Source organism: Streptomyces sp. NPDC050743 (genome assembly GCF_044456925.1).
In the GTDB taxonomy this organism is placed as follows: Bacteria; Actinomycetota; Actinomycetes; order Streptomycetales; family Streptomycetaceae; genus Streptomyces.
In genome coordinates, this window is record NZ_JBITGJ010000009.1 from 56,102 (window position 1) to 167,108 (window position 111,007).

The window sequence follows — 111,007 nt, forward strand, 5'->3', positions numbered from 1 at the left end:
CGCAGTTCGTATCCGCCCGCATGGCCCGCTCCGGCCAGGTTGAAGTAGCTGTGGTTGGTGAGGTTGATCACGGTCGGCGCGTCCGTGACCGCCTCGTAGGCGATCCGCAGCGCGCCGGATGCGTCCAGGGCGTAGGTCGCCGTCACGTCCAGGCGGCCTGGGAAGTCCTCCTCGCCGTGCGGGCTCACCCGGCTCAGCCGTACCCCGTGCTCGACGGTCTCCGCGGCCCACACCCGCTTGTCGAAGCCGGCCCTGCCGCCGTGCAGGGAGTTCGGGCCGTCGTTCGGCTCCAGGGCGTAGACCACGCCGTCCAGCGGGAAGCGGGCGTGCGCGATCCGGTTGGCGTACCGTCCGATCAGCGCGCCGAGGTACGGCTCCGGGTGCGTGACATAGCCGTCCAGGTCCGGGAAGCCCAGCACCACGTTCGCCGTCCGGCCCTCCCGGTCCGGCACCTGGACCGACCGCACGATCCCGCCGTACGTCAGGACCTCCACGCGTGTCCCGGCACGCTCCAGCGTCCAGCGGTGGACCTCGGTGCCGTCGGAAAGTGTGCCGAAAAGTTCGTTCATGTGGAAAACAGTAGGCGACGAGTCTCCTAGCCCACCGGATTGGCCGCGGTGATGGTCCGGTACGCGATCGCCGCGAGCCGCGCCTGACCGTCCTTGCTGGGGTGGAACCAGTCCCAGCGGCTGAGCTGGTCGGTGCCGAAGCGGTAGTCGTAGACCGCGCCTCCGTCGAAGCGGCAGCGGCTGTCCTTGGCGCAGACCTCCTTCAGCACCTCGTTGTACTCCACCACCCGCTGCTGCACCCGGTCCCGGCGCAGCATGGCCGCGCTGGTCAGATCGTCCGCGTCGGACAGCATCGACGGGCAGATGCCGAGCTTCCACACCTCCTTGCCCAGCGGATTGGTCCGCCCTTCGGACCACAGCCGCTTCAGGTTCGGCACGCTCGCCACGTACACCTGCGTCTTCGGCGACTGCGCGCGCAGGATGCGCAGCGCCTCCTCGAAGTCCGCGCGGAAACCGGCCACCGAGGTCATGGCCCGCGCCGAGGACCGGCAGGCGTCGTTCGCGCCCACCATCACCGTCACCAACTGCGGGTCGCGCGCCGCCGCCTGCGCCATCTGCTCGGGCAGGTCCGCCATACGGGCGCCGGTCACCGCGTAGTTCCGGCTGCGCTCCGCCGCGCCCGTGACCCCGAGCAGCCGCACCGCCAGGCTGTCCACCGCGGAGTCGCTGCCGGTCGCCCAGGACACCTCGGGGCAGTCCGACAGCACCGTGCACGCGTCGAAGCCGCGGGTGATGGAGTCGCCGACCGCGGCGATGGAGTCGGGGCTGCGGTTCCACACCGGCGCGGGTCCGGCCGCGCGCGCCTTGGTGCCCTCCGGCGCGGGCGCACTCCCGGCGCCGGTGTCGCACCCGGCGACGCCCAGCAAAGCGGCCGCCACGAGGCTGAGAGCGGCACGCGTACGGCTGCTCGGCTTCCGCATCCCCTGCTGATCCCCTCGTCGTCGAACCCGGCGCCACCGGGTCGTGGTCTGTGCTCCCTCCCATAACAACGCGCGAGGGTTCCCGACCGGGCGCCCTGGAACGGAGCACCCCCGTACAAGCGTCCCCTTGGGTGAATGGCGGAGGTTTCCTGACGCCGGGACCGACGGTACGTCACACTCCTTGCACCGCCGCAGGGTAGCCTCGCCATCAACGCGGCCCTCGTGCCGCTGCCGCCAGCCAGTCCGCAAGATGTCCCGCTCTGCCCGGAGGTTCCGGTGACGACACGTGGAGTTCTGTACGTGCACTCCGCGCCGCGCGCGCTGTGCCCGCACGTCGAGTGGGCCGTCGCCGGGGTGCTCGGCACGCGCGTCAACCTCGACTGGATCCGGCAGCCCGCGGCCCCCGGCACCTGGCGCTCGGAGTTCTCCTGGCAGGGCGAGGCCGGTACGGCCTCCAAGCTGGCCTCGGCTCTGCGCGGCTGGCACCTGCTCCGCTTCGAGGTCACCGCCGAGCCCTGCCCGACCGCCGAGGGCGAGCGCTACAGCTGCACCCCCGACCTCGGCATCTTCCACGCCGTCACCGGCATCCACGGCGACATCCTCATCCCCGAGGACCGCCTGCGCGCGGCCCTGATCCGCTCCCAGCGCGGCGAGACCGACCTGGAAGCAGAGATCGCCAAGCTCCTGGGCAAGCCGTGGGACGACGAACTGGAGCCGTTCAGGTACGCCGGCGAGGGCGCACCGGTGCGTTGGCTGCACCAGGTGGTGTGAGTTCTCCTGCCGGGCTTCTCCGTATCCGGGCACGAGAAAGGGCCCCTGCCGCTCGGCAGGGGCCCTTTCCCACGTTCTCAGATCGTCCGGAACGCCAGGACCACGTTGTGCCCGCCGAAGCCGAACGAGTCGTTCAGCACGGCGACACGCCCCTCGGGGAGAACCCGCGCCTCGTCGCGCACGACGTCCGCGTTGACCTCGGGGTCGAGCTCGCCGATGTTGATGGTCGGCGGAGCCGTACGGTTGACCAGCGCCAGGATCGACGCCACGGTCTCGATGCCACCGGCACCACCCAGCAGGTGACCGGTCATCGACTTCGTCGCGGAGATCGCCATGTGGTCGACGTCGTCGCCGAACACCTTGCGCAGCGCCTTGATCTCGGCCACGTCGCCCTGCGGCGTCGACGTGGCGTGCGCGTTCACGTGCACGATCTCGGCCGGCTTCAGGTCCGTGTTGTCCAGCAGGTTCTGCAGCGCGTGCGCGATCCCGTTGCCGGACGGCTCCGGCTGCGTGATGTGGTGGCTGTCGGCGGAGATGCCCTGGCCGACGGCCTCGACGTAGATCCGGGCGCCGCGGGCCTTGGCGTGCTCCTCGGACTCCAGGACGATCACGCCGGCACCCTCACCGAGCACGAAACCGTCACGGCCGGAGTCGTAGGGACGGGAGGCGCCCTGCGGGTCGTCGTTGTTCTTGGACATCGCCATCATGTTGCCGAACGCGGCGATCGGCAGCGGGTGGATGGCGGCCTCGGTACCACCGGCCACGACCACGTCCGCACGCCCGGTGCGGATCATCTCGATCGCGTACCCGATGGCCTCCGCGCCCGAGGCGCAGGCCGAGACGGGGGTGTGCACACCGGCGCGGGCGCCCAGCTCGATGCCGACGTTGGCCGCCGGGGAGTTGGGCATGAGCATCGGCACGGTGTGCGGGGAGACGCGGCGTACGCCCTTCTCCCGGAGGATGTCGTACTGGTCCAGGAGCGTCGTCACGCCGCCGATGCCGGAGGCGATGACCGCACCGAGACGGTCGGGGTTCACGGAGGCGTCCTCACCGGCCCTTGCGGTGAAGCCGGCGTCCTTCCAGGCCTCCTGGGCGGCGATCAGCGCGAACTGCGCCGAGCGGTCCAGCTTGCGGGCCTGCGGCCGGGGGATGATCTCGCCCGGCTCGACGGCGATCTGCGCTGCGATGCGGACCGGCAGGTCGGCCGCCCACTCCTGCTCCAGAAGGCCGACACCGGACTTGCCGGCGACCAGGGCCTCCCAGAACGAAGCTGCGTCGCCACCCAGCGGTGTGGTTGCGCCGATACCGGTGACGACCACGGTGCGATTGGTCGGGCTCACGGGAATTCTTTCTCCAACGGATGCGGGATTCTACGGCGCCACCGCCGGGTGGCGGGGCCTTGCAGCCAGGGGCCTAAGGGGTGGCTCAGGCCTGGTGCTTAAGGATGTAGTCGGTCGCGTCGCCGACGGTCTTGAGGTTCTTGACGTCCTCGTCCGGGATCTTCACGTCGAAGCGCTCCTCGGCGGCGACGACGACCTCGACCATGGACAGCGAGTCGACGTCCAGGTCGTCGGTGAAGGACTTGTCCAGCTGGACGTCCTCGGTGGGGATCCCGGCGATCTCGTTCACGATCTCGGCGAGACCGGCGACGATCTCTTCCTGAGTGGCGGCCATGTCAGGCGCTCCTTCTTCGATGTTCCAGACGGTTTGTGGCAATTGTTGCCGTGCCCGATCCCGAGATCCGGCACGGAGTGCCTAGGGGAGGGTAACGACCGTTGCGGCGTAGACGAGACCCGCCCCGAATCCGATGACGAGCGCGGTGTCGCCGCTCTTCGCCTCCCCGGTCGCCAGGAGCCGCTCCATCGCGAGCGGAATCGAGGCGGCCGAGGTGTTGCCGGTGGTGCGGATGTCACGGGCGACCGTGACGTGCTCCGGCAGTTTGAGGGTCTTCACCATCGAGTCGATGATCCGCACGTTGGCCTGGTGCGGGATGAAGACGTCCAGCTCTTCCGGGCTGATCCCGGCCGCGTCCAGCGCCTGCTGGGCGACCTTCGCCATCTCGAACACGGCCCAGCGGAACACCGCCTGGCCCTCCTGCGTGATGGCGGGGAACTTGACGTTGCCGTCGCTGTCGAGCGGCAGCTCGGAGACGTCGCCGATCCGGAACCGGTCCCACGGGACGGTCTGCTTGATCGTCTCGGCCTTGTCGCCCTCGGAGCCCCACACGGTCGGGCCGATCGCCGGCTCCTGCGAGGGGCCGACGACGACCGCGCCGGCGCCGTCGCCGAACAGGAAGGCCGTGGCCCGGTCCTCCAGGTCGGTCAGGTCGCTGAGCCGCTCCACGCCGATCACGAGCACGTAGTCGGCGGAACCTTCCACCACCATGCCCTTGGCGAGGGTCAGGCCGTAGCCGAAGCCCGCGCAGCCGGCCGAGATGTCGAAGGCCGCGGCCTTGTCGGTGCCCAGCTTGTCGGCGATCTCGGTGGCGATGGCCGGGGTCTGGCTGAAGTGCGAGACCGTCGAGACGACCACGGCACCGATCTGCTCGGCGCCGATGCCGGCGGCAGCGATCGCCTTGCCGGAGGCCTCGATCGCCATCGCGGCCACGGTCTCCTCGGGGCCGGCCCAGTGCCGGGTCTCGATGCCGGAGCGCGAGCGGATCCACTCGTCGGAGGAGTCGATCTTCTCGAGGATCACCTCGTTGGGCACCACCCGCGTCGGCCGGTAGCCGCCGACACCGAGGATGCGCGCATACGGGGCGCCCTTGCTGGGCTTGATCTTCGCCATGTACGGCTCCTTCAGGCGCCGGCGTGCTCGGTGATGAGCGCGCGGGCCGCGTCGAGATCGTCGGGGGTCTTCAGGGCCAGCGTCGTGACGCCGGGCAGCGCACGCTTGGCCAGGCCGGTGAGCGTGCCGCCGGGGCACACCTCGATGAGCGCGGTGACGCCCAGCTCCTTGAAGGTCTCCATGCACAGGTCCCAGCGCACGGGGTTGGCGACCTGGCCGACCAGCCGGTCCAGCACCTCGGCGCCGGTGGCGACGGCCCGGCCGTCCTTGTTGGAGACATAACGGACCCTCGGGTCGGCCGGGTCCAGCTCCGCGGCGGCCTTGGCCAGCGTCTCGACGGCGGGAGCCATGTGGTGGGTGTGGAAGGCGCCGGCGACCTTCAGCGCGACGACCTTGCGGACGCCCTCGGGCTTGTCCTGCTCCAGCGCGGCCAGCTGCTCCAGCGTGCCCGCGGCGACGATCTGGCCCGCGCCGTTGATGTTCGCCGGGGTCAGGCCCAGCTTCTCCAGGTGCGCCACGGAGGTCTCGGGGTCGCCGCCGAGCAGCGCCGACATGCCGGTCGCAGTGACCGCGGCGGCGTCGGCCATCGCCAGACCCCGCTTGCGGACCAGGCCCAGGGCGGAGGTGTCGTCCAGGACGCCCGCGAAGGCGGCGGCCGTGATCTCGCCCACGCTGTGGCCGGCCACGGCGTCCGGGGCGGTGTCACCCAGTGCCGCGGCGGACAGGATCCCGGCGGCGACCAGCAGCGGCTGGGCCACCGCGGTGTCACGGATGGCGTCGGCGTCGGCCTGGGTGCCGTAGTGGACCAGGTCCAGGCCGATGGCGTCCGACCAGGCGGCGACACGGTCGGTGGCGCCGGGCAGTTCGAGCCAGGGAGTCAGGAAGCCGGGCGTCTGGGCGCCCTGGCCGGGAGCGACGAGTACGAGCACTCTCACACTCTCTCTTGGGGACGGGCACAGCCGCCCGTGAGGACAGGGACGAAGAACACGAAGGGCTTTTGTGGGCCCCCGACAAAACCCTATGCCGAGGGTTCGCCGTCGACCAGACGCCCCAGGATGAGCGCGATCCGCAGCGTGAACGCGGATCGTACATCCGAAGGCGACCAACCGGTGACGTCTGTCACACGTCGGAGCCGGTAGCGCACGGTGTTCGGGTGAACGAAGAGCATCCGGGCCGCGCCTTCCAGGCTGCTCGCCTGTTCCAGATAGACACTCAGGGTTTCCAGCAGCGCTGAACCGGCCTCTTCGAGAGGTCTGTAGATCTCCTCCACCAACTGCTCGCGGGCGCTCGGATCGCCCGCGATCGCGCGCTCCGGCAGGAGATCGTCCGCCAGCACCGGCCGCGGCGCGTCCTGCCAGGCGGAACACGCCTTCAGGCCCGCGGCGGCGGCCTGCGCGGACCGCGTCGCGGCCAGCAGATCGGGTACGACGGGTCCCGCGACCACCGGCCCGGCGGCAAAGGGCCCGATCAGCGACCTGGCGACGGCGAGCGGATTGGAACTGCCGCCCGCGATGACGACGAGCCGGTCCCCGAGCACCCCGGTGAGCACCTGGAGCTTGGCGTGCCGCGCGGCCCGCCGGATGGCCTCGACGGTGAGCTCGCTGTCCCCGTCGGGCGCGGTCCCGAGCACGACACACACATGCTCCGGCGAGTTCCAGCCGAGCGCGGCGGCCCGGCTGACGGCCCCTTCGTCCGCCTCTCCGCTCAGCACGGCGTTGACCACCAGCGACTCCAGCCGCGCGTCCCAGGCACCGCGTGCCTCGGCGGCCTGCGCGTAGACCTGCGCGGTGGCGAAGGCGATCTCCCGGGCGTACACGAGCAGCGCCTCCCGCAGCACGCTCTCGTCGCCGGGCGCGGCCACCTCGTCGATCGCCGACTCCATGACCTCGATGGTGGTCCGCACCATCTCCACGGTCTGCCGCAGCGTGATGGCCCGGGTCAGCTCGCGCGGCGCGGTGCCGAACACGTCCGTGGAGATCGCCTGGGGCGCGTCCGGGTGCCGGAACCACTCGGTGAAGGCCGCGATGCCCGCCTGGGCCACGAGCCCGATCCAGGAACGGTTCTCCGGGGGCATGGCCCGGTACCACGGCAGGGTCTCGTCCATCCGCGCGATGGCCTGCGCGGCGAGGGAACCGGAGGACTTCTCCAGCCGCCTGAGGGTCGCGGCGTGCGGGTGGACGTCGAGTGCGTGGTGACCGGCGTGGGGCTCGTGGCTGCGGGATTCGGGTTCGGGCACGGGACAAGACTGCCTTATCCGGACGCCGGTGCGTGCCGCCGGGTCGGGCTCAGCCCTTGAGGCGGGGTCTACCGTGGTGCGCGTGATGGACGTACGGCGCGCGGACGAGCGCTACCCAGGGGGCGAGCCGGAGGCCGGGATCGAGTCGTGGCACGCCTTTTCCTTCGGCCCCCACTACGACCCCGGCAACCTCCGCTTCGGCGCGGTCATCGCCTGCAACGAGGAGCGGCTCGCGCCCGGTGCCGGCTTCGACGAACACCCGCACAGCCACACCGAGATCGTCACCTGGGTCGTCGAGGGCGAACTGACCCACCGCGACTCCACCGGCCACGAGACGAAGGTCCGCGCCGGTGACGTCCAGCACCTCAGCGCCGCGGCGGGCGTCCGCCACGTGGAGCGCAACGACGGGTCGTCGCCGCTCACCTTCCTCCAGATGTGGCTGGCCCCACGGGAGCCGGGCGGGGAGCCGTCGTACCAGATCATCCCGGGGATAGCCGACTCCACGCCGTACGCGGTACCGGGGGCGGGAGCGATGCTGCACGTACGGCGCCTGACGGCGGGGGAGCGCACGGCGGTCCCGGACGCCGCGTTCGTCTACGTGCACGTGGTGCGGGGTGCCGTCCGACTGGGTGCGGAACGACTGGCCGCGGGCGACTCGGCACGGATCACCGGGGCGGAGGGCTGGGAGGCGGTGGCGGCCACGCCGGCTGAAGTGCTGTTGTGGGAGATGGGGGAGTAGGGGACGCTCCCGGCGATCCTCAGCCGCGCAGTTCGGCCAGCACCGCGTCCGTGAACACCGGCCACGCCTCGATCGCCCAGGGCCCGAACGCCCGGTCCGCCAGGGCGACACCGGCGACTCCCGCGTCCGGGTCGATCCACAGGAACGTACCCGACTGCCCGAAGTGCCCGAAGGTGCGCGGGGAGGAGGAACTCCCCGTCCAGTGGGGCGACTTGGAGTCGCGGATCTCGAAGCCCAGGCCCCAGTCGTTCGGGTTCTGGTGGCCGTATCCCGGAAGCACGCCCTTCGTCCCCGGGTACTGCACGCTCATCGCCTCCGCGACCGTCCGCGGATCCAGCAGCCGCGGCGCCTGCACCTCCGCCGCGAACCGCAGCAGGTCCGCGACCGTGGACACCGCGTCCTTCGCCGGCGAGCCCTCCAGCGTCGTCGACGTCATGCCCAGCGGGTCCAGCACCGCCTGCCGCAGATACTCGGCGAACGGGATGTCCGCCGCCTTGGCGATGTGGTCCCCGAGCTGCTCGAACCCGGCGTTGGAGTAGAGACGGCGCTCGCCGGGAGGCGCCATCGCCTTGTGCTCGTCGAAGGCCAGCCCGGAGGTGTGCGCGAGGAGGTGGCGGACGGTCGAGCCGGGCGGCCCGGCCGGCTCGTCCAGCTCGATCGCGCCCTCCTCGTACGCGACAAGCGCCGCATACGCGGCCAGCGGCTTGGTGACCGAGGCGAGCGGAAAGCGGTGCCCGAGGGGACCGTGCGTCCCGAGGACGGTCCCGTCGGCTCGTACGACACCCGCCGCCGCGGTGGAGACGGGCCAGTTCTCGATCGACGCCAGGCTGGTCAGGCTGTTCAACGACATGCCACCGAGCCTATGCGGCTCACAGCAGCAGCCGCATCGACGGGTCCGGGTCACGGGTGAAGCCGAGGGAGGCGTACAACGGCTCGGCCTCCGGGGAGGCGTTCAGCAGGACGTGGCCCGCGCCACGCTCCCGGAACCATGCCAGCAGCTCCTCCATGGCCGCGCGCGCGTACCCGCGCCGCCGGGCGTCCGGGTCGGTCGCGACGCTGAAGACGTGCCCGACCCGCCCGTGCGGATTCCCCGACTTCCCGATGCGGTACTCCAGCGTTCCGGCCACCAGCGCGGCCAGCGCCCCGGGCCGGTCCGGATGGTCCACGACGAAGGCGACGAAGTCACCGTCCGGCTCGGCCAGCCGCTTGCGCAGCGTCGGCAGCGACTCGGCATGCCAGTCCGTCGGCCCGCCGCCTCCCGCGCTCCACAGAGAGTCGATCATCACCTGCCGCAGACGCAGCAGTTCTTCGGCATCCTCGGGCAGGGCCCGGCGTGCAAGACTCATGCGCCGCACGTTAGTCAGGCGCCCCGGCCCGCGTCCCGCGGATTTCTTACCGGATCCGCTTGCTTGGAGTGCACTCCAACCCCATAGCGTGGAGGCCATGACGGTGATGCAGACCACGCCAGCCGACACCGCACGCACGGCCCCCGCAGACATCTGCGCCGCCCCGCCCAGACGCCATCCACGCCCCGACGGCCAGGACCGCTACACGATCAGCGAGGTCGTCGCCTTCACCGGCCTCACCGCGCACACCCTGCGCTGGTACGAGCGGATCGGCCTGATGCCGCACGTCGACCGCTCGCACACCGGGCAGCGGCGCTACAGCAACCGCGACCTGGACTGGCTGGACTTCGTGACCAAGCTGCGGCTGACCGGCATGCCGGTGGCGGACATGGTCCGGTACGCGGAACTGGTCCGGGAGGGCGAGAGCACCTACGGGGAACGGCGGGAGCTGCTGGAGTCGACCCGCCGGGACGTCCTGAACCGGATCGCCGAACTGCGGGACACGCTCGCCGTTCTCGACCGCAAGATCAGCTTCTACGCGATGGAGGGGACCACGCGATGACCGACGCCAGGATTCCGACCGTACGGCTCGGCGAGGACGGGCCGGAGGTCGGCGTACAGGGCCTCGGCTGCATGGGCATGAGCTTCGCGTACGGCCCCACGGACGCCGGCCAGGCGCGCGCCGCGCTGGAGCGGGCGCTGGAGCTGGGCGTGACGCTGTACGACACGGCGGACGCCTACGGCGCGGGCGAGAACGAGCGGTTCCTCTCCCCCTTCTTCAAGGCGCACCGCGACGAGGTGGTCATCGCCACCAAGTTCGCCCTGTCGATCCCCGAGGACGACCCGACCAGGCGGATCATCCGCAACGACGCGCCGTACATCCGCGAGGCCGTCGAGGCCAGCCTGAAGCGGCTCGACGTCGACGTGATCGACCTCTACTACATGCACCGCCGCGATGTGAACGTCCCCATCGAGGAGACCGTCGGCACGATGGCGGAGCTGGTGCGCGAGGGCAAGGTCAAGCACCTCGGGCTGAGCGAGGTCACCGCCGACGAGCTGCGCGCCGCGCACGCCGTGCACCCGATCGCGGCCGTGCAGTCGGAGTGGTCCCTGTTCAGTCGGGACATCGAGGCGAAGGTCGTACCGGCCGCGCGGGACCTGGGCGTGGCCCTGGTGCCGTACTCGCCGCTCGGCCGCGGCTTCCTCACCGGCTCCTTCACCGACGCCGAACAGGAGCTCACGGCCGGCGACTTCCGCCGGCAGCAGCCCCGCTTCACCGGCGCCAACGCGGCCGCCAACGCCGCCCTCCTGGAGCCGATCCGCGCGATCGCCGAGGCCCACGGCGCCACTCTCGGCCAGATCGCCCTGGCCTGGGTGCAGCAGCGGGCGGCGATCGACGCCCTCCCGGTGGTCCCCATCCCGGGCACCCGCAAGCCGAACCGGGTGGAGGAGAACGTGGCGGCGACGGCGATCGTGCTCGGCGACGAGGAACTGTCCCGACTGGAGCCGATCGTGGGCAAGGTGGCGGGCGGGCGCTACGCGGACATGTCGTTCACCTCCGCGGGCCGGGAATAGCTCAGAGTTCCGCCAGGAGTTCGGCCTTCTTCGAGGTGAACTCCTCGTCGGTGACCAACCCGGCCTGATGCAACTCCCCGAGATGCCGGATCCGTTCGGCGATGTCCGCGGGGTCGCGCCGTGACGGGGCCGGTACCGCGGGTACCGGCCCCCGCGTGCGTACGGCCGCCAGGACCGCCGCGGCGAACGGCAGCGACTCGTGCACCGGGCCGTACCCCAGTCCGAAGACGACGGTCGCCGGATCCTGATCGGGCTGCACGGCGGCCGACTCGGCCGAGCGCCGGACCAGCCGCAGATGTCCCTCGAACACCTCGGGCGACCGCCACTCCACCCCGCTCAGCTGGGTGACCGGAAAGCTCTGGTCGCCGGCCTTCCACTTCGCCGAGGAAGCGCCCGTCCAGGACCAGCGGAACTGCACGGCCGTACCGTCGAAACTCGCCTTCCCGTCGTACGCCTTGAAGGACAGCGGAGCCTCGGGCGCGGTCACCAGGTGGCGGTCGGCGGGTCCGGACTCGGTCAACAGGCCCTTCAGTTCGTCGGCGTAGTACTCGGCGAGCGTCTCCCGCTCGGCCGGCAGCACCAGCCGGTACGGATCGGAGCCCTCCTTCAGCTGCCCGGCCGCCGCCTCCATCAGCGGATCCGCGCCGGCGCGCGGCAGCAGCCGCAGCACGACGGTGCCGCGCCTGCCCGGGGAGAGCGTCACGCCCTCGACCGCGGACAGCGGGATCCGCCGTTCCCCGAGTGCCTGGAACAGCTTCGGTGTTCGAATCCCCCGTTCGTAACGGATGAGCACGGAGTCGGACTCGAACTCCCAGACGGCATGAAAACCCGCCAGTACGTCACCCATGCGGCTCATCGTATGCGGCACGTGCTCCTCCGTCGCCACCCGCGCAGACCGCACTTCCTGCTGCTTCTACGCGCGTCCGGCCGTGGTGGTGCCGGGCACACCGGCCCGGCACAGGTCGTTCTCGCGTGCGCACGTCACCGCGTCGTAGGCCCCGACCGCCACGTCGGCGAGGTTGCGCAGGCTGTCCGTGCCCGGCTGGAAGTAGCCGGCGTGGCCCTGCGCGTCCCGGGCGGACAGCACACGCGCACCGAACCCCGAGGACACCGGATCCGCGCCGTGCCCGATCCCCCCCAGTTCCAGATACGGCACGTCCTGGATCCAGTCGCTGGCGTCCCGCATGGCCCACACCCGGGCCGTGGTGCCCAGGTGGGAGGCGCTGGAGACCCGCATGCCGGGGCTCGCGGCCACGGCTATGTCGGTCACCCGGCGCGGCATGGCGTGCGCGGCCACCCCGCAGACCACGGACCCGTAGCTGTGGCAGACCGTCGTCACCGGCGCACGGCCGGGCAGGCCGCCCAGCAGCGCGTTCAGCCGTACGGCGCCCTCCGCGGCGCGCAGCCCGGTGGCCGCGTCCATGCCGAGGCCGTCGGGGGAGGTGTAGTCGGCCCAGGCGATCACGGCCGTACGGGTCGCGGGGCTCTGTGCGCGCTCCGCCGCGTACAGAGCCTTGGCCATGCCGACCGGGGCGGTGTACTGGCGGTTTGTCTTCTGGAAGGTGAGCAGATCGGTGTCGACGCCGGGGACGATCACCGAGATCCGCTGCGCCTTGTCGAGGTTCCCGAACACCTCCGCGACCCGGCCCGAGCCCTCGGGGTCGAAGGCCAGGATCTTCCGGCCGGGGCTCATCAGGTCCTCGTAGCGGTGCATACGACGGCCCGCGTCCTGCTGTCCGGCCGCGCTGAGCCGGCTGTCGTGCATGCGTTTGCTCTCGACCTTGCGTTGCTGCTCCAGCGCGATGTGGTTGGCGCGGTAGCGCAAGGTGACGGGGGCGCCGTTCATGTTGCCGACCGTGAGCGGGTAGCGGCGGGCGAGACGGCTCTGGTCCTCGGGGGAGAGGGACGCGAAGAAACGGCTGAGCAGGGTCGGTGCGGCCTTGGGGTCCGGCAGGTGGAGGCCGTGGATGCTGCCGTGCTCCCACTTGGCGAGCGAGGCCTGGAGTGCGGTCGACTCCCTGTGGCTGTGCAGGGCGGTCCAGCCGGTGGTCGCGAGCATCACGAACACCACGGCCAGCGCCAGCAGTGCGCGCCAGACGTTCAGTTGCGGGGAGGTGTCGAAGGAAGTCACTGGGAGGACACACTAGGAGAACGGGAGGGTCTCGGGGTAACCGAGTGACAGGTATCACGTTTCGTGAAGCGTCGAACGCGTTGTCAACGATCTCGGTTCGAGCGCCAGTTCCCGGTAAGTGCCGAACCCACCTGATCGAGGTAGGAAGCGGTGAGTTGACGGATCGCCACCAGGCTGAAGTCGTCGCCCGTGCACCACTGCCGTTCGGTGACCCTTATCACGCCGCCGAACACGGCCACGGCCAGCCGCGGTCGAGGGTCGGCGTCCACGTCCACGCCCTCGCGCTCGGCCAGCAGGCGGGCGATCGTCTCCTCCGTGGCCGCCGAGCGGCGCAGATGGGCGGCGAGCAGCGCCGGCGTCGACTCGATCGTCCGGTACATGCGCAGATACAGCTCGACCGGCACGGCCGACTCGACGGTCTCCCGGATCCCGTCCCAGCCCTCCAGGACCGCCTGCCGCAGGGCCTCCAGCGGCGCCTCGTGCGGCGGACGCGCGCGTACGTCCTCGACGAAACGCGCCTCCGTCATCTCCTGCACGGCGAAGGCCACGTCCTCCTTGCCGGCGAAGTAGCGGAAGAAGGTGCGCTGCGAGACGTCGACGGCCTCGGCGATCTCGTCGACGGTCGTGTGCTCGTACCCCTGGGTCGTGAAGAGCTCCAGAGCGGCCCGCAGCAGCGCCTCCCGGGTGCGCTGTTTCTTGCGCTCGCGCAGTGTTTCCATACGTGTCAGTTACTGACGGATGAAATGATTTGTCAATTGGCAGAGACTGTCACTAGCCTCGAACGCATGACTAGTCAGACCACCATCGACGCGACGGGGCCGGGAGGCGCGGAGCCGCAGGCCCCGCTCGAGTCGCCCCCGGCCGCGGGGCTGCGCGGCCATCCCTGGCTCACCCTGATCACCGTCGCCGTGGGCGTCATGATGGTGGCCCTCGACGGCACCATCGTGGCCATCGCCAACCCGGCGATCCAGAAGGACCTGGGGGCCACCTTCGCCCAGGTGCAGTGGATCACCAACGGCTATTTCCTGGCCCTCGCGGTCTCCCTGATCACCGCGGGCAAGCTCGGCGACCGCTTCGGCCACCGGCAGACCTTCCTCATCGGGGTGACCGGCTTCGCCGCCGCCTCCGGCGCCATCGGCCTGTCCCACAGCATCGCCGCGGTCGTCACCTTCCGCGTCTTCCAGGGCCTGTTCGGCGCGCTGCTGATGCCGGCCGCGCTCGGCCTGCTGCGGGCCACCTTCCCGGCCGAGAAGCTCAACATGGCCATCGGCATCTGGGGCATGGTGATCGGCGCGTCCACCGCGGGCGGCCCGATCCTCGGCGGCGTGCTCGTCGAGCACGTCAACTGGCAGTCGGTGTTCTTCATCAACGTGCCGGTGGGAGCGCTCGCCCTGATCCTGGGCGTGCTGATCCTGCGCGACCACCGCGCCGAGAACGCCCCGCGCTCCTTCGACATCCTCGGCATCGCCCTGCTCTCCGGCGCGATGTTCTGCCTGGTCTGGGCCCTGATCAAGGCTCCGACGTGGGGCTGGGGTGACGGCAAGACCTGGATCTTCATCGCCGCGTCCGTGGTCCTCTTCGCCCTGTTCTCCGTCTGGGAGACCAGGGTCAAGGAACCCCTGATCCCGCTGGGCCTCTTCCGCTCGGTCCCGCTCTCGGCGGGCGTGGTCCTGATGGTCCTGATGGCCATCGCGTTCATGGGCGGCCTGTTCTTCGTGACGTTCTACCTCCAGAACGTGCACGGCATGAGCCCCATCGACGCCGGCCTGCACCTGCTGCCGCTCACCGGCATGATGATCGTCGGCTCGCCGCTGGCCGGCGCCGCGATCACCAAGCTCGGCCCGCGCATCCCGCTGGCCGGCGGCATGGCCGCGACCGCGATCGCCATGTACGGCATGTCGACGCTCGAGGCCGACACCGGCAGCGGCGTGATGTCGATCTGGTTCGCGCTGCTCGGACTCGGTCTCGCGCCGGTCATGGTCGGCGCCACCGAGGTCATCGTCGGCAACGCCCCGATGGAACTCTCCGGTGTGGCGGGCGGCCTCCAGCAGGCGGCCATGCAGATCGGCGGCAGCCTCGGCACGGCCGTGCTGGGCGCCGTGATGGCCTCCAAGGTCGACAGCGACCTGCCGGGCAACTGGACCGGCGCCGGGCTGCCGCAGCTGACCCCGGGTCAGCTGGACAAGGCCTCGGAGGCGGTCCAGGTCGGCGTCGCCCCGGTGCCGAAGGGTGTGCCGGACCAGATCGCCGCGAAGATCACCGAGGTCGCCCACCACACGTTCATCTCCGGCATGAGCCTCGCCTCCCTGGTCGCCGCGGGCGTGGCGGCGGTCGCCGTCCTCGTCGCGCTGCTCACCAAGCGGGGCGCGAACGCGGAGGCGGGCGCGGGCGTGGGCCACATCTGAGGGTCTCTTCCCGGACTCCGCCCGGGCGTGTTCCGGGCGGAGTTCCCCTATCAGGGTGACTCGGCTAAAGATCGCTCGCACCGGGCGCGCGCCGCAGGTCACAGTGGGTCAAGTCCTCCGCAGGACATGGGGGACGGCCAGACCGCGGCGCGCGCTGCCGGAGGGGGCAGCGCGCGCAGGTCTGCCGGGCCGGAATCGGGGTACTCGCACCGCGAAGCCGAACTGTCCATGAACCCCAGGGAGTTGATGATGACAGGCTTCGGGCACGGAACGCGCGGGTACCCCCGGTCACGTGGCCGGACGTGGCAACGGACCGGGCCGGACCGCGCGACACTCGGCATCATCGGCGCGATCTGTGCCGTGGCCGGCTTCTTCGCACTGGGCATCGTCCTGGGCCCGGTGGCGATGGTCTGCGGCTGGCAGTCCATGGGCCGCAAGTGGTCCAACGACCGCGACATCCCAGCGCTGGTGGCGTTGGTCCTCGGCGCGATAGACACGGTGCTCGCCGTCGTCGCCCTGGCGGGCGCGGCCACATGGGGCCACGGGCTCCTCTAGCCGACGGTTGCGTGGTGAGGCCCGGGGCCGTACGACGGTTGCGTCGTGGGGCCCGGGGCCGTCCGCCGGGCGCGGACGCGGGAGCTGATCGCGCAGTACCCCGCGCCCCTTCCGGTCGCTGCGGCACCTTGCCGGCGCCGGTGAGCCCCACCCCGGTCGGCCACGGCACCGGGCAGCGCGTCAACTCCGCTGCTGCTCCCGCTCGTCGGCCAGCCGAGCCACCTCCGCCCGCAGCAGGCGAACTTCCTCGGCCAGATCAGCGATGGCCCGCGTCTGCCGCCGCTCCTCCACATCGTCCTTCTCGAACCGCGCGATGAACCACGCCGCGATGTTCGCGGTCACCACACCGAGCAACGCGATCCCGGACAGCATCAGCCCGACGGCGATCATCCGCCCCAGGCCGGTCGTCGGCGCGTGATCCCCGTATCCCACGGTCGTCATCGTCGTGAACGACCACCACACCGCGTCACCCAGCGTCCGGATGTTCCCGTTCGGCGAGTCCCGCTCCACGGACAGCACCGCCAGCGACCCGAACATCAGCAGCCCGATCACCGCCCCGGCGACATACGTCGTGAGCCGGATCTGCGAGGCCATCCGCGCCCGCCGCCCCACCAGCAGCAGCGTCGACACCATCCGCAGCAACCGCAGCGGCTGCAGCAGCGGCAGCACCACCGCGCACAGGTCCACCCAGTGCGTCCGGACGAACTCCCGGCGGCGCGGGGCGAGGGCGAGCCGCATCAGGTAGTCCACGGCGAACGCGGCCCAGACCACCCACTCGACCACCGTGCACGCGTACGTCAGCGAACGACCCGCGGAGTGGTCCACGATCGGCACGGCGTAGGCGACGGTGAACGCCACCGCCAGCGCCAGCAGCGGCCGTTGGGTATGCCGTTCCCAACGCGCCTGGCCCCACTGATCGTTCATGCCCGCATCGTAAACGCGCCCCAAAGGGGCGCGGGGGACTGCGTGACCAGCCACGCAGTCCCCCGCACCCGGCGACGAACGAGCAGAGCGCAGCGGCTACGCGTCGCCGCCCGCCGCCCCCGGATGCGCCGCCGAGACGTCCAGCAGCTGGTACCGGTCGATGGCCTGCTTCAGCACCGAGCGGTCCACCTTGCCCTCGCGGGCCAGCTCGGTCAGCACCGTGACGACGATCGACTGGGCGTCGATGTGGAAGAAGCGCCGCGCCGCACCCCGGGTGTCGGCGAAGCCGAAGCCGTCCGCGCCGAGCGACTGGTAGGTGCCCGGCACCCACCGCGCGATCTGGTCCGGCACCGATCGCATCCAGTCGGACACGGCCACGAACGGACCCTCCGAGCCGCTGAGCTTGCGCGTCACGTAGGGCACCCGCTGCTCCTCCTCCGGGTGCAGCAGATTGTGCTCCTCGCACTCCACCGCCTCGCGGCGCAGCTCGTTCCAGGAGGTGGCCGACCAGACGTCGGCGCGCACGTTCCACTCCGCGGCGAGGATCCGCTGTGCCTCCAGCGCCCAGGGGACCGCGACGCCGGACGCCATGATCTGCGCCGGGACCGAGCCGCCCGTGCCCTCACTGAGCTTGTGGACGCCCTTGAGGATGCCCTCCACGTCCACGTTCGCCGGCTCGGCCGGGTGCTGGATGGGCTCGTTGTAGACGGTCAGGTAGTAGAAGACGTCCTCGCCGTGCGGGTGCTCGGCGTCGCCGCCGTACATGCGGCGCAGGCCGTCCTGGACGATGTGCGCGATCTCGTAGGCGTACGCCGGGTCGTAGGCCACGCACGCCGGGTTGGTCGAGGCGAGCAGCTGCGAGTGGCCGTCCGCGTGCTGCAGGCCCTCACCGGTCAGCGTCGTACGGCCGGCGGTCGCGCCCAGCACGAAGCCGCGCGCCAGCTGGTCGGCCATCTGCCAGAACTGGTCGCCGGTGCGCTGGAAACCGAACATCGAGTAGAAGACGTAGACCGGGATCAGCGGCTCGCCGTGCGTGGCGTAGGCCGAGCCCGCCGCGATCAGGGAGGCCGTACAGCCCGCCTCGGAGATGCCGTCGTGCAGCATCTGGCCGGTCGGCGACTCCTTGTAGGCGAGCAGCAGCTCCCGGTCGACGGACTCGTACTGCTGGCCCAGCGGGTTGTAGATCTTCGCGCTCGGGAAGAAGGAGTCCATGCCGAACGTGCGGTACTCGTCCGGCGCGATCAGCACGAACCGCTTGCCGATCTCCTTGTCCCGCATGAGGTCCTTGAGGAGCCGGACAAAGGCCATGGTCGTGGCGATGGACTGCTGGCCCGTGCCCTTCTTCACGGTCGCGTACGTCTTGTCGTCCGGCAGCGGGAGCGGCTTGGAGCGCACGACGCGCGTCGGGACGTATCCGCCGCACTGCTTGCGCATGTCGTGCATGTACTGGATCTCGTCGGTGTCCCGGCCCGGGTGGTAGTAGGGCGGCGGGCCGGACTCCAGCTCCTTGTCGGAGATCGGCAGGTGCAGCCGGTCCCGGAAGCGCTTGAGGTCGTCGACCGTCAGCTTCTTCATCTGGTGCGTGGCGTTGCGGCCCTCGAAGTTGGGGCCCAGCGTCCAGCCCTTGACCGTCTTGGCCAGGATGACCGTCGGCTGGCCCTTGTGCTCCTTGGCCGCCTTGAACGCCGCGTAGATCTTGCGGTGGTCGTGACCGCCGCGGCCCAGGTGCAGGATCTGGTCGTCGGTCATGTTCTCGACCATCGCGCGCAGCCGGTGGTCGTCGCCGAAGAAGTGCTTGCGGATGTACGCGCCCGACTCCGTGGCGTACGTCTGGAACTGGCCGTCCGGGGTCGTGTTCATCTTGTTGACGAGGATGCCGTCCCGGTCCTGTGCGAGCAGCGGGTCCCAGGTGCGGTCCCAGATCAGCTTGATCACGTTCCAGCCGGCGCCCCGGAAGATCGACTCCAGCTCCTGGATGATCTTGCCGTTGCCGCGCACCGGGCCGTCGAGCCGCTGCAGGTTGCAGTTGACGACGAAGGTCAGGTTGTCCAGGCCCTCCCGGGCCGCGATGGACAGCTGGCCGAGCGACTCCGGCTCGTCCATCTCGCCGTCGCCGAGGAACGCCCACACGTGCGACCTGGAGGTGCCGGCGATGCCGCGCGCCTCCATGTAGCGGTTCATCCGCGCCTGGAAGATCGCGGCCAGCGGGCCGAGGCCCATGGAGACCGTCGGGAACTCCCAGAAGCCCGGCATCGAGCGCGGGTGCGGGTAGCTGGACAGGCCGTCCGGGTACTTCGACTTCTCCTGGCGGAAGCCGTCGAGCTGGTCGGCGCTGAGCCGGTCGAGCAGGTACGCGCGGGCGTAGATGCCGGGGGAGGCGTGGCCCTGGAAGAAGACCTGGTCGCCGCCGTCGCCCTCGTCCTTGCCGCGGAAGAAGTGGTTGAAGCCGACGTCGTACAGCGAGGCCGAGGAGGCGAAGGTGGCGATGTGGCCGCCGACGCCGATGCCGGGGCGCTGGGCGCGCGAGACCATCACGGCCGCGTTCCAGCGGGTCGCGTTGAGGATCCTGCGCTCGATCTCCTCGTTGCCCGGGAAGAACGGCTCGCTCTTGGTGGGGATCGTGTTGACGTAGTCCGTGCTGCGCATCTCGGGCACGGCCACGCGCCGCTCGCGGGCCCGCTCGATCAGCCGGAGCATGAGGTAGCGGGCCCTCTCCCGGCCGCGCTCGTCCACGGCGGCGTCGAGGGAGTCGAGCCACTCCTGGGTTTCTTCGGGATCGAAGTCAGGAACCTGACTCGGAAGGCCGCCAATGATGATCGGATTGCGATCGGATCCGGAAGCCACGCTGTTCCTTACCTGTCAGAGGGCCAGTTTTTGCACCTGCCTACACCGCTCCCCATCGTGTACCTCGGGACGGCGTACGTCATCTCCTTCGGGTCCGCACCGTGTCCGCACCGGTCAAAACGCAACGATACGCCCGGGGGTGTCACGTGCTTGGCAAAGGTGTTCGAGGGGCGTATCACCGGATGATTCCGAGATGATTCCGAACGGCGCAAACCGGGCACATCGGTGTGATGTGGGTCGCGCGGAAACGGGGTACGGTGCCAGGAGTTGCGGCGACACGGCCGGGATCGTCACCGTTTCGGCGGTCCGGAGGGCCGGGTACTTGCGCGATCCGCCCCGCCCGTGTGGACTACGGCCAATGCTTCGCGCACGCGCGTGGCTGAGATACTCAACAAGACATGATCAGGAGGCAACCCGTGAGCGCGACCGCGGACCACGCGGAGGAGCGGACGAACCCTGCCGCCAGGCTGGGGTTCCAGCCCGGGCAGGTGGTCCAGGAGATCGGCTACGACGACGACGTCGATCAGGAGCTCCGCGAGGCCATCGAGGAAATCGTCGAGGGCGACCTGATGGACGAGGACTACGACGACGTGGCCGACGCCGTTGTGCTGTGGTTCCGTGACGACGACGGCGACCTGACGGATGCGCTGGTGGACGCCACCACGTACATCGAAGAGGGCGGCGCGATCCTGCTCCTGACGCCGAAGACCGGCCGTTCGGGGTACGTGGAGCCGAGCGACATCCAGGACGCCGCCACGACGGCCGGCCTGACGGCGTCGAAGAGCGTCAGCGTCGGCAAGGACTGGAGTGGCTCGCGGCTTGCCACGCCGAAGGCGGCCAAGTCCAAGAAGTAGATCTCCGCTGCACCACGGACGGGCCGGTTTCGCCCCGGCCCGTCCGGAAGCCCTGGTGATCGCTGCGTAGGGTGGACCCGAGCGTGTGCTGTGCGCTCACCCGAACGGCCCACCGAAGGGATGCACGACGATGGCGATCCAGGTCGGCGACAAGGCGCCCGACTTCGAGCTCAAGGACAACCACGGCCGGACCGTGAAGCTCTCGGACTTCCGCGGCGAGAAGAACGTGGTGCTGCTCTTCTACCCCTTCGCCTTCACCGGCGTGTGCACCGGCGAGCTGTGCGAGCTGCGCGACAACCTGCCGAAGTTCGAAGGCCGCGACACCCAGCTGCTCGCCGTCTCCAACGACTCCATCCACACCCTGCGCGTCTTCGCCGAGCAGGAGGGCCTGGAGTACCCGCTGCTCAGCGACTTCTGGCCGCACGGCAACGTCTCGCGCGCGTACGGCGTCTTCGACGAGGACAAGGGATGCGCCGTCCGGGGCACCTTCATCGTCGACAAGGAGGGCGTCGTGCGCTGGACCGTGATCAACGGCCTGCCGGACGCGCGCGACCTGAACGACTACGTGAAGGCGCTCGACACCCTGTAGGCCGACCGTGGCCGACACCTGTGATTCTCCGGGTCCAGGGTCTGCGGGGGCCGGGAACCCGTCACTAGGATCGGCTCGTTGATCCCATATCCGAAGCACGACGGGGCTCCCCGCCCCTGGACACCACATGGAGGACCTGTGGGAGTCAGCCTCAGCAAGGGCGGCAACGTATCGCTGACGAAGGAGGCCCCGGGCCTGACCGCCGTCATCGTCGGCCTGGGGTGGGACGTGCGGACCACGACCGGCACGGACTTCGACCTCGACGCGAGCGCACTGCTGCTGAACAACACCGGCAAGGTCGCCAGCGACCAGCACTTCGTCTTCTTCAACAACCTCAAGAGCCCCGACGGCTCGGTCGAGCACACCGGTGACAACATCACCGGTGAGGGCGAGGGCGACGACGAGCAGATCAAGATCAACCTGGCCGGCGTCCCGGCCGACATCGAGAAGATCGTCTTCCCGGTGTCGATCTACGACGCCGAGAACCGCCAGCAGTCCTTCGGTCAGGTCCGCAACGCGTTCATCCGCGTCGTGAACCAGGCGGGCGAGCAGGAGATCGCCCGCTACGACCTCAGCGAGGACGCCTCCACCGAGACCGCCATGGTCTTCGGCGAGCTGTACCGGCACGGGGCGGAGTGGAAGTTCCGCGCCATCGGTCAGGGCTACGCCTCGGGCCTGCGCGGCATCGCGCAGGACTTCGGCGTCAACGTCTGATCCCGGCAGGGCCACGACACCTGCACCGTCCGGCGCCGCACCGTTTACGGTCGGCGCCGGACGCACAGGACAACCAGGGAAGCACCACTAGGGGAGGACCAGCATCATGGGCGTCACGCTCGCCAAGGGAGGCAACGTCTCCCTCTCCAAAGCCGCACCGAACCTCACCAACGTCATGATCGGGCTCGGCTGGGACGCGCGCTCCACCACCGGCGCCCCCTTCGACCTGGACGCCAGCGCGCTGCTGTGCGGCGCCGGCAACCGCGTCCTGGGCGACGAGTGGTTCGTCTTCTACAACCAGCTCAAGAGCCCCGACGGCTCGGTGGAGCACACCGGTGACAACCTCACCGGTGAGGGCGAGGGCGACGACGAGTCGATCCTGGTGGACCTCGCCAAGGTGCCCGCGCACTGCGAGAAGATCGTCTTCCCGGTCTCCATCCACATGGCGGACGAGCGAGGCCAGACTTTCGGCCAGGTCTCCAACGCCTTCATCCGGGTCGTGAACCAGGCCGACGGCCAGGAGCTGGCCCGCTACGACCTCAGCGAGGACGCCTCCACCGAGACGGCCATGATCTTCGGCGAGCTGTACCGCTACCAGGGAGAATGGAAGTTCCGCGCCGTCGGGCAGGGCTATGCCTCGGGCCTGCGCGGCATCGCCCTCGACTTCGGGGTGAACGTCTCCTAGCCGAGCACCCTCCCAGGCGGCCTGTGCTGTGGCTTTTCGGTGAGGGTTGCCCTGGACGGTACCGCCGGTAGGGTGCACCTCTAGACTCGGGGTCAACGTTTAGCAAAGCCGAGTACGGCGCGGGGGAGCACCTTCCTCAGACTTCGTCTGGGAGGGACCCCCAGACACGATTGGGTAGCCAGTGCTTCTGAAAACCTTCGGCTGGTCGTTCGCGGTCACCGCGCTCGGCCTGGTCGCCGCGGTCTTCTACGGGGGGTGGGAGGCCTTCGGCGTCGTGGCGATCCTGGCCATCCTCGAGATCTCGCTGTCGTTCGACAACGCGGTGGTCAACGCCGGCATCCTGAAGAAGATGAACGCCTTCTGGCAGAAGATCTTCCTCACGGTCGGCGTTCTCATCGCGGTGTTCGGCATGCGGCTGGTCTTCCCCGTCGTGATCGTCGCCCTCACCGCCAAGCTCAACCCCGTCGACGCGGTCCACCTGGCCTTCACCGACAAGGACCGTTACCAGCAACTGGTCACCGACGCCCACCCGGCGATCGCCGCGTTCGGCGGAATGTTCCTGCTGATGATCTTCCTGGACTTCATCTTCGAGGACCGGGACATCCAGTGGCTGCGCTGGATCGAGCGCCCGCTGGCCAAGCTCGGCAAGGTCGACATGCTGGCGGTCTGCATCGCCCTGATCGTCCTGCTGATCACCTCCTTCACCTTCGCCGTCCACGCCCACCAGCACGGCGGTGCCCACGTCGACAAGGCGCAGACGGTCCTGATCGCCGGCATCGCCGGCCTGATCACGTACATGATCGTCGGCGGCCTGTCCGGCTACTTCGAGGACCGGCTGGAGGACGAGGAGGAGCGCGAGCACGAGGAGGAGGAAGAGGCCGCCCGCACCGGCAAGAAGAAGCCGGCCGTGGTGCTGGCCGGCCAGGCCGCGTTCTTCATGTTCCTCTACCTGGAGGTCCTGGACGCGTCCTTCTCCTTCGACGGCGTGATCGGCGCCTTCGCCATCACCAACGACATCGTGATGATGGCCCTCGGCCTCGGCATCGGCGCGATGTACGTCCGGTCCCTCACGGTCTACCTGGTCCGCCAGGGCACCCTCGACGACTACGTCTACCTCGAGCACGGCGCCCACTACGCCATCGGCGCCCTGGCCGTGATCCTCATGGTCACCATCCAGTACGAGATCAACGAGGTCATCACCGGTCTCGTCGGCGTCGTCCTGATCGCCTGGTCCTTCTGGTCCTCCGTCCGCCGCAACCGCGCCCTCGCGGCCGAGGGCGCGGGCGCCGGCGAGAAGGCCGAGGTCTCCTCAGGGGTGTGAGCCGGATCCCCTACGGGTCAGATCCGGGCCGTGACGGGGTGTGACACCCCGCCCGGCGAGGAACGCTCTGAATCGGGGCGGCCGACGTGGTCGGCCGCCCCGACGGCGTTCGTTGAACGAGTACGTGAGCACCTGGGGGCGGGAATGGGTTTCTTCGACGGGCTGCGGGGCGCCAGCGCCGCCGACTTCGACGCGGGCAACGCCTCGACGAACTCCATCGAACTGACCAGGCGGCACCAGACGGTGTCCCTCACCAAGCAGGACGCGGCCACCGGCCATCTGCGCATCAACCTCGCCTGGCGGATGCGCACCTCCGACTTCGACGGCAACCAGCGCACCAGCCTCTTCCGGCACCCCTTCAAGGCCCTCAAGCCACCGGAGGTCCTCGGGCACGGCCAGAGCATGGTCAACGTCGACCTCGACCTGGGCTGCCTGTACGAACTGACCGACGGCACCAAGGGCGTCGTCCAGCCGCTGGGCAACTACCTCGGTGACGTCAACGCACCGCCGTACATCAAGCTCAGCGGCGACGACCGGTTCGGCTCGGCGTCCGGCGAGACGATGTACGTCAACCTCGACCACCGCGACGCCATCAAGCGCCTGCTGGTCTTCGTCTACATCTACGACCAGACCCCGGCCTTCGACCGCACCCACGCCATCGTCACCCTCTACCCCAGCAACGGCCCCCGCATCGAGATAGGCCTCGACGAACGCCATCCCCAGGCCCGCTCCTGCGCGGTCGTCATGATCGAGAACGTGAAGGGCGAGCTGGTCGTCCGCCGCGAGGTGAAGTTCGTGTACGGCTTCCAGGGGGAGCTGGACCGGTTGTACGGGTGGGGACTGCAGTGGGGGCGGGGCTACAAGACCAAGGCGGAACGCTGAGCCGGCAGGCGCCTCACCGCCCGATGAACTGCGGCCCCTGCGGAGGCAACCGGAAGTTCGGATCCACCGGCCCCGCCGGCACCGGCACCGCCGCAGGCTGGGGGTATCCGTACGCCGGCTGCGGATAGCCGTACGCAGGCTGTGCCGGCACCGAGGACGTCGGCGGCTCCGGAGACACCGGCTGCTCCGGCGGCAGCGGCTGGGCGGCACTCGGCTCCTCCGCCCCCTCGGACTCGTCCACCGAGATGCCGAAGTCCGTGGCGAGCCCCTTCAGCCCGTTCGAGTAGCCCTCGCCCAGCGCGCGGAACTTCCAGCCCTCCCCGCGCCGGTACAGCTCACCGCAGATCAGCGCCGTCTCCGCACCCGTCTCCGGCTTGATCTCGAACCGGGCCAGCGGCTCGGCGTCGGCGACCGCCGCGTCGTACAGCAGGATGCACAGCGCGGGCACCCGGTCGAAGGTGATCCCGTCCGCGGACGCGACCAGCAGGATCCGGCCGACGTCCGGCTCGACGCCGGGCAGGTCCGTCTGGATCGTGTCGGTCAGCCCCTCGGCGATGCGCTTCTTGCCCAGCCGCCACACCTTTCCCGAGGGGTGCCGGGGCTGGTTGTAGAAGACGAAGTCCTCGTCGGAGCGCACACGGCCGTCGGGGCCCAGCAGCAGCGCCGAGGCGTCCACGTCGGGGACCCCCTGCCCGGGCGTCCAGCGCAGCACGGCGCGCACCGTGTCGGCTTCCAGCGGGACGTTCGACCCCTTCAGCATCGCGTGCGTCATGCGGTCATCCTGCCTTCTCGGTCCTGGCCACGACAATGCGGGGGTGGTGACCCAGCGCGCTGCCGACATGGGCGAGTTACCGGAAATTCATGCCCGCTGGGAACCTCTGACACAGATCCCTACGTACTATTACCGGCCACCCTTTACCGAACACTGAGCCTCGGGCTCATCGCCCTGGGGGAGTTCTATGCGTCATTTCGGGCACATCGCCCCCGAGGTGCGGCAGCGCCTCTTCCACCGGGAGCCGTGCGCGTTCACCGCCGACTCTCCGGCCCGGCTGCTCGCCGCCGCCCTCGGCGCCACCCTGTACAGCCCGGCCACCCGGCCGCGGCTCGCCGACGACATCGTCAAGCAGGCCGGGAACGGCGTGGTCTCGATGGTGCTGTGCCTGGAGGACTCGATCGACGACGCGGACGTCGTGGCCGGCGAGGAGAACCTCGTCCGGCAGTTCGCCGACCTGGCCGCCCGGCCCGGCGTCGAGCCGCCGCTGCTCTTCATCCGGGTGCGCACTCCCGGACAGATCCCCGACCTCGTACGGCGCCTCGGCCCGTCCGTGCGGCTGCTGTCCGGCTTCGTGGTGCCGAAGTTCACCGAGGAGCGCGGCATCCCCTTCCTGGAGGCCCTGACGGCCGCGGAGGCGCTCAGCGGGCGCCGGCTGTTCGCCATGCCCGTCCTGGAGTCTCCGGAACTGCTCTACCGGGAGTCCCGTGTGGACACCCTGGAGGGCATCGCCCGCGCGGTCGACAAGTACCGCGACCGGGTGCTGGCGCTGCGCCTCGGCGTGACCGACTTCTGCTCCTCCTACGGCCTGCGCCGCGCCCCCGACATGACCGCCTACGACGTGCAGATCGTCGCCTCGGTGATCGCCGACGTCGTGAACATGCTGGGCCGCGCCGACGGCACCGGATTCACCGTGACCGGGCCCGTGTGGGAGTACTTCCGGGTCTCCGAGCGCATGTTCAAGCCGCAGCTGAGGCAGAGCCCCTTCCTGGAGGTGCAGGCCGTCGAGCTGCGCGAGAGGCTGATCGAGCACGCCATGGACGGACTGCTGCGGGAGATCTCCCTCGACCAGGCCAACGGTCTGCTCGGCAAGACCTGCATCCACCCCTCCCACGTGCTGCCCGTTCACGCGCTGTCCGTGGTCAGTCACGAGGAGTACAGCGACGCCCAGGACATCCTGCGGCCGGAACGCGGCGGCGGGGGTGTACTTCGCTCGGCCTACACGAACAAGATGAACGAGGTGAAGCCGCACCGCGCCTGGGCCGAGCGGACCCTGCTGCGCGCCGAGGCCTTCGGCGTGGCCCACGAGGAGGTCGGCTTCGTGGAGCTGCTCGCCGCCGGGATAACCGGATGAGCCGGGATCTCGGGCTGGTCCTTCCCACATCGTCCAAGGAACGCATGAAGAACGCAGTGAACGACGGGGTCTGGTCCGGCAGCTGGGTCGCCGAGCGGCTCGGGGTCGAACTCGTGGGGGACGACGGCCTGCGGGCCCTGCTCGGGCTCGCCCTGCGGCGCAATCCCAAGCGGGCCCATCTGCTGGTGTCGAACGTGCTCGGCAAGCACGTTCCGCAGTCGCCGACGGTGGTGTACGGACACGGCTACCGCCTGGGCCGGCGCGTCCATGAGCTGCTCGGCGAGGCCGAGGCCGCCGGTGCCGTGGTCCTGGGGTATGCGGAGACCGCGACGGGACTGGGCCACGCCGTGGCCGACGGGCTCGGTACGGCGCCGTATCTGCACTCCACGCGCCGGCCGGTGGCCGGGGTCGCCCGTGCGGGCGGCTTCGAGGAGAGCCACTCGCACGCCACCTCCCATCTGCTGCTCCCCGAGGATCCCGGCCTGCTGACGGCAGATGGTCCGCTGATCCTGGTCGACGACGAGTTCTCCACCGGGAACACGGTCCTGAACACCATCCGTGAGCTGCACGAACGCTGTCCGCGCAAGCGTTACGTCGTGGTCGCCCTGGTCGACATGCGCTCGCCTGAGGACGCCGACCGGATGGATCGATTCGCCACCGAGATCGGCGCCCGGGTGGACCTGGTCGCCGCCGCCACCGGGACCGTACGGCTGCCGGAGGGTGTGCTGGACAAGGGGCAGCGGCTGGTCGCCGAGCACGACCAGCGGCACGGCTCGCCCGAGCCGTCGTACGGCCGTGTCACCCGGGTGGAACTCCACTGGCCCTCCGGCCTCCCCGACGGTGGCCGGCACGGCTTCACGCCCGCCCACCGGGCCCGCCTGGAGTCCGCGCTGCCCGCCATGGCCGCCCGGACGGCCGAGGCCCTGCCCGCCGACGCCCGGCGCGTCCTCGTGCTCGGCTTCGAGGAGCTGATGTACGCCCCCCTGCGCCTGGCCCGTGAGCTGGAGCAGGTCGTCTCGGCCGAGGTGCGGTTCTCCACCACCACCCGCTCGCCCGTCCTGGCGCTGGACGACCCGGGGTACGCGATCCGCACCCGGCTGGTCTTCCCCGCCCACGACGACCCGGCCGACGGGCCCGGCGAGAGGTACGCCTACAACGTCGCGGGCGGCGGCTTCGACGCCGTCGTCGCCGTGGTCGACTCCGTCGCCGACACCCCCGCCCTGCACGCGCCCGACGGCCTGCTGGCCCAGCTCGCCGCCCACACCCCGCACGTCCTGCTCGCGGTCGTCCCCTCGTACGCACCGCACGCCTTCGAAAGGCCGGCCATGCTGCCCGAGCCCCTCCGCGGCCCCGCATTCTCCTCGTACGCGCCCGAGGAGGTCGGCTGGCTGCTCCAGGACCTCTCCGACGTCACGCTGGAGGCGCCGACCGAGGAACGGGAGGAGGCCATCCAGAGCGGCGGCGCGCACTACGCCGAGTCGCTGCCGGTGGAGTACCAGCCGAGCGAGCAGTACCAGGAGCTGTTCCACGCGGCGCTCGACGCCTCGGCCGTGAGGATCGCGCAGGCGGTCGGCGTGGTGACCGAGGCCGTGATCGCCGAGCGGTCGCCGCGCCCGGTGCTGGTCTCGCTCGCCCGCGCGGGCACGCCGGTCGGCGTCCTCATGCGCCGCTGGGCCCAGTTCCGGTACGGCCTCGACCTGCCGCACTACGCGGTGTCGATCGTGCGCGGCCGGGGCATCGACGCCAACGCGCTGCGCTGGCTCGCCGCCCACCACGACCCGCGGGACGTCGTGTTCGTCGACGGCTGGACCGGCAAGGGCGCCATCACCCGCGAACTCGCCCAGGCCGTCGAGAAGTTCGAGGCCAAGGAGGGAATCAGCGGCTTCGACCCGGAGATCGCCGTACTCGCCGACCCGGGCTCCTGTGTGCGCACCTACGGCACCCGCGAGGACTTCCTCATACCCTCCGCGTGCCTCAACTCGACCGTCTCCGGGCTGATATCGCGGACCGTCCTGCGCGCGGACCTGGTCGGCCCGAACGACTTCCACGGCGCGAAGTTCTACCGCGAACTCGCCGGCGCCGACGTCTCCGTGGCCTTCCTCGACGGCGTCTCCGCCCGCTTCCCCGAGGTCGCCGACACCGTCGACACCGCGGTCAAGGAGCTGATGGCCGAGGACCGCGCCCCGTCCTGGGCCGGCTGGCGCGCCGTGGAGCGGATCAGCGAGGAGTACGGCATCCACGACGTGAACCTCGTCAAGCCCGGCGTCGGCGAGACCACCAGGGTGCTGCTGCGCCGGGTGCCGTGGAAGATCCTCGCGCGCTCGGGGGCCGGCGCCGACCTCGACCACGTCCGCCTGCTCGCCGAACAAAGGGGTGTCCCCGTCGAGGAGGTCGGTGAACTGCCGTACACCTGCGTCGGGCTGATCCACCCCAAGTACACGCGCGGTGCCACGGGCGCCGACGGCAAGGCGGTGAACGTCTGATGCCGGTGCTGGTGGCGAGCGATCTCGACCGTACGCTGATCTACTCCTCGGCGGCCCTCGCGCTGACCATGCCGGACGCGCGGGCGCCCCGGCTGCTGTGCGTGGAGGTGCACGAGGCCAAGCCGCTCTCCTACATGACGGAGACGGCGGCCCAGCTGCTCACCGACCTCGGCGACACGGCCGTCTTCGTGCCGACGACGACCCGGACGCGCAAGCAGTACCAGCGGATCAACCTGCCCGGGCCGCCCCCGAAGTACGCGATCTGCGCCAACGGCGGCCATCTGCTGGTCGACGGCGTGACGGACGCCGACTGGCATGGGAGTGTGCTCGCCCGCCTCGCGGACGAGTGCGCGCCGCTGGCCGAGGTCCACGACCATCTGATGCGCTCGGCGGACCCGGTCTGGGTGCGCAAGCACCGCATCGCCGAGGATTTGTTCACCTACCTCGTCGTCGAGCGCGAGCTGCTGCCCGAGGAGTGGGTGAAGGAGCTGGCGGTGTGGGCGGAGAACCGCGGCTGGACGGTCTCGCTCCAGGGCCGCAAGATCTACGCCGTCCCGAAGCCGCTCACCAAGAGCGCGGCCGTCCATGAGCTCGCCCGTCGCACCGGCGCGGACCTGACCCTGGCGGCGGGCGACTCCCTCCTGGACGCCGACCTCCTCCTCGCCGCCGACCGGGGCTGGCGCCCGGGGCACGGAGAACTGGCCGACGCGGGCTGGGCCGCGCCAAAGATCGCGGCGCTTCCGGAGCGGGGGGTGCTCGCGGGTGAGCGGATCCTGCGGGAGTTCTTGAAGGCGACGCGCAGGCCGACCCCCTGAGGGGCGCGGGGAACGACGTGACAGGCCGCGCGACGCCGCACCCGAGGGGACGGCGTCGCGCGGCACCCCGATGGGCGACTACCCGCAGCAGCCCCCGCCGCAGCAGCCGCCCCCGGCCTGCGGCGCAGGCGCGGAGGCGTTCTGTGCGACACCGCCCACGGCCACGGTCGACAGCAGCTTGACGGTGTCGCCGTGCCCCGCAGGGCACGGCGCGGGGGCAGCCGACTCGGCCATGGGACGGCTCAGTTCGAACGTGTCGCCGCAGGTACGGCAGCGGTACTCATAGCGAGGCATGCGCACAGGTTAACCGGCGCCCCCGGTGGACGGGCCGGCTCCGAGCTCACGCTGCTCGCTGTCCATCGCGTCGGGATGGCGGGCCCGCCAGTACGGATTGTCGTGCGGCAGGGTCGAGCCGACTCGGCCGTACATGCCGAAGGTCATCAGCAGCAGGCCCACGATGAAGCTGAAGAACACGTTCTGGATCTTGAACGCCAGGAAGTTGTCCGGGGTGTCCAGCAGGGCGAGGTTCAGGAAGCCGTTCAGCAGGAACAGCACCCCGAAGACCATGTTCAGCGTGGACGCCACGTTTCCGCCGATCACCATGCCGGCGAGCAGGATCGCCCCGACGACGATCGACAGCACGCTCAGCGTTCCGTTGGTGTTCAGCCCGGCGACCGTGTCACCGCCGGTGTCGAAGAAGCCGATGTGGTTGATCAGACCCAGGATGCCGAAGGCGACGAGGAACGCGCCGATCAGGCCCGCGCCGATCCGGTAGACCGTGTTCAGCCGGTGGTCGACGGGCAGGTGCTCGTCGAACCGGATCCGCCGTCGCTCCTTCGTGTGCACTGCGTGTGCGGCCATATCCGCCTCCCTCGGGCGCTAGCGGAGGCCATCCGTCCATCCAATATCCGCCGACCCGAGGGCGCCCTGCAACCGGCACACAGCCCGCACTCCTACGGTGGGACCCCGCTCAGTGCCCCCCGCGCTCTTCCCGGATCCGCGCCACCACCCGCGCCGCCGTCTGCCGGACGGCCTCCGTCTCGGTCAGGAAGTGCCAGTAGTCGGGGTGCCGGCCGCTCTCCAGCGAACCGATCGCCCGCTCCAGCCGCGCCACCGCGTCGTCCAGCGGCCGGGCGTGCCGGGGATCGGGGGTCGTACGGCCGGTCATGGCCAGCCGCTGGGCGTCGCGGATGGCGAACCGGGTCCGCTCGATCTCCGCCTGCGGATCCTTCTGCACCTCGTTCAGCCGCCGCAGCCGGTCACCCGCGGCGGACACGGACTCGTCGGTGGTGTTCAGCAGGGCCCGTACCGTCGACAAGAGCGATGTGGCGTCGGGCCAGCGCTGGGCGTCACGCGCCGCCTGGGCCTCGCGGAGCTTGAGCTCGGCCTGCCGTACGTTCTCCGCGGCCTGCTCGGGCACGTGCTGCAGGTCCTGCCAGCACGCGGCCGCGAACCGGCGCCGCAGCTCGCTCAGCACCGGGTCCACCTGCCCGGCCCGGGTGGTGAGCGCCTGGGCCCGGGTGCGCAGGCTGACCAGCCGGTGGTCGAGCTCGGCGGCCTTCTCCGGCAGCCGTTCGGCCTCCGCCCGGATCGCCCCGGCCTCCCGCTGCACGCGCTCGGCCCGCTCCACGGTCTGTGCCACGCCGTGCTGCCCGGCGCCCTGGTTCAGCTTGGTCAGCTCGGGGGAGAGGGCCGCGAGCCGCCCGGCGAGGTCGTCGGCCCGCAGTCCCTGCTCCCGTACGGCGTCCAGGGCGTTGCTCGCGCCGAGCAGTGCCTGCCGGGCCCGCTCCACGGCGGGCGCCAGCCGGGCCAGCTGGGTCTCGGCCTTGCCGAGCAGCGGCCCGAGCGAGCTGCCGAAACGGTCCAGCTCCTGCTTGACCCGGACCAGTTCGTCCTTGGCGGACATCAGCTCCGAGCGGGCCCGGGAGGCCGCGGCCGCCTCCAGGTCGTCCCGGTCCAGGTCATGGGCGTCGACGGCCTGGATGTAGCGCTGGCTGGCGTCGTCGATGCGCTGCCCGAGCGCCGCGAAGTCGGTGACGGCACGGCGGGCGGCGGGGGAGTCGTCCACGGCCGTGATGGTCTCGATGGAGATCCGCAGGTCGCGCTGGGCGGTGTCGAGTTCGTAGAACGCGGCCGCCGCGGCGTCCTTCGCGGCCTGCGCCTCGGCCCGCTGGCTCTCGGCCCGGCCGCCGAACCAGCGCCGCGTGCCGCCGCCGGCGAAGGCGGCGGGCAGGGCGAGCGCGGCCAGCAGCGGCAGGCCGAGCAGGGTGAGGGTGTCGCGCAGGGCCGTGGACCCGGACCGGGCCCGTACGGTCGACGGCGGGTACGACCGCGTCGCTGGCGTGCCCGGTGTCGCCGTCACATCCCTCTCCCGTGCTGTGTCCGCCGTGGGTGGTGTCATTCTCCCACCCGTTGTAGACGAAACACACGGGCCGTTCAGTTCGCGCTCGGCGCTCTTACTTTCCCGTGCGGACCGTGACCTCTCCGTCCGTGGAGTGGGCCGACACCCGGTGCGGGCTGCGGTCGTCGCGGGGCACGGACACCGACACCGCGCCGTCGTCGGAACCGGCCGAGACCCGGTAGGCGCCCCGGGGCACGGCGACCGTGACCGAGCCGTCGGTGCTGGAGGCGTCCACCAGGTCGGGCACGCCGGACAGCAGGACCTCGACGGAGCCTTCGGTGGAGCCGGCCCTCACCCGGCGCGAGGAGACGTCGGCGCGCACCGAACCGTCGGTCGAGGTCAGGTCGAGCGGCCCGCCGGAGTCGGTGACGCGGACCGAGCCGTCGGCGGTGTCGACGCTGAGCGGATCCCGGAACCCGTGCGCCCGCACGCCGCCGTCCCCGTTGCCGACCTTCACGCTGATCCCGCGCGGCACCTCGATCCGGTGCCGGGCCGAGCAGTGGGCGACGAAGCCCGAGCAGTGCACCCGCAGCACCAGGCGGTCGTGGCGGTCGTCCTGGAAGGACCACCGCAGCGTCGGATCGTGGCCGACGACGACGGATCCCTGGAACCACCGGGTCACCTCGATCGTGCCGGCCTTCACGGAGTCGGTGGCGACGACCTCCAGCGCGGAGTCGTCGGAGTCGATCGTGAGGGTGCGGCCGTGCAGGGCGAAGGACCGGTGGTCCGGGTGCGTGTCGTCCCCGGCGGAGGCGGCGCCGCAGGCACTGACGGTCGCGACGAGCACCCCGGCGACGGCGGCCGTGGCGGCGGCGCGGACTGGAACGGAACGGGTCATGCGGGAACTCCCCCTGGGGATTCGGTCTGCGAGGACCGTAAGGGGGCCGGGGCGGGCGGGGCGATGAGGACGGCTACCGGACCGGTGGTGGGGATAACCCCCGCACACCGTGCGATACGGGTTTGCCGTGCACGGGTAGCGGCAAGGTAGGCTGTCGACTCGTCCTGGGCGCGTAGCCCGGGGTGTCCGGGTGCGTAGCTCAGGGGTAGAGCGCCTGCCTTACAAGCAGGATGTCGGCGGTTCGAAACCGTCCGCGCCCACCGATGGAGCCCCCGGCCGTACGGCCGGGGGCTCTTGTCATTCCTCTCCTGACGGCTGCCGCTTGTGTGCGTGCTTGAGCCCGGTGCGGGCGTCCATGCGGTCCGCTGCCGTGACCTCGGCCCAGAAGCGGTGCGTGGTGATGAAGACCGCGAGTTCGTGCTCGCGGCGGCGCAGCTTCTCCACCTCGGCCTGTTCGTCCGCCGTCCAGCCCGGGGACGCGGGCCGCTCCACCTTCCGCCAGCCGGTGTCGTCGCTGAAGCCGTCCATCGGCTCGACCGACCAGGGCAGGCGCTTGAGCAGGGCCGACAGCTCGGCCCGGACCTGATGCAGCTCCTCCTGACCGGCGAGGAGGTCACTGGGGAATTCATAGGTCGTAGCCACACGCCAATGCTACGCCTGTTCGATTTTGGGGGGCGAGTTCGGTTGTGAGGTTCACGCGAACGGGTGGGCCGGGGCCGTGTGCGGTGCCCGCCGGTCGGACTCGCCCAGGTGGGCGGAGAGTTCGGCGTCCAGGGTCCTGACCTCGGCCGTGCAGGCGGCCAGGAGTTCGCGGCCCCGGTCGGTGAGCGTGAGCGCCTGGCGGCGGCGGTCCCGGGGGTCGCGCACCCGCTGCACCGCGCCGAGGGACTTCCAGTGGTCGGCGAGCGGCACCACCAGGCTGGGGGCCACGCCGAGTTGGCCCGCCAGGTCCTGCCGCGAGGCGAACGAGCCCCGGCCGAGGGCCGTGAGCGGGCCGACGTGCCTGGGCTCGAGCCGGTGGCGCTCGATGCGCTCGGCGAAGCGATCGCTGATCGTCGCGCCCGGCGTGCCGAGGTGATCGGCCTCCTCAACGCGCTCGCCTCGGGGGCGGCGGCAGCCGTCGGGGTGGCACAGCCGGGCGGCGCCGCGATCGGCGCCGCCCGCCGCAACACCGGCATGCTCATCACCGCGGGCGGCACTCGCCGTGGTGCATCCGGTGTCGGCCCAGTGGCTGCTCACCCACCGAGCCGACGGACGTCCTCAGTGGCCGGCGGCCCGCAGTTCGTCCACCAGGCGGGCCGCCACCGGCACCGGCACGCCGTGCCGGTCCGCCGCGCGCAGCAGCGCCCCGCCGATGGCGTCGAGTTCGAGCGGGCGGCCCGCCTCGGCGTCGCGCTGCATGGACGACTTGGCGCCGGGCGGGAAGGCGTCGTACCGGGCCAGTGCCTGGGCCGGGTCGGCGGGGGCGCCGCAGGCGCGGCTGACCGCGGCGGTCTCGGCGACCAGGGACTCCAGCTCCTCGCGGTGCCGGGTGCGCGCCTCGCCGAGCGGGAGGCCGTACCGCGTGGTGAGCAGGGCGAACGGAGCGAGGAACGCCATCTTCGCCCACAGGGCCGCCGTCTCGTCCTCGACCACCCGGGCCGTCACACCGGCGGAGACGAGGGTGGCCGCGAGGGCGTCGAGACGGGCGCGGGGCACGGCGTCCCCGGCCAGGTCGATCTCCGTGAACGGGCTGTCGTGTTCGATCACCCCCGGGGCGACTCGGGTGGACTCCACGCGGATCACGGCGGGCGCCACCCGGTCCGCGCGGTAGCGGGCGCGCAGGGCGGCGGGGTGCTCGACGCCGTTCAGCAGCGGTACGAGGAGGGCGTCGCTCAGCGCCTTCGGCGGCACTCGGGTGAGCGCGGCGTCCAGGGCGGTGTGCTTGACGGCGATCAGACAGGCGTCCACCGGTTCGCGCAGTGCGGTGTCCGCCTCGACGGGAGCGGTGAACTCGCCGAACTGCGCGCTGCGGACCGTGATTCCGGTACGGCGCAGGGTGTCGGCCGTACGGTCCTGGGCCAGGCAGACGACGCGGTGTCCGGAACGGGAGAGCAGGGCGGCGAGGAGGCCGCCGGTGCCGCCGGGGCCGAGGACGGCCACGGTGTGCTCGGTGGTCATGAGGAGGTTCCTCTCGTCGGTCGGCCCCGGGAGTCGGTGGCCGCCTTCGACGCGATCCTCGCACCGGGGTGGAGTGTGCGTGAGACTGGGGTCATGTGCCGGAGTATCAAGACGCTGCGTCCGCCCGTGCTGCCCAGCGAGGCCACGGAGGAGGACATCCACGCCGCCGCGCTGCAGTACGTGCGGAAGATCTCGGGATTCCGGGCCCCCGCCACGCACAACCGCGAGGTCTTCGACCGCGCGGTGGCCGCGGTGGCCGAGGCCACGGCGGAACTGCTCGCGGGACTGGAGGTGCGGGGGCAGTCGGCGCGAAGCGCCCCGTAGGGCGCGCCCGTAGACCCGTACGACGGGCGACTCGGGCCATGAATAAGGGCGTTGGGCCAAGCGGGACATGGTGAGCCGCGCCGTCCGCGTACCGACGGCGGATGACTGCCCGCGCCCCCAACTCCGCGCCTGATCGGTGCCGTACCGCCTGATGGGCCGTCAAGGGAGCGCGGAGCCGGTGTCATGGCCGAATGTTGAACTTGCAAGCATTGATTAGGCTGCCCTAACCTGGGTCCCTCGTTCGGTACCGCCGCACCCCCACGACCGGCCACTCCTGCGTCCCCGGCCGGCCCGACCGTCACCGAAGAGGAGAACCCCCCTCATGACCGCACGCCTCAACTCCGCTCAGCCCTATGCCCTCGGGCTCTTCCGCATCGTCGTGGGCCTGCTCTTCGCCGTGCACGGCGCCGCGTCCCTCTTCGGCGTCCTCGGCGGCGCCGCCGGCACCCAGGGCGGCACGATCCCGGCAGGCACCTGGCCCGGCTGGTACGCGGCCGTGATCCAGCTGGTCGCCGGCGGCCTGGTGCTGCTCGGCCTCGGCACCCGCGCAGCCGCGCTGCTCGCCTCGGGCTCGATGGCGTACGCCTACTTCGACGTGCACCAGCAGGCCGCGCTGTGGCCCATCCAGAACGGCGGCGAGCTGTCGGTCCTGTTCTGCTGGGCCTTCTTCCTGCTGGTCTTCACCGGGTCCGGCGCCTTCGGGCTCGACCGGCTCGTCGCCCGCCGCACCGCCGCGGACGGCCGGGCCGCCGCCGAGCGCACCCCGATCGCCGCCTGACCCCGGACGGCGCCCTTCCCCGCCACGAGGGGGAAGGGCGCCGCCCGGTCGCCGGCCGGCTACGACTTCCCGCCGAACGGCACGGTGACGCAGGCCACTCGGCTGCCCTTGGTGCCGGGCTCGCTGTGGATCACCACCGAGCCCGCCTGGCCCTTGCGGAAGGCCCAGGTGTGCTTGGCGGTGGCGCGGCCGATCCCGTTCGCGTTGGACTTGAAGTCCAGCCAGACCTCGTTGTCCTTGTTGACGTGAGCGGCATCCGTGCCGGACTGGTTCTGGTAGTGCTTGCCGGCGGCGGCGGGGTCGGCGCCGCAGGCCTTCTGGTGGACGTGGACCCCGTAGAGATGGTTGGGCTTGACGCCGGCCACCCGCAGCTCGACGGTCGTGGCACCGCTCGGCTGCGTGTTCTGCCGGACCTGGACCAGGGAGCCCGCCGGGACGAGGCTCTGGTCGTACACCACCGCGTTCGACTTGACGGTCGCGTTCGGAGGGGAGAACACGCCGTAGGTCTCCAGCGCGGAGCGATGGGCGGTGCCTGCGGTCCCGGACGCGAGCAGGGCTGCGGCGAGGGTGCCCGCGTATATGGCTGCTGCCACCATGATGTGCACCTTTTCTGCGCTTATGCGCCGTTTCGTTCGGATGTGTGCCTGACATTTCCGGACAGGTCTCTACCTATTGCTACGGACGTGGCAGGGCTCCGCCGCACAACGTGCGCTGATCGGGTGACAGAGCGTGTCGGACGCCCCTGGACTCGCGCGAGTCCTTGTTCGCCCCCCTGACCCCTTCTGTCGCACCCCCGGCGTACGCTGTCTGGCTGTCAACGGGGGAGCAACGGGAGTCGTGGTGTTCGAGAATGTGGGGGCTCTGGCCGCCGGACCGTGGATCTATGCCGCGGTCGTCATGTCCGTGCTGCTCGACGTGTTCGTGCCGGTGCTGCCGAGCGGCGTGCTCGTCATCACGGCGGGTACGGCAGCGGCGGCGGGCTCGGGTGCGGCGGCCGGCCGGGTCCCGCACAACGTGCCGGACCTTCTGGTCCTGATCCTCGCCGCGGCGACCGCCTCGGTCCTCGGCGATCTGGTGGCGTACCGCCTGGCCTGGCGGGGCGGTGCGCGGCTGGATCGGGCGATAGCGCGTTCCCGGCGGCTGACCACCGCGCAGGAACGTCTCGGCGATGCGCTGGCCCGGGGCGGCGGCGCGCTGGTCGTACTCGCCAGGTTCGCCCCGGCGGGCCGCTCGGTCGTCTCCTTCTGCGCCGGCGCGGCCCACCGCCGCGCCCGCGACTTCGTCCCCTGGTCCGCCCTGGCCGGCCTCTCCTGGGCCGCGTACAGCGTCGCCCTCGGCTACTACGGCGCCCAGTGGCTCGGCGCGACATGGCTGGCCACGGCCGTCTCGTTCGCGGCCCTTTTCGCCGCGGGCGCGGCGGCGGGCTACCTGATGCGGCGCCGCGCCGTGTAGGCGGCCGGCTGTTCGGGCCCACGGTCGCGCGATGCGGGTGCCGGGGGGCCCGGGGGGCCCGGGGGGGGGGGGGGGCGGGGGCCGCCCGCCCCCCCCGGGCGCCCCCCGGGGGGGGGGGGGGGGGGGCGGGGGGGGGGGCGCGGGGGGGGCCCCCCCCCCCGCCCGGCCATGACGGGCCCCCGGCGGTCGCCGTGGGTTCTCAAGCCGTCTCAAGTCCCATGGCGTGGAGCGGAACTCAGCAGCCCGCCAGGTAGTTCGTGAGCGCCGACTTCTCCGCGGAGTCGACGGAGAGGTTGTAGTAGTACTTCACCTGCACCCAGGCGCGGACGTAGGTGCAGACGTAGGCGGACCGGGACGGGATCCAGGTCGCCGGGTCCTGGTCGCCCTTGGCCTGGTTGACGTTGTCGGTGACGGCGAGGAGCTGGGGACGGGTGACGTCGTTGGCGAAGGCCTGCCGCTGCGCGGTGGTCCACTTGCTCGCGCCGGAGTCCCAGGCCTCGGCGAGCGGGACGAGGTGGTCGATGTCGACGTCGGAGGGGGAGGTCCAGGTCGCCCCGTCGTAGGGGGAGTACCAACTGCCGCTCTGGGCCACGCAGGCGGAGTCGGTGACGACGTTCGAGCCGTCCCGCTTGAGGATCCACTCACGGGTGTTGCAGGTGCCCGAGATGGTGATCCAGGTCGGGAACAGGCTGCGGCTGTAGCCGGTGCGGTTCTCCGTGGCCACGGTGAGCTGGGAGAGGTAGCTGCGGGCGGTGCTGGCGCTGACCGGCGTGGGCAGCGCGGCGGAGGCGCTCGGGGAGTCGAACAGGGCGACGGAGGCTATGAGTCCGGTAAGGGCGGCGAGTATGCTCAGCCGTCGACGCGCGTAGAGCCTGGGCATGCGTGAACTCCCTTGTGGGGTGAGGTCATTGGGCGCGAGCCAGGGAATGCTCGCGAGGCGGTGTTGCCGTGGGGTGAGCGTTCGGTAAGAAAGTAGTGACGCGTTCATGTCACAACAAGGTGCATGACAAGAGTCGGTGCTCAACCTTCACATCCCGTACGATGGGGAGCGCAGAAGGGGAGTAGCTCTTCGCCGGACCGTCGACATACTGCTCAGCCAGCCTGAGCCGGCGCCCGGAGGCGGATCCTTACGCAGGCCGCCAGCGAGACCTTCGGCAAGCAGTGCACGTCCGTGTCCCCACGACACGGACGCCGAGTGTGCTGCCGTGCCGAGGTGTCATCGCGTGACGTACCGCACTCTCGGTGGGGCAGCCCCGACCGATTGAGGAACCTTGATCAGCATCACCGTGACGGCGCTCGTCTTCGGCGTCATCTTCCTCGCCGAACTGCCGGACAAGACCGCGCTCGCCGGCCTGGTCCTCGGCACCCGGTACCGCGCGAGCTATGTCTTCGCGGGTGTCGCCGCCGCCTTCCTGCTGCACGTCGTGCTGGCCGTCGCGGCCGGCAGCGTGCTGACCCTGCTGCCCCAGCAGATCGTGCACGCCCTCACCGGCGTCCTCTTCCTCGGCGGCGCCGCGATGCTGCTGCTGAAGAAGGACGAGGGCGAGGAGGAGATCAAGAAGCCCGCCGACCAGTCCTTCTGGAGGGTCGCGGGCACGGGCTTCATGCTGATCCTCGTCGCCGAGTTCGGCGACCTCACCCAGATCATGACCGCCAACCTCGCCGCCCGCTACGACGACCCGATCTCCGTCGGCCTCGGCGCCGTGCTCGGCCTGTGGGCCGTCGCCGGACTCGGCATCGTCGGCGGAAAGGCCCTGATGAAGAAGGTGCCGCTGCGATTGATCACACAGATCGCGGCCCTACTGATGCTCGCCCTCGGCGCGTGGAGCCTGTACGAGGCGGTAGCGGGCTGAGCTTTGACGGGCACGGCGGGCTGAGCCGGGTTGGGTGGCTGGCCGAGCCCCGGGTTCGATCCGGGTGCGGTGGCCGGCCGAGCCCCGGTCATGGTGGCGCGCTGAGTCCCAGCCGCGGTGGCGGGTTGCGGCCCGGGTGCGGTGGCCGGCCGAGTTCCGGTCGGAGGGACCGAGTTCCGGTTGGGGTGGCGGGCTGATTCGCGGTCGGGGTGGCGGGCCTAGCGGCCCGGTCGCGGTGGCTGGCCGGGCCCCGGTCATGGTGGCGGTTTGTGGCCCGGTCGCGGCGGCTGACCGCGTCCTGGTCGGGGGCCGAGTCCAGGTCGGGTGGCTGGCTGAGTCATGGTCCGGGTCTCGGGCTCAGCCCCAGTCGCCGTGGCTGGCCGAGCCACCCGTCGTGGATCCCGGTCGAGCTGAACGGTCGGTGAACCCTATCCGGATGCGCTGGCGGGTTGCGGCCCGGTCGCTGTGACTGGCCGGGCCCCGGTCATGGTGGCGGGCTGAGTCCCAGTCGCGGTGGCGGTCTGCGTCCCGGTTGCGGCGGCTGGCCGCGTCCTGGTCGGGGGCCGAGTCCAGGTCGGGTGGCTGGCTGAGTCATGGTCCGGGTGTCGGGCTCAGCCCCGGTCGGGCTGGCTGGCCGGGCCCGCAGTCGGGGGACGGGCCGAGCCCCTGTCGCGGTGACGGATTGCGCCCGGTCGCCGCCGTGGCCGGCCGGGCCCGCCCGGGCTGGCTGGCCGAGCCTCAGTCGGGGGACCGACTGAGCCCTGTCGGGTGGCTGGCTGAACCCTGTCGGGGGGACGGGTTGAGCCCCAGTCCCGGTCGCGGTTCGCGCCCGGTCGTCGTGGTCGGCCGAGTCCTGGGCGCAGTGGCTGGCGGGGCCCCGTCGGGATCTCGGTCGAGCTGAACGGTCGGTGAACCCTTTCCGATGCGGTGGCGGGATGTGCCCCAGGTTTTGTACCGTGGGGGAACAAAGTGGCTCCCGCCCGTTTTCCCTGACCGGCGGGCGGGGCCGCCTTGTTCCTCCCCTCGGGGTCTTTCGTTCCTGGAGCTGCCGATGACGGCCACCGTCCTCACCGCCCGCGCCCTCCTGCTCGACATGGACGGCACCCTCGTCAACTCGGACGCCGTCGTCGAGCGCATCTGGCGCCGCTGGGCCGAGCGGCACGGGCTGGACGGCGACGAGGTGATGAAGGTCGTCCACGGCCGACAGGGGCACGCCTCCATGGCCGTACTGCTGCCCGACCGGCCCAGGGAGCAGAACCTCGCCGACAACGCGCGCATGCTCGCCGAGGAGACCGCCGACACCGACGGTGTGGTCGAGATCCCCGGCGCGAGCGCCTTCCTCGCCTCCCTGCGCGGTCTCCCGCACGCGCTGGTGACCTCCGCCGACGTCGCGCTGTCCACCGCGCGCATGAACGCCGCCGGGCTGCCGCTGCCGGAGGTCCGCGTCACCGCCGAGTCGGTGGGTGCGAGCAAGCCCGATCCCGAGGGGTTTTTGAAGGGCGCCGCCGAGCTGGGCGTGGATCCGGCGGACTGTGTCGTCTTCGAGGACTCCGGCGCCGGGATCGCGGCGGGGCGCTCCGCCGGGATGACGGTGGTCGGGGTCGGACCCCGCGCCGGTCTCCACGCTCCCGACGTGACCGTGCCCGACCTGACGCGGGTGCGCGTCGAGGCGACGGGTGACGGGACCATCCGGCTGCACATCGGCTGACGGCGCGTCCCGGCTGACGGCGCGTTCCGGCTGTCCTCCGAGGTGCCGCCCACTTCACCGGCCAAGGGCCGCCGCGCCCGCCCTCACGGCTCGGACGTCTCCGCCTCCAGGCTCTCCCGCGTCGCCGGCCCGTACACGCCCAGGGTGTCGCCCTGGATGCCGCGCGCCAGTTGGTAGGTGCGTACCGCGTCCTCCACGGGGCGGGTGAAGTTGCCGTTGACCTGGGCGCCGTAGAGGTTCAACTGCCGCAGCCGCTCCTGGAGTTCGGTCACCTCCGGGCCGTGGTCGCCGCGTTGCAGCACGGGGGCGACGACGGGGGTGGCCCGGGTGGTGGCGGAGAACGTGGGGGAGGCCGGGCGGGTCGTCGTGGTGGACGGGGCCGGCGTCGGTGACGTGGTCGGCGTCGCCGACGGGCTCGTCGGGTTCGTCGGGCGCGGCGGGCTCGCCGAAGCGGCGGGCGGCGGCACCGGAGAGCGCGGTACGGAGGGGGAGGCGGGCGGCGCCGTCGGTGGCGCCGGGCGCGCCGTGCTCACCTGCGGGACGCTCGCCCTGACCTCCTGGGCCGACCGGTCCCGGGACGGCGTGTGGTACGAGAGCAGCCCGCCCGCGACCCCGGCCGCCGCGAGCGCTCCCGCGGCGGACAGCAGGAGGGTACGGCGAGCGCTTCGCCCCTTCGGCCGCGGTGGGCCGTCGTCCGGCTGCCGCGCCGCCGCGGGAGCGATCGCGGCCGACTCGCGTGTCGAGGCACCGTCCAGCGCCTCTTCAGGGCGCCGCACCCCCGGGTCGGCCGTACTCGGCGGCTCCGCCGACGACCGCAGGGGCAGCGTCGTCTCGACGGCCTCGACCTTCACATACGGCCGTATCCGCAGCGGATCGAAGTCCTCCGCCGCTGCCGCCTCGGCCGTACGACTCTCGCGCAGGGCCTCGGCCGCGCGCTCGGTGCAGTCGCAGGACGGGCTCAGGTCCGGGCCTCTCGGCGCGCCGCACTCCGGACACCTGTGGCCCTCGGATTCACTCACGTGTTCGCCCCTCCCCTCACGAACTACAGACCCTATGCGCAACTTCTTCGCATCCGCCGCCGGAAACGCGGGACTCAACAGGCCATAAACGGTGACACCGACCACGATGGAAGAGGTGCATCCAGCCCCGGGAGGTCTTCATGACCCTGGAAACGCACGGCACGCAGAAGGAGATCAGGGCCGCCGAGCAGGTCTCGGGCAACGTGCTCGTCTCGATCGGCGCCCTGCTCCTCGGGCTGCTGCTCGCCGCGCTCGACCAGACGATCGTGTCGACCGCGCTGCCCACCATCGTCAGCGACCTCGGCGGCCTGGAGCACCTGTCCTGGGTGGTCACCGCGTATCTGCTGGCCGCGACCGCCGCAACACCGCTGTGGGGCAAGCTCGGCGACCAGTACGGGCGCAAGCGGCTGTTCCAGACCGCCATCGTGATCTTCCTCGTCGGCTCGGCGCTGTGCGGCATGGCGCGGAACATGGGCGAGCTGATCGGGTTCCGGGCGCTGCAGGGCCTGGGCGGCGGCGGGTTGATGGTGCTGTCGATGGCGATCGTCGGCGACATCGTGCGGCCCCGTGAACGCGGCCGTTACCAGGGGCTGTTCGGGGCCGTGTTCGGCGCGACCAGTGTGCTCGGACCGCTGCTCGGCGGGCTGTTCACCCAGCATCTGAGCTGGCGCTGGGTGTTCTACGTCAACCTGCCCGTCGGTGTCGTCGCGCTCGCCGTGATCGCCACCGCCCTGCGCATCCCGCGCCGCAGCGCGCACCACGTCATCGACTACCTCGGCACCCTCCTGATCGCCTCCGTCGCCACCTGTCTGGTCCTCGTCGCCTCCCTCGGCGGTACGACCTGGGCCTGGGGCTCGGCGCAGATCATCGGGCTCGCCGTGCTGGGCGTGCTGCTGGCCGTGGCGTTCGTGGCCGTCGAGCGCAGGGCCGCCGAACCGGTGCTGCCGCCGAAGCTGTTCGGCATCCGCACCTTCACCCTCGCCGCCGTCATCAGCTTCATCGTCGGCTTCGCCATGTTCGGCGCGATGACCTATCTGCCGACCTTCCTGCAGGTCGTGCACGGCATCTCGCCGACCCTGTCCGGCGTGCACATGCTGCCCATGGTGGTCGGCCTGCTGCTGTCCTCCACGGTCTCCGGACAGATCGTCAGCCGCACCGGCCGCTGGAAGGTCTTCCCGGTCACCGGCACCGCCGTCACCACCATCGGCCTGCTCCTCCTCCACCGGCTCGACGAGCACAGCCCGACCGCCGAGATGAGCGCCTGCTTCTTCGTGTTCGGCCTCGGACTGGGCCTGGTCATGCAGGTCCTCGTCCTCATCGTGCAGAACGCGGTCTCCTACGAGGACCTGGGCGTCGCCACCTCCGGCGCGACCTTCTTCCGCTCCATCGGCGCCTCCTTCGGCGTGGCGATCTTCGGCACGGTGTTCGCGAGCCGCCTCGGCGACAAGCTCGCCGCGGCCTTCCGGGGCGTCGGCCTGCCGCCCGGCGTCAGCGCCGACGCCCTCAAGTCCGACCCGCGCGGCATCGCCGCCCTGCCGCCCGCCCTGCGCCCGGCGGCCCTGCACGCGTACGCGTCCGCCATCACCGACGTCTTCCTCTACGCCGTCCCCGTCGCCCTCCTCGGCTTCCTGCTGGCCTGGTTCCTGAAGGAGGACCGGCTGCGCGGCTCGGTCACCGCGCCGGACGCCTCCGAGACCATCCCGCCCAACCCGGTCGAGCGGTCCTCCTACGACGAGTGCTCCCGCGCCCTGTCCCTGCTCGGCACCCGTGAGGGCCGCCGCGAGGTCTACCGGAAGATCACCGAACGGGCCGGGTACGACCTGCTGCCCGCCGCCAGCTGGGTGCTGCTGCGCATCCGCAAGTACGGCTTGGTCGAGCCGGGCGTGCTCGCCGAGCGCAGCCCCGTCCCGCTGGAGGCCGTCCTCGCCGCCGCCCGCCAGGTCGAGGAACGGCACCTCGCCGAACGCCGGGGCCTGGAGCTGTACCTGACCGACTCCGGCCGCGAGGTCGCCGAACACCTCGCCAAGGCCCGCGAGGAATCCCTCGCCGAGCTCCTCGGCGACTGGTGGGGGCCCGGCCGTTCCACCGACCTGACCCAGCTCGTCCGGCAGCTCACCGCCGAGCTGTGCGGAACCGACGGCGAGCGGCCGCACAACGCGACGAAGGCCGAGGTCAGTTGAGGGCCAGGTCCTTGCGGAACCAGTGCTCGGCATAGATGTCGTCGTTGTGCGGCTCGGTCTCCGTGAAGCCGAGGCGGGCGTACAGGGCGCGGGCCTCGACCAGGTCGCCGCGGGTGTCCAGGATCAGCCGCCGGGCGCCGAGGGCGCGGGCGGCCTCCTCTGCGGCGGCCACCAGCAAGGGGGCCCCGCCCTTGCCGCGCAGCCGCTCGTACACGAACACCCGGGTCAGTTCCGCCGTGTCCGGCTCCAGAAGCCGTACGCCCGCGCAGCCGGCCGGCTCGCCGTCGTACCGGCCGACGAACAACCGCCCGGTGGGAGGCGCGAGTTCGGATCCGGTCGTGGCCGCGATCTCCCGCTCCAGCTCGGCGGGGTCAGTACGCCGGCCCTCGTGCAGCAGATACCAGCGGTCGCTGACCTCCGTGTAGTACGCCCGCCAGAGCGCGGCGGCGACCGGGGAGTCGTACGGTTCCGGGCTGATCGTCCATGTCATGCCGGCCATTGTCGGCGGCCGCCGCCGCGCCGCCGAGCGGATTTCCGCAGACTGTCTGCCGTGAACCGCACCGACCGTCTCTACGCCCTCGTCGAGGAGTTGCGCGCCGCCGCTCCCCGTCCCCGCAGCGCCCGCGCGCTCGCCCGGCGCTTCGAGGTCAGTGTCCGCACGATCGAGCGGGACCTGGCCGCGTTGCAGCAGTCCGGGGTGCCCATCCACGCCCAGCCGGGCCGCAGCGGCGGTTACGTGCTCGACAAGGAGCGGACGCTGCCGCCGCTGACCATCACCCCGGCCGAGGCGACCGCCCTCGCCGTCGCTCTGCACGCGCTGGCCGGCACGCCGTTCGCGGCGGACGCGCGCAGCGCGCTGCACAAGGTGCTCGCCGTGATGCCGGAACGGGAGCGCGGGGCTGCGGCCGAGCTGACCGAGCGGGTACGGCTGCTCGTCCCGGCCGCCCGCGCGGAGCGGCCCGCCGGTCCAGCGGTGCCCGGCGCGCTGCGGGAGGCGCTGACCGCGGGCCGGGTGCTGCGGCTGGAGTACTCCGACGCCGCCGGCCGGGTCACCGCGCGGGACGTGGAACCGCTGGGCTTCCTCGGCGGGGCGGAGCACTGGTATCTGGCGGCCTGGTGCCGGCTGCGGGACGCACCGCGGGGCTTCCGGCTGGACCGCGTCCGCGCGGCGACGGCCCTGGACGAGCGGGCCCCGCGGCGCACGGTCGACCTCGCCGCGCTCGACACGCTCGGCTCCGACGTCGTACCGCTCGACGCGGCGACGGCGATGTGACGGCAATCACCGACAGGGGGGTGTCGCGGACGGGGCCGAGGCTGAGGCCATGACAACGACTTCTCACACCGGTCATCGCATGCCGACCCCCGCCACCGGCATCGCCCTCTTCGACCGCTGGACCGCGCTGTGGAACGGCGACTTCAGCGACCCGGAGGCGTTCCTCGCGCCCGGCTTCCGCATCCGTTTCGCGAACGACCCCGAGCGGGGCGCGACCACCGACGCGGTGCACGGCCCCGCCGGGATCGTCGGGCTGATCTCCGCCTTCCGCGAGGAGCAGCCCGGACTGCGCTTCACCGTCGACGGCACGCCGGTGGTGGACGGCGAGCCGGGCCGGGCCGCCTGCTGCTGGTACGTGACCCTGCCGGACGGCACCCAGAAGAGCGGGATCGATCTGCTGGAGGTGGTGGACGGACGTATCGCGACGGTCTGGTCGGTGACCGGAGCGCGCCGCTTCGCGGACTGACCACCGTTTGTGGCTCCCCCTCCGGGTCACCCGGAGGGGGAGCCGGCCAGCGGGGCCGGCCGATCGGAAGGGAATCATGTCCACAGGCATGATCGTGTTGACCGTGATCGTGGCGGTAGTGATCATCGCCGCGGCCACCGCCCCGATCCTGCGCGGCCGCGGACGGTACGGCGGGTCCGGCCTGAAGCGGCGTTTCGGACCCGAGTACGAGCGGACCGTCGCCCTGCACGACGGGGACACCAAGGCCGCCGAACGGGAGTTGGCCGAGCGCGTCCAACGCCACGGCCACCTTCGGGAACGGCCACTGGACCCGGCCGGGCGTGAGCAGTACGCGGCTCGGTGGACGGCCGTGCAGGAACACTTCGTCGAGTCGCCGCGGCAGGCGGTGGCCGAGGCCGACCAGTTGCTCGCGGACCTCGCGGCCGCGCGCGGCTACCCCAACGGCGGGCGCTACGAGGAGCAGCTCGCCGCGCTGTCCGTGCACCACGCCGCGCACGTCGACGGCTATCGGCGGGTGCACCGGGTGGCCCGTGCCGGGGCGCGCGACGGGCTGACCGAGGCCGGATCCGGGACCGAGGAGATGCGTACGGCGCTCGTCGGCGCCCGCGAACTCTTCGACGACCTGACCCACCCCTCCCGGGAGACCCGCCGCCACCGGGCGACCCATGCCGGCACCAGCCACTCGAAGGAGGGGTGAGCACCATGTCGGACAGGACGAGCGAGCCCGGCGACGAGCGTCCCACCGGCCGCTTCCGCCGGCCGCCGGACGAGGACTGGACCCCGGAGGACATGCCTTTGGGCCGGCACACCCCGAGGGACCCCCTGCCGGAGGAACGGCTCCCCGGCGAACCCCCGCCCACAGCGGGCACCTCCCGCCTCCCCGGCTCGGTCGGCCCCGGCCGCAACGGCCTGACAGCCGACGACCTCACCCCGGAGGACACACCTCCCGTAAGGGACGAGGGCGGTATGCCGGGTGACGGCCGGATGCCCAGGGGTACGGCGGGCGAGGGCCGGATGCCGGGCGCCAGCGGCATGGCCGGCGGGGGCCGGATGACCGGCGAGGGTCGGATGCCTGGCGAGAGCGGGATGTCGAGCGAGCCCGGGGTGGCGTACGAGGGTCGTATGCCGGACGAGGGCGGTATGCGGGGTGAAGGTCGCATGCCCGGAGAGAGCCGGATGCCGGTCGAGCCCCTGACGCGACCGGAGAGTCGGATGAGCGGCGAGAGCGGTGTGCCGCGGGGTGAGGGGCGGATGTCCCGTGGGACCGGGCTGTCCGGGGTTCCCGTCGAGCCCGTGACGCCACCGGAGAGTCGGACGTCCGGCGAGCGGGGTATGCCGCCGGGCGAGGGACGCATGCCCGGCGGGGTCGGACTGCCGAACGAGCGCGGGACGCCGGCCGAGGGGCGCATGCCGGACGAGGGCCGGATGCCCGGCGAGCGCGGGGCGCCGCACGAGGGCCGGGTGCCGAGCGAACCCGCGGCCCGACATGAGAGCCGTATGGCCGGAGAAGGTGGTACGGCGTACGAGAGCCCGATGCCCGAGGACGGGCTGGGGGTTCCGTCCCCCGGTGACGTGAGCGCGCGTGATGCGCACACCAGCGAGTCCACGGAACGGGACGCATGGCCGACGGCACCGGGCGGCACCGGGGCACGCGGGTCCACCGTCGGCGAGACGGCACCCGCTCCCTCCGGCACCGGCGCCCCCCTGCTGTCCCACGACGAGACCGACCTCTGGGAGCAGCGGATGCGGCAGCTGGCCGTCGGGTTCGTGGACGAGCCTCGGGGCGCGGTCGAGCAGGCCGATCACGTGCTGGAGGAGATCGCGGGGCGGTTCGAAGAGGCCGTGGAGCGGCGGCGCCGCACGCTGCGGCGGTCCTGGGAGGCCTCCGAGGACCGTGGACCGGGCTCGGACACCGACACCGAGCAGCTCAGGCTGGCTCTGCGCGACTACCAGGAGCTGGCCGGGCGCCTGCTACACATCTGACGGTCGCCCCGGAGCCCGCAGCCCACCCCTGGCGGCAGCCCTGCGCTGCCGCCACTCGCGTACGACCTCCTCGACGTCGTACGGCTTCTTGCCCAGCGGCGGCCCGGGCGGCGGCTTGAACATCATGTCCTTGATCTTGACGTTGACGTCCTCGATGATCTTCCGCGCGATCCGCTCGGAGGGCGCCGCGTAGGCCGCCGCGAGCGCGTCCTCGGCCTCCTTGCGCAGGGCGAGGGCGGGCGGCAGCACGGACAGGCCCTCGCGCGCCATCTTCCGCTTGATCCACCACAGTTCGTCGTAGCCGGAGTCGAGGTCGGCGGGCAACGGCTCACCCGTGCCCGGCAGCCGCTCGAACTCCCCCCGCCCCTGCGCGTCGCGGATCTGCTTGTCGACCCAGGACTCGAACGGCACGCCCGGTGGCTTTCGCTCGGTCATGAACCCATTGTGCCGGACGCGGCCCGGCCGGGCGTTTTATCATGCGGCCGCGGTACACGAACGCGGCCCCAATCCGGCCGCCGTACAAGGACGTCACCGACGTCGAGGGGGAAACGCTCGTGCTCGAACTCACCATGGCCACCGTCTCCGGTGCCGACGCGGGCGCCACGGCCGGCATGACGATGGCCGACGCGCCGAGCGAGCCGGGTGCCGTGCTCCGGGTCGGCCGGGACGCGTCCGCGTGCCGGCTGGCCACCCCGGAGGACTGGCTGTTCGTCTCCCGGGTGCACCTGGAGTTCCGGTGCGGCCCGGACGGCGGCTGGCAGTTGACCTGGCTGCGCGGTTCCCAGGCCGAGCCGTCGTCGGAAGTGCGGCTGGTGGTGGGGGAGTACGCGCAGCCCCTCGGCTACGGCGCGACCGTAGCGCTGCCGCGCGGCGGGTCCGGCGAGATCGTCGTCCAGGACCGCACCGCGCCGCGCAGCGTCAACGTCGGCTTCTACCACGAGGTCTGAAGCCCGTCCGAGCCGTGCCGGAGCGGCTCAGTCCAGTACCCGGGCCAGCGCGAAGCCGTCGTGGCCCTTGCTGCCGACGGTCTGAAGGGCCGTGCCGCTCAGCCTCGGATGCGTGGCGATCAGCTCGATCGCGGCGCGCGTGCCCACGACGTCGGGCTCGGTGCTGCTCTCGTCGACGACCCGGCCGCCGCGCACCACGTTGTCCAGGACGATCAGGCTGCCGGTGCGGGTGAGCCGCAGCGCCCACTCCACGTAGTGCGCGTTGTTGGCCTTGTCGGCGTCGATGAACACCAGGTCGAACGGGGCCGGATTCTCGTCGGCGAGCTTGGGCAGCGACTCCAGGGCCGGGCCCACCCGCACCTCCGCGATCCGGTCCAGGCCGGCCCGGGCGAGGTTCCGGGTGGCCACCTCGGCGTGCCTGGCGTTGTACTCCAGCGACACGAGCCTGCCGTCCTCGGGTAGGGCGCGGGCCAGCCAGATCGTGCTGTAACCGCCGAGCGTGCCGATCTCCAGGATGTGCCGCGCGCCCTGGACCTGGGCGAGCAGTTGGAGGAACTTGCCCTGCGCCGCCGTGACGGCGATGTGCGGCAGGCCGGCTGCGTCGTTCTCCCGCAGGGCCGCCTGCAACGCCTCGTCATCGGGGGCGAGCCGGCTGGTGAAGTAGTCGTCGACGTCGTCCCAGAGCTGGGAGTCGCTCATGCTCCTGCTGCCTTTCCCGAGTGCGGGCCCTTCCCACCGACATCGTCTCAGCCGACGGGCGCCGACGGCGCGATCACCGACGGATTCACCGGCGCCGGGAGCGCCGTACGACGATCAGGGCGACGGCGGCAGCGACCGCCAGGAGCCCGCCACCCAGGCTGAGCGGCCGGACCGGAACCCCGCCGACCTCGCGCATCCGCCACTCGCGGATCCCCCGCCGACCGGGGTGTCGACGACGGCCCGGCGCACCACGGCACCGCTTCCCGCATCTACGGCGCGTCCCAGGCTGCGGTGGTCGCGGCTCCCCAGGGGCGCGGGGAACCGCGCGATCAGCCGCCGCGCGCCCGCACCCCTACGTCCGGCGGGCTCGGACATCCGCCATACGGCGAACCCGCCCACGGCGGCCGCGGCCACCACAGTCACGGCGCGTTCCAGCCTGCGGTGGCCGCGGCTCCCCAGGGGCGCGGGGAACTGCGCGATCCGCCGCCGCGCGCCCGCGCCCCGCACACCACCCGCACCTCTACGGCGCCTGGCGAGTCTCAACCCGCACCCCCTACGGCGCCTGGCGAGCCTCCACCGACGGTGCCGAGCCGGGCAGCGGGCGTCCGGCCGACTCGGACATCCGCCATACGGCGAACCCGCCCACGACAGCCGCGGCCATCATGTAGTACGCGGGCATCATCATGTTCCCCGTCGCCCCGATCAGCGCGGTCACGACCAGCGGAGTCGTCCCGCCGAACAGGGACACCGACACGTTGAACCCGATGGACAGCGACCCGTACCGCACCCGCGTCGGGAAGAGAGCGGGCAGCGCGGCCGGCATGGCCGCCGTGAAGCACACCAGGAGCAGACCCAGCGCGCCCATGCCCAGCCCCACCGCGAGCAGGCTGCCCTCGCGGATCAGCAGCAGGGCGGGGATGGACAGGAACAGGAAGCCCGCGCAGCCCGCGGCGATCACCGGACGCCGGCCGACCCGGTCGGTCAGCGCGCCCGCGAACGGCTGGACGATCATCATCACGGCCATCACGCCGAGCACGACCAGCAGTCCGTGCGTCTCGTCGTACTTCAGCTCACTGGTGAGGTAGCTCGGCATGTACGACAGCAGCATGTAGTCGGTGACGTTGAAGACCAGCACCAGACCCATGCACAGCAGCAGCGCCTTCCACTGGCCCGCGACCATCTCGCGCAGCGGCACCTTCGGCCGGGCGGCCTCCGCCTTCTCCACCTCGGCGGCGAACGCCGGGGTCTCCTCCAGCCGCATCCGCAGATACAGACCGATGATGCCCATCGGGCCCGCGATCAGGAACGGGACGCGCCAGCCCCAGGACTGCAGATCCTGCGACGACAGCAGCGCCGTCATCAACGTCACCAGACCCGCGCCGCCGATGTAGCCCGCCAGCGTGCCGAACTCCAGCCAGCTGCCGAAGAAGCCGCGCTTCTTGTCGGGGGCGTACTCGGCGATGAAGGTCGACGCGCCGGCGTACTCACCACCGGTCGAGAAGCCCTGCACGAGCCGGGCGGCCAGAAGCAGCAGCGGCGCGCCCACGCCGATCGAGGCGTACGACGGGATCAGGCCGATGGCGAACGTGCCCGCCGCCATCATGATCATCGTGAGGGCGAGAACCTTCTGCCGGCCCACGCGGTCACCCAGTGGACCGAAGACCATGCCACCGAGCGGCCGGACCAGGAAGGCCGCCGCGAAGGCGCCGAAGGTCGACAGCAGCTGTGCGGTCGGGTTGCCGGACGGGAAGAAGACCTTGCCCAGCGTGACCGCGATGTAGCTGTAGACACCGAAGTCGAACCACTCCATCGCGTTGCCGAGCGCGGCCGCCTTCACGGCGCGCTTGACCAGCGCGGGGTCGGTGACGGTGACGTCACGGGCCTTGGTGGCCCGCCGGGGCTTCGGAAGGGACGGGGAGACTGCTGTGGCGGTCGCCAAAACGGGGCTCGCCTACCTTTCGACGGGGACAGGGGCGCGGTCCGTGCGGCGACGCTGCCGGGAAACGGGCCGAAAAGCGACCATAGGCGGACCTCGGTCCCTGACGTTCTGTATGCAGTCGGCTGCATCATGTAGTCAAACCGCGTGTACCCAGGTATGTCTGCCCGCTCCTGATCAGGCGGTCCGGTCCCGCGCTGTGATCCTTATCGCGCCCCGCACGCGCAACCGGACTATCGTCATCCGGACAACAGGAACACACCGTCAGGTGAAGCCCTCACAGGGTTCGCGAACCAACCCGGCGTGACCGGCGTCGGGACCGGACGGGGCGGGAGGCCGACGAGGCGTGGCGAACGTGCAGCACAGCGGGCGACCGCCGGACACCTTCGGCGGGGCCCCGGCCGGGGCGCGGCTGCGCGCGGCCCGGCTCGCCCTGTGGGCGGTGGCCGCGATCCTCGCGGTACGGCAGCTGGCCGTCGTCCTCACCACGCCGAGCGGCGAGCGGCTGACCGACCTGGAGACCTGGGTCGGCCCCCATGGCGTGCTGCACGTGAACGGTTCGATCTACGACTCGACCCGGTTCACCGGCACCCCCTTCGGGGGTCTGGTGCTCAAACCACTGACCCGTTCGGCGCAGGCCGCCCTCGGCTGGGGCTGGACCTTCGGCACCCTGCTGCTGGTCGTCGCCCTCGGTCTGGTGGCCGCCCGCGCGCTCCCTCGGCCGGTGGGCCGCCGCACCTCCCTGCTGGCCGCGCCGGTCGCGATCAGCCTGCTCATGCTGTCGCTGCCGGTCCGCAACGCCCTGTGGCTCGGCCAGACCAGCATCATGCCGGTCCTGCTCGTCCTGCTCGGCTGCTTCACCGTACGGAGCGAGCGGGAGAGCGGGCTGTGCATAGGCCTTGCCGCCGCTCTGCAGCCGACCATGCTGCTCTTCGCCCCGCTGCTGTGGTTCACCGGCCGCCGCCGGGCCACCGCCGCGACGGCCGGTACCTTCGCCGCCTGCACCGCCCTCGCCTGGGCGGCGCTCCCGCACGACTCGTACACGTACTGGGTGCACCACATGGCCGGGACGGGCCTCGGCGGCAAAGCCGACGCCCTCGGCAACCAGTCCCTGCACGGCGCCCTGCTCCGCCTGGGCCTGACCGGCCCGCTGGAGATCGCCCTCTTCCTGGTGCTCGGCGCCGCCGTCGGCGCGCTCGCCGTGCGCCGTGCCGTCCGGTACGCCCACGACGGCCAGCTGCTGCTCGCCGTGGCCGTCACCGGTTGCGCCGTCGTCGCCGTCTCTCCCACCGCCTGGCAGTACCAGCTGCTGTGGGTGCTGCTCGCGATGGTCGGCCGGGTCGGCCGCCGGACCTCCGACCGGTACGTCTGGCCGGTGGCGATGATCCTGGTGACCACCCTGCCGGCGAGGATGCTGCTGCCGAACCTGGCGGTGATGTTCCCGCTGCGCGACAACCTCGTCCTGCTCGCGGCGCTGGCCGCCGCCACGGCCGTGCCGTTCCTGTCCCGGACGGCCCCCCACTACCAGCGGCCGGTCCCGGCGCAGTACGCGCCGGCGATCCCGGCCCGCTTCCGCCGCGTCCCCCTGCTGCCCTTCCTGCGCCGTGTCCTCACCCGCCCGAACCTCCTGCTGGAACTGCTGCTCATCCGGGTCGTCTACGCCGCCTACGCGCAGGTCCGCCTGGCCGCGACCGGTGGCAGCACCACCCAGGGCCGGGCGACGGCCGAGCATCACGGCCGTCTCGTCCTCGACCTCGAACGGTTCCTGCACATCGACATCGAGCACGGGGTCAACCACGCGGTGGCGACGATCGGCTGGCTGCGGGACTTCTTCGGCTTCTACTACGAGTCCTTCCACTTCGCGGTCCCGCTGGCGGTCCTCGCCGTCCTCTACTGGCGCCGCCCCGTCGACTACCGCTGGGCCCGCGCCTCCCTCGGCTTCGCCACCTTCCTCGCCCTGATCGGCTTCTGGCTCTTCCCGCTGGCCCCGCCGCGCCTGATGCCGGCCCTCGGCATCGTCGACACCGTCCACGGCGTCCAGGACTTCTCCAGGCCGGACTACGGTGCCCTGACCGCGCTCACCAACCAGTACGCGGCGATGCCGTCGCTGCACTTCGGCTGGGCCCTGTGGTGCGGCGTGGTGATCGCGGTCATCGCCCCGAAGCGGTGGATGAAGGCCCTCGGCCTGCTGCACCCCCTCCTCACCGTCTCGGCCATCGTCACCACCGGCAACCACTGGGTGCTCGACGCGGTCGGCGGCGCGGTGGTGGTGACCGCGGGCTTCGGTCTGACCCACGTCCTGACCGGGCCGCGCCCGGTCTCCGTGACCGCCGGCGCCGGCCCTGGCCGGTCGCCCGCACGACCGGACCGGGAGCACCTGCACGTGTCCGGCACCTGATCGCCGCCTCAGGCGTCACATTCGAACATTTTCTCATCATCTGTACCCCGAACCCCTGTTCGCGTGAACTGGTCGCGGCGGATGGAGGTCCGCCTCGGACCACCACCATTCGAACGGGAGGACAACGGATGAAGCGCAAGCTGGGTGTGGCGCTCGGCGCTCTGGCCATGTGCGCCGCCGGCGCCATCATGACCGCGCCGACGGCGTCGGCGGCCCCCACGGGGGCGCAGGCTTCCTACTTCGTGCTGTACGAGCACGACGACTACAAGGGCCACCACGCGAACTTCTCGGGCACCGACCGGGAGCTGAACAACAAGTACTGGGCCGGCACCCACCAGGTCATGCAGAACGGTGCCAGCTCGATGCGGAACGACACCGGGTCCTTCGTCGGCATGTGGGACAACGGCAGCTCGTGCACCGGCAAGTCCTACACGGCGAAGCCGCACAGCGTCGACTCCGACTTCAGCAACAACGGGTTCGACAACAAGGCGAGCTGCGTGGTCTTCCTGTAACACCCACGGGGGCGCCGGTCCGGCCGGCGCCCCCTCTCTTCTGTGGAGCGGACGAATTCTGGGGTGGACGCATGACCAGGTGCCGGATGGCGGGGGCTACGGCCCTTCTGCTTCTCGTCACGGGCTGCGGGGGCGGGACGTCCCAGGGGGAGGCCCCCAGGACCGTGCTCGCCGCGGCTCCCGCACCGACCGAGGAGGTCAGGAATCTCGTTCTCCCGCTCGACGACTACCAGTTGTCGGTCAATGAGATCTACCTGATCGAAAGCGCACAGGACCGTCTGACCCGCGCCTGCATGAGAAAGCGCGGATACGACTGGGAAGTCATCGACCACCGCAATCACTATCCCGACCTGCGTAACCGCCGACGCTACGGCGTCATCGAGATGACGGTCGCGAAGGAAATGGGCTACAAGAGCAACGCCCGGCTGATGGGCTCCACCGATATCACCGCGCGGAAGACCGACCGCGAGAAACGGTTGGGGCCGGCCGAGAGACAAGCCGCGCTGAATCCCGCCGACGGCTGCTACAAGCGGGCCGGTGACCAATTGGCACACGGGAACGAGGTGGACGAAGACCTGGTGAACAAGCTGAATTCGCTCAGCCTCGACGAGGCGTTGAAGAGCCCCGCGGGCGCACGCGCGACGCGTTCCTGGGCGCGTTGCATGCGGGAGAGGGGACACGCGTACCGGGACTTCTACGCCGCCGCCGAGGACCCGCGCTGGACGCGGTCCGACACCCCCTCACGCGCCGAGAGGCAGACCGCGGAGGCCGACGTGACCTGCAAGCGGCGCGTCGGGCTCGTGAAGCTGCTCAGTGAGCAGGAACGCGCCATCCAGAGCCGGGACATCCGTGAACACAGGGACTACTTCGCACGGCTGAGGTCGGCCAAGGACCGGCACCTCGCCGCCGCCCGCGCCGTGCTCGGCCGGCGCTGACCGCGCGCGTACGCCCGGGGAACGTCACGGGTGGTCGCGGTTGAGGAACCACACGGTCCACAGCACCACCGCGCACAGCAGTGCGAGCTGGAACGCCGGCCACCAGCGGCTCCGTACGAAGCGCCGGACCCAGACCAGGGCCGGCTGCACGAAGCGCCCGCTGCGGATGCTCGCGGTGAGGAACTCCCGCTCCAGCGGTGTCAGATCGGGCGAGGGACCGTCCGCCCCCATGAACGCGTCCCGGGCGGCCAGCAGCCGGGCGCCCCGGTACAGGGCGCCCGGATCCCGCGCCAGCTGCTCCCACTCCTTGGCGGATTCCGTCAACCGCCGCTGCAGTCGCAGCCGTTCCCGATCGGTCTCCACCCAGCTACGCAGCCGCGGCCACGCGGTGATGAGCGCTTCGTGCGTGAGGTCCACTCCGGTGCCGTCGACGGTCACCAACCGCGCCCGGACCAGGGCTTCGAGCACCTCTTCCGCCGCCTTGGACCGGACCAGCTCGGCCCGCTCGGCCGGACGCCGGGTGTCCGGCGCTTCCTCCCCCGGAGTGATCAGCCGCAGCAGCAGCGCGCGGGCGAGTTCCGTCCGGGCCGCCGTGAACCCCGTGAACACCTCCTCGGCCGTGTGGGCCACCGCGCCCTGGACCCCGCCGATCGCCTCGTACGCCGCCAGCGTCAGGGTGCGGCCCCGGCGGCGTCGCCAGAGCTCCAGCAAGGCGTGGGACATGAGCGGCAGGGCCCCGGGCTCCTGCGCCACGTCGGAGAGAATCCGGGCGGTCAGGGCTCGTTCCACCATCAGCCGCCCGGCCGTGGCCGGTTTCACGATCGCCTCCCGGATCTGCTCCGGGGACATGGGCCCGACCAGGAGGGTCGCCGCGTTGAGCGCCTGGACGAGGTCGTGGTGCTCGGCGCACCGGCCGTAGAAATCGGCCCGAACCGCGATGACCACGCGCAGCCGGGACCCGGTCACCGTACGGGAGGTGAGCAGAGCGCCGATGAACTCCCCGCGCTGCACCGGATCCTGACAGAGCGTGAACACCTCCTCGAACTGGTCGACCACCAGCACGGTGTCCGCGTCGCCCGCCACCGGCTCCAGGAGCGCGCCATGGGTCCGCAGCGGGGCCTGTCCGGGTGTGCAGATCCGTATGGCGGCCGGCCTCCCGTCCCGCTCGCCGAGGTTCCGCAGTGCCCGGACGAGCCCGGCACGCAGCAGGGAGGACTTGCCGCTGCCCGAGGCCCCGACGACCGCGACGAAGCGGTGCTCGCGGACCAGGCCGACGAGGTCCTCGACGAGCTGGTCCCGGCCGAAGAACAGATCGCCGTCCTCCGTGTCGAACCGGGCGAGTCCACGATAGGGCGCCGGTTCCTCCGCGTCCTGTGCCGCGGGCCGGGCGGAGAGCTCCTCGGCGAGGGCGCGCCAGCGCGGTTCCCAGTCCTCGGGCCGGCCGCCGCAGGCCTCGACGTACGCCAGGGTGACCGGCAGTGACGGCAGCCGGTCGCCCGTCGCGGCGCTGGACAGGGTGGGGGCCGAGTAGCCGGCGCGGCGGGCCATCTCCCGGTACGGGGGGCTTCCGGACGCCCGCCGTAACTCGCGCAGTCCATGGGCGAACCGCTGCACCGGTCCCGCCTCCGGATCCAGCGGCTTCTCGGAACGACCCACGACGAATCCCCCTGCGCTCCCCGTTCCCGGATCAGCGGTTCACGGTACGCGATGCGGGATTGATAGGCGGGCCGGAAGGCGGCTGACCATCAATTTTCCGGCCACTTCACTTGTCCCGTGTCCGCACCGCCCGTACCGCCGACGAGACACGAGGAGCCGGCCATAGCCACCGCGACACGCGTTCCGCCTGCCCGCCCGGCCGCACCACCTGGGCCGCGCGCCGCCCGGCCCCGGACGACGGGGCGCCTCGGCGTCCTGACCCCGGGGGCGGTCAGCGTGCTGCTCGGGCTGTGGGGCATTCGCCGGCAGAACACGCTGTGGCAGGACGAGGCCGTCACGTACGACATGGCTCACCGCAGCCTGCCGGACCTGTGGGCGACGCTCGGCGGGGCCGACGCGGTGCACGGCTTCTACTACCTGCTGATGCGGGGCGTGTTCCGGCTCTGGGACGGTGGCCTCGTCGCTCTGCGGCTGCCGTCGGTGCTGGCCATGGCGGGCGCCACGGTGGGGGTCGCCGCACTGGGCCGGCGGCTGGCCGGGGCGCGGGCCGGACTCTTCGCGGGGACGGTGTTCGCGCTGCTGCCCGCCGTCCAGCGCTACGCGCAGGAGGGCCGCTCCTACGCCCTGGTGACCGCCCTCGTGGTGGCCGAGACATGGGTCCTGCTCAGGGCGTGCACCGAGCGGCGCGGCGCCTGGTGGGCCGGCTATGCCGCGCTGGCCGTCCTGTCCGGCCTGCTGCACGAGTTCGCGCTGCCGGCGCTCGCCGCCCACGGCGTCGCCCTGCTCGTGGCCCGGCAGCCGCGGCCGGTGCTGGCGGCGTGGGCGGGAGCGTGCTGCTGTGCGGTGGCGGCGGTCACGCCCCTGGTGCTGCTGAGCCTGCGTCAGTCGGGCCAGGTCGCGTGGATCACGGTGTCCATGCGCGGAGATGTACTGAGTTTCCTGCTGATCGCGGGCGTCGGGTGGGCCTGCGCGCTGGTGCACCGGCGTCCGGGGGCACCCCGGGCACTCGGCACCTGGGCGCTGCCCCTGCTTCTGCTGCCCCCGGCGTCGCTGCTGCTGGCCTCGGCGGCCAAGCCCCTCTACGTCGACCGTTACGTGCTGTACGCCCAGGCCGGTCTCGCCCTCCTCACGGGTGCCGCCCTCGACACGCTGTGGCGGTCCGTGCGCCCCCGCGCGGCCCTGGCGCTCGTGGCGGCCGCCGCCTTGCTGGTCGCCGTGGGACCGGTGGGAACGCATCTGCGCAGCCCGGCGAGCCGTACGGACGATGTCGTGGCCATCTCCGCCGCGGTGCGGGACAGGGTGGCGTCCGGCGACGGCGTGCTCTTCCTGCCGTCCAGCCGCAGGGTGTGGCTGCTCGGGCAGGAGCCCGCGCTGTACGGCGCGCACGACCTCGCGCTCGCCGCCGCGCCGCACCCCTCGCACACGCTCTACGGCACCGAGCTGCCGCCCACCGACATCCGCAACCGGATCGTGCGCGCCGCGCGGATCGTCGTGGTGCGCGAGCCGGCCCGGGAGCGCCACGAGAGCAGTGCGCGCGAGGCGGCGAAGGAAGCGGCGCTGCACGACCACTTCACGCGGTGCGCCGGCACGGCGATCGGCACCGCGCGGATCGAGGTGTACGAGCGCGGCGACCACTGCTGACCGCGCGAGGCACCACCCGGCTTCTCAGGACGGACTTCTCAGGAGGAGATCATCGCTCGGCAAGCCGACATCGAGTTCACCGCGCCGGCCGGGGCGTGGGCCGCCCCCCCCGGGCCGCTGTCCGGCTCGGAGGCGCGCGGGGACGGGCGGCTCCGGTGGCCGTCCCTGCCGTCGCCGCGTGGGCCCTGGGGCTGTGGGGGATGGACCGGCAGGACAGCATGTGGCGTGACGAGTCGGTCACGTATCAGGTGGCCCATCGCTCGCTCGGCGACCTGTGGGGCCTGCTCGGCCACATCGACGCCGTGCACGGCCTCTACTACCTCCTCATGCACGCCGTCTTCGGTGTGTGGGACGGCGGTCTCGTCGCCCTGCGGCTGCCCTCGGTGGCGGCGACCGCCCTGGCGGCGGCCGGGGTGGGGGCGATCGGCGCCCGGCTGTCCGGCCGTACGGCGGGCACGCTCGCCGGACTCGTCTTCGGGCTGTTGCCGGTGACGCAGCAGTACGCACAGGAGGGCCGCTCGTACGCGCTGGTCACCGCGGGTGTCACGTGGGCGACGTACTTCTTCGTGCGCGGCACCGAAGCCTCCCGCGGCCGTTGGTGGGTGGCATACGGTCTCCTGCTCGGTCTCTCCGGCTGGCTGCACGAGTTCGCCGTCCTGGCGCTCGTGGCCCATGCGCTGACGCTGTGGCTGCTGCGCGTGCCCCGGCGGGTGTGGCGGTGCTGGGGCACCGCGGCGGCCGGGGTGATGCTCGGCCTGCTGCCCCTGGCGGCGGTGAGCGCGGGCCAGGCGGAGCAGCAACTGGGCTGGCTGGGGCGTCCGAGCCTGAACGCGTGGCTGCAGTTCCTGGCGGTCTCGGCGGCGGGTGCGCTGCTCTGCCGGTCACTCGTGCGCGGGCCCGTGGCCGCCGGCCCCGGCGCCCTGGCCTGGCTCGCCCTCCCGCTGCTGATCGCCCCGGCCGGTCTGCTCATGACGATCTCGCTCGTCAAGCCGTGGTACGTCGAGCGGTACGTCCTGTATGGCATGACCGGGCTGGCCCTGCTCGCTGGGGAGGCGCTGGCCCGCGCCGTACGACGGCGACACCGTCTGGCCCCCGTGGCCCGGGTGCTGACGGCCTGTGCGGCCCTCGCCGCGGCCGTCGCGGTGCTGCTGCCGTGGTCGCTCCTGGTCCGCTCCCCGGGGAGCCGCAAGGACGACGTGGTCGCGGTCGCCCGGGCGGTCCGCGAGAGCGCGCACGACGGCGACGGCGTCCTGTTCATGCCCGCCCGGCGCCGCGAGTGGCTGCTGTCGTACCCGTCCGTCCTGGGCCACCTGAGGGACCTGGCGCTCGCCGAGTCCCCGACGGCCTCGCGCACCCTGCAGGGCACCGAACTGCCCGCCGCCGCGATACGGCGGCGCATCCTGTCGGCGGACCGCATCCTCGCGCTGGCCGATCCGCCCGGGCAGCCGCTCGACGCATTGCCGCAGGAGAAGGTGAAACGACAGACCCTGAGCTCGTCCTTCGAAATCTGCGAGCGAATTCGCGTACGTGGCGCGCAGGTGCTCGTGTATACGCGTCCCGGGCACTGCGCACGATGACTTTCGAGCAGGCTCGAATGTCCTTCATCTGACTGATCTCTGATCTGGTCCAAATCGCGGTGCCGTGTGAGGATCGAGCGGACGGCGACGGGGGCCTCTGCCGACCTCCGTATGCGCGTCTCCCGCTGATCACTGACCAGATCGGCGGGGCGCCGCTAGTCGATACTGGGGGATTGAGTGATTTCTGTCCGTCTGAACTCCGATGCTCTCGTGGCCGCCAGATTCGTTGTTTCTCCGCTGGCCCAGATCGGATTTCTGCTCGATTTCGGGCTCGTCGCCGACGGCGGGCACCGGCGGGAACGGGTGGTCCGCGATACCCTCGTGCGCCAGGACGGTGGCCTGCTCATGGCTTTGCGGCGGGTCAAGCGAAACTACGTACCGGGATTCCTGTCCGCGAGCGCGGTGAGCCACGGCACGCTCGAAGAGGAACTCCACGCGGTGGCCTCGACACCGCCCCGGGTGGTCGCACGCCAGATGCGGAGGTTCCTGGAGTCGGCGCGCACCGGGGAGCGGTCGGACTCGGCCGAGTTGCGGAAGATCGTGGACGCCCTGGCATCCGGAGAGCGGGCATTCGCCCAGCGCGTCGCCCGGGAACTCGGCCGGTTCTGGTCGGCCGGCGTGGCGGCCCGATGGAGCGCGCTGCGCCAGGTGGCGGAGGCGGACATCCGGCACCGCGCCGCCTCCGTGGTCGAGCGAGGGCTGGCGGACACGCTGAACTCCCTTCATCCAGCCCTCACATACGACTCCGGTGCCCTCCGCATCCAGGACACGCGCACGTTGCAGGTGCGCGAGAGCACGAGGATCACCCTGTGCCCTTCGCCGCTGGCGACGACCTGGCTCATCCGCAACGATCCATGGGGGGAGGACGGCACCCACCTCACCTATCCGGTGCCCGGCCCCAAGGGCGACCACCCCCCGGCGGAGGATCCCGTGCCGCAGGACTCACTGGGCCAGGTCATCGGACAGGCCCGCTTTCTCCTCCTGGCCGACCTGGGCAGACCCCGGATCACGACGGAACTCGCCGAGCGGCACCACCTGACCGCGTCGACGGTGTCGTACCACTTGGTCCGGCTCCACCGGGTGGGGTTACTGAACCGGACGCGCCAAGGCCACAGGGTGTACTACCAGCGCACTCCCGAGGGAGACCGCCTCGTCGCCCGGGGCGACTCCCCGCACTCGAACCAGACGGTCTTCCCGTCGGCGGCGCCCGGTGACACCCCCCACTTGTCGGCCACCGCGTCCAGCAGGGCGAGGCCGCGACCGCATTCCGCCTCCTCGGCCAAGCCGCTGTCGAGAAGGGGGAGTTGAGCGAAACCGTCGGTCACCTCGGCGCGTACCCCCGCCGTCTGCCGTGCGAGCAGGATCGTGCAGCGGCGGTCCGGTACGTGCCGTATGACATTGGTGGCGAGCTCGCTCACGCCCAGCTCCACGGCGAACGTCAGCTCCGTCAGCTCCCACTCGTGGAGCAGCGAGCGGACGATCCGGCGGACGTGGCGCACCGAGTGTTCGCCGACGGTGAGGTTCATGCGGTACAGGGGGGTGCGGGGAATGTTGAGGTTCACAGGACGAGGCTGACCTCGGATCACTACGCTCGGCTACAGGTTGAACACAACGGGTCCGAGAGGGGACTTGGCATGGTGAACATCAACACCCTCGACCCGAGCGCCTCACCGCTCGACTACTACGGCTTCGAGTTGCGTCGCTTCCGAGAGGCGGCGGGGCTCACGCAGAAGCAGCTCGGGGACATCATCAACTACACGGGGTCGATGGTCGGCCAGGTGGAGACGGCCCGGAAGCTGCCGACCCTCGACTTCAGCCAGCGGGCGGACGCGGCGCTGTGCACGGGCGGGTTACTGACCCGGCTCCATCCACTGGTGATGCGAAGCCAACTTCCGGCGTGGTTTCAGCAGGTGGCCGAGCTGGAGGTGCGGGCCGTTGAAATCTGCTCCTTCCAGACGCACATGATCCTCGGTTTGCTTCAGACTCCGGCTTACGCCCGTGCGGTGCTCGGAGCGGTGGACCGAAGTGACCTCGACGACCGGACTGCGGTCCGGCTGGCGCGGCAGAACATCTTCGAGAAGGAGGAGCCGCCGGTCTTCTGGGCGGTACTCAGCGAGGCCGCGCTGTACTTGGAGATCGGCGGCCGCGGCATCATGCGAGGCCAACTGGCCCATCTGTTGACCTTCGAGGACAATCCACGGATCAACATCCAGGTCCTGCCGTTCTCCTCCGGAGCGCACGCGGGGCTCACCGGCCCGTTCGACCTCTACCGGTTTGCTGGCGACCCGGCGATCCTCTATACCGAGAGCTTCCGCTGTGGGCACCCCACGGCAAACCCGGAAACGGTCAAAGAGTGCTCGCTCCGTTACGATCATCTCCAAGCCTCCGCACTCTCCCTCAAGGACTCGGCGGAGTTGATCCGGCGCGTGATGGAGGACCGCTATGGAGAGCAAGTGGCGTAAGTCCAGCTACAGCAGCGACCAGGGCGGCCAGTGCCTTGAGATCGCAGAACTGCCCAACGAGGCCGTAGCCATCCGCGACTCCAAAACCCCGGCGGGACCGATCCTCACCCTCGACCCCGCCGCGTTCTCCGCCTTCGTAAGCTGGGCCTCCGCTACAGCCGCTGAATGATCGTCCCGGTGGCCAGCCCGCCGCCCGCGCACATGGTGATCAGCGCGAACTCCTTGTCCACGCGCTCCAGTTCGTGCAGGGCGGTGGTGATCAGGCGGGCGCCCGTCGCCCCCACCGGGTGACCCAGCGCAATCGCACCGCCGTTGACGTTGACCTTGTCCAGGTCCTGTTCGAAGACCTGGGCCCAGCTCAACACCACAGACGCGAAGGCCTCGTTGATCTCCACGAGGTCGATGTCCTTCAGGGACATTCCCGCCTTGCCCAGCACCGCGCGCGTCGCGTCGATCGGGCCGTCCAGGTGGAAGTGCGGGTTGGCGCCGACCAGCGCCTGGGCGACGATCCGCGCCCGGGGCTTCAGCTTCAGCGCCCGAGCCATCCGCTTCGACGCCCACATGATGGCCGCCGCGCCGTCGGAGATCTGCGACGAGTTGCCCGCCGTGTGGACGGCCGTCGGCATCACCGGCTTCAGCTTCGCCAGCGCCTCCGTGGACGTGTCCCGCAGGCCCTCGTCCTTGTCCACGAGCCGCCACATGCCCTGACCGGCGTACTGCTCCTCCTCGGTGGTCGGCACCTGCACGGCGAACGTCTCGCGCTTGAAGCGTTCCTCCGCCCAGGCCAGGGCCGCCCGCTGCTGGGAGAGCAGGCCCAGCGCGTCCACGTTCTCCCGCGTCAACCCCCGGTGGCGGGCGATGCGTTCGGCCGCCTCGAACTGGTTGGGGAGGTCGACGTTCCACTCGTCCGGGAACGGCTTGCCGGGACCGTGCTTGGACCCCGACCCCAGCGGGACCCGGCTCATCGCCTCGACACCGCAGCTGATCCCGACGTCGATCACGCCCCCGGCGACCATGTTGGCCACCATGTGCGAGGCCTGCTGGGAGGAGCCGCACTGGCAGTCGACGGTCGTGGCGGCCGTCTCGTAGGGGAGGCCCATGGTCAGCCAGGCCGTGCGCGCGGGGTTCATGGACTGTTCGCCGGCGTGGGTGACCGTGCCGCCGACGATCTGCTCGACCGCGTCGGCGGGGATGCCGGTGCGGCCGAGGAGTTCACGGTAGGTCTCGCCCAGGAGATAGGCGGGGTGCAGATTGGCGAGCGCGCCGCCGCGCTTGCCGATCGGGGTGCGGACGGCTTCGACGATCACGGGTTCGGCGGCCATGGGTGCGGGTCCTCTCCGAGAGGGCTCTCCTCCAGAACTAGTACGCGTTCTAGTTCTGCCCAGCAGTCTGCTGACGCGATGTCCATCACCGCAAGAGTCTTGCAGGTGCCGAAGTCGCGATCTGCACGAATTCCGCACGGATTGGGGGTGTCGTACCTCTTGCGAGTTGTAGAACCCGTTACTACGTTCACCGCACTCGCTGATGGGCCGTCAGAACTTCACGACGGGAGCCGCCGATGCACTGCCCCGCGCTGCCCGACGGGTTCGACTTCACCGACCCCGACCTGCTGCACCACCGTGTGCCCCTCCCGGAGTTCGCCGAGCTGCGCCGCGCCGAGCCGGTCCGCTGGATCCCGCAGCCGCACGGCGTCGCGGGCTTCGCCGACGACGGCTACTGGGCCGTGACCCGGCACGCGGACGTCAAGTACGTCTCCACGCACCCGGAACTCTTCTCCTCCACCGTCAACACCGCGATCATCCGCTTCAACGAGCACATCGAGCGCGACGCGATCGACGCACAGCGGCTGATCCTGCTCAACATGGATCCTCCGGAACATACGCGGGTGCGGCAGATCGTGCAGCGCGGCTTCACGCCACGTTCCATCCGGGCCCTGGAGGACCGGCTGAGGGCGCGCGCCGAGGCGATCGTCACGAGTGCCCGTGCTCGCTCCGGACCCTTCGACTTCGTCACCGAGGTCGCCTGCGAACTGCCGCTGCAGGCCATCGCGGAGCTGATCGGCGTCCCGCAGGAGGACCGGTCCAAGATCTTCGACTGGTCCAACAGGATGATCGCCTACGACGATCCCGAGTACGCGATCACCGAGGAGGTCGGCGCGGAGTCGGCCGCCGAGATCATCGCCTACGCCATGAACATGGCCGCCGACCGCAAGAAGTGCCCGGCGCACGACATCGTGACGACGCTCGTCGCGGCGGAGGACGAGGGCAACCTGAACTCCGACGAGTTCGGCTTCTTCGTGCTGATGCTGGCGGTGGCCGGGAACGAGACCACCCGGAACGCCATCACCCACGGGATGCACGCCTTCCTCACCCACCCCGGGCAGTGGGAGCTGTTCAAGCGGGAGCGGCCCGGGACGACGGCCGAGGAGATCGTGCGCTGGGCGACCCCGGTCAACGCCTTCCAGCGCACGGCCACACAGGACACGGAACTGGGCGGGGTCCGGATCAGGAAGGGTGATCGCGTCGGGCTGTTCTACGCCTCCGCCAACCACGACCCCGAGGTCTTCTCCGACCCCGACGCCTTCGACATCACCCGCGACCCCAACCCCCACCTCGGCTTCGGCGGCGGCGGGCCCCACTACTGCCTCGGCAAGTCCCTGGCGATCCTGGAGATCGACCTGATCTTCAACGCGATCGCCGACGCGATGCCGGGCCTGCGCTCGGCCGACGAGCCCCGGCGGCTGCGCTCGGCCTGGATCAACGGCGTCAAGGAACTCCAGGTCACCACCGGCTGAGCCCGCGGGCCGGCCCACCCCGAGGGAGGCAGGAGCACCCCTACCCCAACGCCCCGTTCCTGCCTCCCCCGAGGTCGGCGGGGTTCACTCCCTGCCGGACGCCACCACCGCCAGCACGCCCGAGGTGAGGGCCGCGACCAGCAGCGGGATGCCCAGGCCGTGATGGAGGACCAGCCACGCGCCCAGGAAGGCGCCGGCCAGCATCGCGACCACAGAAGCCGTGCGGCGCGGCGAGCGCCGCCCGGGGGCGCCACCGAGGCGGGGCTCGGCGGCCAGGCCGGTCAGGGTCATGGTCAGCACGGTGGTGGTGCTGATGGCGGCGACACCGAGTTTGCGGACGGTCGCGTTGCGCAGGTCCATCGCGTACCCCGTGAGGGCGATCAGGGCGTAGACCGTGCCGGTGGCGTGCGGCCGGGCGAAGGCGACCGCCGCCGACAGGGCCAGCAGGGCCGCTTCGGCGGTCAGGGTGAGTCGGGTCCAGGTGCGGCGCGGCCCGTTGCCGACGCGGACCGCCAGCCGCCCGCCGGTTACCGCGCCCAGCAGGAAGAACCCCAGCGAGGTCGCCGTGTGCCGCACGGAGAAGCCGAGCGCACCGGCCGCCGCGAAGCCGAGGACGACCACGCTGCCGGTCATGTTGGCGGTGAAGACCCGGCCGAGCCCCAGATAGCTGACGGCGTCGATCAGCCCGCTCACCACGGTCAGGGCCAGCAGCACGAACACCAGCCGGAGCCCGCGCGCCTCCGGGTCGTACGGCTCCTGTGCCGACGCCTCTTCCGCTGCGCTCACCGCCCCAGTTGACCACGCGGGGGTGCGGGAAACGCCGAAGGCGGCGGCCCGGGGATCGGGGGCCGCCGCCTTCAGCGGCTTCGGGGCGCGCTGCGGGTGGCTCAGTACCAGCCGTTGGCCTGCCAGAAGGCCCAGGCCTTCACGGGGCTGCCGTAGCGCGAGTTCATGTAGCCCAGGCCCCACTTGATCTGGGTGGCCGGGTTGGTCTTCCAGTCGGAACCGGCGGAGGCCATCTTCGAGCCCGGCAGGGCCTGGACCAGGCCGTAGGCGCCGGAGGAGCTGTTGGTGGCCGACGGGTTCCAGCCGCTCTCGTGAGAGACGATCTTGCTGAACGCGTTGAACTGCGCGGCGTCCGGGATCATCTTGTGCGCGATCGCCTGAGCGGAGGAGGCCGAGGTCGGGGCGGCCTGGGCGGGCGCCGCGGACAGTGCCATGCCGGCGGTGGCGGCGGCCACGGCGGCAACGGTGAGGGCCTTCTTCGGGGAAGCGATGCGACGGATGAAGGAGACGGACACGAAGTACCTCTTGCGTCGGGGACAGGGGATCGCCCGCATGGGACGGGCCACGCGATGTGACCGCATGCGTCGGCGCCTCGGCCCGGGTGGGCTTGCGGCGCCTTGCGACGTCGTCCAGAGAAGCAGCCCGGAAAGCCGTCCGCAATGACCCCTTTTACTAGTTGTGGCCGGATCGACGGGAAACGCCGACTCTGTGGCGTGGGTCTCAATGCGTAGGTCAGCGAGGGTGCACTAAGGGGCGTAACGGATATTCGGTGCTACTGCCGCGGATCGTAGGTGACCTGCGTCATGTGGGGCGCTTCACCGTCTCGCTTGCGCTGTGTGAAGCGCCGGACCCGTCACGTGAGCGTTCCGGGCCGTCGAATGTGACCGCGGTCTCGAAGGCGGCCCGCCGGGTGGCCCGGCGCAGCGCGCGCAGCACGGCCGGGCCGAGCACGAGGGTCAGCACCACCGTGCACAGGGCCCGCCCGAGGTCCCAGCCGAGCGAGGTGGCCAGGCAGTAGGCCACGAAACGGGCCAGGTTGGCGGGGACGGAGGCATGGGCGTCGAAGGAGATGTCCGAGGCGGCGGCACCCATGAACGGCCAGCCGGCCAGGTCCATGACCGTGCCGTAGGCGAAGGCGGCGAGGAAGCCGTAGACCGAGAGGAGCAGCAACTCGAACCGGCCGCGCAGCCGGACCGGGCCCGGGAGCAGCCCGGCGCCCATCGTGAACCAGCCCATCGACAGCATCTGGAACGGCAGCCACGGTCCGACCCCGCCCGTGAGCAGCGCGGACGCGAACATCGTCACCGAGCCCAGGGTGAAGCCGAAGCCGGGGCCCAGCACCCGCCCACTGAGCACCATCAGGAAGAACATCGGCTCGATGCCCGCCGTACCCGCGCCGATCGGACGCAGCGCGGCCCCCGTCGCGGCCAGCACGCCCAGCATGGCCACGGCCTTCGGCCCGAGATCCGACTCCGAGATCGTCGCCGCCACGACCGAGACCAGGAGGACGAGAAGCCCCGCGAAGAGCCAGGGCGCGTCCTGGGCGTGGGCGCTGAGCTGCGAGCTGGGCGGAGCGAGGAAGGGCCACCCGAAGCCGGCCACACCGACCGCGCTGACCAGGGCCAGCGCGGCGAGCGAGCGGGGGCCGAGACGGATGGCGTGGAGGCGGGTGGGATGGAGGCGGGTGGGGCGCACGGTGCCCAGGTGACTCACCGGGCTCGTCGGAGTGATCGGGCTCATGCCAGGGCCTTCCGTACCTCGGCCACGGTGAGCCACTGCTGCGGGGCGAGGATCTTCGTCACCTGCGGGGCGAAGGACGGTGAGGAGACGACGATGTGCGCGGTCGGTCCGTCGGCTATGACCTCCCCCTCGGCGAGCAGGACCACCCGGTGCGCGATCTCGGCGGCCAGCTCCACGTCGTGCGTGGCCAGCACGATCGCGTGCCCCTCGGCGGCGAGGCCGCGCAGGACGGTCACCAGCCGGGCCTTGGCCGCGTAGTCCAGGCCGCGGGTCGGCTCGTCCAGTAGCAGCAGGGGCGGGCGGGCGGTCAGCACCACGGCCAGGGCGAGCGCCAGGCACTGCCCCTCGGACAGGTCGCGGGGGTGGGTGCCGTCCGCGATCCCCGGCAGCAGCTCGGACACCAGCGCCCGGCAGGTCCCCGGCTCGGCTCCCGCGTCCCGGTCGGCCGCCGCGCACTCGTCGGCGACCGTGTCGGTGTACAGGAGATCCCGCGGTTCCTGCGGGGCCAGGCCGACCCGGCGTACGAGGTCGGGCGGTGCGGTGCGGTGGGGCTCGACGCCGCCGACCCGGACGCTCCCGGCGCTGGGTGCCACCAGGCCGACGAGCGTGTTGAGCAGGGTGGACTTGCCGGCGCCGTTGCGGCCCATGAGGGCGATGGTCTCGCCGGGGGCGACGGCGAGATCGATGTGCCGCAGGGCGTCGATGCGCGCCCGGCGGACGGAGAGGGAGCGGACCTCGGCGATGTGCGGTTGCCCGGGCTCCGGGGCGGGGGCCGGGCGGTGACGGAACCAGAGGCGGCGCCCTGCGCTGGTGCCGGCCGGGCCGCCCGCGGCCAGGGGTGTGGCGCCCCGAAGGGGCGCGGGGAACCGCGCGACCAGCCCGGACGCACCCGCAGCCGCAGTGTCACGCGTACCCGCGGCGGCGGATGCGGCCAGGCGTTCGCGCAGGGGACCGGCTTGGCGGCGGGCGTCCCGGACCGTGAGGGGGAGGGGGGACCAGCCCGCGAGGCGGCCCAGGGCGACCACCGGGGGGTGGACCGGGGACACCGCCATCACCTCGGGCAGGGAGCCGACGATCGGGGCCTCGCCGGGACCGGGCAGGAGGACGGCTCGGTCGGCGTAGTGGATCACGCGCTCCAGACGGTGCTCGGCCATCAGGATCGTCGTGCCGAGGTCGTGCACCAGACGCTGGAGCACCGCCAGGACCTCCTCCGCCGCGGCCGGGTCCAGGGCCGAGGTCGGCTCGTCCAGGACCAGCACCCGGGGATGCGGGGTGAGGACCGAGCCGATCGCGACCCGCTGCCGCTGGCCACCGGAGAGCGTGGCGATCGGGCGGTCGCGCAGTCCGGCCAGCCCCAGCAGGTCGAGGGTCTCCTCCACCCGGCGCCGCATGACCTCCGGGGCGAGGCCCAACGACTCCATGCCGTAGGCGAGTTCGTCCTCCACGGTGTCGGTCACGAAGTGGGCGAGCGGGTCCTGTCCCACCGTGCCGACCACGTCGGCGAGCTCGCGCGGCTTGTGGGTACGGGTGTCCCGACCCGCCACCGTGACGCGGCCGCGCAGGGTGCCGCCGGTGAAGTGCGGCACGAGACCGCTCACCGCGCCGAGCACGGTCGACTTGCCGACCCCGGACGGGCCGACGAGCAGCACGAGTTCGCCCTCCGGCACCTTGAAGTCGACGCCCTGGACGGTGGGTTCGGCCGCACCGTCGTACGTCACGCTGACATCCTCGAAGCGGATCACGACGGCTCCTTGGGGTCCTGGCGGTCCTGAGGGTTCTTGGGGCCCTGGGGGACGACGAAGGCGGGGAGGAGGGCGAGGAGGATCGCCGCGGCCGGCCACAGGGGGAGGGCGGGGGCGACGAGGGGGACGACCCCGGGGTGCAGCGCCTCCGGGTCGCGGGCGGAGGCCAGGCTGAGCAGCGCGGCCACCGCGGCGCCGGAGTCGGTGACCAGCCAGGCCCGGGCGTCCCACGGGTCCGGGCGGTACCGGGTGCGCGGCGAACGCCGGCCGCCGAGGCGCAGTCCCGCGAGCGCGGCGACGACACCGGCGAGGAGGAGCGGGACGCCGTAGATGCCGCCCTCCGCGGTGAGCAGGCCGTACGTCCCCGCGCACACGCCGAGCAGGCCGCCGAGGGTGAGCGCGGCCGTCGTACGGCGGACGCGGGCGGGGACCTCGACCGTACGGCCGTAGCCTCGGGCCTCCATCGCGGCGGCGAGCGCCACCGAGCGCTCCAACGCGCCCTCCAGCACCGGCAGTCCGACCTGGAGCAGGCCCCGCAGGCCCCGGTCCGGGCGGCCGCGCAGCCGGCGGGCGGCGCGCAGGCGCTGGACGTCGGCGATGAGATGCGGGGCGAAGGTGAGCGCGACGACCACGGCGACGCCGGTCTCGTACAGGGCGCCGGGGAGGGACTTGAGCAGGCGGGCGGGGCTCGCGAGCGCGTTCGCGGCGCCGACGCAGATCAGGAGGGTGGCCAGCTTCAGCCCGTCGTACGCGGCGAAGACGAGCGCCTCCGCGGTCACCTTCCCGCCCAGGCGGATGCCCTGCGCCCAGTGGGGGAGGGGGACCTCGGGGAGCGTGAGGACGGTGTGGGTGCCGGGGATGGGGGAGCCCAGCGCCACCGCGAAGAGGAGGCGGACGAGGAGGACGGCGAGAGCGAGTTTGGCGAAGGCGGTGTAGGCGTGGGCGGTGGGGGTGCCGGTGTCGCCGCGGTGCGTTGCCACGACGTAGGCGGAGGCGGATATGAGGAGCGCGAGGAGGAGGGGGTTGGTGGTGCGGGTGGCGGCGGTACCGAGGGACAGCGACCACAGCCACCAGGCACCGGGGTGAACGGTGGCCCGCTTGAGGGAGCGATCAGCCCCCGCCGGCCCGCAGTCAGACGGAGTCATCGCGTCGCCGTCGGTACTGCCACACCGCCGCGCCTGCCAGCACGGCGACGGCTCCCGCGCCGATCGGCAACCCCAGGGAAGGCCCGCCGCCCGAGCCGCCGCTCTTCTCCTTGTGGGCGTCCGGCTTCCGGCCGGAGGCCACCTGCTCCCCGCACCCCTTCTGCGGATACCCGGAGATCGCGCACAGCAGGGCGTTGGTGTCGTAGCGCAGGGGCGGTGCGACGGCCGCCAGGGCGTCGGCGGTCGCCGCGTCGGCCGGGACCCGCGCGCACATGGTGCGGCGGGCCGGCGGTGTCTCGCCGGACGGCGCGTCCGAGGCGGTGCCGAAGTCGAGGACGAGTGCCACCCGCTTCGTACCGGACTTGGCGGGCGTGCCCGCGCAGATCGTGCCGAAGTCCGCCGCCCCGCGCGGCCGGCTGGCGTCCGCCGAGTCCTCGCTCACCGCGAAGCGGAAGCCCTGCACGGCGCCGTCGTCGGGACGGGCCGTCGACGGGCCCTGCGTGGCGTACGTCCAGTGGCCGCCTTCGCGCTCCCAGAACGACCAGTAGCGGTAGCCGGTGGCCTGCGCCTGGCCCGCCGCCCCGGCCAGCAGGGCGAGCGCGGCGCACAGCAGGCCCGCGGCGCGGCGGACGGCGGTCACGGCTGGCGCTTCTTCCGGCCGCTGAGCAGGAAGCCGACGCCGATGCCCGCGACGAGGCAGACGCCGACGAACCACCAGACGCCGAGATGTGAGCCGCCGTCGGACTTCTCCGGCTGCTCGGCCTTCTTGGTCCCGTGCGCGGCGGAGTCCATGGCCGGGGCCGGGCCGAGCTCGTTGAGGGACCGGACCAGGCTGGTCCCGCCGAAGTCGCCGGGCTGCGCGCCGACCGCGTGCGCGGCGAGGATCAGCTGGGCGTACGCCGCCGGACCGCTCTGCGCCGCCCAGTGCCCGGCGTTCTTCTCCAGCCAGCCGTACGCCTTCTTCGCCTGCTCGGTCCGGCCGTCCGCGGCGAGCGCGACGACCGTGTCCGCGGTGTTGCCGAAGTCCGGCTGGGCCTTGGCGCCGGGGAGGGCGGACTGCAGGTGCCCGGTCTTGCCGACGGCGGCCGCCAGATAGGCGCCGGCGTTGTCGGCGACCTGGGCCGGGCCGGGACGGTCGGCCTTGGCGCACGCGTCGTGCGCGGGCGCCTTGCCGGCCTGGACCACGAACCCCTTGTCGAGGGCGCCGAGCACCCCGGCCGCCGTGGCGTCCGCGTTGGCGGGCAACTTGCCCTTCTTGTCCGGCTGGTAGGCGAGGGCGCCGCCGCCGTCCCGGCCGCAGGGGAGGGACATGGCGGCGAGGAGGTCGTAGGGGGACTTGCCCGCCTTGCCGACGCTCGCCGGATCCGTACCGGCCGCCGCGAGCGCGCCGATGACGACGGAGGTGGAGTTGGTGTCGCTGGGCCCGCCCGGCGAGTAGCCCCAGCCGCCGTCCTTGTTCTGCACGGACTTCAGCCAGGTCACCGCCTTGCCGACGGCGTCGTCGTGGCCGCCGGCCGCCTTCAGGGCCTGGACCGCGGCGGCCGTGCTGTTGGTGTCCACCATGACCTTGGCGTCGCAGGCCTTGGCGGGGGCGGCGCGGAACGCGGCGAAGGCGCCGTTCGCGCACTGCTGACCGGCGAGCCAGTCCACGGCCTTCGCCGCGGGCCGGTAGCCGAGGGTCCGCTGGGCGATGAGCGTCAGCGACTGGCGCCACACGCCGTCGTAGGTCGGGTCGGACGTGCCGTACAGCCCGGACGGGAGCGCGGCCTTCGGGGAGGGAGACGGGGACTGGCCGGCGGCCGTGGCGGGCGCGGCGGCGGCCAGCACGCCTATGGCGGCGAGAGCCGCGGCACTGCGGCGGACGTTCATGGTCGGCGACTGCCTCTCCTGTGGGGAACCGGCAGCACGGGAGACACCCCGGGCGGCTCGGCTCCGTAAACCTCGACGGTGCCGTGCGCGACGGACCGCCGACGCACGCGAGCCGGTCAACGTCCCGCCCGGGGCGTTCCGGCTCACCGCCTCACGGCGGCTCACGGTTGCGGGTCAGCGCCGGAATTACACCGGCTTCCCCCCGTACGGGTGTGATGACGACCCGGCCACTTTACCGGCAGCCTTCAGCGGCCTGAGCAGTGGCTGTGGCCACGCGGTCGCGGTGACCAGGGTCACGGCTGGTACGGCCCACCGGTTCGCGTACCGCCGCACCCTCCCCTAGCCGACCCGCGGGGTGTCGCCGCCGAAGGGCAGGTGCAGTGTGCGGGAGGTGATCAGCCAGTCGCCGTCGATCCGGCGGAAGGCGTCCTCGTAGTGGCCCACCTGGACGGGCGGACCGGAGGGGATGGGGCCGCCGGGCCGGTGTCCGTCGACGCGGTACGTCGTGAAGTACGCGGTGCTGGTCGCCGTGTCCGGGCCGGTCACCGTGACCAGCACGTTGGACATCAGGCGACGGGAGAGCCGGTCGGCGGGCCGGGAGCCGAAGTACGCGCGCAGGGCCTCCCGGCCCTCGATCCGGCGTCCGTCCCCCGGCGGGGGCCACTCCCAGGTGCCGTCCTCGGTGAACAGCTCGGCCACCGAGGCCGGTTCACCGAGGTCGAGGTGGTGGACGAAGTCGACGATCAGGCGCTCACAGGCGCGCTCGGCGAGAAGCCGCTGCAAGGGGTCCATGGGGCTGTCATAACAGGGGCACCCGAGACGAGGCGAACCGATTAGACCGCCACGTAGGCCACCGGCTCGCTCCCCGCCACCGGCTCCGCCCGGCCCTGCTTCACCAGGCGGCGCACATGGGCCTCGGCCTCCGAGACGGCGATGTTCCGGGAGCCGTAGGGGATCTCGGCCCAGGGGCGGTTCCACTCCATGCGCTCGGCGAGCTGCCAGGGCGTGAGCGGCTCGGCGAGCAGCGCGAGCAGGCCGGCCAGGCGCTCCTCGTGGTGGTCGAGCAACTCCCGCACCCGGCCCGGCGCGTCGGTGAAGGCGTGCTGGTGCGCAGGGAGGACCTCGGCGGGGGCGAGACGGCCGATCCGCTCCAGGGAGTCGAGGTAGTCGCCGAGGGGGTCGGTGACGGTCGCGTCGTCCGGGTCCTCGTACAGGCCGATGTGCGGGGTGATCCGGGGCAGGAGGTGGTCACCGCTGAACAGCCGCCCGTGACCCGGAAGCCGGCGGTCGGGGTGCTCCTCCTCCAGGTGCAGGCAGACGTGGCCCGGTGTGTGGCCCGGCGTCCAGATCGCGCGCAGCCTGCGGCCGGGCAGGTCGAGGAGCTCTCCGGGGACGATCTCCCGGTCCGGGAGGGCGGGGGAGAGTCCGGGCAGGGTGCGGGGGGTGAGGAGCGGCGCCAGGTGTTCCTCGGGCGCGCCGGCGGCGGCGAGTTTGGCGCGCATGTAACCGAACCAGCGCTCCGGCCGGGCCTCCCGGGTGCGCCGTACGACCGCGGTGTCGGCGGCGTGCATCGCCACCCAGGCGCCGGACGCCTCGCGCACCCGCGCCGACAGGCCGTGGTGGTCCGGGTGGTGATGCGTGACGACGACGCCGTACACCTCCGCCACCGCCGTACCGCACGCGGCCAGCCCCGCCACGAGCGTGTCCCAGGACGCCGGATCGTCCCACCCGGTGTCGACCAGCACCGGACCGCGGTCGCTCTGCACGACGTAGACCAGGGTGTGACCGAGGGGATTGTCCGGAATGGGAACCGCCACCGACCGTACGCCCCCACCGTGCTCGAACGTCGCCGCCATCGCCCCTCCGCCCCTCCACCCGCCGGCCCGTGACATGGCCCACTATAACTAGAACTGGTTTCAAAGATCGCCCAAGTCGACTGATGCGGCAAGGAGTTGAGATGACCTGCACTGATGCGCCCGCCGCCTGTCATTGCTTGTCGACGTTGGTCGCTGTCGGACGGCCCAGAGACGGCCCAGCCCTAGGAGCGGTGGTTGCTGCACTCGGCTGCTGTACAGCACCTGTGCCGGCGCTTAGAAGAGAGGCGGCTACTTCCGCCTGCATGGGGCTTTGACCTGTTTGTTAGCCGGTGCAGGTCTGCATGCCACGGCCAACTTAGCCGCGTATTCACCGGAGGAAAGAATTCCGGTGATCTCCCCGACGCCTCGCTGAGTGCTGTGCAGAAACAGGACTGCAAAACGGAGCCCTGTCTGACATCGTCGGGTGAGACGACCCGACGGGGGTCTGGGGTGCGGGATCCGTGCTTCGATGCGCAGAGCCTTGGCCCACGGCAGCAACGATCGGCGCTCGCCACCGGGCGTGCTACTCGGGGTGGCCCTAGGCGCAGGGGGGCACACAGCCGTGACTCATAATGCGCGGGTGATGACGAGTTCAGTGCCGTATGCGGATGTCCCCGCTCGCCCCTGGGTGTCCGCCGATGCCAGGCGGTGGGCGGACGTCCGGGTGCCCGCGTGGGCGCGGCCGGTGGGACCGGCTGTGGTGCTGCTGGTGGCCGTGGTGATGGCGGCGGTGATGTTCTCGCCTGACCCGATGTGCACGGTGGCAGCGCCTTGTGGGGCGGACTGGCTTGATGCGGCCGGATCGATGCTCTTCCTGCCGCACCTGGTGTGGCTGTTTGTGCTACCGGAACTCGCGCTCGTGTCCGCCCCGTTGCTGCTGATCTGGATGAGCAATCCCGATATTTGGCTGGGTGGGCCGACCGAGAAGATCGCGGACGCCGTCGTTGTGGCGGCGCTGTGCTGGGGCTGGGCGGCCGTCGTGGCGCGGCTGCGGGCGCGCGGCCGCCAACGCTCGCTCGTGCTCGACGCGGCCGGCGGCATCACGGTGCCTGCCCCGGCGACGGACGACGTCCGCCCTTGGCGTCGGGGCCTGGTCCGCGGCATTGCTGGGGCGATCCTGTGCGCGGTGGCCGGTGTCCTGATCACGTCCGTCGTCGTGGACGACCGGACAGACGACCGTCTGGCCCGTACGGCCATGTCGGAGAACGCCCGAGTCGTGGCCTACAACACTGACGACTACACCGTCACCGTCCGCCTCTCCGATAAAGCACGACACAGGTTCGACGCGCAGGGCAGCTATCGGGTCGGCAGTAGCGTGCCAGTGCTGATGCACGGCGATTGGATGAGGCTCGCCACTGAGCCCTACGGCGACCGCACCGGCCGCCAGGCGCTGGCACTCGTCCTTGCCGGGCTCGGTGTCACCGTGCTCGGCTCGGGCCTGCTCTCCCGCCGCCGGGCGGTGGCGCTGCACCGCGCCCCGGTCCCGGTACTGCGGGTCCTGACCCGTCACGATCAGGGGCGTACGGAGATATTCGCCGCCGACGACACCGCCACCCTGCGCCCGGTGCTGAGCTACGAGCCCCACACCCGCACCCGCACGGCACTGCGCCAAGCCCTGCTCTACGGTGCACCTTGCGAGGGCGGTGAGTTGATTCTGGCGAGCGCAACGGAGTCCGGGCAGTGGCTCGTCGAGGGGACCGCGTCCCCGATATGGCGCGGTTCGCCCGACGGCACGGGCAAGCCCGGGGTATACCGTCCCGGCACAGCACGCACGGCCGCACACCGCCGGGCCGCTGAGGCCCGCGTCCAAGACGCCCTCGCCGCGATGACCCCTGCTACCGGACCGGTCCGGTGGCAGGCAGGTCCGGTGGCGCGCTCCGTCGGAGCGGCGTTGATCGTCGTGGCCATCATGCTGCTGGGGCCGCTCTTCAGGGGTTCCCTTACGTGGTGGCAGCTGCCCTTCTGGTCGGTAGGTGGTTTGTACTGGGTGAGCGTCTGCCTCCGGATGATGATCTGGCGGATCACCGCCGACTCCGATGGACTGCACGTTCGCGGCCTGTGGCGTACTGCCCACCTCCCGTGGGCGGATGTCATCGGCGCTGTCTACACCCCCGAAGGTGAGCTGATCGCCCGTTGCCGCACCGATGTCGACGACGTCCCCGTCGGCAGTGTCGGCTTCCCGCCGTTGGAGCGACGGCTGCGCCGCCCAGGCCGTGCTGAGCGTGCCGCCGCCGAGATCACCGCGATGGTCCGCGAGCCGGGCCTGCGGCCGAAAAACGACGCCAGAGGCACATGAGCGACCCCCGCTCCGACCCTGTCACGCTCAGCGGTCCGTCATATCGGCCGCTCGGGGGCTGACGCCAAGCAACCGAAGCTCGCGTGGCCTTGCGGTGGCTGCCGTACTTCGCTGCTGTGCAACGGCTCCGGAGTGAAAGCGTAGATCGCCCCTCATAGCCCTCTGACCCGCGGCGACGTGTGTCGGAGGGCGTCTGCGACCCGGAGTGTGTCGGAGGTGTGTCGGAAGCTGCGACCGGACCGGGCGTCTGTGGTGTGGGATCCGTGCTTCGATGCGCAGTGCCTCTGGTGCCGCGCCCGGCGGGACGGCTGTCGGAGCCCCGCTTTAGGAGAGAGGGTGGGCCGCACGGCAGGTGACCTGCGGCTTCACTGGTCGCGCTAGTGGGCACGGATGTACCCGCTAGCCACCCTTGTTGACCGCTGCTAACCCCTGCATCTGGCACGATTGTGGCACGTGGCGGCCGGGGACCTCTCGGGGCGGCTTCGGCCGGCCTCGGTCCAAGCTAGGTCATCAATCCGCGGACTACATCTCAGACCCAGGGAGGTTGAGGCCGGTGAGCTTGTATCGCCCGGAGACCTCGTCCGCCTGCTGCTGGACCTGGTTCCGCAGTTGAGCCAAGGCCTCGTTGAACGCGTCGTAGGCCTCCGGACCGAAGCGCCTGCCGTGAAGACCGCCAGCCTCGATGAAGTCCACGAATGCCTGACGCATAGCACGTAGCCAGATGCGCAGGTCACCTCCCGGCTTCTTCAGTTGGTCTAGGTACTCGGACAAGCGAGCGCGGCACTCGGCGGCGGACGCGAGGCAGGCAGCAGCCTCGGCTTGTGGGCGCGCGTACCCGATCGTCAACACACGTTTGTCGGCCAGGAAGTCCATCACCCCCTGCGCGATGTCCCTGTCCGACTTCGTGAACTCCCAGTTCACCCCAAAACCAAAGGCACTGAATGAAGTTGGTCGGATGCCCATCGGTTCCCCTCCCGTTGACGACTCATGTCTCTCAGCCATGGATGGTCGGTGTGGCACGAACACGATCGCAATCAGCCGACGCAGTCGGCGAGGCCTCCTGCCCGAGGACGGCCTGAGTAGGGGTGCTCGCGCGCTCAGCTTGGGAAGCTCGTGTCTTCTGGCCGGGGTTGCCCTGCTGACCTGCGATCAAGGGCCCTGGCGCCCTAGTGAACTGCCGCTGGATACCCCGGTGTTCCCCGTGGTTCCCCGGATAACCTGGCGCGCGTCTGGCACGACCTCTTCGTCCCGAGCTTGACCAAGCTCAGCTACGGAAAAGCCAGTTAACGGGATCAGCCCCCTGAGGGCTTGTCCCAACGGCATGATGGCGCGGTGGATGCAGGGGTATGGGTCGGGGCAATCTTCGGACTCGGTGGCACCGCGCTCGGCGGTGGGCTCTCCATCTGGGCCTCGATCTCGGCACAGAGGCATCAGGCTAAGGCAGCTCGCGAACTCGTGGTGTCGCAGCGGGTGGACGCTGCAGCAGACTCAGCGATCCAGATGTTCTTCCAGATCAAGCAACATGTGCGGGGGCGGCCGACTGAGAGTGAGGCCGAAGGGCACCAGCGCATCCAGCGATGGGAGAAGTCTCTCCAGAACCAGGTCAGCAAGCTGGAACCGATCCTGCTAAGGATTCGCGACCGCGAGTTCCGGCTCACCCAGGCCGCCGAGTTCCTGGCGTGGTCCGATGTCACTGAGCCGCAGCTCGGAGGATCGGTCACCATCCTGAACGCGCTTTGTGATCACGCCTTGGACTGTTTGGGAGCCTTCGTACGGGACGAGCCGCTGCCGCCGGAACAGGGCGGCATGGCCTGGGCTCGCCGAGTAGAGCACGAGTACGGAGTGGTCATGGAAGGCATGTACGAGTGACGGCAAGACCGATCTTGAAAACCGTCGTGGCAGCGATGTCACCGTGGGTTCAAACCCCACCGCCTCCGCGCGATGAGCAGTGAGAATGGCCCCCGACCTGGTTGGTTGGTCGGGGGCCGTTCTCGTGTCCGGCTACCGTGACTGCCCGGTGTTCCCCGTGGCTTCCCGCTCGATCGGGCACGCAAGGGGCACGACAGCCTCCTCGATGCGAACTATGGGCGGGGCGGTCGCTGAGGTCTGCCAGGCACGTCAGTCGGCTGCTTGGGCCTGGTGGCGGTCGTTCGGAGGCGCGGAGGTTGCTGTACTTCGCCGCTGTACGGCTCCCCTGGATGGTCTGCCTGGACGGGACAGCATGAGGGCCGGCGCTTGCGCGATCATGCGCACATGGAATCGTGGACGATCAAACACTTCTCCCAGGCCAACCCGGCGGGAACCGGGCAGGATGACGTGCCTGCGCTGCTCCGTAGAGTCGCAGACTCCATCGAAAGCCTTGGCTTGGTCAAGGTCCAGGATCTCGTCATGCATACGGAGATCACTGCGGGCGGCGATTGGCCGAGTCTTACGGTCTACTTCCACGACGCCGAAGACTGATCCGGGCTGTACGCGGACGCTTTGTACTTGGTCCGCTTCCTTACCAGGTCGATCACAGCCCCCGTGAAGACTGGAAAGCTCCCAGCCTGACGCCGCCCCGTCGACCGCTGGGGCTGCTCTCGTCCGGCCGCGTTCGCCGATGTTGGTGTCAGCCGTTGGTGTCACCAGGTGCACGCTTTCCAAGTCTGTTGGCGGCCCGCCAGGGGCCGTGCCGGGGCATTCACCTGCGTTCATGTCCGTCCGGGCGCTCATCACGAGCCGAGGGCTGGACCCGCCTGAACGGTCTTGGCCGTCGCTGAATGAGACGGAAACTGAGACGGTCTCTGTCGGCAGCGTGGCTGCATCAGAAAGGGGGATCGGTGTCGTAACCGTTCCACGGCTCGTCGGTCCACGGTGAGGGCTTGAGCTCCGAGTCGCAGAATGAGTACCGCTCGTGTCGGACCTCCAGCCCGGCGGTGTTCTCACCCCAGGTCGTCAGGGCCTCGATCGACCGCTCGCGATACTGCCAGAGCGCGCTTGCAGCGAGCACGTCCCGCAAGAGAGGCGCCAAGGCGAATCGGTGGTGGAGCAGGCGGGGGTCGTCCAGCAACGGGATGCAGGTGGAGACGGCTGCCTCGCGCACGTGGATGTCAGGGTCGTCGAGAAACGCGGACGTGGCACGGAAGAGCCGCGGTCGAATGCGGCAGATCTCGACGAACGGCGGGTAGTCCTCTGGAGGGAAGCCGAATCGGCGACTGATCGCTGCGGCTTCGTCGTCTGCCTCATTCGCCACGGAGTCAAGCCATCCCAGCATCTCGGCACGCAGCGGCCCGGGAAAGCTGCGAGGGTTCTTCTGGACGGACCGGAGTGAGCGCTCATCGCTGAGAATCCCCGCCACGTACAGGGCGGCCGGGGCCGTAGCGGTATACAGGGTGTTCTGGTGGTGAACCACGTGATGCAAGTCGTCCAGCGCCCGAGACCGTACGCCCTCATCCACGCCGGTGAGCCCGATCAGCATCTCGGGGACGTCGTCGGCCGGCCCATAAGCATGCTGCAAGGCACCCCAGTGCGTCGCGGCCAGTACTTCCGCGGGATCGATCGGCTCGGCAAACTCCTGGTCGAGGGTCACGCGGGGAGTATGACAGTGCTCGTAAGGGGCAGGCTCGGCCCCTGGACGACCGTTACTACCACCCATCCGGCGTGACAGCGGCTGGCGACCGTGATACCGCCAGCCGTGTGCCCTTCTGATCCGTAGCTCTATGTGGATCGGTTATCGACGGTCAGACCGGTCAACTTCCGGTCTCCTCCGGGCTCTGCTGTACACGGCCGGTTGCTGTGGTTGCTGTACTTCGCTGCTGTACAGCTAGCGCTCTTCGGCCCACGACCGGAACATAGTCAGGAGCTCGGTCAAGTTGCCGGGACCGCAGGCGCCGTCGAATTGATGGTCTACCACTCGCGCGAAGATCCAGTCATTGGGACCACGCGTGATGGTCTGCTTGGGGTACTCGCACTCTTCGAGCGAAGTGTCCTCAAGATCAATCGTGACGGTCCACCCAGGGTTGTCGAGCGTCGCGATCTTGACACCCCATTCGTGCTCCCAATCGCCGTCGCACTGCTCGGCGTACCACCCCTGCAGCCAGCTGAGAACGCTGTCCGAGTCGTTCATATCCGCTGATCCTATAGACGGCTGTGGCCTGAATCCGCGGCCTCATCTTTATCAGGTCGATCATCGCGAGCTCTAGGCACTGGATCTTGGCCGCTATGCGGCGTGAGAGTGATCGCTAGGGTTCGCCCTGATCCGCCTTCGTCCGCCGCTGTTGGTGTCAGCCGCTGGTGTCAGACATCAGTGGCCCACTTGACGGTCACCTTAGATAGGGAGTAGGGCGCCACTCAGTCGCCGTTGCCAGCACGACGAGCCTTGCCGAACGCTCCGCCCCAGACCAGAAGCACCGCACCAAGCACGGCGAGCCCCAGAGCTACGGTGGAAAGCACCATCGCTGCTCCGGAAGGGAAGCCGAGGAGTTTGGGTCCTCCGTCCAGGACGGGGCCGCCAGCCATCGCTATCCAACCCCAACCAGCCCTAGGCGACGGCGCATACGCCGCGGTTCCCCGGCCATTCAAAGTCAACACGCCCAGAACTACGAAAACGCAGCCGGAACCCAACATGATCCACGCGGACATGGCACCCCTCCATGGGGAGGCTACTACACGGGCGGAACGGCTTTGGTCTGTGGCCTGGCGGTGCCTAGAGCACCAGTTTGGAAGACTGCCGTCAGCAGGAGCCGGGTGACCCGTCTGCGGCTTTTTGGCGCTGTCTCGGCACGCCTATGACTGGCTGAGTCGACCGGACACCCGCGCCCACTTTTCAAGGCAAAAGCCGCATATCAGGATGCAGAGGCCCGTCAATCCTGCGATGTTGCGAAACATGTCATCGTGCCGATATGCGTCGAGAAGCTCGACCGACAACCCAAGCCCCATCAGGATGACGCCGAGCCCCCAGATTCGGGGTGACTCGACACGGCCCCTGAGCCGAGGGAGCAGCCAGCGGCGGAAGACTGCAGCTCCGCCTGGTACCAGAGTGATCGCCAAGACAGCTCCGAGAGCGGCCCAGCCATAAACGCCCATGACGAACGCCTCTCCCCGGAAGATCGTCGGCGCGGCTCCAAGCCGCACGAGCGGATCATGTCACGGCCCTTGGGGTGGGGGAAGGTTGCGTCCTGGGGAGTGGGTGCGATCTTCGGCGCAGGTCAGAAGCGAATGTAGATGCTGCAGCTCAGCGCGGGATGGTACGGCCCTTCAAGTGGCGGACGCAGAACAAACAGCGCAAGGTCGGCGTAGCGACTTTGGCCGGGAGCTGCTTTGGCGCGAGTGATCATGGCCCCTTACGCTGGCCCGCGGATCGGGCAGGCTTGTGGGCCTGCCCGTTAGTGCCCGATGTGGGGCCATGATCTTCGAGGCTCGCGCCAAAGTGGCTGGCTAAAGTCGTGGAGCCGACCGCCCCAGCCACGACGTGCTCTGACCTCATGCACTGCGTGCCTGTCTCTTGGGCGGGAGCGGGCGGCCGGCGGTGCCGAGCGGGGCGGAGACTTGAGCGCGGGCGCCGTCGGCCGCCCGCGCCCGCCCGGAGGAGCGAAGCGACGACGGGTGCTTGGAAATCGTCCGCTCTCCTCGCTCCAGCCGTCCGACATCCGAGCCTGGATCCGGGAGTTGGAGGACACAGGAAGCGCTACATCGTCCCGCCGTGTGATCTTCGGGAACGTATCGGCGGTACTCGCTGCCGCAGTTGATGACGGTCGCCTCGCGCGCAATCCCTGTGGGGTGCGCTCGGTCCGCCGCCCGAAGCCCGCCCCTGGTCGTGTTGCGCCGTGGTCCGCAGAGCGTGTGTTCTCCGTGCGGCGGGGGCTGCCTGACCGATTCCGGGCCATGGTCGACGTCGGGGCCGGATGCGGACTTCGGCAAGGGGAGATCTTCGGGTTGGCCGTCGACGAGGTGGAACCGCTGTCCGGCGTTCTGCACGTCACTCAGCAGGTCAAGGTCGTGGAACAAAAGCTGGTCTTCGCTCCGCCGAAGAACGGCAAGCTCCGTGACGTGCCGCTGCCGGACTCGGTCGCCCTCGCGCTCGCCGAGCACATGACGGCCTTCCCGCCGGCCGAAGTCACGCTGCCCTGGATGCGACCCGACGGAGAGCCGGTGACCAGGCTCTTGTACTTCACGGGTGCTGAGGGCGGAGCGGTCTGGCGCAACGCTTTCAACACGCACGCCTGGAAACCTGCGCTCGCCGCGGCGGGAGTGATCCCCAAGCCCGGGCCGGGGGAGCGGTACAAGGAAGCCCGCGAAGACGGCATGCACGCGCTACGGCACTTCTACGCCTCAGTGCTCCTCGACTCCGGAGAGAGCATCAAGGCCCTGAGCGCCTACCTTGGCCATGCCGACGCCGGGTTCACGCTCCGCACCTACACCCATCTCATGCCGAGCAGCGAGACGCGTACGCGGAAGGCCGTCGACGAGATGTACCGGGCGGCCCGTAAGCCCCCGACGGCCCCCTGACGGCCCACGCGTTCCGCACCCGCCCCTGATCATCGGGAAACCGCTGGTCAGGGGCATTCTCGTCCTGGCCGTGGACTACTTTAAGAACTGGTTTCAATGGATGCCCAAGTCGACTGATGCTGTGGATTGTTCAGCTGACCTGCGCTGATGTGCGCACCAACTGTCGCTGGTTGTCGACGTTGATCAGTCCGTAGTCGCCTCCCGTCCGGACGGGGTGTCTCCGGTCGGGTTTCTGAGCACTGCACGTCGCCCTCGGTCAAGTCTGTATCGGGATTGTCGGCGGCCGGCGTCAGACCGCAGGCCAAGCCGACGTTGCGCACGGCCAACGGGCCCTCTCCATCGCCAGGACCGTGTACTCCGGCGAGGTCGTGGTCAGCAGGGCCTGCCTCGGGCTCCACCGATGAGTTCTTGTGCGCGGTCGGGTCAGTACGGGCATGACTGCTGTGAACAGACCACCGGTCGCCTCCCGCCGGGAGTGGCTGACCGCCGTCGACACCCTGCGCGCCCGGGAGAAGGCGCACACCCGGGAGGGCGATGCGATCGCCGCCGCGCGGCGACGGCTGCCCATGACGGAGGTGGACCCGTCAACTCCGCTCGTCGGAGGCAATGGAGAGGTCTCCCTGATCGACGTCTTCGACGGCCGCACCCAACTGTTCGTCTCGTATCACATGTGGCACGGCGGCCGCCCCGCAGCCGACCAGTGTGAGGGTTGCACCTTCTTCACCGGGCAGGTCCGCGAACTGTCCTATCTGCACCAGCGGGACGTCACCTTCGCCGTCTTCTGCCAGGGCCCGTTCGACGAGTCCGAACGCTACCGCCGCTTCATGGGCTGGGACATGCCCTGGTACTCCGTACCCGCCGAGTCGCGCGAACCGCTCCTCGCCGGCCGCCACTTCGGAATGAAAGCGAGCTACCTCCGCGACGGAGAACGCGTCTACGAGACGTACTGGACCACCGGCCGCGGCGTCGAACCCATGGCGCCCTCCTACGGCATCCTCGACATGACCGTCCACGGACGGCAGGAAACCTGGGAGGACTCCCCGCCAGGCTGGCCGCAGCCGTACGAAACCCTCGGTCAGCAGTTCCGCAAGGACGGACGGCCGACCGCGCAATGGGCACGGATCACCGCAGGCCACGACGACGACCTCCACAGCGGACAGCCCATCACGGACGGCTCAGGCTGCTGCTCCTGAACGGGAACCCGACGGCGGTCCCGGCTGCACGGTCGAGGCCCCGTCCGGGCCAGTGAAGTCCCAGCTCAAAGCGTTTCCAACTCTGTACACAGGTGGCCCTTCGGGAGAGGAAGCAGCACATGAACTGCACGAGCGAGTACGCAGGCGCGGGTGGCATCACCGCGCTCGCTGCCGCCATCGAGTGCCTGGCAGCAATCAAGCAGTGTGACATCCGGGAGGTGGCGAAGTGACCGTGGTGGTGGACGCTGAGATCACGGCGCTGCTGAGTGTCTTGCAGGTGCAGCGAGACCACGTGTTGGGGGCAGTGGAAGGGCTCAGCGAGGAGGTGCTGCGGCGCCCAGTACTGCCCTCTGGGTGGAGTTGCCTGGGGATGGTGCAGCACCTCACGCTGTCGGTGGAGCGTTTGTACTTCCGTGCCGTTGTGGCTGGGGATCCGGTGGTCATCGACCTGGTGAGCAGCCAAGACAGCGCATGGCAGGTGGCTTCGGGGCTGTCGGCCGCCGATGTCCTTGACCACTATCGCCATGAGGCGTCCCTAGCGGATGCCGTCATCGCCGCCTCATCTGCAGATGCCGACTTGGTCTGGTGGCCCTTTCCGGAGGGTGAGTGGCGCCTGCACAATCTTCGGGATGTCCTGCTCCATGTGATCACTGAGACCGCGTGCCACGCCGGCCACCTTGATGCGGTTCGCGAACTCATCGACGGGCGTCAGTGGCTGGTGAACACCTAGACCAACAGCGGCGCAACAGGGTCAAGGCCGATGCGTCCGAGGTGGATCAACCCTTTTACGGCCCTCTGACGGCCCACGCGTTCCGCACCCGCCCCTGATCACCGGGAAACCGCTGGTCAGGGGCATTCTTGTCCTGTCCGTGGACTACTTTAACTAGAACTGATATCAGTTCTGAAACAGCGTCAGAAACGTGCGGTGCGGTGGGAGGTAGTCGGCCATGACCGAGCTCGTGGAACACGGACAGCTGTTCATAGGCGGGGCGTTGACCGAGTCCCTGGGCGAGGATGTCATCGAGGTGGTCTCCCCGCACACCGAGGAGGTCATCGGCCGGGTGCCGCACGCCTCCCGGCAGGACGTGGACCGGGCCGTGGCCGTCGCGCGCCGCGCCTTCGACGAGGGGCCGTGGCCGCGGGCGACACTGGAGGAGCGGATCGAGGTCGTCACCCGCATCAAGGACGGCATCGCGGCCCGGCACGAGGAGATCGCCCGGGTGATCTCCGCCCAGAACGGCTCCCCGTACTCCTGGAGCGTCCTCGCCCAGTCGCTCGGCGCGATGATGGTGTGGGACGCCGCGATCAGGGTCGCGCGGGACCACACGTACGAGGAGCGCCGGGACGGGATCCTCGGACCGATCCTCGTCCGCCGCGAACCGGTCGGTGTGGTCGCGGCCGTGGTCCCCTGGAACGTCCCGCAGTTCGTCGCCGCCGCCAAGCTCGCGCCCGCGCTGCTGGCCGGCTGCACGGTCGTACTGAAGCCGTCCCCGGAGTCCCCGCTCGACGCCTACCTCCTGGGGGAGATCGCGCGGGAGGCCGGCCTGCCCGAGGGCGTGCTCTCCATCCTCCCCGCCGACCGCGAGGTCAGCGAGTACCTGGTCGGCCACCCCGGCGTCGACAAGATCTCCTTCACCGGCTCGGTCGCGGCCGGCAAGCGCGTGATGGAGGTCGCCGCCCGCAACCTCAGCCGGGTCACGCTGGAGCTGGGCGGGAAGTCGGCGGCGCTGGTGCTGCCGGACGCGGATCTCCAGGCGGCCGTGTCGGGCATCGTCCCGGCGGCCTGGATGAACAACGGGCAGGCGTGCGTGGCCCAGACCCGCATCCTCGTCCCGCGCGCCCGCTACGACGAGTTCGCCGACGCCTTCGCGGCGGCGGCCGGCGCGCTGCGGGTCGGCGACCCGCTGGACCCGGCGACCCAGGTCGGCCCGCTGGTCGCCCGCCGCCAGCAGCAGCGCAACCTCGACTACATCCGGATCGGCCAGGAGGAAGGCGCCAAGATCCTCACCGGCGGCGGCCGGCCGGCGGGGCTGGAGAAGGGCTGGTACGTCGAGCCGACCCTCTTCGGAGACGTGGACAACTCCATGCGGATCGCCCGCGAGGAGATCTTCGGCCCGGTCATCTGCCTGCTCCCGTACGGCGACGAGACCGAGGCCGTGAAGATCGCCAACGACTCGGACTACGGCCTGTCCGGCAGCGTGTGGACGGCCGACGTCGAGCACGGCATCGACGTGGCGAGGCAGGTCCGCACCGGCACCTACTCGGTCAACACCTTCAGCCTGGACATGCTGGGCCCGTTCGGCGGCTACAAGAACTCCGGGCTGGGGCGGGAGTTCGGCCCCGAGGGGTACGGCGCCTATCTGGAGCACAAGATGATCCACCTGCCGGCGGGGGCGTAGGCCATGGGCGACCGCTGGCACGTCGAGGTCGACCGGTCGCTGTGCATCGGCTCGGCCCAGTGCCTCCACCACGCCCCGCACTCCTTCCGTCTCGACTCCGCCCGCCAGTCCCACCCGGTGGACCCGGACACCGACGCCGCCGGGCCCGTCCTGGAGGCGGCCGAGGGCTGCCCGGTGGAGGCGATCGCGATCACGCTGCTGGGCAGTGGGGAGGCGGTGTTCCCGCCGGAGGAGTAGGCGTGTCCGTGCCCCGGGTTACCCTCCTGCGGTCGTGAACGGAACGAGCAGGGGCGGGGAAGCGTGGACAGGTCCGAGGCGGTCGAGCTGATCAGGCGGGCGCGCGAGGAGTGGCAGGCCGAGGAGTGGCTGCGGGCCGCCGACCTCTACGAGCGCGTGCTCGCGCACTATCCGGACGAGAACCCGAGCGCGGTGTGGTGGTACGACGCCGCGCTCGCCCACAAGTTCCTGCGCAACTGGGCCAAGGCGTACGAGCTGGGCCGCGAGGCCGCCGCCCGCGCACCGCGCGGTGAGGGCGACCCGGCGTACTGGAACCTCGGCATCGCGGCCACCATCCAGCGCGACTGGGCGACGGCCCGGGAGGCGTGGACCGGCTTCGGCATCCGGCTCCCGGACGGCGAGGGCGAGATCGACGGCCGGTTCGGGCAGGCGTGCGTCCGTCTCGACACGGGCGGGGAGAGGGAGGTCGTCTGGATCGAGCGGCTGTGCCCGACGCGCGGCCGGGTCATGAACGTACCGGGGACCGCCGGCCGCCGCTTCGGCGAGATCGTCGTCCACGACGGCGAGCCGAAGGGCCGCCGGGTGGTGGACGGCCGCGAGTACCCCGTCTTCGACGAACTCCTCCTCTTCGAGGCCTCCGACCTGCCGACGCTCACCGTGACGGTGAACGCCGCCGAGGCCGCCGACGTCGAAGCCCTGATCGACGTCTTCGTGGCCCGGGACTACGGGGCCGAGCCGCACAGCAGCTTCGAGCTGCTGTGCGCCTGCTGCAGCGAGGGCACGCTGGAACGCGAACGCGACACCCACGGGGGCGTCCAGCGGGTCTCCCTGGCGGCGCCGCAGGAGGAGGCCCGGCGGCTGCTGGACCTGTGGGCCGCTCAGGCTCCTTCGGCGCGCGGCTGGAGCGCTCTGGCCCCGGCCGGCTGAGGGTCAGGCGCGCCCGCCCGGCTCCGTCAGGTCGATCAGGCGGCACACCGTCTCGATGTCGATCTTCACCTGGGCGATGGAGGCGCGGCCGGAGAGCCAGGTGATCAGGGCGGAGTGCCAGGTGTGCTCGATGACGCGGACCGCCGAGAGCTGCTCGGGGGTGGGGTTCTCCAGGCCCATCGCGTCCAGGATGATCAGGGTCGTCTGGCGCGAGACCTGGTCGACCTCCGGCGAGACACTGCGGTCGGCGAAGGTCAGGGCGCGGACCATCGCGTCGGCCAGGTGCGGCTCGCGCTGCAGGGCGCGGAAGGCCCGCATGAGGGTCTCGGCGACCCGCTCGGCGGCCGTGTCACCGGCCGGCGGCTTCTTCCGCAGGGTGCCGTGCATGTGCTCCAGCTGGTCCTGCATCGTCGCCACCAGCAGGTGGACCTTGGAGGGGAAGTAGCGGTACAGGGTGCCGAGGGCTACCTGGGAGGACTCGGCGACCTCGCGCATCTGCACGGCGTCGAAACCGCCCCGGCTGGCCAGCTGGGCGCTCGCGTGCAGGATCCGGCGACGGCGGGCCTCCTGGCGCTCGGTGAGCGGCGGCGAGGGGGGCCTCGAAACACTGGCTTCCGCAGGCATGGGTCCCGTTCCGTGACAGTCGGTGAAGGCGTCTGTGGGGCACGTGATCAGACAGCATGGCAGGGCGACGCGCCGTGGCGCGAATCACCTGATCCACTGCTCACAGCGCCCTTACCTGCCGGTAGATTCAGAGCCTCTTGAACGATCAAGTCTGAAACTTGTTCTAGATTAGCGTCCCGACGTAGTCTCGCGGGACAGCGCAGGCAGAAGGGGGCACGGAGTGACCGCTGAGGCCCGTGTGGCGGGCGTCGATCAAGGCCCTGCCACCGACGGCGAGCGACCGCTCGACATCGCGCTCCTCACCTATAAAGGGAACCCGTTCTGCGGCGGCCAGGGCGTCTACGTACGGCATCTCTCGCGGGAGCTGGCCCGGCTCGGGCACCGGGTCGAGGTCATCGGCTCGCAGCCGTACCCCGTGCTCGACGAGGGGTGTCCCGGACTCACGCTGACCGAGCTGCCCAGCCTCGACCTCTACCGCCAGCCCGACCCCTTCCGCACCCCGGGGCGGGACGAGTACCGGGACTGGATCGACGCCCTGGAAGTCGCGACGATGTGGACCGGCGGCTTTCCGGAGCCGCTGACCTTCTCCCTGCGCGCGCGCCGCCATCTGCGCGCCCGGCGCGGCGAGTTCGACGTCGTCCACGACAACCAGACCCTCGGCTACGGGCTGCTCGGCGACATCGGCGCGCCCCTGGTGACCACCATCCACCACCCCATCACCGTCGACCGGCAGCTGGAGCTGGACGCGGCCGAGGGCTGGCAGCGCCGCTACTCGGTGCGCCGCTGGTACGCCTTCACCCGGATGCAGAAGCGCGTCTCGCGCCGGCTGCCCTCGGTCCTCACCGTCTCGGGGACCTCCCGGCAGGAGATCGTGGACCACCTCGGCGTCCGCGACGACCGCGTGCACGTGGTCCACATCGGCGCCGACACCGATCTGTTCGCGCCGAATCCGGCCGTGCCCGAGGTGCCGGGCCGGATCGTCACCACCTCCAGCGCCGATGTGCCGCTCAAGGGGCTGGTGTTCCTGGTGGAGGCGCTGGCCAAGGTGCGCACCGAGCACCCGGCCGCCCATCTCGTCGTCGTCGGCAAGCGCCCCGAGGAGGGGCCGGTCGCGGCGGCGATCGAGCGGTACGGCCTCGAAGGCGCCGTCGAGTTCGTCAAGGGCATCTCCGACGCCGAACTGGTCGACCTGATCCGCTCGGCCGAGGTCGCCTGCGTGCCCTCGCTGTACGAGGGCTTCTCGCTGCCCGCCGCCGAGGCCATGGCCACCGGCACCCCGCTGGTCGCCACGACCGGCGGCGCGATCCCCGAGGTCGCCGGCCGCGACGGCGAGACCTGCCTGGCCGTGCCGCCCGGCGACGCGGGGGCGCTGGCCGCGGGGCTCGGCCGGCTGCTGGGGGACCGCGAGCTCCGGGTGCGGCTCGGCCGCGCCGGCCGTGAGCGGGTGCTGCGGAAGTTCACCTGGGCCCGCGCCGCGGAGGGCACGGTGGCCCACTACCGCGAGGCCATCGCCCGCTCCGCGGACGCCCACCGCACCGCGGCGGGCGTCAGCCGCTCCGCGCCCCGGACTTCCGGCCGCTCCGCGACCGCACCGAGCGTCGCCTCCGCGACCCCGACGAGCGTCGCCTCCGCGGCCTCGGCAAGTGTTGTCTCTTCCGAAAGCAGGGCCACGTGCTGACCGTCGACTTCTCCCGGTTCCCGCTCGCCCCGGGCGACCGAGTCCTGGACCTCGGCTGCGGGGCCGGCCGGCACGCCTTCGAGTGCTACCGGCGCGGCGCCCGGGTCGTGGCCCTGGACCAGAACGGCGAGGAGATCCGCGAGGTCGCCAAGTGGTTCGCGGCGATGAAGGAGGCCGGGGAGGCACCCGAGGGCGCCACCGCCACGGCCATGGAGGGCGACGCGCTCGCCCTTCCCTTCCCGGACGAGTCCTTCGACGTGGTCATCATCTCCGAGGTGATGGAGCACATCCCCGACGACAAGGGCGTGCTCGCCGAGATGGTCCGCGTGCTCAAGCCGGGCGGCCGTCTCGCTGTCACTGTGCCGCGCTACGGGCCGGAGAAGGTCTGCTGGGCGCTGTCCGACGCCTACCACGAGGTCGAGGGCGGCCACATCCGCATCTACAAGGCCGACGAACTCCTGGCGAAGATCCGCGAGGCGGGCCTGAAGCCGTACGGCAGCCATCACGCGCACGCGCTGCACTCGCCGTACTGGTGGCTGAAGTGCGCGTTCGGCGTCGACAACGACAAGGCGCTGCCGGTGCGGGCGTACCACAAGCTGCTGGTCTGGGACATCATGAAGAAGCCGCTCGCCACGCGGGTCGCCGAGCAGGCGCTGAACCCGCTGATCGGCAAGAGCTTCGTGGTCTACGCGACCAAGCCGCACCTGCCGCGCCTCGCCGAAGAGGCGGCCGCCGAGTGACCACCCCCCGGACAGAACACCTCGTCCTGCCCGGGGTCCTCACCGCCGGGCAGGCCGCCGCGACCGTGCGCGGCATCCTCGCCGTGCAGCGGGAGGACGGCGCGATCCCGTGGTTCCGCGGGCATCACCTGGACCCGTGGGACCACACCGAGGCCGCGATGGCGCTGGACGCGGCCGGCGAACACGAGGCCGCCGAGCGGGCCTACGAGTGGCTGGCCCGGCACCAGAACGAGGACGGCTCCTGGCACGCGGCCTACGCCGACGGCGCCCACGACGACGTCACCGACCGGGCCCGCGAGTCGAACTTCGTCGCCTACATAGCCGTGGGCGTGTGGCACCACTACCTCTCCACCGGCGACGACACGTTCCTGGACCGCATGTGGCCCTGCGTCTACGCGGCCATGGAGTGGGTGCTCGCCCTGCAGCAGCCCGGCGGCCAGATCGGCTGGCGCCGCGAGGACGACGGCACGCCCACCGCGGACGCCCTGCTGACCGGCAGTTCCTCGATCCACCACGCGCTGCGCTGCGCGCTCGCCATCGCCGAGCAGCGGGAAGAGCCGCAGCCGGACTGGGAGTTGGCGGTCGGGGGACTGCGGCACGCGATCCGCCGGCACCCCGAGCGCTTCCTCGACAAGGACCGCTACTCGATGGACTGGTACTACCCGGTCCTCGGCGGCGCGCTGACCGGCGAGGAGGCCAAGGACCGGATAGCGAAGTCCTGGGACCGTTTCGTCGTACCCGGCGTCGGCGTGCGCTGCGTGGACCCCAACCCGTGGGTCACCGGCGGCGAGTCCAGCGAACTCGCCCTGGCCCTGTGGGCGGTGGGGGAGTCGGACCGCGCCCTGGAGATCCTCCAGTCCATCCAGCACCTGCGCGATCCGGTGAGCGGCCTGTACTGGACGGGCTACGTCTTCGAGGACGACGCGATCTGGCCCCGCGAGCTGACCACCTGGACGGCCGGCTCCCTGCTCCTCGCCGTCGCGGCGCTGGGCGGCCACGAGGCGACGTGCGCCGTCTTCGGCGGGGAGCATCTGCCGACGGGGCTCGATCCGGACTGCTGTTAGGCGATACGCGGCGTGCCGCGCCCTGACGGGGCGTTTCAGTGCCGGTGTATGCGATTGGCGATGGCGTGGCCGACGAACAGGTACACCACCGCCGCGAGGCCGTAGCCGGCCACGACCCTCGCCCACGCCTCGTCGAACGTGAACAGGTCGTGGGACCAGCCGGCCAGCCACGCGGCGGCGTGGTGGATGAACTGGACCAGGCTGTTGGCGCGGTTGGCGTCCAGCAGGTACATGAGGATCCACAGGCCGAGGATCAGCGCCATGACATCGGCGACGACCGCGATGACCGTCCCGGCCTGATTCGCACTGTTGCGATATCGAGGGGACATACCTTCCGGATTGCCGGGCGGCGAGCGGTGAAACCCGGACGGCGGCGGCCGAGTGGCGTACTCGGCAGTCCTGGGTGAGGCTGCCGGAGGAAGCAGTCCGCTCGGGGAGGACACGTCCGGAGGACCCCGTGCCCGTACCCATACGGCGCCTCGTCGTGGCGCTCACGCTGAGTTGCGCCCTGCTGGCCGGTTCCACCGCCTGCGGCAGCGAGAAGAGCAGTGCGGAGGACACCGCGGCGGTCCAGGCCGTCCCGGCCGCCGACACCCCCAGCCCGACGACGTCCGCGCAACGGCAGAAGTTCGCCAAGACCCGGTTCGTGGCGAACGCCGGCCTCGCGGCGGGCGCGACCTACCAGTGGATCGTGAAGCCCTGGAAGGCGGGCAAGTTCAAGAAGGGCGCCAAGGGCCGCAAGTCGGCCCTGGTGAAGGCCGGTCTGGCCGGTGCCTTCACCTACAACCGCCTCAAGGCCGCCGAGAAGAACGCCCAGGGCGACCCGAAGCTGGCCAAGGCCCTCGCCCCGATCAGCGCCGGCATCGCGGCCCTGAAGAGCCTGCCGGCCAAGCTCCGCAGCGGTGACACGAAAGCGGCCGGCTCCTTCGACGACGTGATCAACAAGGTCAAGGACGCGGGCAGCAGCGCCGGCGCCCCGGTGAAGAACAAGGTGCCGTCGGCCTCCGAGCTCGCCAAGGGCAGCTAGCGCAGCCGGGAGTTCAGCTCCGCCAGCACCCTGAGGGAGTGCGGGTCCGGTGACAGGACCAGCAGGTCCGTCACCGGGCCCGCACGCCACAACTCAAGCCGCTCGGCGATGCGTTCGCGGGGGCCGACCAGGGAGATCTCGTCGGCGAAGGCGTCCGGCACGGCCAGCACCGCCTCCTGGCGCCGCCCGGCGAGGAACAGCTCCTGGATCCGCCGGGCCTCCTTCTCGTACCCCATGCGCGCCATCAGGTCGGCGTGGAAGTTGCGGGCGGCGTGGCCCATCCCGCCGATGTAGAAGCCGAGCATGGCCTTCACGGGCAGCAGCCCCTCGGCCACGTCGTCGCACACCTTCACCCGGGCCATCGGAGCCACCACGAACCCCTCCGGCAGCGCCCGCACCACGTCCCCGTACACCTCGGGCCGGCTCGGCGCCCAGTACAGCGGCAGCCAGCCGTCGGCGATGCGGACGGTCTGGGCCACGTTCTTCGGGCCCTCGGCGCCGAGCAGGACGGGCAGGCCGGCCCGCAGGGGGTGGGTGATCGGCTTCAGCGGCTTGCCGAGCCCGGTGCCGTCCGGCCCCCGGTAGGGCAGCGGGTGGAAGCGTCCGCCGGAGGCCACCGGCGCCTCGCGCCGCAGCACCTGCCGTACGACGTCCACGTACTCCCGGGTCGCGGTCAGCGGCGACGTCGGGAACGGGCGGCCGTACCAGCCCTCCACCACCTGCGGACCGGACAGCCCGAGCCCGAGCATCATCCGCCCGCCGGAGAGGTGGTCCAGGGTGAGCGCGTGCATCGCGGTGGTGGTCGGCGAGCGGGCGGCCATCTGGGCAACGGCCGTACCCAGCCTGATCGTTGACGTCTGTGCGGCGATCCAGGTCAGCGGGGTGAAGGCGTCCGAGCCCCAGGACTCCGCCGTCCACACCGAGTGATAGCCGAGCCGCTCCGCCTCCTGGGCGAGCGGCACATGACCGGCGTCCGGGCCGCGTCCCCAGTAGCCGAGTGCGAGACCGAGCCGCATGCGCCTGCCTCCTGACGATTCGTCAGTTTGCTGCCGGGAGGCGACTGTACGACAACGGCCCCCCGCCCGGAAGGGCGAGGGGCCGTGCGCGCCGGTTGCGCGGGGCTCAGCCGCGCTGGATGCCGGAGGTGTCCTGCAGGACGCCGCGGCGGCCGTCCTGGGTCTGCGCGACCAGCGCGGCACCGCGCTGCTCGACGGCCAAGTACCAGGTGCCGGGCGCCAGTTCGGCGATCGGCGCCGGCGAGCCGTCCTCCGCGAACAGCGGACGGGTCACCGGCACGGCGAACCAGAACGGCGAGAAGTCACCGACGGGCGGCTGCGTGGCCGCCGGAGCGCCCTGCTGCTGCCCGAACGGCTGGCCCGGCTGCGGCTGGGCGCCGTACGGCTGCTGCGGCTGGGCGCCCGGGTAGCCGTAACCACCGGGCGGCTGGGCGCCGTAGGGCTGCGGGGCGACCGGCTTGGGGGCCGGCATCAGGGCGGCCTGGAGCGGCGGCGAGAGCGGGGTGGCGATCGCGGCGCCGGCGAGGACCAGAGCGGCGATGAGACCGAGGATGAGACCGGCACCGACGCTCACACCGTCCGGTGTGTCGATCAGCGACCACAGCAGCGTCCACGCCGCCAGGACCGGGAACGCGGCGCCGACCTGGCCGAGGTCGAGCCCGAGCACCTTGCGGGGCTGCGGCAGGCAGCGGTTGACGACGATGAGGACGGCACCGATGACCGCGCCCATGTAGATACCCAGGCCCATGCCCAGGTCGTCCCACGCGTTCCGGCTGGCCGAGGAGCCGAACGCGGAGTAGCTCTGGAAGGTGAGGAACGACGCGATGAACAGCACCACCGCTGCTCCGATCGCCACGCCATCGCCTCTAGTGAGGGAGCGGATATTCACTTCAGGTCCTTCGTGAGTCGTCTCGTCGTCGGTAGACACTACCGTCCGCAAGATCCGGCTGTCCGGCCGGTTCCGCCCGCCGGTCACGAACCGCGCAGGAAACTCACGATTCCCTCAGAGATCCCTTGCGCCGCCTTCTGCCGCCAGGCGCCGCTGGTCAGCAGTGCCGCGTCCTTGCTATCGCGCATGTTGCCGCACTCGATGAACACCTTGGGAACCGTTGACAGATTGAGACCGCCCAGGTCCGTGCGTGTGACGAGACCGGTACCGTTTCCGAGGTAGTTGGACGGCGGCTCGCCGGTGTCGCGCAGGTAGTTCCCGGCGACGCGCACACCGAGGTCGTGCGAGGGTCCGACGATGCGGCGGGTGTCCGCGGCGCCGGAGTGCACCGAGCCCGGCAGGATGACATGGAAGCCGCGGTTGCCCTGGGCCGATCCGTCGGCGTGGATGGAGATGGCGGCGTCGGCGTGCGCGTTGTTGCCGATCCTCGCCCGCTGGTCCACGCACGGCCCCCAGGCCGGGCTGTCGCCGTCATGGGTCAGCTTCACCGTGGCGCCCTGCTTCTCCAGCAGCGAGCGCAGCCGGTGGGCGACGTCGAGGGTGAAACGGGCCTCTGTGTAACCGTCGTTGGTGGACGTCCCGGTGGTGTCGCATTCCTTGCGGTTCGTGCCGATGTCCACCTTGCGGTTGATCTCGGCCGTGTGCTGGAAGTTGCCCGGATTGTGCCCGGGGTCGATGACGACGACCTTGCCCTTGAGCGGGCCGGACGCGGAACCTCCCGAGGGCCGCTTGCCGTCGTCCGTCGCGGCGGCGGAGGGGGAAGCCGAGCGGGCGGACGGGGAGGGCGCGGCGGACATACCGGACGCCGGAGCGGCGGAGGCGGTACGCACGCCGCCGTGACCGCTGCCGCCGCCCACCGCCTCGTACACCACCCAGCCGAGCAGCGCACCGGGCACGAGCGCGGCGAGCGCCACGGTCAGCGGGCCGCGCCGGGGCCGGCGCGGCTGCGGGGGATCGAACTCCGGGCCTAGGTACGACACGTCTGCGACTCTAACCGGGGACTCAGATACCCGTCCCCGTTCGCCGCAGGACACGCAGGGAACCGGTCACCGAGACCTCCGTGAACGCCCCGGACTCAAGTGCCCGCAGGTAGACGCGGTACGGAGCCTGCCCGGTGAACTCGTCCTCGGGCTCCGGGAAGACGTCGTGGATGACCAGAAGTCCGCCCTCGGCCACATGGGGCGCCCAGCCCTCGTAGTCGGCGCCCGCGTGCTCGTCGGTGTGCCCGCCGTCGACGAAGACGAGACCGAGCGGGGAGTTCCAGATGGCGGCGATCTGCGGCGAGCGCCCCACGAGGGCGACCACGTGCTCCTCCAGACCCGCCTTGAACAGCGTCCGCCGGAAGGCCGGCAGGGTGTCCATCAGCCCGACCTCGGGGTCGACGGTCTCGGGGTCGTGGTAGTCCCACCCGGGCTGCTGCTCCTCACTGCCCCGGTGGTGGTCCACGGTCAGCGCCGTGACCCCGGCCGCACGGGCCGCGTCGGCGAGCAGCACGGTGGACCGCCCGCAGTACGTCCCGACCTCCAGCAACGGCAGCCCCAGCCGCCCCGCCTCCACGGCGGCCGCGTACAACGCCAGCCCCTCATCCGTGGGCATGAACCCCTTGGCCGCCTCGAAAGCGGCCAGGATCTCGGGCTTGGGGGCGGCGGTCATAGGGGGCCTCTCGGTCGTACGGCTGTTCAGGGGCCCATGCTGCCGCACCCCCGGCCGCTTCTTCGACTGGGGGTGCGGCAGACGCCCCGGGCGCTAGGCGCTCACAACCTCTCCGGGCAGCGAGAGATCCAGCTCGACGGTCCGCTCCTCACCGGAATGCGTGGCGGCAGAGGCGAGCGGCCCATGGCCGGAGGCCTTCGCGGCGAGCACGTACGCCCCCTGAGCCGGCACGGCGAGCACATAGCCGCCGTCCTCGTCGGAGACGGTCGCCCCCGCCTGCCGTCCCCGCCGGTCGATCAGCGTGACCTTGGCGCGAGCGACCGGAGCACCGTCGGCACCCAGGACCCGCCCCCGGAAGCCCCGCAGCACTTCCTCGGCCCGCTCCAGCACGGCGTCCTCCTCGCTGCTGGCCCGCAGCTGCGTGTGCTGCTGCGGCCGGGAGGCCTTCGGCAGGAACAGGGCCAACAGCAGACCCGCCGCCACCGCGGCCGTGGCGATCAGGAAGGACACCCGGAAGCCGTGCATGGTCGGGATCGCGACGCCGCCCACGTTCTGCGCCGTGTTGGCGAGCACCATGCCGATGACGGCACTCGACACCGAGGTGCCGATGGACCGCATCAGGGTGTTGAGGCCGTTCGCCGCGCCGGTCTCCGAGGCCGGGACCGCGCCGACGATCAGCGCGGGCAGCGAGGAGTAGGCGAGACCGATGCCCGCGCCGAGGACCACGGAGGTGACGATCGTCTGCCAGGCCGCGTCCATCAGGCCGAGGCCGCCGCCGTAGCCGAGCGCGATGATCAGCAGGCCGATGATGAGGGTGGTCTTCGGGCCGTACTTCGCGGACAGCCGGGCGTACACCGGAGCGGTGAACATCATCGTCAGGCCCAGCGGGGCCACGCACAGGCCCGCGACGACCATGGACTGGCCGAGGCCGTATCCGGTGGCCTTGGGCAGCTGGAGCAGCTGGGGCAGGACCAGGGAGACGACGTAGAACGCGACGCCGACCATGATCGACGCGAGGTTGGTGAAGAGGACGGCCGGGCGCGCGGTGGTGCGCAGGTCGACCAGGGGCGCCTTGACCCGCAGCTCGAACAGGCCCCACAGGATGAGGACGACGACCGCCGCGGCGAACAGACCGAGCGTCGTACCCGACGACCAGCCCCAGTCGCTGCCCTTGGTGATGGGCAGCAGGAGCAGCACCAGGCCGGTGGACAGGCCGAGCGCGCCCAGCAGGTCGAAGGAGCCCTCCGCCCGCATCGGGGACTCGGGCACGACCAGCAGGGTCAGGACGATGGACAGCGCGCCGAGGCCGGCGGCGCCGTAGAACAGGGCGTGCCAGTTCGTGTGCTGCGCGACCAGGGCGGCGGCGGGCAGCGCGAGGCCGCCGCCGACGCCGATCGAGGAGCTCATCAGGGCCATGGCCGAGCCGAGCCGCTCGCGCGGCAGCATGTCCCGCATCAGGCCGATGCCGAGCGGGATCGCGCCCATGGCGAAGCCCTGCAGCGTACGGCCGACGATCATGGTGAGCAGCTGGCTGGTGAGCGCGCTGACCAGGGCGCCGACCACCATCACGGCGAGGCTGAGGATCAGCATCCGCCGCTTGCCGAAGAGGTCGCCGAGCCGGCCCATGATCGGGGTGGCCACGGCGCCGGACAGGAGGGTCGAGGTGAGGACCCAGGTGGCGTTGGAGGGAGCGGTGTCCAGCAGCTGCGGCAGGTCCTTGATGACCGGCACCAGCAGGGTCTGCATCACCGCGACGACGATGCCCGCGAAGGCGAGCACCGGGACCACGGCACCGCCCGCCCTCCGGGCCGGCTGGTCGGTCGTCGTGTGAGTCATGGAGTCGAGGCCTCCCCGTAGCGATCAGTGCTGGGTAAACCTCGTATGCACAGGCAACTATTCCGTTGCTTCGGGCCTCTAATGAATCCTTGACCAGCTCATGGGTTTCTGATTTCGCGTCAGGGCGATGCCGCGAGGGGTGTAGGACGCACGGCCGAGGCACCCGTGGTCCGAAATGCTGATGCAAGGACCGTAACCGGGTTGAGAGCATGACACCCATGCTGGAAGCCGCCGACACCACGCCCGTGATAGCCCGCCGTACGACCGCGCCGACCTGGCTGGTGGTGGCGCTCGCCTGTGCCGGGCAGTTCCTGGTAGTCCTCGACGTGTCGGTGGTGAACGTGGCCCTGCCGTCGATGCGGTCCGGTCTCGGCCTGACCGCGTCCGGCCTGCAGTGGGTGGTGAACGCGTACGCCATCGCCTTCGCCGGCTTCATGCTGCTCGGCGGGCGGGCCGGCGACCTGTACGGGCGCAAGCGGATGTTCCTCGTCGGCCTCGGCCTGTTCACGCTGGCCTCGCTGGGCGGCGGCCTCGCCCAGGAGGGCTGGCAGCTGCTGCTGGCACGGGCCGTGCAGGGACTGGGCGCGGCGGTGCTGGCCCCCTCGACGCTGACCCTGCTGACGTCCGCCGTGCTGGAGGGGGCGGCGCGGGCGCGCGCGATCGCCACCTGGACCGCGGTCGGCGCCGGCGGCGGGGCCGCGGGCGGACTGGTCGGCGGGGTGCTCGTGGACGTGCTCTCCTGGCGCTGGGTGCTGCTGATCAACGTGCCGGTGGGCGCGCTGGTGCTGGCCGGCTCGGTGCTCTGGCTCACCGAGAGCCGGGCCGGCGACGGGCAGCGCCTGGACCTGCCGGGCGCGCTGCTGGTCACGGCGGGCCTCGCGACCCTCGCCTACGGCATCTCGCAGACCGAGGCCGAGGGCTGGACCGCCGCCGCCACGCTGCTGCCGCTGCTCGCCGGGTTGGCGCTCATCGCCCTCTTCCTGCTGGTCGAGGCGCGTACGGCGGCCCCGCTGATGCCGCTCGGCCTGCTCCGGCTGCGCTCGGTCGCCGCGGCGAACGCGGCGATGTTCTTCTCCGGCTCGGCCATGTTCTGCATGTGGTACTTCATGACCCTCTACGCCCAGAACGTCCTCGGCTACACACCGTTGGAGGCCGGAGTCGCCCTGGTGCCCAGCTCGCTGTCCGTGGTCGTCGGCTCCAAGCTGGCGCCGCGCCTGATGCGGCTCGCGGGCCCGCGGACCGTGGCGGTGCTGGGCACCCTGGTAGCCGCGGCCGGCTTCGGCTGGCAGTCGACGATGAGCGCGCACGAGGCGTACCTCACCGCGATCATGGTCCCGGGGATCCTGATGATGCTCGGCGCGGGTCTCGCGGCGACCCCGCTCGCCTCCCTTGCCACGTCCGGGGCGGCTCCGGGCGAGGCCGGTGTCGTGTCGGGGCTGATCAACACCTCGCGCACGATGGGCGGTTCGCTCGGGCTGGCCGTGATGTCGACCGTCGCCGCGGCCGGCACGGACGGCGGGCACGGCCCCGAGGCGCTGACCGACGGCTATGCGCTGGCCTTCCGGGCCAGTACGGCGGTGCTGGTGGGCGGGGCGGTGCTGATGCTGCTGTGGCTGCCGCGGAGGATCTCCTCGACGTGAGGCAACGGTCCGGGCCGTCCCTGGACTCCTTGGACTCCTTTCGGAGCGGGTCCACGCCCGGCGAAGGCCCCGATCACAGCCAGCCCTGCTGCCGGGCCTCCCGCACCGCCTCCGCCCGGTTGCGGGTGCCCGTCTTGCCGATCGCGGAGGAGAGGTAGTTGCGGACGGTGGACTCGGACAGGTGCAGCTTGGCGGCGATGTCGGCGACGGTCGCCCCGTTGACCGAGGCCTTCAGCACATCGCACTCGCGGGCCGTCAGCGGACTGGGCCCGGCGCTGAGCGCGGCGGCGGCGAGCGCGGGATCGACGACGGTCTCCCCGGTGAGCACGCGCCGGATGGCCGCGGCCAGTTCCTCGACGGGCCCGTCCTTGACGAGGAACCCGGCCGCCCCTGCCTCCATGGCCCGGCGCAGATAGCCGGGCCGGCCGAAGGTGGTGAGGATCAGCACCCGGCAGTCGGGCGCCTGCTCGCGCAGCTCGGCCGCCGCGTCCAGCCCGCTGATGCCCGGCAGTTCGATGTCCAGCAGGGCCACGTCCGGCCGGTGGGTGAGCACGGCGTCCACGATGGCGTCGCCCGAGCCCAGCTGGGACACCACCTCGATGTCCTCCTCCATGCCGAGCAGCAGCGCGAGCGCCCCCCGCATCATGCCCTGGTCCTCCGCGAGCAGCACCCGAATGGACTTGGTGGTCCGGTGCTCCCGGGGCATCTCGTTCATGGGCTCAGGTTACGGCCGGAAACTCCGGCCCACCGCGGCTCCCGGCACGCTAGCCTCGCTTGCGTGCCCGAGTTCTCGACCGCGCGCTTCTACGACGAGCTGGCCGACGACTACCACCTGATCTACCCGGACTGGGAGACGAGCCTCCGCAGGCAGGGTGCCGCGCTGGACGCCCTGGTCGGCCGGGCGGGTGCGGCCGTGCTGGACTGTTCCTGCGGCATCGGGACACAGGCCATCGGGCTGGCCCTGCGGGGTCACCGGATGGTCGGGACCGACCTGAGCGTGCGGGCCGCCGCCCGTGCGCGGCGGGAGGCCGCCCGGCGCGGGGTGGCTCTGCCCACCGCCGGTGCAGACATGCGGCGACTGCCTTTCCCCGGGGGCCGGTTCGACGCCGTGGTCTGTGCCGACAACTCGCTGCCCCATCTCCTGACGGAACCGGACGTGCGTGCCGCGCTGGGGGAGATGCGGCGGGTGCTGCGGCCCGGCGGGCGGCTGCTCGTCAGTACCCGGCCCTATGACGAGCTGCTGCGCGAGCGTCCGGTCTCGACGCCCCCGCAGGTGCACGAGTCCGCCGACGGCACCGGGCGGACCGTCAGCTTCCAGCTCTGGCAGTGGCACGCGGACGGCGAGCACTACGACCTGGAGCACTTCCAGCTGCGTCCGGGCGAGGGGCAGTGGGAGGTCCGGGTGCGCCGGGCCACCTACTGGGCGCTCGGGCGGGAGCGGCTCGCCGGGTTCGCCGCCGGTGCGGGATTCACGGACATCGCCTGGCTGATGCCCGAAGAGACGGGTTTCTTCCAGCCGTTGCTCGTGGCGCGGGCAGCCGCCCTCGATTAAAGACTTGGCATCGGCCGGTGCGGCGGGGGTTGACGGTCTTCGGCGGTACTCGAACAATCGCCCCTGCATTTCCAGGAATCCGAGCAATTTCCACCGTCGAATAGGTTCGGTATTTCGATCGAACAGCGTCCGATATACCGAACGAGAGAATCCGAGGTGCACCGTGCCCGTGAGATCCCCCCACATCCGCCTCCGGTGGCCGAGAAGCGCCGCCCTGTCCGTGCTCGCCGTCTGCGCCACCCTCGCCGCGCTGCTCGTCGGCGTCGGCGCGCCCCAGGCCGCCGCCGCGAGTTCACTGCCCTGTGACGTCTACGCCGCCGCGGGCACCCCCTGCGTCGCCGCGCACAGCCTGGTCCGGGCGCTGTACTCCACCTACAACGGCTCGCTCTACCAGGTGCAGCGGGCCTCGGACGGCGCCACGAAGGACATCGGGCTGCTGACCGCCGGCGGATACGCCGACGCGGCCGCCCAGGACTCCTTCTGTTCCGGCACGACCTGCATCATCACCAAGATCTACGACCAGTCCTCCCGCCACAACGACCTCACGATCGAGGGCGCGGGCGGGGCCGGGAAGGCCGATGTGGGGGCGCCCGCCGACGCCCTGCCGGTGACCGTCGGCGGCCACCAGGCCTACGGCCTGGAGATCTCCGCCGGCATGGGCTACCGGGACAACTCCACCTCCGGTGTGGCCACCAACGGCGCCGCCGAGGGGATGTACATGGTGACCTCCGGCACCCACGTCAACGGCGCCTGCTGCTTCGACTACGGCAACGCCGAGACCAACAACAAGGACACCGGCAACGGCCACATGGACGCCATCAACTTCGGCACCGAGTGCTGGTTCTCCCCCTGTTACGGGCAGGGCCCCTGGGTGCAGGCAGACCTGGAGAACGGGCTGTTCCAGTCCGACGCCGGTTACAGCAAGAACTCCGCCAACACCGGAACCGGCCCCCTGCCGTTCGTGACCGCGCTGCTCAAGAACAACGGCCAGAACCATTTCGCGCTCAAATGGGGGAATGCGCAATCCGGTGGGCTCACGACCACCTATTCCGGAGGTGAGCCGACCACGAGCGGCTACTCGCCGATGCACCAGGAAGGCGCGATCGTCCTCGGCACCGGCGGCGACAACAGCAACGGCTCCATCGGCTCGTTCTTCGAGGGCGTCATGACCTCCGGCATCCCGACGGACGCCGCCGACGACGCCGTCCAGACGAACATCGTCTCCGTCGGCTACGGCGGCGCGACCGGAAGCGCCGGCACGCTGAGCTCCGGCTCGGAGATCTCGCTGCGCGCCACCACCTCCTGCTGCACCGCCGACTACGTCCGCCACCAGAACAACGCCGGCGTCATCTCCGCCATCACCTCCGGCAGCTCCGGCCTGGACAAGAACGACGCCACCTGGATCGTCCGCAGGGGACTCGCCGACAGCTCCTGCGTCTCCTTCGAGTCACGCAACTACCCCGGCGACTACCTGCGCCACTTCAACTTCAGGCTCTACCGCCAGCCCATGGACGGCACCGCCCTGTTCCGGGCCGACGCCACCTTCTGTCCGCAGGCCGGCAAGAGCGGCACCGGCACCTCGTTCGCCTCGTACAACTACCCGACGCGCTACCTGCGCCACTACAACCACACCCTGTACATAGCGAGCGACGGCGGGTCCAACGACTTCGACAGCAGCACGTCCTGGACCGACGACGTCACCTGGGCGGTCAGCGCGCCCTGGGCGCCGTAGCCGCCGCCTCGGCGAACCGGGCCGACTCCACCGGGAGTTCGGCGGTCACCGTGAAACCGCCGCGCGGCGACGGGCCGGCCGTGAGCGAGCCGCCCGCCGCCGCGAGGCGCTCGGTGAGCCCCTTCAGCCCGGTGCCGCCGATGCCCTGCTGGGGCCGGCTGACGGCCCTGCCGCTGCCGTTGTCGGTGACGGTGAGCCGGACCCGCTCGGCGCCGCTGTCGACGGTGATCTCGCAGCGGCCCGCGTCGCTGTGCCGGACCACGTTCGTCACCGCCTCGCGCACCACCCAGCTCAGCAGCGCCTCCGTCTGCGGTTCCAGCGGGGCCCCCGACTGCCGCACCACCGGCTCCACACTCGCCGCCGACAGCGCCGAGCGGGCCCGGGTCAGCTCGGTGGCCAGGCTCCCCTCCCGGTAGCCGGTCACCGCCTCGCGGATCTCGGTGAGCGCCTGCCGGCCCACCGACTCGATGTCCGTGATCTGGCCCAGCGCCGCGTCCATGTCGCGCGGGGCCAGCCGCCGGGCCGCCTCCGACTTCACCACGATCACCGACAGGGTGTGCCCGAGCAGATCGTGCAGGTCCCGCGAGAACCGCAGCCGCTCCTTCTCCACCGCGCGCCGCGCCAGCTCCTCGCGGGCGGCGCGCAGTTCCCGCACCGCCTCGGACAGGCTGAGGATCGCGGCGGTCACCATGCTGGAGAGGAAGGTGCCGTAGGCGATGTTCACCGCCTCCGAGGCGTCGCGGACAGCGGAGATCGCACCCGCGTACGCGGCCAGCAGCACGCCCGTACGGCCGAGCCACGGACCGCGCAGCGCCGCACCCGTCGCCAGCCCCAGCAGCGGGAAGAACAGCAGCCAGTTGCCGCCGTAGCCGAGCGCAAGGCCCGTGGTCACGAGGCCCATGACGAGCAGCGCCACCCGGGTGGAGACCGCCTCGCGCCTCTGCCGGTCGAAGGAGCGGAAGGTGACGTAGATGTAGAGGGTGTTGAAGGTCAACAGACCCAGGCCGCCGATCCACGGGTTCGGGGTCCTGCCCTGCAGGAGATTGGAGAAGGACCCCATCCCCATCAGCAGCCAGGGCAGCAGGGCGAAGCCGGTGGGCGGCGGGCCCGGATGGTCGACGTCCGGCTCCTTGCCCTCCTTCCGGGCGGCCCGCTGCGCGGCCTTGAATCGTTCGTGCTCGGCCCGCCACCGGTGCCGCTCGACCCGAAGGGCCTGTAGCTGGCACCGAACTCCCCATACCCACGTCATGTCCGATGTTTCCCCCGGTCAGATGGTCCCCGCGCGACGGCGGTACGACAGCACAGCGTACGAACCGAACAGGACGAGCCAAGCCGTCAGCACGATGATGGCACCGACCCCCGGCGCGTGCCCCTCGGATACGGCGGTGCCCAGCTGGGCGAACCGATGGGTGGGGGTGTACGCCGACAACGCCTGCAGCCAGCCGGGGAACAGGCTGACCGGGAACCACAGGCCGCCGATCACCGCGAGCCCCAGATTGCAGACCATGTTGACCACCCCGGTGCTCGGCCCGGTCAGCCGGTAGCCGTTGCCGAGGCCGAGCAGGGTGAACGGGATCGAGCCGAGCCACAGCAGCAGCGCGATCGCCACCCAGTGGCCGGCCGCCAGCCGTACGCCGTTGACCAGTCCGCCCGCCGCGAGGACCGCGACGATCGAGGGCAGCACGGTCACCACGCCGGTCAGGGTGCGGCCGATCACCACCTCGCGTGGGGTCATGGGGGTCACGCGCAGTTGGCGCAGCCAGCCGGTCGCACGGTCCTCGGCGACGGCGCCTCCGGTGTTCAAGCCCGAGCCGACGGCGCCGTAGGCCGCCATGCCGACCATGGCCGTGGTCTTCCAACCCCCGTCGCTGTCGCCGAGGTTGGTGAACAGGAGATACATCATCACCGGCATGGCTATGCCGCCGATGACGAAGCCGGTGTCCCGTAGGGTGCGGCGGATCTCGAGCCTCACGTAGGCGAGCATCAGACTGTTTCCGTTCGGGTGCGGGGCGTCATCGGTTGCTCGCGCAGTTCCGCGCGTGCGTTCGGGGCGCGTCCACCGGCCGTCAGTGCCAAGAACGCGTCGTCCAGTGAAGCCGGAGCCACCTCCAGGCCCCGGATCGCCCCCAGCCCGGCCAGCGCCGTCACCGTCGCGTCGGAGTCCTCGGTGCGCAGCCGGACCCGGTCGCCCCGCACCTCCACCGAGCGGACCCCGGGCAGCAGGCCGAAGGACTCCGCGTCCCGGCCCGCCAGGTCCACGGCGACCAGGTTGCCGCCCGCCGCGCGCCGTAGTTCCTCGCTCGTGCCGTCGGCGACGATCCGGCCCCGGTCGATGACCACGATCCGGTCGGCGTGCGCGTCCGCCTCCTGAAGGTAGTGGGTGGAGAACAGGACGGTGTGGCCACGGCGGGCGTAGGTCCGCATGGAGTCCCAGAAGGCGTGCCGGGCCTCCACGTCCAGTGCCGCCGTCGGCTCGTCCAGGACCAGCAGTGCCGGGTCGCCGGCCAGCGCGAGCGCGAACCGCACCCGCTGGACCTGCCCGCCGGACAGCCGGTCCACCCGGCGCCCGGACAGGTCGGCGATGCCGGCCAGCTCCAGCGCCCGCGCCACCGGCATCGGCGCGGGATAGCGGGAGGCCAGGAAGGTGACCAGCTCGCCCACGGTGACCCGGGGCACCGGCCGGGCGTCCTGGAGCATCGCGCCCACCCGCCCCGCGCGCACCGAGCGCTCGGGCGCCGTGCCGAACAGTTCCACCGCGCCGGCGTCGGGCTCGTACAGCCCGAGCAGCAGCCCGATCGTGGTCGACTTGCCGGCGCCGTTGCGGCCCAGCAGGGCCACCGTCTGTCCGGTACCGATCTCCAGGTCCACGCCGTCCACGGCGCGCACCGCGCCGTACGTCTTGACCGCCCCCGTGAAGGACACGGCGGTGTTCTCCGTCTGTGTCATGCCTACGACGCTAGAAGTCCGGCCCCGCTCCCGGCAGATGCGCATGTACGGACTCGCGCAGTACAAATGTCACTGTCCGGGAGCCGCCCGCAAGCGAGCTGACGCAGCGTCAGGAGCCTTCACAAGTGTGGAGCGCTGGGCTATACAGAGGGCGCCGGACTGGAACGCGTTCTAGGTCGGCCCGTAGCGACCTCGGTGCGGCCGACGGTGCGGACGTCCGCACCGGGGTCTTGAACCGCCAGTGTCAGGAGCCCTATGCCCATCGACGCAAGCCGAGCCCTCGCGGCCGAACCCCGGACCGGCGAGATCTCCTGGACCACCAAGGACGTCCAGCTCTACCACCTCGGCATCGGCGCGGGAGCCCACCCGGACAAGGACGCCCCCGCCACCGACCCCGACGAGCTGCGCTACACCCTGGAGTCCCGGCTGCACGTCCTGCCGAGCTTCGCCACCGTCGCGGGCTCCGGCGCACCCGGCGTGATCAGCGGGCTGTCCATGCCCGGCGTGGAGGTCGAGCTCGCCAAGGTCCTGCACGGCGGACAGACGCTGGAGATCCACCGCCCGATCCCGGCCGAGGGCACGGCGACCGCGACCCACCGGCTCGCCGCCGTCTACGACAAGGGCAAGGCCGCCATCCTGGTCCTGCGCACCGAGGTCGCCGACGCCGACGGCCCGCTGTGGACCAACGACGCCCAGATCTTCGTACGCGGGGAGGGTGGGTGGGGCGGCGACCGGGGCCCCTCCACCCGGCTCGAACCCCCCGCCGGCGAACCCGACCGGACCGTCGAGCGCCCGATCCGCGCCGACCAGGCCCTCCTCTACCGCCTCTCCGGCGACTGGAACCCGCTGCACGCCGACCCCGAGTTCGCCAAGCGCGCCGGGTTCGACAGGCCGATCCTGCACGGGCTGTGCACCTACGGCATCACCCTCAAGGCCGTCGTGGACACGCTGCTCGGCGGGGATGTGAGCCGGGTGCGGTCGTACACCACCCGGTTCGCGGGCGTCGTGTACCCGGGGGAGACCCTGCGCATCCGCATGTGGCGGCAGGAGGGCAGCGTCCGGGTGGAGGTGAGCTGCGTCGAGCGGGGCGACGCGCCGGTCCTCGCGGACACCGTCGTAGAGCACTCCTGAAACCAGTCATCGAGGGGAGCCGCACCATGCGCGCAGCCGTACTGCACGAGATCGGCCAGGAAAAGCTGGAGGTCCTCGACGACGTCGAGGCGGTGGGCTTCGGCCCCGGCAAGGTCAGGGTCCGGGTGCGGGCGACCGGGCTGTGCCACTCGGACCTGTCCGCGATGAACGGGGTGCTGCCGCAGCCGGCCCCCTTCGTGCCGGGCCACGAGGGTGCCGGCGAGATCCTCGAAGTCGGGGAGGGCGTACGGCACTTGAAGGCCGGCGATCGGGTCGTCATCTGCTGGCTGCCCGCCTGCGGCGCCTGCCCGGCCTGCAGGCGCGGGCAGACCGAGCTGTGCCTGGCCGGGTTCATGAACGCGGGCACCCCCAACTTCAGGCGCTCCGGGGGTGACGTCTTCGGCTTCGCCGGCACCGGCACCTTCGCCGAGGAGGTCGTGGTCGACGCCGGGTGTGCCGTTCCCATCCCGGACGACGTGCCCTTCGACATCGCCGCGCTCATCGGCTGCGGCGTCACCACCGGTCTCGGTGCCGCCCTCAACACCGCCGACGTGGAGGCCGGTTCGTCGGTCGCCGTCATCGGGTGCGGAGGCGTCGGCATCTCGGCGGTGCAGGGGGCGCGGCTGAAGGGCGCCGCCGAGATCGTGGCCGTGGACCCGGTCGCCTCCCGGCGCGAGTCCGCTCTGAGGTTCGGCGCCACCAAGGCGGTCTCGCCTGAGGAGCTGGCCGACGCCAAGCAGCAGGTCACCGGCGGCGAGGGCTTCGACTACGTCTTCGAGGTCGTCGGCAGGTCGGCCACCGCCCGCACCGCCTACGAGAACACCCGGCGCGGCGGCACCCTCGTCGTGGTCGGCGCCGGCGCCATGGACGACTTCCTGCGGCTGAACATGTTCGAGCTGTTCTTCGACGAGAAGCGCATCCTGCCGTCCATGTACGGCGGCGGCGACGTGCTGCGCTCCTACGAGCGCACGATCGCCCTGTGGCGGGCCGGCCGCGTCGACCTCGCGGGCCTGATCACCCACCGGGTCCCCCTGGCCGGGATCAACGAGGCGCTGGATCAGATGCGTACCGGGACCGCCCTGCGTACGTGCATCGAGATCTGAGGACGGGGAGCGGCATGGCACTGCCATCCGAGAGGCCGTTGGAGGGGCTGTCCGCCGTCGTCACCGGCGCCGGACGCGGGCTCGGCCGGGCCGAGGCCCTGGAACTCGCCCGGCTCGGCGCGGCCGTCGTCGTCAACGACTACGGGCGGCCGGGCCGGGACGGGTCGGGGGAGGCCTCGGCGGGACCCGCCGAACAGGTCGCCGCCGAGATACGCGCGCACGGCGGCCGGGCGGTCGCCCACACCGGGGACGTCGCCGACTTCCGACAGGCCCGTGAGCTGACGCAGTTGGCGATCGACGAGTTCGGCGGGCTCGACATCCTCGTCAACAACGCGGGCATCCTGCGCGACCGCATGGTCTTCTCCATGACCGAGGACGAGTGGGACGCGGTGATCCGCGTCCACCTCAAGGGCCACTTCAACACCACCCACTTCGCCGCCGCGCACTGGCGGGAGCGGTCCAAGGCGGCCGGGGGAGAGGAGGCGTACGGGCGGATCGTGAACACCTCCTCGGAGGCGTTCCTCGCCGGCTCCGCCGGACAGCCCAACTACGCGGCCGCGAAGGGCGGAATCGTCGGCCTGACCACCTCCACCGCCCTCGCCCTCGCCAAGTACGGCGTCACGGCCAACGCGATCTGCCCGCGCGCCCGGACCCGCATGACCGAGGACGTCTTCGCCGGGTTCGAGCGGCCGGACGAGGGACTGGACCCGCTGGCCCCCGAGCATGTCGCCCCGCTCGTCGGCTACCTGGCCTCGCCGGCCGCCGCCGGGATCAACGGCCAGCTGCTCGTCGTGCACGGCGGCATGGTCGCGATCGTCGAACGGCCGCGGGTGCGCGCGAAGTTCGACAGCAAGCAGGAGACGTTCACGTACGACGAACTCGACGCGCTCCTCACCCCGCACTACGCGGACCGGCCGCCGGGGGAGACCTTCGCGGCGGCCGAGGTGCTGGGACTCAAACGGGGCTGAGGAGAGCGCCGAGGAGACTTCCGGACGAGCAGAGGGGGCGCCCGTCGGACGCCCCCTCTGCTCGTCACCACCGTCAGGCAGCCGCCTCCGCGGTCTGTTCGGCCGGCTTGCGGTGCCGGCCGTGCGGAGCCGACTCGCTCTCCTGGGCCGCGACCGGGCCCCGGTGCCGGCCGTGGCCGGCAGCCTCGTGAGAGTCGGCGGACAGCTGGTCCTTCGTGCTCGTGTCGCTCATCGGACGTATTCACCCCGTCAACATGATCTTTCGTACAGCCGGGCGAGTGTAACCGGCACACCACGGGCCGAATCCAGGCGCACACGCCAACCGGCACTAGTTCGTTACAAGACGTCCCAGAGGCGCCTGCTGCAACGGCACCGGACGTGTCGCGGAGGGGTCCGGAATCCCTGGTTC

The 111,007-nt window shown here is 71.2% G+C and carries 111 protein-coding genes, 1 tRNA gene and 1 riboswitch (2 of these 113 cut by a window edge); of the genes, 54 read left to right on the plus strand and 58 right to left on the minus strand.

The window, feature by feature from the left end:
• Positions 1–569 carry the 5' portion of an aldose epimerase family protein gene (locus tag ACIBJF_RS12550; RefSeq protein WP_399173676.1) on the minus strand. The gene continues 403 nt to the left of window position 1, outside the view, so the window shows 569 of its 972 coding nt (coding positions 1–569); the start codon lies at positions 567–569; its stop codon lies beyond the left edge, outside the window.
• A 26-nt stretch (positions 570–595) separates the two neighbouring features.
• Positions 596–1,489 carry an SGNH/GDSL hydrolase family protein gene (locus tag ACIBJF_RS12555; protein WP_399173677.1) on the minus strand — a complete coding sequence of 298 codons (894 nt, stop codon included), beginning with the start codon at positions 1,487–1,489 and terminating at the stop codon, positions 596–598.
• 276 nt (positions 1,490–1,765) lie between these two features.
• Between ACIBJF_RS12555 and ACIBJF_RS12560 the strand changes: the two genes are divergently transcribed.
• Positions 1,766–2,260 carry a DUF3145 domain-containing protein gene (locus ACIBJF_RS12560; RefSeq protein ID WP_323374923.1) on the plus strand — a complete coding sequence of 165 codons (495 nt, stop codon included), beginning with the start codon at positions 1,766–1,768 and terminating at the stop codon, positions 2,258–2,260.
• Between the two features lie 77 nt (positions 2,261–2,337).
• Here the strand turns inward: ACIBJF_RS12560 and fabF are convergent, their stop codons facing one another.
• The 5 genes from fabF to ACIBJF_RS12585 form a co-directional block, all read right to left on the minus strand.
• Positions 2,338–3,600 (minus strand): beta-ketoacyl-ACP synthase II, encoded by a 1,263-nt coding sequence (gene fabF, locus ACIBJF_RS12565; RefSeq protein ID WP_351798102.1) that lies wholly within the window; start codon positions 3,598–3,600, stop codon positions 2,338–2,340.
• An 85-nt stretch (positions 3,601–3,685) separates the two neighbouring features.
• On the minus strand, positions 3,686–3,934 hold the full coding sequence (locus ACIBJF_RS12570; protein WP_018545314.1) for an acyl carrier protein: 249 nt from the start codon (positions 3,932–3,934) through the stop codon (positions 3,686–3,688).
• Positions 3,935–4,015: 81 nt separating this feature from the next.
• The gene (locus tag ACIBJF_RS12575; protein ID WP_399173678.1) at positions 4,016–5,047 is read right to left on the minus strand and encodes a ketoacyl-ACP synthase III; all 1,032 of its coding nucleotides are present in this window, start codon (positions 5,045–5,047) and stop codon (positions 4,016–4,018) included.
• A gap of 11 nt (positions 5,048–5,058) precedes the next feature.
• Positions 5,059–5,976: an ACP S-malonyltransferase gene (locus tag ACIBJF_RS12580; RefSeq protein ID WP_399173679.1), complete on the minus strand. Its 918-nt coding sequence runs from the start codon at positions 5,974–5,976 to the stop codon at positions 5,059–5,061.
• An 89-nt stretch (positions 5,977–6,065) separates the two neighbouring features.
• Complete coding sequence (locus ACIBJF_RS12585; RefSeq protein WP_399173680.1) at positions 6,066–7,283, minus strand: PucR family transcriptional regulator; 1,218 nt, start codon at positions 7,281–7,283, stop codon at positions 6,066–6,068.
• Positions 7,284–7,368: 85 nt separating this feature from the next.
• Here ACIBJF_RS12585 and ACIBJF_RS12590 point away from each other — a divergent pair, with 85 nt between their 5' ends.
• Positions 7,369–8,022, plus strand: coding sequence for a pirin family protein (locus ACIBJF_RS12590; protein ID WP_365325677.1), 654 nt, complete (start codon positions 7,369–7,371; stop codon positions 8,020–8,022).
• Between the two features lie 19 nt (positions 8,023–8,041).
• Here ACIBJF_RS12590 and ACIBJF_RS12595 read toward each other — a convergent pair whose 3' ends face one another.
• A complete protein-coding gene (locus ACIBJF_RS12595) occupies positions 8,042–8,872 on the minus strand; it encodes a serine hydrolase domain-containing protein (protein WP_399173681.1) in 831 nt (276 codons plus the stop codon).
• 19 nt (positions 8,873–8,891) lie between these two features.
• Positions 8,892–9,368 (minus strand): GNAT family N-acetyltransferase, encoded by a 477-nt coding sequence (locus ACIBJF_RS12600; RefSeq protein ID WP_356302944.1) that lies wholly within the window; start codon positions 9,366–9,368, stop codon positions 8,892–8,894.
• Between the two features lie 97 nt (positions 9,369–9,465).
• Here ACIBJF_RS12600 and ACIBJF_RS12605 point away from each other — a divergent pair, with 97 nt between their 5' ends.
• A complete protein-coding gene (locus ACIBJF_RS12605; protein ID WP_351798113.1) occupies positions 9,466–9,930 on the plus strand; it encodes a MerR family transcriptional regulator in 465 nt (154 codons plus the stop codon).
• A complete protein-coding gene (locus tag ACIBJF_RS12610; RefSeq protein WP_399173682.1) occupies positions 9,927–10,943 on the plus strand; it encodes an aldo/keto reductase in 1,017 nt (338 codons plus the stop codon). The genes ACIBJF_RS12605 and ACIBJF_RS12610 overlap by 4 nt, the downstream gene beginning before the upstream one ends.
• A gap of 1 nt (position 10,944) precedes the next feature.
• Here ACIBJF_RS12610 and ACIBJF_RS12615 read toward each other — a convergent pair whose 3' ends face one another.
• From ACIBJF_RS12615 to ACIBJF_RS12625, 3 genes are all read right to left on the minus strand, one after another.
• A complete protein-coding gene (locus ACIBJF_RS12615; RefSeq protein WP_399173683.1) occupies positions 10,945–11,790 on the minus strand; it encodes a DUF4429 domain-containing protein in 846 nt (281 codons plus the stop codon).
• A gap of 66 nt (positions 11,791–11,856) precedes the next feature.
• Positions 11,857–13,074: an alpha/beta hydrolase gene (locus ACIBJF_RS12620; protein ID WP_399173684.1), complete on the minus strand. Its 1,218-nt coding sequence runs from the start codon at positions 13,072–13,074 to the stop codon at positions 11,857–11,859.
• A gap of 83 nt (positions 13,075–13,157) precedes the next feature.
• Positions 13,158–13,793, minus strand: a complete 636-nt coding sequence (locus ACIBJF_RS12625; RefSeq protein WP_399173685.1) for a TetR family transcriptional regulator — start codon at positions 13,791–13,793, stop codon at positions 13,158–13,160.
• A gap of 66 nt (positions 13,794–13,859) precedes the next feature.
• Here ACIBJF_RS12625 and ACIBJF_RS12630 point away from each other — a divergent pair, with 66 nt between their 5' ends.
• Complete coding sequence (locus ACIBJF_RS12630) at positions 13,860–15,479, plus strand: MFS transporter (protein ID WP_399173686.1); 1,620 nt, start codon at positions 13,860–13,862, stop codon at positions 15,477–15,479.
• A gap of 249 nt (positions 15,480–15,728) precedes the next feature.
• Complete coding sequence (locus tag ACIBJF_RS12635) at positions 15,729–16,034, plus strand: small hydrophobic protein (RefSeq protein ID WP_228620127.1); 306 nt, start codon at positions 15,729–15,731, stop codon at positions 16,032–16,034.
• A gap of 180 nt (positions 16,035–16,214) precedes the next feature.
• Here the strand turns inward: ACIBJF_RS12635 and ACIBJF_RS12640 are convergent, their stop codons facing one another.
• Both ACIBJF_RS12640 and aceE read right to left on the minus strand, forming a co-directional pair.
• A complete protein-coding gene (locus ACIBJF_RS12640) occupies positions 16,215–16,958 on the minus strand; it encodes a potassium channel family protein (RefSeq protein WP_399173687.1) in 744 nt (247 codons plus the stop codon).
• A 96-nt stretch (positions 16,959–17,054) separates the two neighbouring features.
• On the minus strand, positions 17,055–19,802 hold the full coding sequence (aceE, locus tag ACIBJF_RS12645; protein ID WP_399173689.1) for a pyruvate dehydrogenase (acetyl-transferring), homodimeric type: 2,748 nt from the start codon (positions 19,800–19,802) through the stop codon (positions 17,055–17,057).
• A 416-nt stretch (positions 19,803–20,218) separates the two neighbouring features.
• On the opposite strand from aceE, the gene ACIBJF_RS12650 reads away from it, so the two are divergent.
• From ACIBJF_RS12650 to ACIBJF_RS12675, 6 genes are all read left to right on the plus strand, one after another.
• The gene (locus ACIBJF_RS12650) at positions 20,219–20,656 is read left to right on the plus strand and encodes a DUF3052 domain-containing protein (RefSeq protein ID WP_351798129.1); all 438 of its coding nucleotides are present in this window, start codon (positions 20,219–20,221) and stop codon (positions 20,654–20,656) included.
• A gap of 130 nt (positions 20,657–20,786) precedes the next feature.
• Positions 20,787–21,245 carry a peroxiredoxin gene (locus ACIBJF_RS12655; RefSeq protein WP_351798131.1) on the plus strand — a complete coding sequence of 153 codons (459 nt, stop codon included), beginning with the start codon at positions 20,787–20,789 and terminating at the stop codon, positions 21,243–21,245.
• A gap of 138 nt (positions 21,246–21,383) precedes the next feature.
• Positions 21,384–21,959, plus strand: coding sequence for a calcium homeostasis/redox stress adaptation protein (locus ACIBJF_RS12660; RefSeq protein WP_351203376.1), 576 nt, complete (start codon positions 21,384–21,386; stop codon positions 21,957–21,959).
• 106 nt (positions 21,960–22,065) lie between these two features.
• Positions 22,066–22,644, plus strand: coding sequence for a TerD family protein (locus ACIBJF_RS12665; protein WP_351798132.1), 579 nt, complete (start codon positions 22,066–22,068; stop codon positions 22,642–22,644).
• A gap of 181 nt (positions 22,645–22,825) precedes the next feature.
• Complete coding sequence (locus ACIBJF_RS12670) at positions 22,826–23,965, plus strand: DUF475 domain-containing protein (RefSeq protein ID WP_399173690.1); 1,140 nt, start codon at positions 22,826–22,828, stop codon at positions 23,963–23,965.
• Positions 23,966–24,109: 144 nt separating this feature from the next.
• The gene (locus tag ACIBJF_RS12675) at positions 24,110–24,847 is read left to right on the plus strand and encodes a Tellurium resistance (protein ID WP_399173691.1); all 738 of its coding nucleotides are present in this window, start codon (positions 24,110–24,112) and stop codon (positions 24,845–24,847) included.
• A gap of 13 nt (positions 24,848–24,860) precedes the next feature.
• Here the strand turns inward: ACIBJF_RS12675 and ACIBJF_RS12680 are convergent, their stop codons facing one another.
• Positions 24,861–25,619: a TerD family protein gene (locus ACIBJF_RS12680; RefSeq protein WP_399173692.1), complete on the minus strand. Its 759-nt coding sequence runs from the start codon at positions 25,617–25,619 to the stop codon at positions 24,861–24,863.
• Positions 25,620–25,806: 187 nt separating this feature from the next.
• Here ACIBJF_RS12680 and ACIBJF_RS12685 point away from each other — a divergent pair, with 187 nt between their 5' ends.
• Genes ACIBJF_RS12685 through ACIBJF_RS12695 form a run of 3 tightly spaced genes read left to right on the plus strand, consistent with a single transcriptional unit; the run spans position 25,807 to position 30,271 of the window.
• Positions 25,807–26,973, plus strand: a complete 1,167-nt coding sequence (locus ACIBJF_RS12685) for an HpcH/HpaI aldolase/citrate lyase family protein (protein WP_399173693.1) — start codon at positions 25,807–25,809, stop codon at positions 26,971–26,973.
• A 44-nt stretch (positions 26,974–27,017) separates the two neighbouring features.
• On the plus strand, positions 27,018–29,456 hold the full coding sequence (locus tag ACIBJF_RS12690; RefSeq protein ID WP_399173694.1) for a phosphoribosyltransferase: 2,439 nt from the start codon (positions 27,018–27,020) through the stop codon (positions 29,454–29,456).
• Positions 29,456–30,271 (plus strand): HAD family hydrolase, encoded by an 816-nt coding sequence (locus ACIBJF_RS12695; RefSeq protein WP_399173696.1) that lies wholly within the window; start codon positions 29,456–29,458, stop codon positions 30,269–30,271. Before ACIBJF_RS12690 ends, ACIBJF_RS12695 begins: the two co-directional genes overlap by 1 nt.
• A 78-nt stretch (positions 30,272–30,349) precedes the next feature.
• Here ACIBJF_RS12695 and ACIBJF_RS12700 read toward each other — a convergent pair whose 3' ends face one another.
• The 4 genes from ACIBJF_RS12700 to ACIBJF_RS12715 all read right to left on the minus strand — a co-directional run bounded on the left by ACIBJF_RS12700 (position 30,350) and on the right by ACIBJF_RS12715 (position 33,510).
• The gene (locus ACIBJF_RS12700; RefSeq protein ID WP_351798146.1) at positions 30,350–30,565 is read right to left on the minus strand and encodes a zinc ribbon domain-containing protein; all 216 of its coding nucleotides are present in this window, start codon (positions 30,563–30,565) and stop codon (positions 30,350–30,352) included.
• A 9-nt stretch (positions 30,566–30,574) separates the two neighbouring features.
• Positions 30,575–31,132 (minus strand): DUF4383 domain-containing protein, encoded by a 558-nt coding sequence (locus ACIBJF_RS12705; protein WP_399173697.1) that lies wholly within the window; start codon positions 31,130–31,132, stop codon positions 30,575–30,577.
• A gap of 109 nt (positions 31,133–31,241) precedes the next feature.
• On the minus strand, positions 31,242–32,633 hold the full coding sequence (locus ACIBJF_RS12710) for a hypothetical protein (RefSeq protein WP_399173698.1): 1,392 nt from the start codon (positions 32,631–32,633) through the stop codon (positions 31,242–31,244).
• A 94-nt stretch (positions 32,634–32,727) separates the two neighbouring features.
• Entirely contained in the window at positions 32,728–33,510 is a 783-nt protein-coding gene (locus ACIBJF_RS12715; RefSeq protein WP_399173699.1) for a DUF4097 family beta strand repeat-containing protein, read from the minus strand.
• 188 nt (positions 33,511–33,698) lie between these two features.
• Here ACIBJF_RS12715 and ACIBJF_RS12720 point away from each other — a divergent pair.
• A tRNA-Val gene (locus ACIBJF_RS12720) sits at positions 33,699–33,770 on the plus strand.
• A gap of 37 nt (positions 33,771–33,807) precedes the next feature.
• Here ACIBJF_RS12720 and ACIBJF_RS12725 read toward each other — a convergent pair.
• The 3 genes from ACIBJF_RS12725 to ACIBJF_RS12735 are packed head-to-tail and all read right to left on the minus strand — an operon-like array spanning position 33,808 to position 35,670.
• The gene (locus ACIBJF_RS12725; RefSeq protein ID WP_399173700.1) at positions 33,808–34,152 is read right to left on the minus strand and encodes a hypothetical protein; all 345 of its coding nucleotides are present in this window, start codon (positions 34,150–34,152) and stop codon (positions 33,808–33,810) included.
• A gap of 51 nt (positions 34,153–34,203) precedes the next feature.
• The gene (locus tag ACIBJF_RS12730) at positions 34,204–34,749 is read right to left on the minus strand and encodes a hypothetical protein (protein WP_399173701.1); all 546 of its coding nucleotides are present in this window, start codon (positions 34,747–34,749) and stop codon (positions 34,204–34,206) included.
• A 21-nt stretch (positions 34,750–34,770) separates the two neighbouring features.
• Entirely contained in the window at positions 34,771–35,670 is a 900-nt protein-coding gene (locus ACIBJF_RS12735; protein WP_399173702.1) for a ketopantoate reductase family protein, read from the minus strand.
• Positions 35,671–35,763: 93 nt separating this feature from the next.
• On the opposite strand from ACIBJF_RS12735, the gene ACIBJF_RS12740 reads away from it, so the two are divergent.
• On the plus strand, positions 35,764–35,994 hold the full coding sequence (locus tag ACIBJF_RS12740) for a DUF2277 domain-containing protein (protein ID WP_365325431.1): 231 nt from the start codon (positions 35,764–35,766) through the stop codon (positions 35,992–35,994).
• Positions 35,995–36,316: 322 nt separating this feature from the next.
• Complete coding sequence (locus ACIBJF_RS12745; protein ID WP_399173703.1) at positions 36,317–36,772, plus strand: DoxX family protein; 456 nt, start codon at positions 36,317–36,319, stop codon at positions 36,770–36,772.
• Between the two features lie 59 nt (positions 36,773–36,831).
• Here ACIBJF_RS12745 and ACIBJF_RS12750 read toward each other — a convergent pair whose 3' ends face one another.
• On the minus strand, positions 36,832–37,368 hold the full coding sequence (locus ACIBJF_RS12750; RefSeq protein WP_399173704.1) for a superoxide dismutase family protein: 537 nt from the start codon (positions 37,366–37,368) through the stop codon (positions 36,832–36,834).
• A 301-nt stretch (positions 37,369–37,669) separates the two neighbouring features.
• On the opposite strand from ACIBJF_RS12750, the gene ACIBJF_RS12755 reads away from it, so the two are divergent.
• Complete coding sequence (locus tag ACIBJF_RS12755; RefSeq protein WP_399173816.1) at positions 37,670–38,224, plus strand: DedA family protein; 555 nt, start codon at positions 37,670–37,672, stop codon at positions 38,222–38,224.
• Positions 38,225–38,459: 235 nt separating this feature from the next.
• Here the strand turns inward: ACIBJF_RS12755 and ACIBJF_RS12760 are convergent, their stop codons facing one another.
• Positions 38,460–39,104 carry an HNH endonuclease family protein gene (locus ACIBJF_RS12760; RefSeq protein ID WP_351798164.1) on the minus strand — a complete coding sequence of 215 codons (645 nt, stop codon included), beginning with the start codon at positions 39,102–39,104 and terminating at the stop codon, positions 38,460–38,462.
• Positions 39,105–39,495: 391 nt separating this feature from the next.
• On the opposite strand from ACIBJF_RS12760, the gene ACIBJF_RS12765 reads away from it, so the two are divergent.
• Entirely contained in the window at positions 39,496–40,077 is a 582-nt protein-coding gene (locus ACIBJF_RS12765; protein ID WP_351798166.1) for a TMEM165/GDT1 family protein, read from the plus strand.
• Positions 40,078–41,128: 1,051 nt separating this feature from the next.
• Complete coding sequence (locus ACIBJF_RS12770; protein WP_365325424.1) at positions 41,129–41,785, plus strand: HAD family hydrolase; 657 nt, start codon at positions 41,129–41,131, stop codon at positions 41,783–41,785.
• A gap of 83 nt (positions 41,786–41,868) precedes the next feature.
• Here the strand turns inward: ACIBJF_RS12770 and ACIBJF_RS12775 are convergent, their stop codons facing one another.
• The gene (locus ACIBJF_RS12775; protein WP_399173707.1) at positions 41,869–42,804 is read right to left on the minus strand and encodes a peptidoglycan-binding protein; all 936 of its coding nucleotides are present in this window, start codon (positions 42,802–42,804) and stop codon (positions 41,869–41,871) included.
• A 140-nt stretch (positions 42,805–42,944) separates the two neighbouring features.
• Here ACIBJF_RS12775 and ACIBJF_RS12780 point away from each other — a divergent pair, with 140 nt between their 5' ends.
• Entirely contained in the window at positions 42,945–44,984 is a 2,040-nt protein-coding gene (locus ACIBJF_RS12780; protein WP_399173708.1) for a DHA2 family efflux MFS transporter permease subunit, read from the plus strand.
• Here the strand turns inward: ACIBJF_RS12780 and ACIBJF_RS12785 are convergent.
• The gene (locus ACIBJF_RS12785; RefSeq protein ID WP_399173709.1) at positions 44,977–45,474 is read right to left on the minus strand and encodes a GNAT family N-acetyltransferase; all 498 of its coding nucleotides are present in this window, start codon (positions 45,472–45,474) and stop codon (positions 44,977–44,979) included. The two genes, ACIBJF_RS12780 and ACIBJF_RS12785, sit on opposite strands and share 8 nt — an antisense overlap.
• 60 nt (positions 45,475–45,534) lie before the next feature.
• On the opposite strand from ACIBJF_RS12785, the gene ACIBJF_RS12790 reads away from it, so the two are divergent.
• From ACIBJF_RS12790 to ACIBJF_RS12805, 4 genes are all read left to right on the plus strand, one after another.
• Positions 45,535–46,257: a helix-turn-helix transcriptional regulator gene (locus tag ACIBJF_RS12790; protein ID WP_399173711.1), complete on the plus strand. Its 723-nt coding sequence runs from the start codon at positions 45,535–45,537 to the stop codon at positions 46,255–46,257.
• Positions 46,258–46,306: 49 nt separating this feature from the next.
• A complete protein-coding gene (locus ACIBJF_RS12795; RefSeq protein ID WP_399173712.1) occupies positions 46,307–46,723 on the plus strand; it encodes a nuclear transport factor 2 family protein in 417 nt (138 codons plus the stop codon).
• Between the two features lie 88 nt (positions 46,724–46,811).
• Complete coding sequence (locus ACIBJF_RS12800; RefSeq protein WP_399173714.1) at positions 46,812–47,420, plus strand: hypothetical protein; 609 nt, start codon at positions 46,812–46,814, stop codon at positions 47,418–47,420.
• 5 nt (positions 47,421–47,425) lie between these two features.
• Positions 47,426–48,706, plus strand: coding sequence for a hypothetical protein (locus tag ACIBJF_RS12805; protein ID WP_399173715.1), 1,281 nt, complete (start codon positions 47,426–47,428; stop codon positions 48,704–48,706).
• Here ACIBJF_RS12805 and ACIBJF_RS12810 read toward each other — a convergent pair.
• Positions 48,695–49,141, minus strand: coding sequence for a DUF1992 domain-containing protein (locus tag ACIBJF_RS12810; protein ID WP_399173716.1), 447 nt, complete (start codon positions 49,139–49,141; stop codon positions 48,695–48,697). The genes ACIBJF_RS12805 and ACIBJF_RS12810 overlap by 12 nt on opposite strands.
• A 119-nt stretch (positions 49,142–49,260) precedes the next feature.
• Here ACIBJF_RS12810 and ACIBJF_RS12815 point away from each other — a divergent pair, with 119 nt between their 5' ends.
• Positions 49,261–49,653 (plus strand): hypothetical protein, encoded by a 393-nt coding sequence (locus ACIBJF_RS12815; RefSeq protein WP_399173817.1) that lies wholly within the window; start codon positions 49,261–49,263, stop codon positions 49,651–49,653.
• A 27-nt stretch (positions 49,654–49,680) separates the two neighbouring features.
• Here ACIBJF_RS12815 and ACIBJF_RS12820 read toward each other — a convergent pair whose 3' ends face one another.
• Positions 49,681–50,352: an O-methyltransferase gene (locus ACIBJF_RS12820; protein ID WP_399173718.1), complete on the minus strand. Its 672-nt coding sequence runs from the start codon at positions 50,350–50,352 to the stop codon at positions 49,681–49,683.
• Positions 50,353–50,905: 553 nt separating this feature from the next.
• Positions 50,906–52,291: a glycine betaine/L-proline transporter ProP gene (gene proP, locus ACIBJF_RS12825; RefSeq protein WP_399173720.1), complete on the minus strand. Its 1,386-nt coding sequence runs from the start codon at positions 52,289–52,291 to the stop codon at positions 50,906–50,908.
• A gap of 343 nt (positions 52,292–52,634) precedes the next feature.
• Between proP and ACIBJF_RS12830 the strand changes: the two genes are divergently transcribed.
• From ACIBJF_RS12830 to ACIBJF_RS12840, 3 genes are all read left to right on the plus strand, one after another.
• On the plus strand, positions 52,635–54,686 hold the full coding sequence (locus tag ACIBJF_RS12830; RefSeq protein ID WP_399173721.1) for a bifunctional glycosyltransferase 87/phosphatase PAP2 family protein: 2,052 nt from the start codon (positions 52,635–52,637) through the stop codon (positions 54,684–54,686).
• 128 nt (positions 54,687–54,814) lie between these two features.
• The gene (locus tag ACIBJF_RS12835; protein ID WP_356303048.1) at positions 54,815–55,198 is read left to right on the plus strand and encodes a peptidase inhibitor family I36 protein; all 384 of its coding nucleotides are present in this window, start codon (positions 54,815–54,817) and stop codon (positions 55,196–55,198) included.
• A 164-nt stretch (positions 55,199–55,362) separates the two neighbouring features.
• Positions 55,363–56,133 (plus strand): hypothetical protein, encoded by a 771-nt coding sequence (locus ACIBJF_RS12840; protein WP_399173722.1) that lies wholly within the window; start codon positions 55,363–55,365, stop codon positions 56,131–56,133.
• A 24-nt stretch (positions 56,134–56,157) separates the two neighbouring features.
• Here ACIBJF_RS12840 and ACIBJF_RS12845 read toward each other — a convergent pair whose 3' ends face one another.
• Entirely contained in the window at positions 56,158–57,789 is a 1,632-nt protein-coding gene (locus tag ACIBJF_RS12845) for a hypothetical protein (RefSeq protein ID WP_399173723.1), read from the minus strand.
• Between the two features lie 117 nt (positions 57,790–57,906).
• Here ACIBJF_RS12845 and ACIBJF_RS12850 point away from each other — a divergent pair, with 117 nt between their 5' ends.
• Together ACIBJF_RS12850 and ACIBJF_RS12855 are read left to right on the plus strand one after the other, a co-directional pair.
• On the plus strand, positions 57,907–59,430 hold the full coding sequence (locus ACIBJF_RS12850; protein WP_399173724.1) for a glycosyltransferase family 39 protein: 1,524 nt from the start codon (positions 57,907–57,909) through the stop codon (positions 59,428–59,430).
• Positions 59,431–59,585: 155 nt separating this feature from the next.
• Entirely contained in the window at positions 59,586–61,007 is a 1,422-nt protein-coding gene (locus tag ACIBJF_RS12855; protein WP_399173725.1) for a glycosyltransferase family 39 protein, read from the plus strand.
• A gap of 371 nt (positions 61,008–61,378) precedes the next feature.
• Here the strand turns inward: ACIBJF_RS12855 and ACIBJF_RS12860 are convergent, their stop codons facing one another.
• Both ACIBJF_RS12860 and ACIBJF_RS12865 read right to left on the minus strand, forming a co-directional pair.
• The gene (locus ACIBJF_RS12860) at positions 61,379–61,717 is read right to left on the minus strand and encodes a hypothetical protein (RefSeq protein ID WP_399173726.1); all 339 of its coding nucleotides are present in this window, start codon (positions 61,715–61,717) and stop codon (positions 61,379–61,381) included.
• 411 nt (positions 61,718–62,128) lie between these two features.
• On the minus strand, positions 62,129–62,533 hold the full coding sequence (locus ACIBJF_RS12865; RefSeq protein WP_399173818.1) for an ATP-binding protein: 405 nt from the start codon (positions 62,531–62,533) through the stop codon (positions 62,129–62,131).
• Between the two features lie 108 nt (positions 62,534–62,641).
• Between ACIBJF_RS12865 and ACIBJF_RS12870 the strand changes: the two genes are divergently transcribed.
• Both ACIBJF_RS12870 and ACIBJF_RS12875 read left to right on the plus strand, forming a co-directional pair.
• The gene (locus ACIBJF_RS12870) at positions 62,642–63,469 is read left to right on the plus strand and encodes a helix-turn-helix transcriptional regulator (protein WP_399173727.1); all 828 of its coding nucleotides are present in this window, start codon (positions 62,642–62,644) and stop codon (positions 63,467–63,469) included.
• The gene (locus ACIBJF_RS12875) at positions 63,450–63,638 is read left to right on the plus strand and encodes a DUF397 domain-containing protein (protein WP_399173728.1); all 189 of its coding nucleotides are present in this window, start codon (positions 63,450–63,452) and stop codon (positions 63,636–63,638) included. The genes ACIBJF_RS12870 and ACIBJF_RS12875 overlap by 20 nt, the downstream gene beginning before the upstream one ends.
• Here ACIBJF_RS12875 and ACIBJF_RS12880 read toward each other — a convergent pair.
• The gene (locus ACIBJF_RS12880; RefSeq protein WP_351798201.1) at positions 63,622–64,791 is read right to left on the minus strand and encodes a steroid 3-ketoacyl-CoA thiolase; all 1,170 of its coding nucleotides are present in this window, start codon (positions 64,789–64,791) and stop codon (positions 63,622–63,624) included. The two genes, ACIBJF_RS12875 and ACIBJF_RS12880, sit on opposite strands and share 17 nt — an antisense overlap.
• 236 nt (positions 64,792–65,027) lie before the next feature.
• Between ACIBJF_RS12880 and ACIBJF_RS12885 the strand changes: the two genes are divergently transcribed.
• A complete protein-coding gene (locus tag ACIBJF_RS12885) occupies positions 65,028–66,263 on the plus strand; it encodes a cytochrome P450 (RefSeq protein WP_399173729.1) in 1,236 nt (411 codons plus the stop codon).
• Positions 66,264–66,347: 84 nt separating this feature from the next.
• Here the strand turns inward: ACIBJF_RS12885 and ACIBJF_RS12890 are convergent, their stop codons facing one another.
• The 9 genes from ACIBJF_RS12890 to ACIBJF_RS12930 form a co-directional block, all read right to left on the minus strand.
• A complete protein-coding gene (locus ACIBJF_RS12890; protein ID WP_399173730.1) occupies positions 66,348–67,049 on the minus strand; it encodes a YoaK family protein in 702 nt (233 codons plus the stop codon).
• A 101-nt stretch (positions 67,050–67,150) separates the two neighbouring features.
• Positions 67,151–67,564 carry a transglycosylase SLT domain-containing protein gene (locus ACIBJF_RS12895; RefSeq protein WP_399173731.1) on the minus strand — a complete coding sequence of 138 codons (414 nt, stop codon included), beginning with the start codon at positions 67,562–67,564 and terminating at the stop codon, positions 67,151–67,153.
• A gap of 286 nt (positions 67,565–67,850) precedes the next feature.
• The gene (locus ACIBJF_RS12900) at positions 67,851–68,789 is read right to left on the minus strand and encodes an ECF transporter S component (RefSeq protein WP_399173732.1); all 939 of its coding nucleotides are present in this window, start codon (positions 68,787–68,789) and stop codon (positions 67,851–67,853) included.
• A complete protein-coding gene (locus ACIBJF_RS12905) occupies positions 68,786–70,531 on the minus strand; it encodes an ABC transporter ATP-binding protein (protein ID WP_399173733.1) in 1,746 nt (581 codons plus the stop codon). Before ACIBJF_RS12905 ends, ACIBJF_RS12900 begins: the two co-directional genes overlap by 4 nt.
• Positions 70,528–71,676: an energy-coupling factor transporter transmembrane component T gene (locus ACIBJF_RS12910; RefSeq protein ID WP_399173734.1), complete on the minus strand. Its 1,149-nt coding sequence runs from the start codon at positions 71,674–71,676 to the stop codon at positions 70,528–70,530. The genes ACIBJF_RS12905 and ACIBJF_RS12910 overlap by 4 nt, the downstream gene beginning before the upstream one ends.
• Entirely contained in the window at positions 71,663–72,316 is a 654-nt protein-coding gene (locus ACIBJF_RS12915; protein WP_399173736.1) for an SCO2322 family protein, read from the minus strand. The genes ACIBJF_RS12910 and ACIBJF_RS12915 overlap by 14 nt, the downstream gene beginning before the upstream one ends.
• The gene (locus tag ACIBJF_RS12920) at positions 72,313–73,545 is read right to left on the minus strand and encodes a prenyltransferase/squalene oxidase repeat-containing protein (RefSeq protein ID WP_399173737.1); all 1,233 of its coding nucleotides are present in this window, start codon (positions 73,543–73,545) and stop codon (positions 72,313–72,315) included. The genes ACIBJF_RS12915 and ACIBJF_RS12920 overlap by 4 nt, the downstream gene beginning before the upstream one ends.
• 131 nt (positions 73,546–73,676) lie before the next feature.
• A riboswitch (cobalamin riboswitch) is annotated at positions 73,677–73,747 on the minus strand.
• A gap of 137 nt (positions 73,748–73,884) precedes the next feature.
• Complete coding sequence (locus ACIBJF_RS12925; protein WP_399173738.1) at positions 73,885–74,337, minus strand: nuclear transport factor 2 family protein; 453 nt, start codon at positions 74,335–74,337, stop codon at positions 73,885–73,887.
• A 41-nt stretch (positions 74,338–74,378) separates the two neighbouring features.
• Positions 74,379–75,401 carry an MBL fold metallo-hydrolase gene (locus ACIBJF_RS12930; RefSeq protein WP_399173739.1) on the minus strand — a complete coding sequence of 341 codons (1,023 nt, stop codon included), beginning with the start codon at positions 75,399–75,401 and terminating at the stop codon, positions 74,379–74,381.
• A 481-nt stretch (positions 75,402–75,882) separates the two neighbouring features.
• Here ACIBJF_RS12930 and ACIBJF_RS12935 point away from each other — a divergent pair, with 481 nt between their 5' ends.
• Entirely contained in the window at positions 75,883–77,697 is a 1,815-nt protein-coding gene (locus ACIBJF_RS12935) for a hypothetical protein (RefSeq protein WP_399173740.1), read from the plus strand.
• 522 nt (positions 77,698–78,219) lie between these two features.
• Here the strand turns inward: ACIBJF_RS12935 and ACIBJF_RS12940 are convergent.
• Positions 78,220–78,618, minus strand: a complete 399-nt coding sequence (locus ACIBJF_RS12940) for a hypothetical protein (RefSeq protein WP_399173741.1) — start codon at positions 78,616–78,618, stop codon at positions 78,220–78,222.
• Between the two features lie 411 nt (positions 78,619–79,029).
• Between ACIBJF_RS12940 and ACIBJF_RS12945 the strand changes: the two genes are divergently transcribed.
• Together ACIBJF_RS12945 and ACIBJF_RS12950 are read left to right on the plus strand one after the other, a co-directional pair.
• Positions 79,030–79,566, plus strand: a complete 537-nt coding sequence (locus ACIBJF_RS12945) for a hypothetical protein (RefSeq protein WP_399173743.1) — start codon at positions 79,030–79,032, stop codon at positions 79,564–79,566.
• 384 nt (positions 79,567–79,950) lie between these two features.
• Positions 79,951–80,157 (plus strand): hypothetical protein, encoded by a 207-nt coding sequence (locus ACIBJF_RS12950; protein ID WP_399173744.1) that lies wholly within the window; start codon positions 79,951–79,953, stop codon positions 80,155–80,157.
• 343 nt (positions 80,158–80,500) lie between these two features.
• On the opposite strand, the gene ACIBJF_RS12955 is transcribed toward ACIBJF_RS12950, so the two are convergent.
• Together ACIBJF_RS12955 and ACIBJF_RS12960 are read right to left on the minus strand one after the other, a co-directional pair.
• The gene (locus ACIBJF_RS12955; protein ID WP_399173746.1) at positions 80,501–81,265 is read right to left on the minus strand and encodes a hypothetical protein; all 765 of its coding nucleotides are present in this window, start codon (positions 81,263–81,265) and stop codon (positions 80,501–80,503) included.
• 234 nt (positions 81,266–81,499) lie between these two features.
• A complete protein-coding gene (locus ACIBJF_RS12960) occupies positions 81,500–81,802 on the minus strand; it encodes an immunity 53 family protein (protein WP_399173748.1) in 303 nt (100 codons plus the stop codon).
• Positions 81,803–83,559: 1,757 nt separating this feature from the next.
• Between ACIBJF_RS12960 and ACIBJF_RS12965 the strand changes: the two genes are divergently transcribed.
• The 6 genes from ACIBJF_RS12965 (at position 83,560) to ACIBJF_RS12990 (ending at position 88,939) form a co-directional block, all read left to right on the plus strand.
• Positions 83,560–84,183: a tyrosine-type recombinase/integrase gene (locus tag ACIBJF_RS12965; protein ID WP_399173749.1), complete on the plus strand. Its 624-nt coding sequence runs from the start codon at positions 83,560–83,562 to the stop codon at positions 84,181–84,183.
• A 434-nt stretch (positions 84,184–84,617) separates the two neighbouring features.
• Positions 84,618–85,376, plus strand: coding sequence for a DUF899 family protein (locus ACIBJF_RS12970; RefSeq protein WP_399173750.1), 759 nt, complete (start codon positions 84,618–84,620; stop codon positions 85,374–85,376).
• Positions 85,377–85,602: 226 nt separating this feature from the next.
• Positions 85,603–86,106, plus strand: a complete 504-nt coding sequence (locus ACIBJF_RS12975; RefSeq protein ID WP_399173751.1) for a DinB family protein — start codon at positions 85,603–85,605, stop codon at positions 86,104–86,106.
• A 217-nt stretch (positions 86,107–86,323) separates the two neighbouring features.
• Positions 86,324–87,775 (plus strand): aldehyde dehydrogenase, encoded by a 1,452-nt coding sequence (locus tag ACIBJF_RS12980; RefSeq protein WP_399173752.1) that lies wholly within the window; start codon positions 86,324–86,326, stop codon positions 87,773–87,775.
• 3 nt (positions 87,776–87,778) lie between these two features.
• Positions 87,779–88,012: a ferredoxin gene (locus ACIBJF_RS12985; RefSeq protein WP_399173753.1), complete on the plus strand. Its 234-nt coding sequence runs from the start codon at positions 87,779–87,781 to the stop codon at positions 88,010–88,012.
• 63 nt (positions 88,013–88,075) lie between these two features.
• On the plus strand, positions 88,076–88,939 hold the full coding sequence (locus tag ACIBJF_RS12990) for a tetratricopeptide repeat protein (RefSeq protein WP_399173754.1): 864 nt from the start codon (positions 88,076–88,078) through the stop codon (positions 88,937–88,939).
• Positions 88,940–88,942: 3 nt separating this feature from the next.
• On the opposite strand, the gene ACIBJF_RS12995 is transcribed toward ACIBJF_RS12990, so the two are convergent.
• A complete protein-coding gene (locus ACIBJF_RS12995) occupies positions 88,943–89,563 on the minus strand; it encodes a TetR family transcriptional regulator (protein WP_399173755.1) in 621 nt (206 codons plus the stop codon).
• A gap of 220 nt (positions 89,564–89,783) precedes the next feature.
• On the opposite strand from ACIBJF_RS12995, the gene ACIBJF_RS13000 reads away from it, so the two are divergent.
• Genes ACIBJF_RS13000 through ACIBJF_RS13010 form a run of 3 tightly spaced genes read left to right on the plus strand, consistent with a single transcriptional unit; the run spans position 89,784 to position 93,045 of the window.
• Positions 89,784–91,241: a glycosyltransferase family 4 protein gene (locus ACIBJF_RS13000; protein WP_399173756.1), complete on the plus strand. Its 1,458-nt coding sequence runs from the start codon at positions 89,784–89,786 to the stop codon at positions 91,239–91,241.
• Positions 91,235–91,981: a class I SAM-dependent methyltransferase gene (locus ACIBJF_RS13005; protein WP_399173757.1), complete on the plus strand. Its 747-nt coding sequence runs from the start codon at positions 91,235–91,237 to the stop codon at positions 91,979–91,981. Before ACIBJF_RS13000 ends, ACIBJF_RS13005 begins: the two co-directional genes overlap by 7 nt.
• Positions 91,978–93,045 carry a prenyltransferase gene (locus tag ACIBJF_RS13010; protein WP_399173758.1) on the plus strand — a complete coding sequence of 356 codons (1,068 nt, stop codon included), beginning with the start codon at positions 91,978–91,980 and terminating at the stop codon, positions 93,043–93,045. The genes ACIBJF_RS13005 and ACIBJF_RS13010 overlap by 4 nt, the downstream gene beginning before the upstream one ends.
• A 35-nt stretch (positions 93,046–93,080) precedes the next feature.
• Here the strand turns inward: ACIBJF_RS13010 and ACIBJF_RS13015 are convergent, their stop codons facing one another.
• Entirely contained in the window at positions 93,081–93,374 is a 294-nt protein-coding gene (locus ACIBJF_RS13015) for a hypothetical protein (protein ID WP_351798243.1), read from the minus strand.
• A 128-nt stretch (positions 93,375–93,502) separates the two neighbouring features.
• Between ACIBJF_RS13015 and ACIBJF_RS13020 the strand changes: the two genes are divergently transcribed.
• Complete coding sequence (locus ACIBJF_RS13020; RefSeq protein ID WP_399173759.1) at positions 93,503–94,072, plus strand: hypothetical protein; 570 nt, start codon at positions 93,503–93,505, stop codon at positions 94,070–94,072.
• Here ACIBJF_RS13020 and ACIBJF_RS13025 read toward each other — a convergent pair.
• From ACIBJF_RS13025 to ACIBJF_RS13045, 5 genes are all read right to left on the minus strand, one after another.
• Positions 94,069–95,088, minus strand: coding sequence for an LLM class F420-dependent oxidoreductase (locus ACIBJF_RS13025; RefSeq protein ID WP_399173760.1), 1,020 nt, complete (start codon positions 95,086–95,088; stop codon positions 94,069–94,071). The genes ACIBJF_RS13020 and ACIBJF_RS13025 overlap by 4 nt on opposite strands.
• A 106-nt stretch (positions 95,089–95,194) precedes the next feature.
• On the minus strand, positions 95,195–95,944 hold the full coding sequence (locus ACIBJF_RS13030; RefSeq protein WP_399173761.1) for a hypothetical protein: 750 nt from the start codon (positions 95,942–95,944) through the stop codon (positions 95,195–95,197).
• Between the two features lie 116 nt (positions 95,945–96,060).
• On the minus strand, positions 96,061–97,017 hold the full coding sequence (locus tag ACIBJF_RS13035; protein WP_399173762.1) for an N-acetylmuramoyl-L-alanine amidase: 957 nt from the start codon (positions 97,015–97,017) through the stop codon (positions 96,061–96,063).
• A 22-nt stretch (positions 97,018–97,039) separates the two neighbouring features.
• Entirely contained in the window at positions 97,040–97,690 is a 651-nt protein-coding gene (locus ACIBJF_RS13040; protein WP_399173763.1) for a class I SAM-dependent methyltransferase, read from the minus strand.
• 93 nt (positions 97,691–97,783) lie between these two features.
• Complete coding sequence (locus ACIBJF_RS13045; RefSeq protein ID WP_399173764.1) at positions 97,784–99,526, minus strand: MFS transporter; 1,743 nt, start codon at positions 99,524–99,526, stop codon at positions 97,784–97,786.
• A 209-nt stretch (positions 99,527–99,735) separates the two neighbouring features.
• Between ACIBJF_RS13045 and ACIBJF_RS13050 the strand changes: the two genes are divergently transcribed.
• Positions 99,736–101,166, plus strand: coding sequence for an MFS transporter (locus ACIBJF_RS13050; protein WP_399173765.1), 1,431 nt, complete (start codon positions 99,736–99,738; stop codon positions 101,164–101,166).
• Positions 101,167–101,239: 73 nt separating this feature from the next.
• On the opposite strand, the gene ACIBJF_RS13055 is transcribed toward ACIBJF_RS13050, so the two are convergent.
• Positions 101,240–101,881, minus strand: coding sequence for a response regulator (locus tag ACIBJF_RS13055; RefSeq protein ID WP_399173766.1), 642 nt, complete (start codon positions 101,879–101,881; stop codon positions 101,240–101,242).
• Positions 101,882–101,944: 63 nt separating this feature from the next.
• On the opposite strand from ACIBJF_RS13055, the gene ACIBJF_RS13060 reads away from it, so the two are divergent.
• Both ACIBJF_RS13060 and ACIBJF_RS13065 read left to right on the plus strand, forming a co-directional pair.
• On the plus strand, positions 101,945–102,718 hold the full coding sequence (locus ACIBJF_RS13060) for a methyltransferase domain-containing protein (RefSeq protein ID WP_399173767.1): 774 nt from the start codon (positions 101,945–101,947) through the stop codon (positions 102,716–102,718).
• A 163-nt stretch (positions 102,719–102,881) separates the two neighbouring features.
• On the plus strand, positions 102,882–104,450 hold the full coding sequence (locus ACIBJF_RS13065; protein ID WP_399173768.1) for an alpha-L-arabinofuranosidase B: 1,569 nt from the start codon (positions 102,882–102,884) through the stop codon (positions 104,448–104,450).
• On the opposite strand, the gene ACIBJF_RS13070 is transcribed toward ACIBJF_RS13065, so the two are convergent.
• The 3 genes from ACIBJF_RS13070 to ACIBJF_RS13080 are packed head-to-tail and all read right to left on the minus strand — an operon-like array spanning position 104,428 to position 107,396.
• On the minus strand, positions 104,428–105,699 hold the full coding sequence (locus tag ACIBJF_RS13070) for a sensor histidine kinase (protein WP_399173769.1): 1,272 nt from the start codon (positions 105,697–105,699) through the stop codon (positions 104,428–104,430). The two genes, ACIBJF_RS13065 and ACIBJF_RS13070, sit on opposite strands and share 23 nt — an antisense overlap.
• A gap of 18 nt (positions 105,700–105,717) precedes the next feature.
• Complete coding sequence (locus ACIBJF_RS13075) at positions 105,718–106,434, minus strand: ABC transporter permease (protein WP_399173770.1); 717 nt, start codon at positions 106,432–106,434, stop codon at positions 105,718–105,720.
• Positions 106,434–107,396 carry an ATP-binding cassette domain-containing protein gene (locus ACIBJF_RS13080; protein ID WP_399173771.1) on the minus strand — a complete coding sequence of 321 codons (963 nt, stop codon included), beginning with the start codon at positions 107,394–107,396 and terminating at the stop codon, positions 106,434–106,436. The genes ACIBJF_RS13075 and ACIBJF_RS13080 overlap by 1 nt, the downstream gene beginning before the upstream one ends.
• A gap of 255 nt (positions 107,397–107,651) precedes the next feature.
• Here ACIBJF_RS13080 and ACIBJF_RS13085 point away from each other — a divergent pair, with 255 nt between their 5' ends.
• Genes ACIBJF_RS13085 through ACIBJF_RS13095 form a run of 3 tightly spaced genes read left to right on the plus strand, consistent with a single transcriptional unit; the run spans position 107,652 to position 110,598 of the window.
• Positions 107,652–108,527, plus strand: coding sequence for a MaoC/PaaZ C-terminal domain-containing protein (locus ACIBJF_RS13085; RefSeq protein WP_399173772.1), 876 nt, complete (start codon positions 107,652–107,654; stop codon positions 108,525–108,527).
• 26 nt (positions 108,528–108,553) lie between these two features.
• Entirely contained in the window at positions 108,554–109,630 is a 1,077-nt protein-coding gene (locus ACIBJF_RS13090; protein WP_399173773.1) for a Zn-dependent alcohol dehydrogenase, read from the plus strand.
• 14 nt (positions 109,631–109,644) lie between these two features.
• Positions 109,645–110,598, plus strand: coding sequence for a 3-oxoacyl-ACP reductase (locus ACIBJF_RS13095; protein WP_399173774.1), 954 nt, complete (start codon positions 109,645–109,647; stop codon positions 110,596–110,598).
• Between the two features lie 73 nt (positions 110,599–110,671).
• Here the strand turns inward: ACIBJF_RS13095 and ACIBJF_RS13100 are convergent, their stop codons facing one another.
• Positions 110,672–110,830, minus strand: a complete 159-nt coding sequence (locus ACIBJF_RS13100) for a hypothetical protein (protein WP_356303156.1) — start codon at positions 110,828–110,830, stop codon at positions 110,672–110,674.
• Between the two features lie 96 nt (positions 110,831–110,926).
• Positions 110,927–111,007, minus strand: partial view of a hypothetical protein gene (locus ACIBJF_RS13105; protein WP_399173775.1) — the end only. It continues 1,290 nt past the right edge of the window; 81 of the gene's 1,371 nt are visible here — the last part of the coding sequence; its start codon lies beyond the right edge, outside the window; its stop codon occupies positions 110,927–110,929.

Bases quoted from the DNA above. Each gene is read 5' to 3' on its own strand.
- ACIBJF_RS12555 (WP_399173677.1), bottom strand. From the start codon at position 1,489: ATGCGGAAGCCGAGCAGCCGTACGCGTGCCGCTCTCAGCCTCGTGGCG.
- ACIBJF_RS12570 (WP_018545314.1), bottom strand. From the start codon at position 3,934: ATGGCCGCCACTCAGGAAGAGATCGTCGCCGGTCTCGCCGAGATCGTG.
- ACIBJF_RS12575 (WP_399173678.1), bottom strand. From the start codon at position 5,047: ATGGCGAAGATCAAGCCCAGCAAGGGCGCCCCGTATGCGCGCATCCTC.
- ACIBJF_RS12590 (WP_365325677.1), top strand. From the start codon at position 7,369: ATGGACGTACGGCGCGCGGACGAGCGCTACCCAGGGGGCGAGCCGGAG.
- ACIBJF_RS12595 (WP_399173681.1), bottom strand. From the start codon at position 8,872: ATGTCGTTGAACAGCCTGACCAGCCTGGCGTCGATCGAGAACTGGCCC.
- ACIBJF_RS12600 (WP_356302944.1), bottom strand. From the start codon at position 9,368: ATGAGTCTTGCACGCCGGGCCCTGCCCGAGGATGCCGAAGAACTGCTG.
- ACIBJF_RS12605 (WP_351798113.1), top strand. From the start codon at position 9,466: ATGACGGTGATGCAGACCACGCCAGCCGACACCGCACGCACGGCCCCC.
- ACIBJF_RS12610 (WP_399173682.1), top strand. From the start codon at position 9,927: ATGACCGACGCCAGGATTCCGACCGTACGGCTCGGCGAGGACGGGCCG.
- ACIBJF_RS12615 (WP_399173683.1), bottom strand. From the start codon at position 11,790: ATGGGTGACGTACTGGCGGGTTTTCATGCCGTCTGGGAGTTCGAGTCC.
- ACIBJF_RS12625 (WP_399173685.1), bottom strand. From the start codon at position 13,793: ATGGAAACACTGCGCGAGCGCAAGAAACAGCGCACCCGGGAGGCGCTG.
- ACIBJF_RS12630 (WP_399173686.1), top strand. From the start codon at position 13,860: ATGACTAGTCAGACCACCATCGACGCGACGGGGCCGGGAGGCGCGGAG.
- ACIBJF_RS12635 (WP_228620127.1), top strand. From the start codon at position 15,729: ATGACAGGCTTCGGGCACGGAACGCGCGGGTACCCCCGGTCACGTGGC.
- ACIBJF_RS12640 (WP_399173687.1), bottom strand. From the start codon at position 16,958: ATGAACGATCAGTGGGGCCAGGCGCGTTGGGAACGGCATACCCAACGG.
- ACIBJF_RS12655 (WP_351798131.1), top strand. From the start codon at position 20,787: ATGGCGATCCAGGTCGGCGACAAGGCGCCCGACTTCGAGCTCAAGGAC.
- ACIBJF_RS12665 (WP_351798132.1), top strand. From the start codon at position 22,066: ATGGGCGTCACGCTCGCCAAGGGAGGCAACGTCTCCCTCTCCAAAGCC.
- ACIBJF_RS12675 (WP_399173691.1), top strand. From the start codon at position 24,110: ATGGGTTTCTTCGACGGGCTGCGGGGCGCCAGCGCCGCCGACTTCGAC.
- ACIBJF_RS12680 (WP_399173692.1), bottom strand. From the start codon at position 25,619: ATGACGCACGCGATGCTGAAGGGGTCGAACGTCCCGCTGGAAGCCGAC.
- ACIBJF_RS12685 (WP_399173693.1), top strand. From the start codon at position 25,807: ATGCGTCATTTCGGGCACATCGCCCCCGAGGTGCGGCAGCGCCTCTTC.
- ACIBJF_RS12690 (WP_399173694.1), top strand. From the start codon at position 27,018: ATGAAGAACGCAGTGAACGACGGGGTCTGGTCCGGCAGCTGGGTCGCC.
- ACIBJF_RS12695 (WP_399173696.1), top strand. From the start codon at position 29,456: ATGCCGGTGCTGGTGGCGAGCGATCTCGACCGTACGCTGATCTACTCC.
- ACIBJF_RS12700 (WP_351798146.1), bottom strand. From the start codon at position 30,565: ATGCCTCGCTATGAGTACCGCTGCCGTACCTGCGGCGACACGTTCGAA.
- ACIBJF_RS12705 (WP_399173697.1), bottom strand. From the start codon at position 31,132: ATGGCCGCACACGCAGTGCACACGAAGGAGCGACGGCGGATCCGGTTC.
- ACIBJF_RS12715 (WP_399173699.1), bottom strand. From the start codon at position 33,510: ATGACCCGTTCCGTTCCAGTCCGCGCCGCCGCCACGGCCGCCGTCGCC.
- ACIBJF_RS12735 (WP_399173702.1), bottom strand. From the start codon at position 35,670: ATGACCACCGAGCACACCGTGGCCGTCCTCGGCCCCGGCGGCACCGGC.
- ACIBJF_RS12740 (WP_365325431.1), top strand. From the start codon at position 35,764: ATGTGCCGGAGTATCAAGACGCTGCGTCCGCCCGTGCTGCCCAGCGAG.
- ACIBJF_RS12745 (WP_399173703.1), top strand. From the start codon at position 36,317: ATGACCGCACGCCTCAACTCCGCTCAGCCCTATGCCCTCGGGCTCTTC.
- ACIBJF_RS12750 (WP_399173704.1), bottom strand. From the start codon at position 37,368: ATGGTGGCAGCAGCCATATACGCGGGCACCCTCGCCGCAGCCCTGCTC.
- ACIBJF_RS12755 (WP_399173816.1), top strand. From the start codon at position 37,670: ATGTCCGTGCTGCTCGACGTGTTCGTGCCGGTGCTGCCGAGCGGCGTG.
- ACIBJF_RS12760 (WP_351798164.1), bottom strand. From the start codon at position 39,104: ATGCCCAGGCTCTACGCGCGTCGACGGCTGAGCATACTCGCCGCCCTT.
- ACIBJF_RS12770 (WP_365325424.1), top strand. From the start codon at position 41,129: ATGACGGCCACCGTCCTCACCGCCCGCGCCCTCCTGCTCGACATGGAC.
- ACIBJF_RS12780 (WP_399173708.1), top strand. From the start codon at position 42,945: ATGACCCTGGAAACGCACGGCACGCAGAAGGAGATCAGGGCCGCCGAG.
- ACIBJF_RS12785 (WP_399173709.1), bottom strand. From the start codon at position 45,474: ATGACATGGACGATCAGCCCGGAACCGTACGACTCCCCGGTCGCCGCC.
- ACIBJF_RS12795 (WP_399173712.1), top strand. From the start codon at position 46,307: ATGACAACGACTTCTCACACCGGTCATCGCATGCCGACCCCCGCCACC.
- ACIBJF_RS12800 (WP_399173714.1), top strand. From the start codon at position 46,812: ATGATCGTGTTGACCGTGATCGTGGCGGTAGTGATCATCGCCGCGGCC.
- ACIBJF_RS12805 (WP_399173715.1), top strand. From the start codon at position 47,426: ATGTCGGACAGGACGAGCGAGCCCGGCGACGAGCGTCCCACCGGCCGC.
- ACIBJF_RS12810 (WP_399173716.1), bottom strand. From the start codon at position 49,141: ATGACCGAGCGAAAGCCACCGGGCGTGCCGTTCGAGTCCTGGGTCGAC.
- ACIBJF_RS12820 (WP_399173718.1), bottom strand. From the start codon at position 50,352: ATGAGCGACTCCCAGCTCTGGGACGACGTCGACGACTACTTCACCAGC.
- ACIBJF_RS12835 (WP_356303048.1), top strand. From the start codon at position 54,815: ATGAAGCGCAAGCTGGGTGTGGCGCTCGGCGCTCTGGCCATGTGCGCC.
- ACIBJF_RS12865 (WP_399173818.1), bottom strand. From the start codon at position 62,533: ATGAACCTCACCGTCGGCGAACACTCGGTGCGCCACGTCCGCCGGATC.
- ACIBJF_RS12870 (WP_399173727.1), top strand. From the start codon at position 62,642: ATGGTGAACATCAACACCCTCGACCCGAGCGCCTCACCGCTCGACTAC.
- ACIBJF_RS12875 (WP_399173728.1), top strand. From the start codon at position 63,450: ATGGAGAGCAAGTGGCGTAAGTCCAGCTACAGCAGCGACCAGGGCGGC.
- ACIBJF_RS12880 (WP_351798201.1), bottom strand. From the start codon at position 64,791: ATGGCCGCCGAACCCGTGATCGTCGAAGCCGTCCGCACCCCGATCGGC.
- ACIBJF_RS12885 (WP_399173729.1), top strand. From the start codon at position 65,028: ATGCACTGCCCCGCGCTGCCCGACGGGTTCGACTTCACCGACCCCGAC.
- ACIBJF_RS12900 (WP_399173732.1), bottom strand. From the start codon at position 68,789: ATGAGCCCGATCACTCCGACGAGCCCGGTGAGTCACCTGGGCACCGTG.
- ACIBJF_RS12910 (WP_399173734.1), bottom strand. From the start codon at position 71,676: ATGACTCCGTCTGACTGCGGGCCGGCGGGGGCTGATCGCTCCCTCAAG.
- ACIBJF_RS12920 (WP_399173737.1), bottom strand. From the start codon at position 73,545: ATGAACGTCCGCCGCAGTGCCGCGGCTCTCGCCGCCATAGGCGTGCTG.
- ACIBJF_RS12925 (WP_399173738.1), bottom strand. From the start codon at position 74,337: ATGGACCCCTTGCAGCGGCTTCTCGCCGAGCGCGCCTGTGAGCGCCTG.
- ACIBJF_RS12930 (WP_399173739.1), bottom strand. From the start codon at position 75,401: ATGGCGGCGACGTTCGAGCACGGTGGGGGCGTACGGTCGGTGGCGGTT.
- ACIBJF_RS12950 (WP_399173744.1), top strand. From the start codon at position 79,951: ATGGAATCGTGGACGATCAAACACTTCTCCCAGGCCAACCCGGCGGGA.
- ACIBJF_RS12960 (WP_399173748.1), bottom strand. From the start codon at position 81,802: ATGAACGACTCGGACAGCGTTCTCAGCTGGCTGCAGGGGTGGTACGCC.
- ACIBJF_RS12965 (WP_399173749.1), top strand. From the start codon at position 83,560: ATGGTCGACGTCGGGGCCGGATGCGGACTTCGGCAAGGGGAGATCTTC.
- ACIBJF_RS12970 (WP_399173750.1), top strand. From the start codon at position 84,618: ATGACTGCTGTGAACAGACCACCGGTCGCCTCCCGCCGGGAGTGGCTG.
- ACIBJF_RS12980 (WP_399173752.1), top strand. From the start codon at position 86,324: ATGACCGAGCTCGTGGAACACGGACAGCTGTTCATAGGCGGGGCGTTG.
- ACIBJF_RS12985 (WP_399173753.1), top strand. From the start codon at position 87,779: ATGGGCGACCGCTGGCACGTCGAGGTCGACCGGTCGCTGTGCATCGGC.
- ACIBJF_RS12995 (WP_399173755.1), bottom strand. From the start codon at position 89,563: ATGCCTGCGGAAGCCAGTGTTTCGAGGCCCCCCTCGCCGCCGCTCACC.
- ACIBJF_RS13015 (WP_351798243.1), bottom strand. From the start codon at position 93,374: ATGTCCCCTCGATATCGCAACAGTGCGAATCAGGCCGGGACGGTCATC.
- ACIBJF_RS13025 (WP_399173760.1), bottom strand. From the start codon at position 95,088: ATGCGGCTCGGTCTCGCACTCGGCTACTGGGGACGCGGCCCGGACGCC.
- ACIBJF_RS13040 (WP_399173763.1), bottom strand. From the start codon at position 97,690: ATGACCGCCGCCCCCAAGCCCGAGATCCTGGCCGCTTTCGAGGCGGCC.
- ACIBJF_RS13045 (WP_399173764.1), bottom strand. From the start codon at position 99,526: ATGACTCACACGACGACCGACCAGCCGGCCCGGAGGGCGGGCGGTGCC.
- ACIBJF_RS13050 (WP_399173765.1), top strand. From the start codon at position 99,736: ATGACACCCATGCTGGAAGCCGCCGACACCACGCCCGTGATAGCCCGC.
- ACIBJF_RS13055 (WP_399173766.1), bottom strand. From the start codon at position 101,881: ATGAACGAGATGCCCCGGGAGCACCGGACCACCAAGTCCATTCGGGTG.
- ACIBJF_RS13070 (WP_399173769.1), bottom strand. From the start codon at position 105,699: ATGACGTGGGTATGGGGAGTTCGGTGCCAGCTACAGGCCCTTCGGGTC.
- ACIBJF_RS13075 (WP_399173770.1), bottom strand. From the start codon at position 106,434: ATGCTCGCCTACGTGAGGCTCGAGATCCGCCGCACCCTACGGGACACC.
- ACIBJF_RS13080 (WP_399173771.1), bottom strand. From the start codon at position 107,396: ATGACACAGACGGAGAACACCGCCGTGTCCTTCACGGGGGCGGTCAAG.
- ACIBJF_RS13085 (WP_399173772.1), top strand. From the start codon at position 107,652: ATGCCCATCGACGCAAGCCGAGCCCTCGCGGCCGAACCCCGGACCGGC.
- ACIBJF_RS13090 (WP_399173773.1), top strand. From the start codon at position 108,554: ATGCGCGCAGCCGTACTGCACGAGATCGGCCAGGAAAAGCTGGAGGTC.
- ACIBJF_RS13095 (WP_399173774.1), top strand. From the start codon at position 109,645: ATGGCACTGCCATCCGAGAGGCCGTTGGAGGGGCTGTCCGCCGTCGTC.
- ACIBJF_RS13100 (WP_356303156.1), bottom strand. From the start codon at position 110,830: ATGAGCGACACGAGCACGAAGGACCAGCTGTCCGCCGACTCTCACGAG.